At 45.1% G+C, this 83,804-nt stretch carries 54 protein-coding genes (1 of these 54 only partly in view); 46 read left to right on the forward strand and 8 right to left on the reverse strand.

From position 1 onward, the window contains the following. The 7 genes from HFD99_RS20130 to HFD99_RS20160 all read left to right on the forward strand — a co-directional run. On the forward strand, positions 1 to 501 hold the end of the coding sequence (locus HFD99_RS20130; RefSeq protein ID WP_123796971.1) for a Gfo/Idh/MocA family protein. It extends 501 nt beyond the left edge of the window; 501 of the gene's 1,002 nt are visible here — the last part of the coding sequence; its start codon lies beyond the left edge, outside the window; the stop codon is at positions 499 to 501. 331 nt (positions 502 to 832) lie between these two features. Further along, a complete protein-coding gene (locus HFD99_RS20135) occupies positions 833 to 1,858 on the forward strand; it encodes a methionine ABC transporter ATP-binding protein (RefSeq protein WP_017426250.1) in 1,026 nt (341 codons plus the stop codon). After that, positions 1,848 to 2,510 carry a methionine ABC transporter permease gene (locus HFD99_RS20140; protein ID WP_123796820.1) on the forward strand — a complete coding sequence of 221 codons (663 nt, stop codon included), beginning with the start codon at positions 1,848 to 1,850 and terminating at the stop codon, positions 2,508 to 2,510. Before HFD99_RS20135 ends, HFD99_RS20140 begins: the two co-directional genes overlap by 11 nt. 43 nt (positions 2,511 to 2,553) lie before the next feature. Continuing rightward, complete coding sequence (locus HFD99_RS20145) at positions 2,554 to 3,441, forward strand: MetQ/NlpA family ABC transporter substrate-binding protein (protein WP_016819858.1); 888 nt, start codon at positions 2,554 to 2,556, stop codon at positions 3,439 to 3,441. Positions 3,442 to 3,509: 68 nt separating this feature from the next. Continuing rightward, positions 3,510 to 4,718 (forward strand): M20 family metallopeptidase, encoded by a 1,209-nt coding sequence (locus tag HFD99_RS20150; RefSeq protein WP_017426251.1) that lies wholly within the window; start codon positions 3,510 to 3,512, stop codon positions 4,716 to 4,718. Positions 4,719 to 4,903: 185 nt separating this feature from the next. Continuing rightward, positions 4,904 to 6,337 carry a purple acid phosphatase family protein gene (locus HFD99_RS20155; protein ID WP_123796972.1) on the forward strand — a complete coding sequence of 478 codons (1,434 nt, stop codon included), beginning with the start codon at positions 4,904 to 4,906 and terminating at the stop codon, positions 6,335 to 6,337. Between the two features lie 269 nt (positions 6,338 to 6,606). Then, complete coding sequence (locus tag HFD99_RS20160; protein ID WP_123796821.1) at positions 6,607 to 7,833, forward strand: RtcB family protein; 1,227 nt, start codon at positions 6,607 to 6,609, stop codon at positions 7,831 to 7,833. A gap of 92 nt (positions 7,834 to 7,925) precedes the next feature. On the opposite strand, the gene aroE is transcribed toward HFD99_RS20160, so the two are convergent. Together aroE and HFD99_RS20170 are read right to left on the reverse strand one after the other, a co-directional pair. Further along, complete coding sequence (gene aroE / locus HFD99_RS20165; RefSeq protein WP_123796822.1) at positions 7,926 to 8,816, reverse strand: shikimate dehydrogenase; 891 nt, start codon at positions 8,814 to 8,816, stop codon at positions 7,926 to 7,928. A 27-nt stretch (positions 8,817 to 8,843) separates the two neighbouring features. Continuing rightward, a complete protein-coding gene (locus HFD99_RS20170) occupies positions 8,844 to 10,034 on the reverse strand; it encodes an MFS transporter (protein ID WP_123796823.1) in 1,191 nt (396 codons plus the stop codon). A gap of 216 nt (positions 10,035 to 10,250) precedes the next feature. Between HFD99_RS20170 and HFD99_RS20175 the strand changes: the two genes are divergently transcribed. The 3 genes from HFD99_RS20175 (at position 10,251) to aroD (ending at position 13,422) form a co-directional block, all read left to right on the forward strand. Continuing rightward, entirely contained in the window at positions 10,251 to 11,162 is a 912-nt protein-coding gene (locus HFD99_RS20175; RefSeq protein ID WP_031462939.1) for a LysR family transcriptional regulator, read from the forward strand. A gap of 132 nt (positions 11,163 to 11,294) precedes the next feature. Beyond that, on the forward strand, positions 11,295 to 12,554 hold the full coding sequence (locus HFD99_RS20180; protein ID WP_375761838.1) for an MFS transporter: 1,260 nt from the start codon (positions 11,295 to 11,297) through the stop codon (positions 12,552 to 12,554). Between the two features lie 103 nt (positions 12,555 to 12,657). Then, positions 12,658 to 13,422, forward strand: a complete 765-nt coding sequence (gene aroD / locus HFD99_RS20185; RefSeq protein ID WP_107734990.1) for a type I 3-dehydroquinate dehydratase — start codon at positions 12,658 to 12,660, stop codon at positions 13,420 to 13,422. Between the two features lie 100 nt (positions 13,423 to 13,522). On the opposite strand, the gene HFD99_RS20190 is transcribed toward aroD, so the two are convergent. Further along, the gene (locus HFD99_RS20190; RefSeq protein WP_016819867.1) at positions 13,523 to 14,095 is read right to left on the reverse strand and encodes a shikimate kinase; all 573 of its coding nucleotides are present in this window, start codon (positions 14,093 to 14,095) and stop codon (positions 13,523 to 13,525) included. A 565-nt stretch (positions 14,096 to 14,660) separates the two neighbouring features. Between HFD99_RS20190 and HFD99_RS20195 the strand changes: the two genes are divergently transcribed. The 3 genes from HFD99_RS20195 to HFD99_RS20205 all read left to right on the forward strand — a co-directional run bounded on the left by HFD99_RS20195 (position 14,661) and on the right by HFD99_RS20205 (position 17,583). Next, on the forward strand, positions 14,661 to 15,353 hold the full coding sequence (locus tag HFD99_RS20195; protein WP_123796825.1) for a pectate lyase: 693 nt from the start codon (positions 14,661 to 14,663) through the stop codon (positions 15,351 to 15,353). A gap of 138 nt (positions 15,354 to 15,491) precedes the next feature. Then, positions 15,492 to 16,529, forward strand: coding sequence for a phosphotransferase family protein (locus tag HFD99_RS20200; RefSeq protein ID WP_185094003.1), 1,038 nt, complete (start codon positions 15,492 to 15,494; stop codon positions 16,527 to 16,529). Positions 16,530 to 16,584: 55 nt separating this feature from the next. Next, positions 16,585 to 17,583 carry a glycosyltransferase gene (locus HFD99_RS20205; RefSeq protein ID WP_019686235.1) on the forward strand — a complete coding sequence of 333 codons (999 nt, stop codon included), beginning with the start codon at positions 16,585 to 16,587 and terminating at the stop codon, positions 17,581 to 17,583. 73 nt (positions 17,584 to 17,656) lie between these two features. Here the strand turns inward: HFD99_RS20205 and HFD99_RS20210 are convergent, their stop codons facing one another. Continuing rightward, positions 17,657 to 18,865, reverse strand: a complete 1,209-nt coding sequence (locus HFD99_RS20210; protein WP_016819870.1) for an MFS transporter — start codon at positions 18,863 to 18,865, stop codon at positions 17,657 to 17,659. Positions 18,866 to 19,081: 216 nt separating this feature from the next. On the opposite strand from HFD99_RS20210, the gene cysK reads away from it, so the two are divergent. Together cysK and HFD99_RS20220 are read left to right on the forward strand one after the other, a co-directional pair. Continuing rightward, on the forward strand, positions 19,082 to 20,005 hold the full coding sequence (gene cysK / locus HFD99_RS20215) for a cysteine synthase A (RefSeq protein ID WP_167440990.1): 924 nt from the start codon (positions 19,082 to 19,084) through the stop codon (positions 20,003 to 20,005). Positions 20,006 to 20,134: 129 nt separating this feature from the next. Further along, complete coding sequence (locus HFD99_RS20220) at positions 20,135 to 21,112, forward strand: aldo/keto reductase (protein WP_031462944.1); 978 nt, start codon at positions 20,135 to 20,137, stop codon at positions 21,110 to 21,112. A 157-nt stretch (positions 21,113 to 21,269) separates the two neighbouring features. Here HFD99_RS20220 and HFD99_RS20225 read toward each other — a convergent pair whose 3' ends face one another. Together HFD99_RS20225 and HFD99_RS20230 are read right to left on the reverse strand one after the other, a co-directional pair. Next, complete coding sequence (locus tag HFD99_RS20225) at positions 21,270 to 22,070, reverse strand: WYL domain-containing protein (protein WP_123796826.1); 801 nt, start codon at positions 22,068 to 22,070, stop codon at positions 21,270 to 21,272. Beyond that, complete coding sequence (locus HFD99_RS20230; protein WP_038978103.1) at positions 22,045 to 23,370, reverse strand: helix-turn-helix transcriptional regulator; 1,326 nt, start codon at positions 23,368 to 23,370, stop codon at positions 22,045 to 22,047. The genes HFD99_RS20225 and HFD99_RS20230 overlap by 26 nt, the downstream gene beginning before the upstream one ends. Positions 23,371 to 23,568: 198 nt before the next feature. Here HFD99_RS20230 and HFD99_RS20235 point away from each other — a divergent pair, with 198 nt between their 5' ends. The 27 genes from HFD99_RS20235 (at position 23,569) to HFD99_RS20365 (ending at position 58,403) form a co-directional block, all read left to right on the forward strand. After that, complete coding sequence (locus HFD99_RS20235; RefSeq protein ID WP_123796827.1) at positions 23,569 to 25,137, forward strand: limonene hydroxylase; 1,569 nt, start codon at positions 23,569 to 23,571, stop codon at positions 25,135 to 25,137. Positions 25,138 to 25,156: 19 nt separating this feature from the next. Then, positions 25,157 to 25,975: a nucleotidyltransferase domain-containing protein gene (locus tag HFD99_RS20240; RefSeq protein WP_123796828.1), complete on the forward strand. Its 819-nt coding sequence runs from the start codon at positions 25,157 to 25,159 to the stop codon at positions 25,973 to 25,975. 21 nt (positions 25,976 to 25,996) lie between these two features. Continuing rightward, positions 25,997 to 27,436 carry a 3' terminal RNA ribose 2'-O-methyltransferase Hen1 gene (locus HFD99_RS20245; protein ID WP_123796829.1) on the forward strand — a complete coding sequence of 480 codons (1,440 nt, stop codon included), beginning with the start codon at positions 25,997 to 25,999 and terminating at the stop codon, positions 27,434 to 27,436. After that, entirely contained in the window at positions 27,433 to 30,042 is a 2,610-nt protein-coding gene (locus HFD99_RS20250) for a polynucleotide kinase-phosphatase (protein ID WP_123796830.1), read from the forward strand. Before HFD99_RS20245 ends, HFD99_RS20250 begins: the two co-directional genes overlap by 4 nt. A gap of 20 nt (positions 30,043 to 30,062) precedes the next feature. Continuing rightward, positions 30,063 to 30,860 (forward strand): TatD family hydrolase, encoded by a 798-nt coding sequence (locus HFD99_RS20255; RefSeq protein ID WP_123796831.1) that lies wholly within the window; start codon positions 30,063 to 30,065, stop codon positions 30,858 to 30,860. 456 nt (positions 30,861 to 31,316) lie between these two features. Further along, complete coding sequence (locus HFD99_RS20260; protein WP_123796832.1) at positions 31,317 to 31,913, forward strand: ECF transporter S component; 597 nt, start codon at positions 31,317 to 31,319, stop codon at positions 31,911 to 31,913. Beyond that, on the forward strand, positions 31,913 to 33,397 hold the full coding sequence (locus HFD99_RS20265) for an ABC transporter ATP-binding protein (RefSeq protein ID WP_123796833.1): 1,485 nt from the start codon (positions 31,913 to 31,915) through the stop codon (positions 33,395 to 33,397). Before HFD99_RS20260 ends, HFD99_RS20265 begins: the two co-directional genes overlap by 1 nt. After that, entirely contained in the window at positions 33,372 to 34,163 is a 792-nt protein-coding gene (locus tag HFD99_RS20270) for an energy-coupling factor transporter transmembrane component T family protein (RefSeq protein ID WP_123796834.1), read from the forward strand. Before HFD99_RS20265 ends, HFD99_RS20270 begins: the two co-directional genes overlap by 26 nt. 139 nt (positions 34,164 to 34,302) lie before the next feature. Further along, positions 34,303 to 35,028, forward strand: coding sequence for a methionine ABC transporter ATP-binding protein (locus HFD99_RS20275; protein ID WP_123796835.1), 726 nt, complete (start codon positions 34,303 to 34,305; stop codon positions 35,026 to 35,028). Continuing rightward, on the forward strand, positions 35,021 to 35,692 hold the full coding sequence (locus HFD99_RS20280; protein ID WP_016819897.1) for a methionine ABC transporter permease: 672 nt from the start codon (positions 35,021 to 35,023) through the stop codon (positions 35,690 to 35,692). The genes HFD99_RS20275 and HFD99_RS20280 overlap by 8 nt, the downstream gene beginning before the upstream one ends. A gap of 274 nt (positions 35,693 to 35,966) precedes the next feature. Then, the gene (locus HFD99_RS20285) at positions 35,967 to 36,824 is read left to right on the forward strand and encodes a MetQ/NlpA family ABC transporter substrate-binding protein (RefSeq protein ID WP_016819898.1); all 858 of its coding nucleotides are present in this window, start codon (positions 35,967 to 35,969) and stop codon (positions 36,822 to 36,824) included. A 348-nt stretch (positions 36,825 to 37,172) separates the two neighbouring features. Next, on the forward strand, positions 37,173 to 37,592 hold the full coding sequence (locus HFD99_RS20290; protein ID WP_016819899.1) for a hypothetical protein: 420 nt from the start codon (positions 37,173 to 37,175) through the stop codon (positions 37,590 to 37,592). A gap of 15 nt (positions 37,593 to 37,607) precedes the next feature. After that, complete coding sequence (locus HFD99_RS20295; RefSeq protein ID WP_123796836.1) at positions 37,608 to 42,575, forward strand: DUF4132 domain-containing protein; 4,968 nt, start codon at positions 37,608 to 37,610, stop codon at positions 42,573 to 42,575. 228 nt (positions 42,576 to 42,803) lie between these two features. Further along, positions 42,804 to 43,298, forward strand: coding sequence for a GNAT family N-acetyltransferase (locus tag HFD99_RS20300; protein ID WP_123796837.1), 495 nt, complete (start codon positions 42,804 to 42,806; stop codon positions 43,296 to 43,298). Between the two features lie 194 nt (positions 43,299 to 43,492). Continuing rightward, entirely contained in the window at positions 43,493 to 44,476 is a 984-nt protein-coding gene (locus HFD99_RS20305; protein ID WP_016819902.1) for a Gfo/Idh/MocA family protein, read from the forward strand. A 497-nt stretch (positions 44,477 to 44,973) separates the two neighbouring features. Beyond that, entirely contained in the window at positions 44,974 to 47,703 is a 2,730-nt protein-coding gene (locus HFD99_RS20310) for a beta-glucosidase (RefSeq protein ID WP_123796838.1), read from the forward strand. A 187-nt stretch (positions 47,704 to 47,890) separates the two neighbouring features. Next, complete coding sequence (locus HFD99_RS20315) at positions 47,891 to 49,408, forward strand: glycoside hydrolase family 30 protein (protein WP_123796839.1); 1,518 nt, start codon at positions 47,891 to 47,893, stop codon at positions 49,406 to 49,408. 304 nt (positions 49,409 to 49,712) lie between these two features. Continuing rightward, positions 49,713 to 50,381, forward strand: a complete 669-nt coding sequence (locus HFD99_RS20320; RefSeq protein WP_123796840.1) for an S-layer homology domain-containing protein — start codon at positions 49,713 to 49,715, stop codon at positions 50,379 to 50,381. Positions 50,382 to 50,481: 100 nt separating this feature from the next. Next, on the forward strand, positions 50,482 to 50,970 hold the full coding sequence (locus HFD99_RS20325; RefSeq protein ID WP_123796841.1) for an RTX toxin: 489 nt from the start codon (positions 50,482 to 50,484) through the stop codon (positions 50,968 to 50,970). A gap of 1,367 nt (positions 50,971 to 52,337) precedes the next feature. Continuing rightward, positions 52,338 to 52,646, forward strand: a complete 309-nt coding sequence (locus HFD99_RS20330) for a hypothetical protein (protein ID WP_225164846.1) — start codon at positions 52,338 to 52,340, stop codon at positions 52,644 to 52,646. A gap of 35 nt (positions 52,647 to 52,681) precedes the next feature. After that, the gene (locus HFD99_RS25795) at positions 52,682 to 52,828 is read left to right on the forward strand and encodes a hypothetical protein (RefSeq protein WP_225164847.1); all 147 of its coding nucleotides are present in this window, start codon (positions 52,682 to 52,684) and stop codon (positions 52,826 to 52,828) included. A 782-nt stretch (positions 52,829 to 53,610) separates the two neighbouring features. After that, on the forward strand, positions 53,611 to 53,952 hold the full coding sequence (locus HFD99_RS20340) for an iron-sulfur cluster biosynthesis family protein (protein WP_025364124.1): 342 nt from the start codon (positions 53,611 to 53,613) through the stop codon (positions 53,950 to 53,952). A 145-nt stretch (positions 53,953 to 54,097) separates the two neighbouring features. Next, the gene (locus HFD99_RS20345) at positions 54,098 to 54,655 is read left to right on the forward strand and encodes an SLOG family protein (RefSeq protein WP_025364125.1); all 558 of its coding nucleotides are present in this window, start codon (positions 54,098 to 54,100) and stop codon (positions 54,653 to 54,655) included. 156 nt (positions 54,656 to 54,811) lie between these two features. Next, entirely contained in the window at positions 54,812 to 56,677 is a 1,866-nt protein-coding gene (locus HFD99_RS20350; protein ID WP_445376249.1) for a rhamnogalacturonan lyase, read from the forward strand. 176 nt (positions 56,678 to 56,853) lie between these two features. After that, positions 56,854 to 57,087: a hypothetical protein gene (locus HFD99_RS20355; protein ID WP_016819913.1), complete on the forward strand. Its 234-nt coding sequence runs from the start codon at positions 56,854 to 56,856 to the stop codon at positions 57,085 to 57,087. A gap of 111 nt (positions 57,088 to 57,198) precedes the next feature. After that, on the forward strand, positions 57,199 to 58,065 hold the full coding sequence (locus tag HFD99_RS20360; protein WP_016819914.1) for a DL-endopeptidase inhibitor IseA family protein: 867 nt from the start codon (positions 57,199 to 57,201) through the stop codon (positions 58,063 to 58,065). A 92-nt stretch (positions 58,066 to 58,157) separates the two neighbouring features. Next, positions 58,158 to 58,403, forward strand: coding sequence for an HPr family phosphocarrier protein (locus HFD99_RS20365; protein WP_016819915.1), 246 nt, complete (start codon positions 58,158 to 58,160; stop codon positions 58,401 to 58,403). An 89-nt stretch (positions 58,404 to 58,492) separates the two neighbouring features. Here the strand turns inward: HFD99_RS20365 and HFD99_RS20370 are convergent, their stop codons facing one another. Together HFD99_RS20370 and HFD99_RS20375 are read right to left on the reverse strand one after the other, a co-directional pair. Beyond that, a complete protein-coding gene (locus HFD99_RS20370; RefSeq protein WP_016819917.1) occupies positions 58,493 to 59,281 on the reverse strand; it encodes a formate/nitrite transporter family protein in 789 nt (262 codons plus the stop codon). Between the two features lie 89 nt (positions 59,282 to 59,370). Next, positions 59,371 to 60,153 carry a Cof-type HAD-IIB family hydrolase gene (locus HFD99_RS20375; protein WP_039276815.1) on the reverse strand — a complete coding sequence of 261 codons (783 nt, stop codon included), beginning with the start codon at positions 60,151 to 60,153 and terminating at the stop codon, positions 59,371 to 59,373. Between the two features lie 198 nt (positions 60,154 to 60,351). Here HFD99_RS20375 and HFD99_RS20380 point away from each other — a divergent pair, with 198 nt between their 5' ends. From HFD99_RS20380 to HFD99_RS20395, 4 genes are all read left to right on the forward strand, one after another. Next, the gene (locus tag HFD99_RS20380) at positions 60,352 to 61,371 is read left to right on the forward strand and encodes a WXG100 family type VII secretion target (protein ID WP_039276817.1); all 1,020 of its coding nucleotides are present in this window, start codon (positions 60,352 to 60,354) and stop codon (positions 61,369 to 61,371) included. 804 nt (positions 61,372 to 62,175) lie between these two features. After that, on the forward strand, positions 62,176 to 63,387 hold the full coding sequence (gene fabD, locus HFD99_RS20385) for an ACP S-malonyltransferase (RefSeq protein ID WP_019686265.1): 1,212 nt from the start codon (positions 62,176 to 62,178) through the stop codon (positions 63,385 to 63,387). Positions 63,388 to 63,468: 81 nt separating this feature from the next. Beyond that, positions 63,469 to 79,218: a non-ribosomal peptide synthetase gene (locus HFD99_RS20390; RefSeq protein WP_167440991.1), complete on the forward strand. Its 15,750-nt coding sequence runs from the start codon at positions 63,469 to 63,471 to the stop codon at positions 79,216 to 79,218. A gap of 16 nt (positions 79,219 to 79,234) precedes the next feature. Continuing rightward, positions 79,235 to 83,804, forward strand: a 4,570-nt coding sequence (locus tag HFD99_RS20395; protein WP_167440992.1) for a non-ribosomal peptide synthetase, incomplete at its 3' end; no start/stop codon positions are given.

The following is an 83,804-nucleotide window of genomic DNA, read 5'->3' on the forward strand; positions in this document are numbered from 1 at the left end:
TTTAATCCGGCTTTTTCAAATGGTTCCTTGATGGATCTGGGAGTGTATTGTTTGTATCCGATGGTGGCATTGTTCGGCAAACCGGATGAGATCCGAGCGGTGGGTGTGCTGTTATCCTCTGGTGTCGACGGCGAGGGCAGCATCGTGATGAAGTATCCGGATATGGATGCGATCGTCATGCATTCCAAAATTACAGATTCCTATTTGCCTGCCGAAATTCAGGGTGAGTATGGAACGATGGTGATCGACAAAATCAGCCAGCCCTATGAGGTGAAAATTCATTATCGGGACGGCACGATTGAGGATTTGACCAAGGCACAGACGCGTGAGCCCATGTATTATGAAATTCAGGAATTTATGGATCTGATCAAGAGTGGGGAACGCAATAGTTCTATTAACTCTTTGGAGTGTTCACTGGCAGTCGCTGAAGTGATGGAGGAGGCAAGACAACAATTTGGCCTTCGTTATGAAGCGGATTTGAAAAATACTTCTGCGCATTAGTCTGTGGCGCATAATCAAGATTAACAATGCACAAAAGGCTGCCGATTTTGCATAACTTTGCAAATATACGGTTAGCCTTATTTGGCTTTGTAGGTCTAAAAAGGTAATCCATGGTGATGACGAGAGTAAGCAGATTGTATTCTTTTTTTATTGACAGATTCTCTTTCATGTCTTAAGGTGTTAACAATACATGATCAATATCAGTTAAATTATCCCATTTTTGTCCACGAAGATTAGGGAGTTTTTTTTAAGTTTTAAATCCGATTAAATCAACCGGATTACTAAATAAGATGGAGGAATACATCAATTGTAGGCGCAAGGGGGAAGCGGTTTGATAAAGTTTGAGCAAGTTAGCAAAATATTTTCCTTACCCAATCGCAAGGTAAATGCACTGGAAGAGGTATCGCTATCGGTTGGAAAGGGAGAAATTTTCGGCGTGATTGGCTTTAGTGGTGCGGGCAAAAGTACGCTGCTGAGGCTTGTCAATCTACTGGAGCGTCCCTCAGAGGGACGGATTGTCGTTAATGATCAGGATATTACCCAGATACGTCCCAAGGAGCTGAGGAATTTAAGAAGGCGGATCGGGATGGTATTCCAAACCTTTAATCTGTTTAACTCTCGTACTGTGTACGGGAATTTGGCTTATCCGCTAAAACTGGCTAAACTGCCTAAGGCTCAGATCGATGTCCGTGTTAAGGAATTGCTACAATTTGTTGGATTGGAGGACAAAGCGGATTCCTATCCAGAGCAGCTATCTGGTGGGCAAAAGCAGCGGGTCGGCATTGCCAGAGCACTGGCGAATTCGCCTGATATTCTGATCTGTGATGAAGCGACCTCAGCACTCGATCCGGAAACGACAGAAGACATATTGAGGCTGCTGAAAAAAGTAAATGAGGATTATCAGATTACCATTTTGCTCATTACCCATGAAATGAATGTGATTCGTAGTATTTGTGATCGTGTGGCAGTAATGGAGAATGGTAGGGTGATTGAGCAAGGGAGTGTATTCGATGTATTTGCCAATCCACAGACGAAGACGACGAAAAATTTTATTCGTTCTGTACTGAATGACCAACTCTCACCCAAGCTGCTGGACAAGATTCGGGAGCATCACGTCGGCCGATTGTACAGACTTGTTTTTCGAGATGGGGCGACAAGTGAACCAGTGCTCTCAAGAGCGACACGTAAGTATAATCTGGATTACAACATTGTATATGGAAGCATTAATGAGCTGCAGGGGGCGCTGTTTGGAAGTTTAATTGTTGAATTAATCGGTGCAGAGGATGAAGTTAACAAGGTCGTGGAGGAACTGCGAACGACGGTGGAAGTCAGGGAGGTGGTCGATCATGAGAGTTAATTGGGATACGTTTTGGCCTAAGATCGTGGAGGCTACAGGGGAAACGCTTTTGATGGTTGTTGTCACGCTGATTTTTGCTAGTATTCTGGGACTTATGATTGGTTTAGTGCTGTATGTGACACGAAAAGGGAGCTTGTTTGAAAACAAATTTGTGTTTATGTCTCTAAACCTGCTGATTAATATCATTCGCCCGATTCCGTTTATTATTTTTTTAGTGGCGATTAGTCCGGTTACACGTTTAGTCATAGGAACTACGATTGGCACCTCGGCAGCTATTTTTCCAATGACTATTGTAGCAGCCTTTGCAGTTGCAAGAATTGTAGAAAACAATCTGGTCTCCATTGATCCAGGGATGATCGAAGCAGCCAAGGCGCTGGGGGCAACTCCCTTTCAGATCATCACGGGTGTGCTGATTCGGGAAGCACTGGGACCTTTAATTCTTGGTTTGACGTTTATTACCGTGGCCTTGATCGATTTCTCTGCTATGGCTGGCACTGTGGGCGGAGGGGGTCTCGGGAATCTGGCCATGACCTATGGTTATCAACGATTCGATACTTCGGTTATGATCGTCACGATTGTTTTGCTGATCGTCTTTGTACAGGTCGCCCAATATGCGGGGAACTACTTGTCTCGTAAATTCCTACGTCGTTAATTGGAAAACAAGGATTATACATAATGATAAAGGAGAAATGAAAATGAAAAAAATATTTCGCTTAGGTTTGCTGGCTATTCTTAGTGTCTCGGTTCTTTCTGCTTGCTCAGCTAATGGTTCAGGCTCCAATGGTAATGAAAAAGTACATGTTAAAATTGGGGTTTCAGGATCAGAGGATACGTATTGGGATGTGCTTAAGAAGAAAGCAGAAGCCAAAAACATTGAAATTGAGCTGATCAGCTTTTCGGATTATACCTTACCCAATAAGGCACTTGCGAATAAAGAGGTAGATTTGAATTCCTTTCAGCATTTGGCCTTTCTCAGCCAATTTAATGTAGAAAATGATGTGAATCTCGTCCCTATTGGTGCAACGATTATCGCTCCCATGGCGCTGTACTCCGAAAAATTCAAAAACGTATCGGATATTCCTGCTGGCTCCAAAATTGCTATACCGGATGACCCCTCCAACCAGGGACGGGCATTGAAATTGCTCCAGTCTGCCGGATTGATTACATTGAAGCAAGGCTCAGGCCTGTATCCGACCCCAGATGAGATCGAAGGGAATCCCAAAAAGCTAGAGATTGTTCCTGTTGTCGCCCAACAGACGCCGCGCGTCTTGTCTGATGTAGCTGCCTCAGCCGTGAACAGCGGTGTTGCTACGGATGCCGGGCTCAAGCTGGATGGAGCCATTTACAAGGATGATGCAAGCAGTGAAGAAGCGAAGCCATATGTGAACGTGTTTGCTGCCCGTGCAGAGGATAAAGATAATGCGACCTACAAGACGATCGTGGATTTGTACCATGACGCTGATGTAGCCGAGGCTGTAAAGCAGGATTCCAAAGGAGCTAATGTCGTAGTAGACCAGTCTGCCGAGGAGCTGCAGGCTACATTGGATAAGCTGGTGGCGGATGTTAAAGCGCAAAAGAAATAAGGATATCTGATAGAAGTTAACTTGGAAGCATATAAAAACTACTATTATTGAAATGAGGAGAGATTGCGATGAGTACAGCGAATACGGTGGATACCCAAAGACAGCGGATTATTGAGAAAATTGAGGAGTCTCGTCAGCTCTACACGGAGACGAGCCGGTTTATTCACGCTAATCCCGAAATCGGCAATCAGGAATTTCAAGCTTCCAAGGCACTGACGGGTATTTTGGAGCAAGCGGGATTTGAGGTAACCCGTAATGTAGCGGGACACGAAACCGGATTTGTTGCTCGCAAGACTTCGGCTAGACCAGGTCCGAAAATTGGATATCTGGCTGAATATGATGCACTGCCCGGTCTGGGCCATGCTTGCGGCCACAATATTATCGGGACCGCAAGTACGGCAGCAGCTATCGCTTTGGCACAGGTGATTGATGAGACGGGGGGCGAGGTGTATGTGTTCGGTACTCCTGCGGAAGAAGGCGGTCCTAATGGAAGTGCAAAAGGCAGCTTCGTGAAGCACGGGCTGTTCGAAGGAATTGATGCTGCACTGATGGTTCATCCATCAGGTGTGACCCGGCTGACCTCACCGAGCCTGGCAGTTGACCCGCTAGACTTTCATTTTTACGGCAAAGCGGCTCATGCCGCAGGATCACCAGAGCAGGGAATCAATGCGCTCGATGCGGTGCTGCAATTGTTCAGCGGGATCAATGCTTTGCGCCAGCAACTGCCGACCGATGTGCGTATTCATGGCATCATTACGCATGGAGGTGACGCACCCAATATCATTCCGGATTATGCGTCGGCGCGCTTTTTCATTCGGGCAAGCACTTGGCAGCGCACAGAGGAGGTTTCCACGAAAGTTCGCCACATAGCTGACGCTGCTGCTTTGGCAACGGGAGCCACTGTGAAAATCGAACGTTTTCAAAATGAAGTGCGCGACTTCATACTGAACGATACGCTGGACGAGGTCGTCGGTCGTGAACTGGAAGCGCTGGGAGAACAGGTGGATCGTGGCCCTCGTGCCGGGCTGGGTTCGACAGATGCGGGAAATGTGAGTCATGTTGTCCCGACTGCACATGCTTACATTAAAATCGGCCCGGATGATCTCATCGCTCATACGGTAGAGTTCCGGGAAGCAGCGGGTTCTGTCAAGGGAGAGGAAGCCTTGGTGACTGGAGCCAAAGCGTTAGCCTTGTCAGGCTTGGAGCTACTGGTGAATGAAACCCTGCTGGTTGCGGTGAAGGAGGATTTTAAGCGTACGCATCCAGCGGCGCAGTAAGCATCAGCGCTTTGATAGCTTCTATACTAATAGCATAAGGAGGATATCTTACTGTCTTGTTGACTGTAAAGATATCCTTTTTTATTTTTACAAAGCACTGCATCTCAGCAAATAACGTATTAACAATTGATTGTTATGATCATGTTTATAACTTTTACATATTAACTGCACAGAGGAGTGTACACATGTTTAAGAAGTTTCAAAAATGGTCAGCAACATCTATGTCTGTTGCTCTTGCACTAGGTTTGATTACTGGCATGTCAGCTTTGCCTGTTCATGCTGAGTCACCAGTGAACACAGATCAAGGTATTAGTAAAGTTACAGCTACATTTTATGGAGACACCAAAGCCTCCAAAGGATTTACCTGGTATACTTCAAAACTTTTCACGAAGAGCACGGTTCAAGTAACCAAGAAAACCGCTTCTGAAGCTGATTTTACGAGTGCTCTTACATTTGAAGGTACTTCCGCTCCATCAACCAATTCTTCAGAAGAACTTGTCCATAAAGCCGTAGCAACAGGTCTTCAAGCGGACACAGCTTATTATTATCGTGTGGGTGATGCAGCGCGTGGGATATGGAGCGAAACAGGTACGTTTCAAACAGCTCCTAAGAGCGGTGAATTTACCTTCATTGATCTAGCTGATACACAAGCAAAAAGCGAAGATGAAGCCATATTGTCTTCACAGACGCTCGAAAAAGCTCTTCAAACCGTAGGTAATGCTCAGTTTGTAGTCCACAACGGGGATATCGTAGATACCGGTACCAAAGAAGAGCAGTGGAACTGGTTGTTGGGGCATTCACAAAAAAGCCTTTTGAATACAACCATTGTTCCCTCAGCAGGTAATCATGAGGATGAGAACTATGCTTTTTATGATCACTTTAATATTAACCAACCAGCTGGTTCAGCTACTAAAACAGGAGCGTACTACTCCTTTGATTACAGCAATGCTCACTTTATCGTCCTGAACTCCAATGAGGACTCAGAGAAATATGCCAATTTTTCGGAAGACCAAGTTGAATGGTTAAAGAAAGATGCTGCGGCAGCCAAAAAGGCAGGTGCAAAGTGGATCATTGTGAATATTCATAAAGGTCCTTACACTACCTCTAACCATGCAACAGATGCTGACATCATGGATAACAATGGAGTTCGTAACCAAATCGCTCCACTCATGGACAAACTTGATATCGACTTTGTCGTGCAGGGGCATGATCATATTTATGCTCGGACGAAACCAATCAACCAAGAGGGTAAAGCAACAACGCCAACCAAATTAAAAGATAGATTAAATGAAAAGACGATTGAATATAGTGTGAATCCGGATGGAAGTATCTATGTCATCCCGGCAACCGCTGGCCCCAAGGTCTACTACAAAAACCCAAGTGAAAAACTTGGAGATAAGTATTATAATCTTTTTGAACTAGCTGAAGAGAATCATGCGGCAGTTTATGGCCCAGATCCGAGTGACAATCGTAGACCTGTACGAGGACAGGTACAAAATTTTGTGGGCATCACCGTAGACGAAAATAAACTTACAGCCGTAACGTATGAAATTGATCAAAACAAAAATGATGCCAAACCTTTTATTGTGGATCAGTTCGGGATTATCAAAAATTATTAGTATATTTTGATTCAATGGTTTCCAAATGGTCTCTAAATGATCATACAAGGATATCCTACAGTCTGTTTGGCTGCAAGGATATCCTTTTTCATTTCCTTATAGGGCCGGGACTTTCTTATAGAGAGACATCTGAAGTGGTGCTTGTAATACTTACGCCCTGTTCGGAAGCGGGTACATCGTACATAATGCTATTAACAGTCCAAAGTTTAAAAGTAGAGTATTCAATTTTACATAGATAATTTTTTTGCAAAATAAGGGAGGATACAACGATGGCTTATCAAGAAATGAATGGAGTACGCGTATGGGGAGCACCTGATCCGGGGGCACTATCTCAAGCCCGCACATGTGCCGAAAATGGCAATGTGATTCAGGCGCTGCTGATGGCAGATCATCATAAAGGCTACAGTCAGCCGATTGGTGGTGTGGTGGTATATGACGGACAAATTTCACCTTCAGGTGTGGGGTATGATATCGGCTGTGGAAATAAGGCGGTAAGAACCAAGCTGTCTGCAGCAGATATTATGCCGCGTATTTCAACCGTGATGAATGAGATTGCACGTCAGATTTCGTTTGGCGTAGGTCGTGTGAATGAGGTTCAGGTAGACCATGAGCTGTTCGATGACCCGGATTGGGCGGTATATGCAGCGATTGGGAAGCAAGAGCATAATAAACTGAAGACCTTGGCGAGAGAACAGCTGGGTACAGTAGGAAGTGGTAATCATTTTGTTGATGTATTTGTGGAGGAAGTGACAGGACAGGTCTGGGTTGCCAATCATTTCGGTAGCCGGGGCTTTGGACACAAAACAGCAAGCGGGTTTCTAAATTTGGCCGCAGGACGGGAGTTCCTCGGAAAGGCGCCAGGAGAACATATGGATCAGCCGCCTGTGCTGCTGGATATGAACAGTGAGCTGGGGGACATGTACTACCGTGCGATGCGCCTTGCCGGACGTTATGCTTATGCCGGACGTGACTATGTGATAGAACAAGTGCTTGGTATTATGGGGACTGAAGCGGACTTTACGGTGCATAACCACCATAATTACGCGTGGAAAGAACAGCATGATGGACGCGACACCATTGTGGTCCGCAAAGGTGCAACCCCCTCGGCCCCTGGTCAAATGGGCTTTATTGGAGGAAGCATGGGCGATATCTCGGTGATTGTACGTGGAAAAGATTCGGTAGAAAATCGGGATTCCTACTATAGTACAGTTCATGGTGCAGGGCGTATTATGAGTCGTACCCAGGCAGCTGGTAAAATGAATTGGAAAACCCGTACGCGTAGCGGTGGGCAGATTACGGACCTACAGATGAAGGAGGCCGTTCGAAACTACGGTGTCGAGCTGCGCGGAGCAGGTACTGATGAGAGTCCGTTCGTCTACCGCAAACTGCGTGAGGTGCTGGACGCTCATTCCGAGACCGTGGAAGTTATGCATGTGCTGAAGCCGATCGGGGTATGCATGGCTGGGGCCAATGAGTTTGACCCTTATAAGGATTAATGAAATGATTTAACAATAAAAAGGGACTATACCCGACAGGAATGATCATTCGTCGGGCGTAGTCCTTCTGAGTTATGTAGTGCCTCTCAATCTTACAGTTGATCAGCAAAAAGCTGTTCTTTAATATAAGCGACAGGCATTTCTTGTCCTGTCCATAATTCGAAGGCAAGTGCGCCCTGCCACAGCATCATGCCCAGACCGTTAATGGCGGTTGCACCTACAGACTCAGCTTGTTCCATCAGCTTGGATTTGGCTGGGCTGTATACAACATCGGTCACGATCAGGTCGGAACGAAGCATGGACACATCCTCAATGACACTTTTACCTTCCAGCGGTTTCATACCCACACCTGTACCGTTAGCGAAAATATGACTTGTAAGAATCTCTTCACGTAGCTTCTCTTGATTCTCTAATGCATAGATATTCGCTTTGACTTGGGTATGTTTCATCTCTTCATTAATAATACGAACATTCTCTTCCGCCCGGGCAAAGAACTGGTCATTACGAGCGAAAATTGAAATTTCAGCGAGACCAGCCCGAGCGGCTTCAATAGCAATCGGCGTTGCAGCACCGCCTGAACCGACGAGTGTTATTTTCTTACCCTTCAGATCAATGCCGTGCTCCTGTAAGTTGCGAACATAACCAGATCCATCTGTACTGTAGCCTTTCAGCTTACCATCCGTATTCACGACGGTATTGACAGCACCTGTAAATTTAGCGCTGTCGTCCAGCTCGTCAAGGTACTGTAAGATCGCTGTTTTGTTAGGCATGGACACGTTGTAGCCGCGTATGTTTAGAGCGCGCATCCCACGTACTACTTCCTCGAGTTGTTCATTGCCTACTTCAAAGGCCATATATGCGTTGTTCAGCTCCAGTTTTTCAAACGCAAGATTATGCATAGCCGGGGACAAAGAATGTCCGATCGGTGTAGCAAGCAGTCCGATTAATTGTGTTCTTCCGTCAATACGTCCAGCATTTTTCATAATAAGCCTCCAAGTGATCTGTGTAGTTTAATGAAACACTTTTTTATATCGATAAGCAACAAACACGGCCAGCAAAATACTGACTACGGCAATCGCAATATCCAGAATGAATACCGAGGTAATTCCCAGACTTTTGGACATGCTCCCGGTAGCCAAAGGCATCAGGATGAACGATAGGCTGGCTGCTATGTTCACGAGAGAAGTCGTAGTTCCTTTGTTCTTGCGGAAAAATTCCGTCATAACCGTGAGGGCAATTTGGAATATGCCTGCGGTGGACAAGCCGATTAAGAATGAACTGATCAAAGTAGCGACAGGATTGTGCCATACAATTAAAGCCAGCAAAGAAAGCAGGGCAATAAGCGGGTACACAATCATGACGGTAATGGGCTTAATGAATCTACCAAGTACCACAGCCAACAAAATAACGGAAACTAGTGAACCTATACTGTAGTAGCTAAGCAGCTTAATGGCGCTGGCTTTGTCCATGCCCAGAGCCTCTTGTCCAAAGGTAGGAAGCCATAGCTGCACGATCATGAACAATACAGTGGAAGTAAAACCGATAATAATCAGAGACAAACCTTCTTGCCAAAACTTGGGCTCGCTGTGGAACGAATCCGTTGATTGACCAGTCTCGGTTGGAGCCTTTTGTTCCTCTGCTTTGTGATTGGGGAAACTGGTCATCGACAAGAAGATCCCGTTCAGCAGATAAATTCCTGCAGGAATAAAGAAGGAATATCCATAGAACATATCGTGGTTAATAAAAAATGCAATCATGAACGGAATAACAATGGCACCGATCGAGATGGATGCTTTGACCAGGACGGTTGCAGACCCGGCTTTTTTTCCGAACCCTTCAATGAGTGCGGGATAAGTCCCCGCATCCATCATAGAGTTGCAGAGCCCTGCGATAATGGCAAACACGAATGCCAACGTGTAGTTAGGTGCAAGCGGAATGCCGATCAGGAAGATTAAATAAGCAAATGATGCAATAACAATGAGTGGTTTCCTTCCGTATTTATCTGACATTTTTCCGGCTACTCCGAGAGCAAGCAGTTTACCGATTCCAATCGCTGACACCAGATAGCCGATGGCTGCTTTATCCGTGTTCAATTGCACGGTCAGAAAGCTCATATTCGACGAGAGAATAACATTAATCATACCCAGAAGAAAATAGTTGATATAAAGCTCTGTTGCCATTCTGATATAAGGATTTTTCATAAGTGTAACTCCCAACTTAAATTTTAGATCAATGGCCTAGATAGGCATCGTCCAGGTCTATTAAAGTGCGCCCACAAACAAGTGAAAATATTCACATAATGTCTATGTCTTAATTATATAAGGGGTGTTATTATAAATCCAATGCATATTTTTATCGTTTTTCATAGTTTGAATCTATAATTTAAAATATGAATTAAAGAGGGAGCGTACATCCTTATGAATCTGAAGCACTTACAATATTTTCGTGTACTTGCAGAGATGGAGCATTTTACCCAGGCAGCTGCGCGGCTATGTATCACTCAACCCAGTTTAAGTCATGCGATTTCAGAATTAGAAAAGGATTTGGGCGTTCATCTGTTTGAAAAGCAGGGGAGGAATATTCGGCTAAACAAATACGGGCGATTTTTTCTGAAGTATGTGGAGCACGCGATGGATGAATTGGAAAAGGGGGAGTATAACTTACGGGAATTAGTGAGTCCAAGCCATGGGAATATAGATTTGGCGTTCATTTACACGTTAGGTTCACACTTCATTCCAGTGATAATCCAAGCCTTTTCAGCTCTGGATGCCCGTAAAGACATTTCCTTTTCGTTTCACCAAGGGAATACGAACGATATTATTCAAGGCCTGAAGCAGGAACACTATGACGTGGCGTTCTGCTCTCACGTGGAAAATGAACCAGATGTAGAGTTTATTCCGCTGGCTCAGCAGGAATTGGTGGTCATTGTTTCTCCTGATCATCCGCTGGCTTCTCTGGATCAAATTGACCTCAAAGATACAGCGGATTACCCGGTGATCTTCTTCAACAAAAAGAGTGGGGTTCGGCCCATTATTGAAAATTTGTTCGCCAAGGCAGGCGTTACGCCACAGATTATTTGCGAGATTGAAGAAGATACGGCAATGGCTGGGCTGGTGTCTATTAATTACGGGATCGGAGTTATGCCCCGCATTTCATCGTTAGATTATTTTAACGTCAAAACATTGCCTATTGTAAATCCAGAATACGAACGTTTTATCTACCTAGCCAGCATTAAAAATAGATATTTATCCCCGGCAGTAGTAGAGTTTCGGAACTTTGCCCTAAGTTATGGCAAGGAGTTTTATCTAAAAACGCATCAGCGTGTCTAAGCTGGAGTCTCGCAATATTTAAACTTGATAAATTTTAAATTGTGTTCTATACTTCATCATCGACACAAGCAATGTGAAATGATTCACGTTTTGATACTACAAGACTTACTTACAAAAGCAGGTGAATTCATGATGAAACGTTCTTCTATTCCAGTGGCGACAGGTCTGTATGTGAACTATCTTTTGTTTGGCATGTTTAATATTATGCTGGCGTCGCACATGTCCTTTTTAACAGAGCATTTGCATACAGATCAGGCGGGCATTAGCCTTTTGGTTTCCGCGATGGGGTTTGGCAGACTATTTACGCTGTACATATCCGGCGTGCTCTCCGACCGCTATGGTCGCAAACCGTTCATTGTGGCCGCAGGGCTGCTGATGGCCGTATTCTTGGTCGGTATACCGCTGAGTCCCACCTTTGAGATGGCAATGGTACTGGCTGTGCTGGCAGGTGTAGCGAATTCTTTTCTTGATTCAGGTACTTATCCGGCTCTGATCGAGGCTTTCCCCCAATCCTCTGGTTCGGCTACAGTGTTGGTGAGAGGTTTTATATCCATTGGGGCGGCATTTTTACCGCTAATGATTATCTTTTTTATGAATCACGATATTTTTTACGGGTTCTCTTTCTTTATACCAGCATTGATATTTGCATTGAATGCGATCTACTTGTTCAGAATGAAGTTTCCAGACATGCGCGTACAGCCCGCCAAGGAGCAAAGGAGCGGTACTACTGTATCTAGTGCCGAGCAGACAGGAAATTTAAAGGCAGATGATGCGAGTAAACCGAGGTTTTGGCAGGAAGGTGTATGTCTTATTCTGCTTGGATTTACGGGACCTACTTTGCTGTATATTGTGCAGTTATGGCTGCCTACGTTTGGACAACAGTTTATTGGCATGACGGAATCAGAGTCTCTCAGACTATTAGTTTATTACAATATGGGTTCGTTGGTTTCCGTGTTTGTATTGGTCATTGTGTTGAGAAAATGGGTTAAACCTGTTCATATTATTCTTATTTATCCCTGTATTTCCTTGTTGGCTTTTGGAGCGCTTCTTCTTTTCAAATCAGGGGCCGCCGCCATTATCTGTGCGAGTGTCATCGGGTTTTCCATATCGGGTGTACTTCAGCTGACGTTAACTGTAATGAGCGAATTTTTTAGTCAACGAAAAGGACAGATTACCGGGTTTATTTATACCGCAACTTCGCTGTCCTATACGCTTATTCCCGTGTTTACAGGCTTTCTTTTGAAGCATTCTCAGATTTCCAGTGTGTTTATGCTGGCTATTATCGTGAATGTGCTCGGGATCGTACTGGCGGTGTTTGTTAACTTTCGTTACAGTGCCGTTTTTCCTGCAAAACGAGAATTGTCTCCTCAAATTGTACTGGATACGAAATAACTAGCGACTGAACCTAATCATCTGCATGCTTATTCAGAATGCGTTATACTATGAATTATTGTGAATGTTCGACTTGAAACTGTAATTGGGGAGTGAGATAGATATGGCAAAAATCGTAAAGGTAAAAGATGTACGGATCGGTGAAGGAGCGCCTAAAATATGTGTCCCCATGGTGGGAGAAACGTTGGAGCAGTTGAAGGAAGAGGCTGCCCATTTACGTACACTCGACCTGGATATCGTAGAGTGGAGAGTCGATTTTTTCGAGCATGTGGAGGAGCTGGAAAAGGTAAAGGCTGCCTTACATGAGATCCGGTCTATTTTAGCCAATATTCCACTCGTATTTACGTTCCGTAGCGCCCGAGAAGGTGGAGAAAAGGAAATCAGTGCGGCAAGCTATGTAGAATTGAATCGTACAATAGCCGAAACGGGACAAGTAGATATGATTGATGTAGAGCTTTTTAATGAGGAAGCTGATGTGAAGATGCTGATAGAAGCGGCACATAAGCATAACGTGTATGTGATTATTTCTAACCACGATTTTCAAAAGACGCCGCCGAAGGAGGAAATTGTGTCCCGGTTGCGTAAGGCACAGGAATTGGGTGGCGATCTGCCTAAAATAGCGGTGATGCCAACCAATACGGCCGATGTCCTAACCTTGTTGGACGCCACACGCACCATGGCAGAAGAGTATGCGGATCGTCCGATTATCACGATGTCGATGGCGGGAAAAGGTGTCGTGAGCCGTCTGACCGGAGAGCTATTTGGTTCAGCGTTGACTTTTGGTGCTGCCAAGAAGGCTTCTGCACCAGGACAGATTCCTGTCACTGAACTGAGAGAAATATTGCAGGTGCTGCATAGCCACTCTTAAAAGATGCAATTACTACCCACTAGCGAGCAAGGAATTCATGGTGAACACAAAAGGAGGACCCCATGCGATAAGCATGCTGGGGTCCTCCTTTTTGTAATGCTTAATTCAATCCCCGAGTAGGTTCATACAATTCCCAACCCAGATTCAGTGTTTGAATAATATAGTCTGCGACTTCTTCCGCATCCAACTGATCGGTATCGATCTTGGAGTGATTCACCGCGTAAATGTCCTGTCTGGAACGGAAAAGATCTTCAATTTCCTCTAACGTCTTGTTTTGCAGATTAGGGCGGGTGTCAATCAGCATCTTGAGCCGATCTTTCCAGGAATCCCAATTTAAATCCAAGAAGAACACAATGGAGGAAGCCAAACAAGCCTGCTTCACCTCTTCCTGTAGAAACGCGCCACCGCCAACAGAAATGATTTTAAGACGCGTATTGCTGCACAACTTCAAAATATGCTCTTTTTCAATCTCACGGAAACGCTTCTCTCCGTAAGTTTTGAAAATTTCTGTTGTAGGCATGTTGTACTCTTGTTCAATCTCCTGATCAATATCCACGAAATCGCGATACAGCTTGCGCGCTAGATGGGAACCGATCGTTGTTTTGCCCACGCCCATAAAGCCGATGAGCACAATATTTTGTTCTTTTAATGGAATCTCACTATTGTTTTGCACATAACCACTCTTTTCTCACCAGTAATGTTGAGATGTAACGCTTCAAAGCACTAAATACATTATACGTTCATCAACCGTGTCATTCAATAGTATAGAGCACATCAGCAATGAGGTATACGATAAAAGAGACTCTGATTACCAATGGAGTGATAAACAGCATGTAAACGAGATGAGGTATTCAAATGTTATTTAATGCGTAAATGGAAGAAAAACAAACTTGTACAAGTATAAAAGAGGCAATATTGTGTACTTAATTGAAAAAAAGGACATATTTTGCCGAAAAACGTATTGAAATTATTGGAAGTAGGAATATAATAGAGTTATGCAAATTGTAAATGTAATCGCTCTATTTACAATTTGTGATTGATTTAATTTATAAAAAAGAAGCTACTTTGAACCAAAAACCAAGTATACATATGCAAATAGTTAAATATCACTTTACGGACATGTATCGGTCAATGGGTTCATTGTACGAAGGTGGTGATACGGTCTACGCGCTTACGCTCTAGTCAACGAAGAATTGGAGATAAGAATAAAAAACGATCTAGGAGAGGGATGAATTGAAATGAAAACAAACACAGCTAAAGTATTGAAAAAGGGCATGAGTATCGCTTTATCCGGTATGTTAATCGCGTTATTTGTCGGCAATTACTCTGCCCATGCAGCTCCAGAGGTCGTTCACAAGACCATACTTGTTAAAGCTGGAGAAGTATACGATGGTAAAGGCAAGACCGTAGTGGCTGACCCCGATACCTTGGGAGATGGAAGCCAGAAAGAGGCTCAAAAGCCTATCTTTAAGTTAGAAAATAATGCAACGCTGAAAAATGTGATCATCGCTGCGCCTGCTGCGGATGGTGTGCATGTATATGGCAATGGCACCATTTCCAACGTAACGTGGGAGGATGTCGGTGAAGATGCATTGACGCTTAAAGAACCAGGCACGGTGAACATTACAGGTGGTGGAGCGTTTCATGCATATGATAAAGTATTCCAAATCAATGCCGAAGGCACGATTAACATTAAAAACTTTAGAGCCGATGATATCGGTAAGCTGGTTCGCCAACTTGGGGGCTCTACGTTTAGGGTGAATATGACTTTGGATAACTCGGATATTTCCAACGTTAAGGATTCGATCCTCAGATCGGACGGTCCTAACAGCAAAGCTAAAATTACGAATACTCGTTATCATAATGTAAAACAATTGTTCAAAGGTTTTAAATCTAGCAATACGAGCGAGTCGGGCAATACTAAATACTAATTGTTAGAGTAGGATAGGAGTACGGATAGGAAAGGGGCTGTCCAACAGGTCGTATGATCTGATAGGAGATGCCCCTTTTTTGGTATGTTAAGTTAACCCTGAGATGATCTGGGCTTCGTTCAGAACGAGGACTATGTTATGATCGTGCTATTACATTTTATACAAAAAAGTTGGGTGGCTATGAATCTATTTCATCAATATGTGAATCATGACGGTACTTTAAATGATACGCTGGTGCGCGATCGTGAAATTTTATATACAGGCACGAATGGCCGACATGTGGAACGTTTTTACGTGTCATCCTCTGAAAGTTATATATTTAAACCCCTGACCAATGATGATCAGAAGGGACGGGAGAGATGGGTGTATGAGCATGTGCTTCCAGCATTATCACCCATCTATCCCCAATTGCTAGCTTGTTCCGATACAGACGCAGATGGCGGAGGAGAATGGATGGTGTTTGAGGATGTTGGTCCGTTACATCATCTACATGCAGACGAAACCCTATTGCAAGCTGTTGGATTTGTCGCAAGGTGGCATGCTTTGCCGCCGGGTCGTTTTGCCGGGATGCCATTGCGTGGACCGAAGCCGCTCATCCAGGAGATGGTTTCCGAGCTGCACACACGCAAGCCAGATATGTTAGAGCTTTGCAGCTCACTCGGTTTTTCGAAGCAGCAGATGCAGCGTATTTATGCACAGCTGGAGCATCTATCTTTTTCACACCAGCTTGTACTGTCTCATGGTGATCTTCATCCGGGTAACTATGCGTTGAGTGGGGAGAGGCTAAGGGTGCTGGATTGGGAGCATGCTCATCTAAACACACCGCTGTGGGATGTATATCACCTAATCGACATGTCGCATCCGTTGTTCCCTCGACGTATGACGTCTGAATTGCGTATTCGTATGCTGGACACCTATCTGGAACAGCTGGAGCTGTTGGGGATAAAGGGTGATCGAACGGCATTTATACAGGAGTATGGTATGTTTGCTGTGGTATTTTCGCTCTGGATGCTATTATTAATCACAAATGATTTGCAAAGGATTGGAACGGAACTGCATAGAAATAGCGGCAAATGGTCAAAAGAGCAATTAGAGTCCCAATTGGATGCAACGTTAGCTTGTTTAAACCAATGTACAGCGATGATGGATGGGGTACAAGTCCAACCATGCAAGTAGTGGCTTAAGGCACAGATTCTATATAGTCAGCCAAAGAAGGTAGGGAAATAAATCCATGAAAAAAGTCGGTTTGGTCATGAGAAAAATACAATTTGCTGAAGCGCAAGGGCCTCGTATTTTTGCAGAACGTCTGAAGCAGATCGGATTGGAACTGGGGGTAGATATCGTATTTGTATCGCCGGAGCGCCACGTAAGCAGCCATGACTGGCTTCCAGGCTATGAGCATGAAAAGAGTGACCTGGTCAATTATGACATCGTACTGGATCAACTGCATGAGCAGCAGATTGAGCACGTTATTTATACGGTATCTGGCTTTACTTATTTGAACATGTTTTTTAAAAACAGCGTACTCTTTCCGCATAGTTTTCCAGATCCGGCACTGACAGGCTATGAGATGATGAAGCCTTTTTATCAGATTGTGGACAAGGCTATCGTACAGACTGCCTTTCTCAAGCAGGAGATGGCCTCGAAGTTTGGCGTAACCGATGTGACAGTCATCCCGATCGGATTTAATGAGCGGCTGGTGGAAAAGCATTTTGATCCCTCACAAGTGGTGGAGAACCGGGTGATGTGGATTGGTAGAGATGAAGAAAATCGGCGTCCGGATCTGGTGCTTGAGTATGCGCGGCACAATCCTGACAAGGATGTCTATATGGTGTTTGGTGGTGAACGCTACAAGGAGAGCATGAAGAAGTACGACATCCCGGACAATGTAAAACTTCAATTTGCATTGACGCAAGACGAGGTGTTTGCACTGATGAACACAGCGAAGGTGTATTGGAGCTGCTCCAAATTCGATACGTTCGCAATGCCGCTGACCGAAGCGCTCGCGATGGGGAAAATCGTGGTGAAACCCGAGCACCCTTGCTATGGGCACATCAGCTCTACGCATTCTTTTTCAGGAAATGAGAAAAACTGGTTCGAGCTGGTCAATATGGCTGCGGCTTCACCTCGCCGGGTTTCTGCGGAGAATCAGACATACGCCATGGAACAGTTTTCGAGTCAGGTGATGAAGCAGGGATACCGAGACTTTTTTGATGATTGGTTAAGCTGAACGACGAGGCAGGATGCGTGGATGTAGACCATAAAAAAGGGACTTTCGCTCTAATGAACGAAAGTCCTTTTTCTTATGACTGTATCTCTGCTATCGCTTCAGTATGAGCCGTCTTGCGATCCATCATGTAGCTGACCAGCATCAGTAGCAGACCGCCGACAGTAATGAGTGATGCAACCCATGGAATGGCGGGTAGCCCCATTTGGTTAATCACGACTCCTCCGATAAAAGCACCGCCTGCGTTGCCCAGATTCAATGCGGAATGGCTGGAGGTAGAGGCTAGCAAAGGAGCCTCATAGGCCAGATTCATGATACGAACCTGAATCCCCGGCATGATGCCGAATGCGGCAATCCCCCAGATAAAGACAGTGATCACGGCCAGTACCTTGTTTTGAAGCGTAAACGTCAGAATGGCCAGAATAATGGCCAGTACAGCATAGTTTGCAACCAAGGACGGAAGCAGCTTCCAATCTGCGAGCTTGCCGCCAACGATGTTGCCAATCGTGACACCTAGGCCGAACAGGACGAGAATCCAGGTAATGCTGTGTTCGGCAAAGCCACTAATATCCGTAAGCATGGGCGTAATGTACGTAAAGACAGTGAACAAGCTACCACAGCCAACTGCACCTGTCAGCAGCATCAGCAGCACTTTTGGATTAAATAAGCTCTTGACTTCTTGCTTGAGACTGGAAGGCTTGTCCTGCTGAATTACCGGAATGTAACGAATAATTCCGAAGAGAGAAATCAAGCCGATCACAACAATGGCTCCAAAGGAAGCGCGCCAGCCGAGCTGCTGTCCGATAAAGGTGCCGAAGGGCACGCCAATAATGTTCGCTACCGTCAATCCGGTTAGCACCATAGAGATGGCCCCTGCCCGCTTATCAGGACGGACCAGCCGGGCAGCGATCAGGGAACCGGCACCCAGGAAGGTTCCGTGCGATAACGCAGTAGCCATACGGGCCGCAATCAGAAGCTCGTAGTTAGGAGCAATGACGGAAAAAAGATTCCCTAGAATGAATATGGACATCAGCAGACACAGTAGCTTCTTTTGTGGAACCTTATGGGTTAATACAGTAAGCACAGGTGCGCCAATGGCTACACCAAGCGCGTAACTGGTGATTAATTGCCCGGCTTGCGGAATCGTAACATGAAGATCATGGGCTACATTGGGCAGAAGTCCCATAATGACGAATTCGGTCATGCCGATGGCGAAGGCACCAAGGGTTAACCATAGCAAGGAGGGGGGAAAGCGATTAGCTGTCATATTTTCTTGAGTACTCATAAGTTTCTTGTATCCTCCTGAAAAAATAGTAATGCGAGTATATCATTCCAGGCGACATCTGGCGACCCATTTTGCAAGAATTTTACATACTAAGCTGATAAGGTTTGTGTAATTTACAAAAGCGACAGGTTGGAAGGAGCCAATTATGTTATTTTGGTAGTATGATATGAAGATAGGGAATGACGTTGTAAGGAATAATCCGGGGAGGATATAACGATGACACTTAAAGTGGTACATAGTATTACGGACTTAATCGGGGATACGCCTTGTGTGCGGCTGCAACGGCTCACAGGACCGCAGGATGCGGAAGTATATGTGAAGCTGGAGTATTTTAATCCAAGTGGTAGTGTTAAAGATCGGGCCGCGGGCAACCTGATTGCCGAGGCGGAAAAGGCGGGGCATCTAAAGCCCGGAGGCACCATTATTGAACCGACCAGTGGCAACACGGGAATTGGTCTTGCGATGAATGCGGCAGCCCGAGGTTACCGCGCAATTTTGGTGATGCCTTCGAATATGACGAAGGAACGGATCAATATTTTAAAAGCCTACGGGGCTGAGGTCGTACTGACACCAGCGGAAGAACGGATGCCAGGAGCGATTCGCAAAGCTCTTGAACTGGGGACAGAAATTGAAGGAAGTTTTATCCCACATCAGTTTGAAAATGAGGCCAACCCCGATATCCACCGTACAACCACAGCACTTGAAATTTTAGAGCAGACGGAAGGAAAGTTGGATGTGTTCGTCGCTTCTTCGGGAACGGGTGGGACCATTACGGGAACAGGTGAAGTGCTGCGCCAGCATTTGCCGGATCTGCGGATTGTTGTGGTCGAGCCTAAGGGTTCGCCCGTACTGTCCGGGGGAAAGCCCGGTCCACATAAGCTGGTGGGAACGAGTCCGGGCTTTGTTCCTACCGTGCTGAATACGGAGGTGTATGACGAAATCATCCAGGTTTCCGATGAGGATGCGATTGCTGTGACACGAGCAATTGCTGCTCAGGAAGGGATTCTCGTCGGGCCCTCCAGCGGAGCTACAATATGGACGGCCATTAAGGAAGCTCGGCGTTTGGGAGCAGGCAAACGGGTACTCTGTATTGCCCCGGATACCGGAGAGCGTTATCTGAGCATGGGGATATTCGGATAAATAGACGCGAATCGGGGCCAAAGTGATACATGACCGTAAGTAAGTGGTAAAATAATTGTGTGATAGCGGTTTCAAAAGCTGTTTGAATATTGATAGCACGAAATATTTGAGGATTGAAGGAGGAGCAGCATGAAGATTATGCCTATACAGAAACGAGGGATCTCCAATAGTCGGCTGGTGCTCGGTTGCATGCCTTTTGGTGGAGAATGGAGCCATGCACCGTTTACACAGGAGCATGTTGTTGAAGCGGAGAGAGCTGTAGATGCTGCACAATCCATCGGAATTACGATGTTTGATCATGCGGATATCTATCGTATGGGAAAAGCGGAAGAAATTTTCGGTCGGATTTTAAAGGGACAGCCAGGCTTGCGTGAACAAATCGTCATTCAATCCAAATGCGGAATTTTTCTGCCGGATGGTACGCTCCCGGGTCGTTTTGATTTCTCATATGATCATATTATGGAGTCCGTGGACGGTATCCTGAAGCGTCTGAGTACTGAATATTTGGATATCCTGCTGCTGCACCGCCCCGATCCGCTGGTAGAGCCGGAAGAAGTAGCAAAGGCGTTCAGCGAGCTTAAGACATCCGGCAAAGTACGGCATTTTGGCGTTTCCAATATGAATGTAAGCCAAATTCGTTTTCTGGAGCGCAGCCTAACGGAGCCGCTGATTGCTAATCAGCTGGAGATGAGCCTGGCACATCTGCATTTTATAGATCAGACCGTACACGTGAACCAGCAGGCAGGGACGAATGTACATTTTGGCGAAGGTTTGCTGGAATATTGCCAAACCGAGGATATTCAGCTCCAGGCTTGGGGACCGCTGGCGCAGGGGCGTTTTAGCGGAGGTTCTCTGGAAGGAAAACCTGAGCATATCCGTAAGACGGCAGAGCTGGTACAAAAACTGGCCTCTGAAAAGGAGACGACACGTGAAGCGATCGTCCTGGGCTGGCTTATGAAGCATCCGGCACGGATTCAGCCTGTCATTGGCAGCGCCAATCCTGAACGAATCCAAGCATGTCAGGATGCCGAACGCCAGAGCGAACTGATGACCCGTGAAGAGTGGTATCAATTGTATGTAAGTGCGCGCGGGCAAGCCTTGCCGTAACTGGTACTGCGGACTAGCTTGTTACAGCAGACGTGTGCGGATGTAAGTACATGACCTCGTTTCGTTTATACGTACTGTATTTAATAGGCCCTCCTTTCGTCTCATTAACAGACGGAGGGGGGCCTTTACGTGGTTACATCCTATATGTCTTCAGCAGCTATTCCTCTTCGTACCGTGCGAGGGCTTTGGCTGTTGTTTCTTTCATTCGTGAGATTAGCCGTGAGCCTTGGACGACCTTGACACGCTTGCCGAGGAAGCGGATTTTGGATAACACATATTCACACTCGTCTGCCTGGAAAGTGAGTGTAATGCGATAGGTATCTGCTTCCTGATCATATTCGACCTCCTTTTCAAAACAGGAAAAAGCATATAAAATACGAGACATTTCACCGTTGTATACAGGAATAATTTCGATGATGCCCTGTTCTTTGCGCGACTCCAGTATACCGAGTATTCGTTGGGTAAACTTCTCGGCTTCTTCAGGAAGAATCTCATCTTCCGTGACGGTTACGATGTTGGACAGCTTAGTGGACATGAATGCGCGGTGCCGTCGATTATACCACAGCAGGCTCCATTCTTTTTTGACCATAGAAAACTCCAGCTTATAAGGAAATCCGGACATTCGCTCATGTAGGCGTCCGTTGCGCAGTTTGTAGGTCATACAGATGCCTGAACGGGATCGCAGAATGGAACGCAATTCACGCAGGAGTGGATGATAAACCGAAGCAGCAGGAACCCCTGCTTTTTCCCGCAGGCTGCCATCGGCCTCCAGAGGCTCGTCGTCTGCAAGTAATTGCCAAAGCTTATCAAGTGTAGGCGGGGTAAAAGCCGCTGTCGCTGCCGAGTCTGTAAGCATGGACTTGAGCCAGACTCTTTCCTGCGATGTGGTAGCAAAAGCGCCCGATTCATCCAGCCGTGAGACGATCTGATAGTTAAATATTTTCTCGAACAGGCTCATAATAGGCTTGCAGCTCCTTCCATTCCTGTCTGAATTCCTTACGCAGCCGCTGGGGCTCCAATACCTCACAGCTTGATCCGAAGCTGCGAATCCACGGTTTAATCTCAGTGATTCCATTCACTGTGATTTCGTAGATAAAGGATTCACTTTCTTCCTCCGTAATCGTACCCCATTGTCCTTGTGACAGCACACGTTCCCGAATAAAGTTGCGTTTTGCCCCTTCGGGATTAAAAAAACGTACCCTTACCTTCACGGGACGACCCGTATCAACAAGCCAGCTGTACCGCATTTTTTCCTCCAACACGGCTAACAGGTCGGCATAAAGCTGTTCTGGGACAGGCTTGCCCTCCACCAATTGGGTCATGCCCTCCATACGAAACTTCATGATTCCTTTGCCGCCCACATGACCAAGCACGTACCAACGTCCATATTGATGATCATAGATGACTTGCAAGGGCAGAATGGTATGTTCACGGCCTTCAGTCTCTTTTTCAAATCGTGGGTTGGTGTTCTGTGACCCGTACATGCTTCGTTTGGATGCCGAAAAATATAAAAAGTTTACGCAGCGGCGTTGCCGAATGGCATGCAGAAGCGGATGAATATGGGCTTCGTCCAGAATGCGTGAATAATAATGGTATTTATATAAAAAAGGCTCTGCCATCTCCCGATCTCCGAGCTGACGGCGCATGGCCTTTTTAAGATGATCTCGCAACAGATATCCCTGCACAGAGGGGAGCTGAGTGTTGGCCATAATGTCCACAAAATCATATAAGTCCAGTAATTCCTCGTCCGTCAGTTCTGTCACCAGATCGTTACGGACAGCATAGCGATAGGGTCTGCCGCCAGGCTCCTTACGAACTACGCCGACTTCGACCAGATATTTCAGATCAGAACGGATTGTTTTTTCATCCGGCAGTGCACTGTCGGAAGGCAGCCCATTGCAGCAAGCGTCCAGCAGTTCCATGGTGGTCATAGGCTGTGATTGCAGCGCTGTCAGCAGAAGGGATAAGCGGACGCTTTCCGATTCCTTGAGCGATTTGGCCCGAAACAGGAATAACAATAACGGATCAGCGGATTCGTAATAATTAAAGCGCAGCATCTCATTAAAATCATGTCCCTGTTCCGCAGGCAACTGCTGTTGTACGGATTGGACAATTTCCTTGAGACGCCGAATCGTTTTATCAAAGGTGTGCACCGAAATGCCAAGTCTGTCTGCAAATTGCTGCCGATTATAAGCGCCGCTGGTTAGTGTGAGCATGCGCAGGAATTGAATTTCTTTATCAAAACTCTCTCTCGCCATGATGCATTCCCCGTTTCTGTAGCCGTTCTCCGAAAACAAGTATCCCTTTATTCTAACAGGGAAGGGATGCAGGAAAAAGGTAATTTATTCATCTTTGTAATACTTTCACCATGTTCATGACTTCCAAAATAAAGGATTATAGGGATATAAGGTAGCACGATAAGTAAGAAGCAATACATAACAGAAGGGTGATGCAACATGTTTGGACGATTTAAAAATGAAGTGTTATATCCATGGGTAGGTAAGCTTTCGATTTATGAAACGATTAAGCAGGGACTGGACCCTCAGGGAAGGCTTACGGATGATCATTTGCCGGATGATGAAGAATACTGGGCAGGTCACACGATGCGTTGGGTGGCAGGGGGGCTGGATGGAGCGTTTGGGCATCACGGCGCTGGTGGAGATGGAGAGACTGAGAAAATTAAGGAGCTAGCACACTTGTTGTCCAGACAATGCCGCAAGCCAGGGATGAAAACAAGACGTGAGACGTATGTACGCTTGATGGAAGAAAATGCGCTCAGCCTGATTGATCCGCTGCTAGATGCGGTGCGCGAACATCCAGCAATTCAGCCGGATCGATTGTATGAGGAAGCGCGTTGGCTGGCCGAACACGGAGCACATCGCAATGTGGTGAAGGTCGGTATTGCGCTGCTCGGATTGCTGGAGACAGAGCAGCACCACGAGCTTATTTTAACGCTAGCCAAGCATGATGAATTCACGCTATATGCGGCTGTAGCTATCCGTAATATTTCGGATCAGGCCAATGAGCAGTTGTATAATTTAGCCTTACAGGTACATGGTTGGGGACGTATTCACGTCGTGGAACGACTGGAGCCGGCGCGGCAGGAAATACGTGATTGGTTATTACGGGAAGGATTCCGTAACAATGTCATGTATGAGTACCTTGCTTATGAATGCGCTCATAAAGGCGAGCTGCATACAGCCATGGCTGTACCGCACATTGATCGGGAGTTGTTTGACGGAGCAGGCGATATACTGTCGGCTTTGCTGGCAGCAGGCGGACCTGCGGAAAGTATAGACGATTATGAGCATGCCGCTATGGTCATAGGCAACTACCTTCGTCATGCTAAGACTATGTGTACGACTGTGAAGCATCTTACGATCATCATGGATATTGCGGACTTCCTCGATGAAGAAGACGATTCATGGGAGGCACGTTATGAGCATGAATGGACGCCGGAATTACGTAAACGTTACGCGTCGGTATGCCAGCAGATGATGGACGATCCGCAGTGGGTGAAGCTGGTAGAGCAGGAACTACATCATGCAGATTCACCGCATCTTCACTGTGCCATTCGCGCAGCTCGAATGCTAGTACTAGATGTATGGCCCGTGCTATTTGATCAATTAAGCAAACACCCAGTCAAGCCTAATCTGTACTTTGAACTTAGCAAGACAGAGGATGAACAGCGGGCATGTAAGCTGGTGGCTTTTGCAGAAAAGCACTTGCCTCTGGGAGAGATAGCTTCCGGTCCTGCTGATGTGCCGGGCTTTGGACCAGAGTATGAAGCGCATCAATGTCTGGGGATGCTGCTGCAACTATTGTCTTCTTACGAAGGAATGGGACAAGAGCTAGTTGCTACCGGACTTTGGAGCCCGGTGACCTCCAATCGCCGTGCAGCGCTTCATGTACTCAAGGAATGGCCTTCTGAGATGTGGGGAGAGGCAACGATAGAGCGCCTTCGTTGCTTATCGGAAGCTGAAACGGAGGAGTCGATCAGAGAACAGATTTGGGAAATACTTTAAGGATAAGGGAGGGAACAACATGACAGATATGAAGCATGGGCAGGGTTTCATTCAACCGGAAATGCGCGAAACGATTTTGCGTGAGCTGCGCGCGTTGGAGCAGGAAGAGCAGGTGCGCATTGTGTACGCCTGTGAATCAGGCAGTCGGGCATGGGGGTTTCCTTCACAGGACAGTGACTATGATGTACGATTTATTTATGTAAGACCCATAGAATGGTATTTATCTATTTTTGATAAGCGGGATGTGATTGAGCGGCCAATCAGCAATATGCTGGATATAAACGGTTGGGATTTGAAAAAGGCGCTCCATTTATTTCGCAAATCCAATCCGCCTTTGCTGGAATGGCTGCAATCTCCGATTCCCTATCTGGAGCAATATTCAGTGGCCGATCAGATCCGTGCAATCTCGCCGTTAACCTTCTCTCCGAAGTCCTGTATGTATCACTATCTGAATATGGCACGGGGAAACTATCGGGACTATTTGCAAGGTGAACAGGTGAAAATTAAAAAATATTTTTACGTGCTGCGTCCGCTGCTGGCCTGTGGCTGGATTGAACGTTACAACAGTATGCCTCCTATCAAATTCGTAGACTTGCTAGCGGAATTCATTCCGGTAGATACCGAACTTTATCAGGTGATCGAGCATTTGCTGGAGCGTAAAAAAGCGGGCGAGGAGCTGGATATGGAGCCGCAGCTTTCGGTGGTGAATGATTTTATTGAGCAGCAAATTGCTTATTTTGAACAGAAGGCGCCCTTGCTTCAGCATATGGAGGGCGGACGGGATCAGCAATTGGACGAGATGTTCCGCGCTGCGGTGAATGAAGTATGGAAAACATAAGCTGGGAAGGAGAAGTGGAGTATGCACATCACGCTAAAAGCAACCGGAAACAATGCCGGGATGATTTCGCATTTGCTCGCCAAGAACCCTTACAATACGTATGATCGCACGGAAAAGGGTGCTCGTGTACGCATGGTGTACACCGTTTTTACGGAGGAAGAGGCAGAAATCGTCATTCAGGCCTCGCCAGATTCGATAGATTTGGTCAAAAATAGTCCGGATAGCTATGACATTACAACATATATTAATGATCGGGAGTTTGTAACCAGCAGCTTGTTTTGCACCTATATTCGCGGCGCGCTTGGCACGGCCTTGAACGGCAAACCCAAGGAAGACTATGCAGCATGGGTGACGCATCCTTTTGCGCTGGAGTTATCGTTTGGGCCTGTTGCGTCAGATTTGCCGGATGCTGTGGTGGAGGGACTATTTGCGCCGCTGGGCTATCAAGTGACCATCGAACGAGGGAAAGCGGATTATTCTTTTCAGCTGAAAAATCGAAGCACCGTCAGATATGTCACGCTAAGTGGCCATCAGACGGTGCAATATGCGCTGCGTCAGTTATTGCTGTTAATTCCAGTGTTGGATAATTATAAGCACTACTATATTAGCGAAGAAGAGTTTGATAAGCTGAAACGTTACGGTGAAGGCTGGCTGCAAGAGCATCCGATGCGCGAGCTCATCATTCGACGCACGCTTCATTTTACCAATCTGATTGAGCAATTTGAGCAATCTGATTCTGCTGCTACACAGACTGAAAAACATGCGGTCCAAGAACAAAACCATAATCACGAACAGGATCAGCAGCAAGATCAGTCACTGGAGGAAGGAAAGCAACAGCCTGTAATGCGGCTAAATGAGCTGCGGTATCAAGCCATTATGGATGTGATTCGCAAGCTGCCCCGAAGACAGAAAATCGTAGATTTTGGATCAGGGGAAGGGAAGCTTTCGGCTCGGATGGCTCGAATCAAGGGCATTGAAGAGATTTGGGCTGTGGAGCCGTCTGCATATGCACAGGTGAGGGCTGTGGAGCGTTTTGCCAAGCTGGAAAGGCATGCCGATGCAATTCGCCCTACACCTATGATGGGCTCTCTCTTTTATTATGATGAACAATTGAGGGGAAAAGATGTGATGATCCTGTGTGAGGTCATTGAGCATGTGGATGAGCATCGTCTGAACCGGGTGATGGATACGATTGTGACAGAATATCAGCCGGGTGTGCTGATCGTGACGACTCCCAATCGCGAATATAATGAGGTGTATCGTATGGATCAGCAAGAGCTGCGGCATGGCGATCATCGTTTTGAATGGAGCAGAAGCGAGTTTCGTGAACGATGCGAGCATTGGATTGAGGAAGCTCCTTATTCATTAGCGCTGGAAGGGATCGGAGAAGAGGTCGAAGGCTTTGGACAACCGACCCAAATGGCTGTATTTACGCGCAGAAAGGAGCCGAAGAATTCATGAGCATTTCATCCGAACGAACGATTAATCTACCGCATGCTGGACTGGTTGTGTTGGTAGGGGCCTCGAATAGTGGCAAAACCACTTTACTGGACATGTTGGTGAGCGAAGGGATTCTATTGAAAACGGAAGTGGTATCCTCAGATCATTTTCGCCAGCTGGTCGGAGATACGGAATTTATAGACTGGAGCGGACTTCCAAGGCTGGAATCGGACGTGCTGTTTTATGAGTACCAGCAGATGTCAGCCAAGGCGTTTGAAGCGATGGATACCATTCTGGCTATGCGCTGTCGTCTGAATAAGCTGACGGTTGTGGATGCCACCCATCTGTATGCTGAGGATCGCCAGAAATATGTACAGCTGGCAGCCAAAGCGCATGTACCAGTGATGGCCTTGGTGCTGGATGTGCCCGAATCTGTGCTGCTGGAACGTGATGCAGGTAGGGCGCATCCGCGTGGTCGCCAACGGGTCAAGCAGCAGGCACAGCTGTTAAAGCGGAACCTGCGCGGTATCCGGGAAGAAGGTTTTAACGCTTGTTATGTCCTCAAGGATGTAGAAAAGCTTAACTTCGCCCGCCGTGCTCAGCCGCTGTTTCATGATATAGGTGCAGGCATTGATATCATTGGTGACATCCACGGGTGCTACCGGGAGATGCTGGAGGTGTTAGAGCGGCTCGGATATATGGAAGATACGGAAGGACTATACCATCATCCAGAAGGCAGAAGACTGGTATCCGTTGGGGATGTGATGAGCCGTGGCCCAGAATCGTTACTAGCGGTGCAGTTTTGGAAAAAGCACGTGGATGCCGGACTCGCCTACATGATTGACAGCAATCATGGCTGGAAAATCGGTCGTTACCTTGATGGAAGAAAAGTAACTCTCAATCATGGAGATGAACGATTCGCAGAGGAACTGGTTCAATATGAACAACAAGCGGGTAAGGCAGCAGCGGAACAGCTTAGAGGCGAGCTGAGGGATTTTCTGCTACATGCGCCCTCTCATCTTATTTTCGGCAGAAATGGGTTGCGACACCTGGTTGTGACTCATGCGGGGATTAAGGATCATTTTATTGGCAAACAGTCGGCACGTATTTCTGATTACTGTCGTTATGGAGATACGGATGGTCAGGATGCAGACGGAAAACCAATCCGCAAAGATTGGTTCGTAGACCATGAATCGGGAGAAATAGTAGTATGGGGACATGATCCGAGACCGCAGCCTACGATTGTGAACCAGACGGTGAATATTGATCAGGGTGTGGTATTTGGCGGTATGCTGACCGCTTATCGTTATCCGGAAAAGGAATTTGTCAGCGTTCCGGCTCATGAGAATTATGCGAATGACCCCGATAGCCCACTTGTCCGGTGGCAGAAAAAACGGTTTTCCCCGCCGAATTTACGTAAGCTCATCGCTGGTTACAGTGTACTAACGGAATCGTATGGCGAAGTGCGCGTACAAGGAGAATGGGTCAAATCGGCTATAGATACCGTGTCACATGTGACAGTACCGATGGAGGAACTGGTGTACATTCCACCAACTATGAGTCCTGCTCCCACGGTTTCCGCAGAAGAAGGATATCTGGAGCATCCGCGTGAGGCGCTGGCTTATTATCGTGGTCAAGGCGTACAAACGATGGTAGCGGAGAAAAAGCATATGGGTAGCCGGGCGATTTTGCTATTATTCAAAAACGAACAGGCTGCTGTCGAGTATGTAGGATACCCGACATTAGGCACGATCTACAGCCGCAGCGGCCGCCCTTTCTTTGAACCAGGCCTTGCGAAGCAGGTGCTGGAAAAGCTGAATGCCGATCTACAGACTGCCGGGTATTTTGAGCGGAATCAGACGGATTTCGTGTTGCTGGATGCAGAAATAGTACCGTGGAATCTCAAGGCTCGGGAACTGATTGCTGCACAGTATGCGCATGTGGGTGAAGCAGCTCTGCTGGATCGCAGTAAGCTGGTAGACAAGCTGAAGCAAGCGAAGGCTGCAGGTCGGGAGGTTGGAGACTGGCTGGAGGAAATGGAACGGAAATATGGCAATGCCGTAACGTTCCAAGAAGCTTTTCAAAAATATTGCTGGGATGTAGACGGTCTGGATGAAATTCGTATTGCACCATTTCATACACTGGCCCACAGCGGCCGGACGTTTTTTGACCAATCTCATCTTTGGCATATGGAGCACAACCGGGAGCTGGCAGGACTGTCCTCGCTGTTTATGGAGACAGAGTATCGGGTCATCACGGACGAAGCAAGCGAGGAAGAGGTTATCCGCTGGTGGAACGAGATGACAGAGGATGGTCATGAGGGCATTGTGATCAAGCCGGAACGCTTTTTGATGAAAAATCGGGACAAGATGATTCAGCCTGCAATCAAGGTGAGAGGCCGGAAGTATTTGCATATCATTTACGGTATGGATTATCTTGCCCCTGAGAATTTAAAGCGTCTGAAGCAGCGCCGAACGAACAAAAAGGAGCGTCATGCCCTGATGGAAGGAGCGCTTGGTATGGAGGGCGTAGAACGTTTTGTCCGCAAGGATACGGTGGATCGTATTCATGAATGCGTCCTTGCTGCGCTATCTCTGGAATCGGAGCCGATTGATCCGAGATTGTAGTTTGCGAAGGAGGGATTGAGATGGATAGGAGTACACCGTTAATTGATATTGGTGTGAACTTGATGCACCGTTCGTTTCATGCAGATCGGGAACAGGTGGTAGAGAGAGCAGCGGCTGCAGGAATTACACCGTTAATTATTACCGGAACCAGTGTCCGGAGCAGTCGGGAGGCTGCTCAGTATGCGGCTTGTTATCCGGGTAAACTGTACACGACGGCTGGCGTGCATCCCCATGATGCCAAAAGTTGCAGCACAGATACAATTCAGCAGCTCCGCCAACTTGCGGCTCAGCCGCAGGTCGTATCCATAGGGGAATGCGGGTTGGACTATAACCGTGATTTTTCTCCGCGTGATGTACAGCGCCGATGGTTCGGAGAGCAGATTCAACTGGCGGGGGAGCTGCATATGCCTTTATTCCTGCATGAACGAGATGCGCATGAGGACTTTGTCGCTATGTTGCGAGAGTATCAGGGGCTTGTTGATAAAGCGGTGGTGCATTGTTTTACCGGTACTGCACAGGAATTGCATACGTATGTGGAGATGGGACTGTATATCGGTATTACGGGCTGGATCTGTGATGAACGGCGCGGCAAGCATCTGCGGGAACTGGTCAGGGATATTCCATTGGACCGGTTGATGATTGAAACGGACGCTCCATTTTTGACCCCGCGTAATTTGCCCGTGAAGCCCAAAGAAGGGCGTAATGAGCCGGTGTATCTCGCTCACATTGCCGCTACGATTGCCGAGTGCACAGGCCGCAGCATGATGGAGATCGAAATTGCGACGACGGAAACGGCCAAACGTTTCTTCGGATTATAGGATTGTCAAAGCCATGGATGTGGTATATATTATAGTGAATTAAAAAGCATTGTCGGGAGCTTGAGATAGTCAGGCTGAGAGGGTGGCCCTTGCCGCCGACCGTGAAATCTGATCTGGGTAATGCCAGCGTAGAGAAACCTAGAACACCTTACAAGAAACAGGAATACCGCCGATTAGCGGCGGCTAGTCGATGGATACGTTTCATATCCTATATCAAGTTAATGAGCTACAGTCTGTAAAAAGTTGCAGACGGACAAGCGTGTCTTGTTCTGTACCTGACTTTGGCTTGGTTTCAGTGCAGTAGACTGCTGTGCTATATGAGATATGTCGACAACTGATAATGTATGGTGATCATTTTATGACTGCGCATAAAGCTTGCCTGGAGATTCAGCTCCGGACAGGCTTTTTTTTATGGCCAAATGGCCTATTTTAAAGAAAAAGGGGAGCGTATCAACAATGAATACGAATGTAAGAGCGTCCAAAGGGCTGAAGCTGACTGATATTTTGGTCACGATTGTAATCTCCGTGGTATTCGGGCTGGTCTACAAAATATGGGGACCTGCCTATGATTTGATGAAACCATTGGGTCTGCACGCCGAGCAACTGATGTATGGCATGTGGTTTATGGCTGGCACGTTCGCTTATCTTATCATTCGCAAACCGGGAGTCGCGATTTTGGCAGAGGTGGCCGCGGCAACCGTCAGTGCTTTTTTGGGAAGTGAATGGGGCATGTCCACCTTGTACTACGGTTTGCTGCAAGGCTTGGGAGCGGAGCTGTTCTTTGCGATTTTTCTGTATCGGAACGCCAACCTGTGGGTTGCTTCACTAGCTGCGGCAGGAGCGGCTGTCACTTCTCTGATTTTAGACTTCAGCTATGGGTATATTGATCAGCTATCGACCTGGAACTATGTTTTGTATATTGGATTTCGGATGATTGGCAGTATTGTGATTGCTGGAATATTCGCTTTCTATCTGGCTAAGGCATTGGAAGTAACCGGCGTTACGCGAAGTTTGAGACCGGCAACGGAACAAGATTATAAGGGGCTGGATTGATGAGTCCGACCAACGAAGATGTGGTGGCTTCGATCACCCGTCTTCGGTTGAAATTCCCCGGTGAGCAAGAGCTGCTTTTTCACAATATGTCCTTATCTGTTCGCAAAGGGGAAAAGCTGCTGCTACTGGGGCCGAGCGGATGCGGCAAATCAACGCTGCTTCAGGTGCTGAGCGGTCTGATTCCACGCACGATAGAAGTGCCTATGAAATGCGATGCTGCCGTGATCCCGAGTCTCTCTGGTATTGTATTTCAAGATCCCGACACACAGTTTTGTATGTCATATGCAGACGAGGAACTGGCTTTTGTATTGGAAAATAAGCAGGTTCCAAGGGAGCAGATGCCATCCCGTATTCGCGAGCTGCTAATGCAGGTTGGTCTTCCAACGGATGATATACATCTGCCCATTGCCAGCATGTCACAAGGAATGAAACAGCGGCTGGCGATTGCATCGGTGCTGGCTATGGAACCGGAAGTGCTTTCTCTGGATGAGCCGACAGCCTTGTTGGACGAGGAAGGCACTACACAGGTGTGGGATACCATTCGCAACATTTCGGCAGACCAGACGCTGGTGATTGTAGAGCATAAAATTAATGAAATTGTCCAGGATGTGGATCGGATTGTGGTGCTTTCTGCTCAAGGGGAGATTATTGCGGACGGAAGGGCGGAAGAAGTATTTTATATACACCGGCAGGCATTATCCGAGTATGGCGTGTGGTATCCGGGAGTATGGGATGAATCGTCTTCATCACGTTGGAATGATTCTATGACGCAGCAGAATGATGCGTTGCTTGCGGATAGTCCGTCCACTTCAGCATGTACAACAAATTTGCTGGAGTTGGAACATTTTAGCGGACTTCGGGGAGGGAGCTCAGTCATTTATGTGGAGCAAGCGCAGGTGAAGCCTGGCGACTGGATTGGTGTGGTCGGTGAAAACGGGGCTGGCAAAAGCTCGCTTCTGCTCTCTATGATGCGCTTACTTCACACGCAGGGGCGTTATCGCGTGTGCGGAGCTGAGGCAGGCAATACGGAGCAACTGGCTGAGCGCATTGGGTTCGCGTTCCAAAATCCAGAGCTGCAATTTGTAGCGAACACCGTGCGAAGTGAACTGGAGTATTCGTTACCCAAGAGTTTGTTTACCGCTAAACAGTGCAGAGAACGAGTGGATCGAATGCTTATGCAGTTCGGATTGGAGCGACTGGATGAACGCCATCCGTATCAGCTCTCGCTGGGCCAAAAAAGGCGGTTGAGTATTGCTACGGCTATGATCCGTGAGCCGAAAGTGCTGCTGCTGGACGAACCGACTTTTGGGCAGGATGCGCGTAATACCTTTGTCATGCTGGATATGTTGGAACAGCTGAGAGCGGCAGGCACGGCCATTGTGATGGTTACGCATGACCCGGAAATTGTCCGTCGATATTGTACCGATATATGGCGGATTCAGAAAGGAGAGCTACGGTATGAGCCTGTCCTTTCCTCATCATGAAACATGGCTGCATCGTGTGAATCCGGGCCTAAAGCTAGTGATGTTTTCCCTGCTGTTTGTGATCGTTATAGTCATCCATGATCCGAACGTTATGTTTAATGTTACATGTACTATGCTGCTGTTGCTTGTCTGGTCAGGCCATCCATGGAAGCGGCTGCTGCTGTACGGATCTCCCTTTATATTGGTGTTTATTTCAACCTCAACAGGCATGATGATGTTTGGCAAAGGAGTGACGACCTGGTGGACATGGGGCCTGATCCATATTACGCAGGAAAGCTTTTACCGAGGGATGCATCTGGGCTTTCGTGCACTGAGTATGGCCGCAGCAGGGTTGCTGTTTGGTTTAACGACTCGTCCGGTGAGCCTTTTTTATTCACTGATGCAGCAATGGAAGCTCCCTCCCAAGTATGCGTACAGCTTTTTGGCAGCTATGCGGTTGATGCCGATGATGCTGGAGGAATTTCAGGCTTTGAGACATGCCCACCGTATTCGAGGTTTGCACCAGCATGTGTCCAAATGGAATATGTATGCCACGCTGCGCAGGTACGCAATTCCGCTGCTCGCTCAAAGTATCCGGCGTGCGCAGCGCATTGCTATAGCCATGGAAGCCAAGGGCTTTGCTAATGAAACCAAGCGTACGTATTATTATGCGATCGGCTATTCGGCTGTAGATATTATATTTATTTTGTATTTTGTGGTGTTGCTGATGCTGGCTTGGGGACTTGGTATCTGCTTTCCTTATGTGGGGGTATGGGATGTACGTTAATTGTTGTCAAAAGGCTTTGCCCGATTTCTGCTCTGTGGTATATTAATGCAATGGGAATTGACGGCTCGTACAGACCCGCCTGGGCTGGCGGGCTTATTACATTTTCCCGCAGTAATGGATCATCAGGAGGCCAAGTTTCATGATTACGCTGCATCAGGTAAACAAGCATTATACCACCTCAAGCGGCCCATTTCATGCGGTTCAATCCGTGTCTCTTCAAGTGGAGGAAGGGGAAATTCACGGTATCATAGGTGCCAGCGGTGCCGGCAAGTCTACGTTGCTCCGGTTGATGAATGTATTGGAAAGGCCGGATGAGGGAAACGTGGTTGTGAACGGGGAAGATCTGACTCGCATGCCGGAAAAACGTCTCCGTGAAGCGCGGCGATCCATAGGGATGATTTTTCAGCATTATCATCTTGTTCATAATCGGACGGTAAGTGGAAATGTAGCAATGCCGTTGGAGCTGGCAGGTGTCGCGAAAAAAGAGAGAGCGGAACGCGTGCGCGAATGCCTGCAATTCGTTGGTTTAGCGGATAAGGCAGAACAGTATCCGGCACAACTGAGCGGAGGCCAAAAGCAACGTGTGGCGATTGCCAGAGCACTGGCGAATCGTCCTGCGGTGCTGCTTTGTGATGAGCCGACCTCAGCCCTTGACCCGCAGACGACCGCTGATATTCTGGGCGTGTTAAGGGAGATCAACCGTGAACTGGGAGTTACCATTGTAATCGTCACACACGATATGGACGTGGTACGCAATATTTGTACCCGTGTATCCGAAATGCGGGACGGGCATTTACTTTCAACGAAACATGTAGCTGACCCTATGGTAGATTCAACCTTGGAAGCAGGTGAAGCTGATGAATGACATGTTGAACATCATTGCACAGTATCAGTCAGAGATATGGAAAGCCATCGGGGAGACGTTTATCATGGTGGGGATTTCTATCGCAGCAGCTGTACTGTTAGGGCTTCCGGCAGGAACGATTTTATATTTGTGTGGTAAAGGGCAAAAATATGAAAATCGACTGCTCTTCACCATACTGAACAGTCTGGTCAATGTCATCCGCTCGTTTCCGTTTTTGCTGCTCGTGGTGTTTATGATTCCATTTACACGTTTGGTGGTAGGCACGGCGCTGGGCACGATGGCAGCTACGGTTCCCTTGTCAGTGGTAGCCATCGCCTATTATTCGAGACTGGTGGAACAATCGTTGCTTGAGGTGCCCAAGGGTGTGATTGAAGCCGCTACGTCTATGGGAGCATCCACCCTCCAGCTTATTTTTAAATTTCTATACGTGGAAGCCCGTTCTGGACTTGTACTAGGTTTGACCACGTCCACCATTAGCTTCATCTCCTACTCCACGGTGATGGGCATTGTGGGCGGCGGCGGGGTAGGCGATTTTGCCATTCGCTATGGTTACCAGCGGTTTGAAACAGGCTTGATGGCGTTCACCATCGTCGTTATGATTATTTTCGTACAAACGATCCAGTTCACCGGAAGCACCATATCCCGCCGGATCGACAAGCGGTAAGAGGTTTATGAATCTCTTTATTAACACTTGCACAACTCACTATGGGAAATAAAAATGACTTTACAGTGCCTCAAAAGCGGAGCGGGCAGAATTGTTCTGGAGAAGCGTTAGCGTTCGCCTTTGAAATGGGATTCTAACCTATCATCACTTTAAATGAGAGAATCCCATTTCAACAGCGATCGGAAGAACAATCTGCACGCGAAGCGGCTGAATCTCCCACTGTAACTCATATTTTATCTTCCCAATCACAACTAATTTGGAGGTTCATCATCGAATGAGTCGGAAAAACAACATGAAAACGAACTTGAAATTACTTACACTATTTGCAGTGGTTATGCTGCTGGTTGCCGGATGCGGTGGTCAGAAGCAGGCTACACAAGAAACAACAACTAAAGAAGCAACATCCCAAAAAGAAGTGACCTTGAAAGTAGCCACGCTGATCCCACCGATGACAGATGTGCTGGATATCGTGAAGCCACTGCTTAAACAGGACGGAGTCAATCTGGAAATTGTTGTGCTGTCAGACAATATCCAACCGAACAACGCATTGGCAAGCCGTGAAGTGGATGCTAACTTCTTTCAGCATGCTCCGTTTATGCAACAATATAATGAAAGCAACAAATCTGATTTGGTAGCGGTAAAACCGATTTACAACGCCATTTATGGCGCGTACTCCAAAAAATACAAGAACATTAAAGACCTGCCCGAAGGTGCGACGATTGCCATTGCCAATGATCCGGCCAATACCGGACGTTCTTTGGTAATGATGGAGCAAAACGGTCTAATCAAGCTTAAAGAAGGTGTAGGCTATAATGCTACACAGGCTGATATTATTGAGAATAAGAAAAAGTTTGTGTTTAAAGAAGTGGATTTGTTGATGCTGGCGCGGTCGCTGGATGATGTGGACATGGCTGCCATGTATCCCGCATATGCCAAGCCGCTCGGTCTGACACCGAAGAAGGACGCGCTGATTACCGAAAAAGATGATACGCACTTTGCCATTAATTTGGTAGCGCGTAAGGATAATGCAGATTCCGATGCCATTCAAAAGCTGGCAAAACGAATGACCGGACCGGAAGTACGCAAATTTTTTGAGGACAATTACAAGGATAGCGTTGTTCCAGCATTTTAAATAAATAAGTATTGAAACATTATTTTTGATGATATTTGACCTGTATAATGGAGTGCAGTCTGTGAAGAGCAGATGGTCTCCCTTGTGCAGGTCTTTTTCTTTTTCATCCTTAATATGGGTAAAATTCATCGAAATCAGGGTACAAAGTCTTATTTTTTAAGATTTTAGTGTATTACAGCACTGTGAATTTTGGTCATAAAGGGTGATAGAGTAATGATAAGGAACCTATTAAAATAAATATACGAACAAACATTCGTTTTATGTTTTATTAACGATGTTTGTAGGAGGGTCGAGAAATTCAGCTGACAACGGGTCAAAAGCGTCAATAAAAAAAGGAAGGGAAACAATATGAAGCTGTTTGTAACTGTAAAAAGTTTGGGAAAGCGTAAACCCGCGCTCGCACAACAGGAAATAGAGCTGAGCCCTACTCCAGAAACATTGCGAGATTTGATTACAGCAACCGTTGCCCTGAATGTTCAAAAGCTACGGGAAAAGCAGGAGAGTGTCGCGCTGATTCCGTTCCTCACGGGAGAGGAAATTCAGGCACAAGGCGAGACAGGCAAAGTTGGATTCGGTTCCATATATAATGATGGTGTTCCTAATATTGAGGCTGCCGTGAACACGGCGATGCAGGCCTTTGAGGATGGTTTATACAGGGTTTTTGTATGTGATGAGGAAGCGATTGAACTGGACGCTCCTTTGTCACTTCATGCAGGGGATGAGATTGTATTTATACGCTTCACAATGTTGGCTGGAGGCCTATGGTAGAGGAGGAGACGAAATATGCATCAGGAGAACAATGAGCAAGAATATTTCGCCACACTGAAAGAGCGCACGACGCAACTGGGTGGACAACAACAGGAGTTGGCTCAGTATGTTGTGGAACTGGGTAAGCTTCATTACATACAAGAGGTTGAGGAGCCATTTATCAAATGTCAGCAAATACTGAAAGAACGGGCGGCAGAAAGCGGAGAACCGCTGTTCAAGCCACTGGCAGAAGTGTTGCGTTCTCTAATTGGACAAACAGCTGGCGATGTGTTTGCACATCTAACCGAGCATGTGACCGAATATCCTTACAGCACTGGGTATGAGCGCAGACCGTTTCGCACTTCGGATATTACCGCTCATACTTCCCGGGTTTATAAAAAAATGGTGCAGTTGATCCGAATGGACTGTATCGGATTCTCTATAATGGATTATTTAACGAAAAAGGATTACGAACCAGGCAGGGATTACCGGATTCAGGAAACGATTGGGGATTGGATTGCTTACGAGCTAGACAACGGCAATTCACAGGTGCTAGAGGCGCTAAAAGCTATTATTTATGGGGATAATCAGGCGGCGCTACTTACGCGCAATATGATTAAAGGCATGCTGCTAAGCCATCAAGATGAGAATTATCACATGATTGGCGAGCTGCTGGCAGCGGCCAGGCTTCAAGAGGGATTACGCCAAAGCATTGTGGAGCAAATGGATGAAGGAACTCCTCAGGCTCTCATTTATCTGTTAAAGGTGATCATCGACCAAGGCTTCATTCGATACAGTTCGGTAGTGCGGGCGCTTGCAGTCTGGACGGGCATGGGCCTGGAATCCGCCAATCAGCGAGTCGTTCGCCAACTGATCGAGCAGGCATATGAAGCATTAACTCGCACTGAACAGCGCCAGGAATGGCTGACCAGCTCAAATGCTAACGAACTATATATGAGTTTGTGGGCTACGGCAGTACATGAGGAACGTGATTTATATGGACAGGTTCGCCAACTTATGGAGCAGGGAGCAGCATACCAGAAGATTGTAGCACAGTATGTACTGTCTAATACTAAAAACAAGGATCTGCGCCTCGGAATTGCGAGAGAATATCTGGATGAGACGGACCCGGAGCTTCGCTATTGGATACTGACGAACTATACAACTGATTATTTTTATGAATGGGTAGAAGGCGGGACGGTCGCGGATCGAATCGTTAAAGTGGCGCGCACTCCTTTGCTGGAGAGCAAAGAGGAGCGTCGTAAGGATTTTGAACGACTTCATAATCTGTTTGTACATATGAAAAAGGGTGAGTCTACCGAGCCTTCCAAGGTGCTGGATTATGTAAACCTGTATCACCGCTCGGATGCACCTATTCAAAAAATGCTGTATCTCGCTGGTTATGATATGGATGCTTCCTGGATTGGGGAAATTATAGCCTTAAAGGATCAGATTAGCCCTAATCTGCGCGGCGAGATATTGAATCATTTTGTGCAGAACCCTGAGGATACGGTACAGCGTGATTTTATCTTTTCCAGCTTGTCAGACAAAAGCATGAGTATCCGTGAGTTCGCTGTGGCCAAGGCACGTAAGCTGACGCTGTCGGAACCAGAAATGCAGCAAATGGAAGCTTTATTAAAGCTCAAGACAGGCTCGTTGCGACAAAGTGTCATCGGTGTGTTGCTTTCACAAGCGGAAGAGCCGCTTGCAGGCTCATTGGAACGCTTGCTTCGTGCGAAGGCGGAACTGCAACGATTGGGTGGACTGGAAATATTGACGAAGATATATGCAGACCCGGATCGTGCCGAGCAGTATGAAAGCCTGCGGGCTTTAGCGGATATCATTCAGCAACCCACCGCCAAAGAGGAGCAACTGCTGTCCAAGCTGGGACAGGAGGATGCTTATACAGGGACAAACGGCTTTGGCTTGTACGATCCGAATGTCAAGGAAGCTTGGTTGGAAGAGAAGGTTGATCTGGGTGATTTCCGAATGGCCGATGTTTTTGCTAGTCCATTGGAGAAGCTCAAGCAGTTTTTGAGTGGACTGGATGAGCTTATTCATCATCATCGTGATGTGGAATATACTGCGGAGTATTATTCAGGCTACAAAGATACATTGCTTATTGGGACGAATCTTCGCCCTCTACGACTGGTTCAGGTCGATGAAGAAGTAGATTCCAGGCTGTCTTTATATCCTCTTTATGAGGAATGGGAACGTTATTTGCAGGAAAGCGGCATAGAAGCACGTGATCTGCTGGAGCTTGTTTTTTATGATCGATTGGAGCCAATGGACCAAACGTTGGATCGCTACTATCGATATTTCTCATTTAACTTTGGCTATTCAGAACAAAGCAAGCAAAAGCTGCTAGAAGGATGGCGTAAAGACTTCGCCGAACAAATGTATCCTTTAGAGCGGATTAACGAGGTTCAAAAGTGGATGGCAGAGCTGACCTATTCCGATCAGGTAAGCACATTAATTAATGCTTATTTTATGGACACATCCGGTTCCGAAACATTTGACGTAATCGACCTTGCCTTCAATTCACTAATGCAGAGCATGCCTAAGGATAGACCTGTAGAGGATATGGGAATGTTTCATTTATTGTCCGGCCCGTGGGTGGCATTGGAGAAAGGGCGAGTCCATGATAATGAGTCCTTTAAGCGCTTTTTCCATACCTTTGTGAACTACGCAGAATGGCCAGGCATGGAAAATCGTTTTTATTCTCCGCTGGATCTGGAGGATTACTTCAAAGCCTATGAAAAAGGGCTGATCAGTGTAGGTGAAGTGTATCGGGAGTTGCTGGCCGGTCGTGAAAGCAGAAGGCATATGAGCACCTTAACCAATGCTCGTAATACATGGATTTCCAGCAAGCCAGAATTTTTGGAGATACGTCGTACGGTTATTGATCGACTGCTAGAGGTTGAATTGGTTCGAGGCGATTTGCCTACCGAAGCCACGTCAAAGGTGATGGGTCTGAGCCGGATTGAAGGCATGGATTATTTTATCCGTATTCTGGAGGGGCTCGACAAGGAAACGTTCGTGCGTGGTTATGTGTATGGCTACGGTGATCGTATTACCAAAAAAGAATCGTTCAGCCACTTGCTCAAGGCATGTTATCCAAGTGATGGCGAGGATGCTGCATTACTCAAGGAGAAGCTGAAGAAAACTAAAATTACAGATAAACGTTTGTTGGAGGCGGCAATGTATGCCCCACAATGGATTGAGATTGTAGCAGGCTATCTCGGGTGGGAAGGACTTCGCAGTGCAGCATGGTACTTCCATGCGCATATCAATGAAGGCTTTTCGGCTGAGAAGGAAACGATTGTAGCTCATTATTCACCGATAGCTCCGCAGGATTTTAATGATGGTGCCTTTGATATTCACTGGTTTCATGAGGCCTATGAGACGCTGGGCGAGGAACGATTTGATCTGCTGTACGACTGTGCCAAGTATATTTCGGCTGGAGCCAATCATCGTCGATCCCAATTGTTTGCGGATGCGACGTTGGGTAAGCTGAAACGAAGTGAAATGGAAAAATCAGTGGAAGACAAGCGAAACAAAGACCATTTGTTGACCTACAGTTTGATTCCACTTGCCGAGCCGCCTGAACCAGATGTCCGCGAACGTTATGATTTTATCCAGAAGTTTCTGGAACAAAGCAAGAAATTCGGGGCACAGCGTAAGGCTAGTGAGGCACTGGTTTCACGGATTGCGCTCGGGAATTTGGCACGTAATGCAGGTTATGATGACGTAACCCGTCTCGTCTGGGACATGGAAGCTCGCAAGCTGGATGATCTCCGCTCTTATTTTGAGCCCCATGCCTTAGATGAGGCTACAACGATACAACTGGTCATTGATGATGAAGGAACGGCAGATATTGAAATTGTCAGCAAAGGGAAGACGCTGAAATCCATTCCGGCTCGTTTCAAGAAGGATGAGTATGTTACGGCGTTGAAAGAGCTTAAAGGAGATCTGGTAGACCAATATCGCAGAGCTCGCAAAGAATTGGAACGCTCTATGGAGTCTGGTACGACCTTTATGGTGAAGGAATTAAGAGGATTGTTAGGCAATCCTGTGCTTGCTCCGCTGGTGAGGACACTGGTTTTCAAAGCTGGTGATCACCTCGGTTATTTTAATGGGGATACGTTGGTGTTGACTGCTCCTTCTGCTGAACAGCATACTATTGGAGAAGAGGATAAGTTGGTTATTGCACATCCACTTCATTTGTACGAAAGTGGTCGTTGGAGCGAATTCCAGAAGGACTTATTCGACCGCCAGATACGCCAGCCATTTAAGCAGGTGTTCCGTGAGCTGTATCTGCTGAATGCTGATGAACGTGCCAACGCGACAGTTTCCCGTCGGTATGCGGGACATCAGGTACAGCCGAATAAAACGGTATCCTTACTAAAAAGTCGCCAATGGACAGTCAGCTATGAAGACGGACTCCAGAAGGTGTACTATGCCGAGAATCTGATTGCGAACCTGTATGCCATGGCCGATTGGTTCTCACCAGCGGATACTGAGGCTCCTACACTGGAGACCGTGCAGTTCTTTGATCGGACAACATATAAGAGCGTGCCTTTGGAGGAGGTTCCACCTGTTCTGTTCTCTGAAGTTATGCGGGACGTGGATCTGGTCGTCAGTGTTGCTCATGTAGGCGGCGTTGATCCAGAGGCTAGTCTGACAACCGTTGAAATGCGTAAGGTCATTGTACAGGAATCCCTTCGTCTGCTGAAAATTAGCAATGTACGCTTAGATGGGAATTACGCACGTATAGATGGGAATCTTGGCGAGTATGCGGTGCACCTCGGAAGCGGTGGGGTCTACAAGCAAGCCAAGGGAGCACTGCACATTATTCCGGTGCATTCGCAGCATCGTGGTCGCATCTTCCTGCCGTTTCTGGATGAGGATCCAAGAACAGCCGAGATTCTATCCAAAATAGCGTTGCTGGCTGATGATCAGAAAATCAAGGACCCACAAATTCTTGAACAGCTTCAAGCGTAGAATAGAAATTGTAATATAAAGAAAATCATAATTAACTCAACGTTCGCATCTAGACAAGGCTTCAAATCATCGACTGTGCAAGTGGAAGCTAAGTTTAGCTGCGGAGGTTGAGTTATTTAATATCAGGTATGAATCGAGCTCGAATAAGGAGATATGCGTAAAAAGTTGTTCCTGGTTTTGAAGGGAAGCTTACGACATCACAATTGACGATAATAGGAGAATACAGCGATGGTAAATAGCATCCTTTTAAAAGAGTACGCAACCGAGTATCAATCGCAAGTTGTCGATTTAATTTTACATATTCAACAGAACGAATATAATATCGCCATCACTAAAGAAGATCAGCCTGATCTGCTTGATATTAAAAACTTTTATCAGCATGGTAACGGCAACTTCTGGGTGGCTCTTCATGAAGGAATCGTAGTAGGGACGGTTGCCTTACTAGATATCGAAAACTATAAGACGGCGCTCAGAAAGATGTTTGTAAAACAAAACTATAGAGGCAAAGCCTTTAATGTTTCAAATCAATTACTTCAGCATGCCATAGGATGGGCCAAGGAACGGTCTGTTGAGGGAATATATCTTGGAACAACACCGCAATTCGTAGCCGCTCATCGTTTTTATGAGAAGAATGGATTTGTTAGTATAGCTCTTGATGAATTGCCAATGGGCTTTCCAGTTATGAAAGTAGATAAAAAGTTTTACAAATACACCATTCAATAAATGGCCTGAACCAAGACGATCCTAAAGGAAATTCCTGCTCAAAACTGACTTCGTGCTCGCCTCGCTGCCTTCCTGCCGAGCTGCAATACAAACTGCCGCCGAGCAGGAATTTCTTTTGTTTAGGACAGGTGTTTGCTAGAATGAAGAAGACCGTGTAAGCCAATGTTAACTATACAACTGGGAGGGATACAAGTATGAGCAAAAAGATTAAATGGGGAATTGTCGGTACGGGATGGATCTCAGATCAGTTTGTTGCCGATCTGCAACATGTTACGAATGGAGAAGGATACGCCGTTGGATCACGCAATATTGAAAGCGCTACCGAATTTGCAGCCAAGCATCAAATGGCACAGGCTTATGGTAGCTATGAGGAATTAGTGCAAGATTCCGAGGTCGATGCTATTTACATAGGGACTCCTCATCCTTTTCATAAAGAAAATGTTCTAGCAGCTCTACGAGCGGGCAAAGCCGTCTTGTGTGAGAAACCCTTCACCGTCAACAGCAAAGAGTTGGAGGAACTAATCCGTTACGCCCGTGACCATAAGCTATTCCTGATGGAAGCAATGTGGACGCGTTTTTTGCCTCCGATACGCCAAGTGCAGGAGTGGCTACATGCGGGACGTATTGGTGAAGTGAAGTTGGTGAAGGCGGAATTCGGTTTTCGCATAGATTGGAACCCAGAGGGAAGATTATTGAATCCCGAGCTGGGCGGAGGGGCATTATTAGATGCGGGAATTTACCCCGTTTCTTTTGCTTCGATGGTGTTTGGCCCTGAACCAGAGCATGTATGGAGTACTGCTTATATCGGGGAAACGGGCGTTGATGAGACATTTTCAATCATGTTGGATTATGGAAAAGGACGTACAGCTATGCTTAATGGGGCAGTTCGTCTCGGACTGACGAATGAAGCTTATATCCATGGAACCAAGGGCTATATTCACATTCCGTCGTTCCTGAATGGTACATCGGCTACTTTAGTTGTGGACGGTGAAGAGGCGCAAAACTTTCAGGATGATCGTTCCTCTACAGGCTATGCTTTTGAGGCAGAAGAAGTTGGGCGCTGCTTGAACGAAGGTTTGCTCGAAAGCTCTACTATTTCTTTGGATGAATCATTAGGAATTATGAAATTGATGGATCAGATTCGTTCACAGTGGGGACTTCGGTATCCGTTTGAATAATCACATTGAATCCACAGTGCTTCCAGGGACCGTTCAGGTTCCTGGATTTTTTTGTTACCCAAACTTTTTTATACATAAGTATTCCCAATTTCCTAAAATAGAGGCTTTGGTCGCACGCTAAAAAAGACCATAGAAGCATGTCAAAGTGTGGGACATATGAATCATTTTTTATGATTATAAATAGTTAAAAATACGTCATTAAAAAGTTACAAAAGTGTAATCTTATGATTGGTTAACTGAATTGTTAGCGTTCTCTTTTTATGAGAAAGAATGAAGGTCCTAGTGTTCTTCTTCCAAAAACTTTCAATGAAATTTCCGAAAATGTGCGGTAGGGTGGTAAACGTGTCACTTGAGCCATTGCGGCTTTTGCTGATTTGCTTGCTTATCCCGTGGCTCTGGATTTTTGTTGGAGCTCGCAGGGTCGAGAGCCTTTGCAAGCCTGTGAGCGTTGAATAGGCATTCACCTCATGACCAAACATCAAGGAGGAATTACAAACGTGAAAGTAAAATCAACATGGGTGTTCCGTATGGTGATGATGACAGTCATTGCGGCTGTTGTGATCGGACCTATGCATATTGCAGGAGCGGCAGGAAGCCGGACAGATCGGCCTTGGATGAACACGTCCCTGTCGGCTGAGAAACGGACAGCATTGCTGTTACAAGAAATGACGTTGGAAGAAAAAATAGATCTGGTGACTGGTAAGGTCAACAATTATTATGGATTTTATAATAATTCGATGGAACGGTTGGGTATTCCAGCGTTAAAGATGGCAGATGGACCTGCGGGTGTGCGGATCGCCAATCCGGATGTGCAGGACAAGCAATCGACGGCGCTGCCTGCCCCTATTGCACTGGCCGCAACCTGGGATACCCAAGCTGCCAAACAGTATGGAGATTTGCTTGGAGACGAGGCTTTTAATACAACTCATAATGTGGTGCTGGGACCGGGGATGGATATTGCCCGCATTCCATGGGGATCGAGAAACTTTGAATCTATGGGCGAGGACCCGCTACTCCAATCGCAAATGGCGACCGCTTATGTCAAAGGTGTACAAAGCCACCCTGTCTTGGCGACTGCGAAACATTACCTTATGAATAATCAGGAGACGGAGCGTTTCACGACAAATGTCAAAGTCAGTGACCGTGCGCTGCATGAAATTTACATACGCCCGTTTGAGGAGGCTATTGCCAAGGCAGATTTGGGCGGAGCTATGTGCTCCTTTAACAAGGTCAACGGCGAATCGGCATGTGAGAACAAGACCATCCTGACAGACCTTTTGAAAAAGGAAATGCAATTCAAGGGTTTCGTGATGAGTGATTATGGCGCGAATCTGAGTACAGTCGAATCGGCAAATAGCGGCTTGGACCTGGAAACACCGGGAACCCCTTATGGTAAATGGGGAGATCAGCTGCTGGATGCGGTCAAGACTGGTAAAGTAAGTGAACAAACGATTGATGATAAGGCTAAGCGTATTCTTGTGCAGATGTTCAGTAAAGGTTTGTTTGATCACCCGGCTCAAAATAATCAAATTGATGCCCGTGACCATGGTAAAACAGCCCGTCAATTGGCTGAGGAAAGTATGGTGCTGCTTCAAAATAAAAACAACGTATTACCGTTGTCTCAAGATAAACTCAAATCCATTGCTGTGATTGGTCCAGATGCAGATAACGGCACCGTGGCAGGCGGAGGCAGTTCGTTGGTGAATCCGACGTACACGGTGAGTCCGCTGGAGGGCATTCGTAATCGTGTAGGCAAAGGAGTTACCGTCCAGTATGCACCGGGCACGGATCCTATTTCTGCGGGGGACATTATGCCAGGTCCATCAGCTGTTCCGTCTTCGTTGCTGACCACATCCGATCAGAAAGAGAATATCAGTGTTGGATATGCAACTTATGGCGATGCTGAGCAGGGACTGCGAGGCGAATACTGGAAGAATAACAAGATGGAAGGCAATCCGATTCTTGTGCGCAATGATGATCAAGTCAATATGAACCTTGGCTTTTATAATTATCAGGGTTTCAATGCGAAGTCTCCTAAAGTTCCCAATACACCCACGACCCTGAATGGTTTGATATCTGCACGCTGGACAGGGGCTATTGCAGCTCCCAAGGATGGTGACTATGCATTGTCATTAACCAGTCTGGGATCAAGCAAGTTGTATATTGATGACAAGCTATTTGTAGATAATCAGGGTACGAAGCTGGAAACAACGAAGAAAAACATCTCGTTCAAAGCGGGGGAAAAACATAAGATACGTATTGAATATCGTGCCGATTATCCAACAAATGGTCGCGATTCTGGCGGTATGGTTCGTCTGGGCTGGGAGCCTCCGGCAGATACGACAGACAAGCTGATTGACAATGCTGTAAAGCTGGCCAAAAAATCGGATGTTGCGATTGTGGTCACACGTACGTATGAGAGCGAAGGATATGTGGAGCGTTCCGATATGGAGCTGCCGAACAATCAGGATCGGCTGATCCGTGCGGTTGCCGCTGCCAATCCGAAAACCATTGTGGTACAAATGAGCGGTAGAGCTGTGCAGATGGACACCTGGCAGAACAAAGTTCCTGCGATCGTACAGGCATGGTTTGCTGGTCAAGAGCAAGGGAATGCCATAGCGCGCGTCTTGTTTGGGGATGTAAATCCTTCTGGCAAGCTACCGGTAACCTTCCCGGTTAACGAGCAGTCTACACCTGTATCCTCACCGGAGAAATTTCCGGGTGTCAATGGAGTGGGTGACTATTCAGATGGTATTTTTGTAGGCTACCGTGGATATGAAAAATCGGGTATCCAACCTGCGTTCTCCTTTGGACACGGTTTATCCTACACGACTTTCGGATACAGTGATTTGAAGGTAAAACAGCATGCGAGTGGAAAGAAATCCGATCGTACAAGTTCAGTCGAGGTTTCGCTTAAATTGAAAAACACTGGGAAAAAAGCTGGAGCTGAGGTTGTACAGGTATACAGCGGTAAGCTCCCGACCAATGTAGAGACCCCATCCCGTCAACTGGCAGGTTGGGCCAAGGTGGAATTAAAGCCGGGCCAAGAGAAGAAAGTCCGCATTGAGCTTGACCCGAAAGCTCTCTCTTATTGGGATGAAAAATCCAAAGCATGGGTTATGCCATCTGGTGAAGTTCCGATTTATGTAGGCAGCTCCTCTCAGGATACAAGACTGACAGGAAGTGTTACGATTCCGGCAACCTCTACAGAAAAGGCAAAAAAGTAATCCCGTTATATTCCTTTTAAAGTGGTTAAATTTCAAGAGAGCACGGGCACTAGCACCGGCTCTCTTTTTGCTATAAGTAGGTAACCATTCTAATAGGATCTAATAGGTATGCAAAGGGAAAACCTAGTGAAAGCTGTAATAGTAGGAACGATGGAGACAGGATGATTATAGAGAGAGGAGGATATAGATGAAGAAACTCCAAAAACAACGACGTTCTGACTTCTTGCTGCTTATAGTTGCAGCTATCATCTTGATTGGTGCTATTCTGGTCAGTCTGGCTATGCAGAATGGTGTGAACACGGCAGGCGAAAAGAATGTCAGTATGTGGCTAACCACACCGGACCCCGCGAATCGTCTAACACAGCAAGCCCCAATTCCATGGAGAATAGACGACAGTAACGAAGCTGCAGCGAGTGCGGATACACTGACGGTTGAGATTAGACCCAATATTCGTTACCAGACGATGGAAGGGTTTGGTGCAGCCGTATCCGGTTCGTCCGCATATCTGATGAATCATGGCATGTCTGCCAATCAGCGTGACCAGTTGCTCAATGATTTGTTTACAGCTGGCGGCATTCAATTAAGCTATATTCGCCATACCATTGGAGCATCAGATTATTCAGTGGATGAACAGGGACAACCTAGCAGCTATACTTACGATGATGTGGCAACCGGCAAGGACTATGAGCTAAATCATTTTTCCATTGCCAAGGATCGGGATGTGATCGATGTGCTGAAGCAAATTCTGAGAAGAAACCAGGATCTACGGATTATGGGGACTCCATGGACGGCCCCGCCCTGGATGAAATATGGTGAGCAGATATATAACGGCTGGTATTTGGACTATACCGATCCGCGTGTCTATCAGGCGTATGCTGACTATTTTGTTCGTTATATACAAGCCTATGCGAACGAGGGAGTCCCAATTCAGGCGATTTCCATTCAAAATGAACCGGAATTCACCACGTCCAAGTATCCCAGCATGAGTATGGGAGCAGTGGAGCAGGCGAAATTTATCAAGCAATACTTAGGCCCTGCTTTAAGTCGAAACGATTTGTCTACCCACATTATTGCCTTTGACCATAACTGGGATACAGGGAGTGAATATGCCAAGAACGTGCTGGGAGACGAACAGGCTCGAAGCTATACGCACGGAACAGCCTTTCATTGCTACCAAGGAGAGCCGACAGCGATGACAGACGTGCACGATGCTTTTCCGGATAAGCCTGTTTATATGACAGAATGCAGCGGAGGAGCATGGAGCCCAGGCTTTGGAGATGATTTAAGCTGGGATATGTCCAAGCTGATTATTGGTGCACCTCGAAACTGGTCGCAAAACGTCCTCTTTTGGAATATTGCACTTGATCCATCCGGCGGTCCGGCCAATGGTGGATGTACCAACTGCAGAGGTGTAGTGACCATCGACCCGTTAAGCGGTGCCGTTACAAAAAATGTAGAATACTATGCGATTGGACATGCCAGCAAATTTGTTCGTCCAGGTGCGGTACGTATTGATTCTACCCATTATAGTGGAAGTATCGAAACAGTCGCTTATCGTAACCCCGACGGTACGCTGGTCCTGATTGCCGCCAATACGGGAGAGAACACCAAGACATTTAAGGTTCGGCAGGGAAATCAAGTTTTCAAATCAACCCTTCCATCCAAGTCAGCAGCTACCTTTCAATGGGAGCCTACAACTTCCTGATACGGTCTCTACATCAATGTTTATAAAAATTTTAGAGTGCTTAGCCCTAACTGGCTAAGTGCTCTTTTTTCTCTACCAAGTTCCAATTGTGAATAAATAAAATTTTAATATTGTTCAGAATCGGTTCAGAAGCGGATGATAAGATCTTTTCACTAACAAAAGAATGAACCGTGTACGAGGAAAAACTGGTGATCAAGAACCAATAAAGAATGGCAGAAGGCGCTAATCGTGACGTTGCTGGCAGGTATGGCATGAAGACCACAGCTTTGTTCATGTGGAAAAGAAAGGGGACACGTCAGTAATTGTGAGTAAAGCGAATACAGTATCTTTTACCGATCAATCCAATATGTCGTCCCAAGCGTTGCAGGTGGTACAGGAGGCTGTGAAGCAAGGGCTGATCACCGGTTATCCAGATGGCTCATTTCAGCCAGATCAACCACTGACGGGTAAGGAAATGGCCGCTTTGCTGGCTAATGCACTTAAGCTTGCCGTAACGGCGAAAGCAGTAACTTTTAATGACACACAGGGGAGTTGGGCCCTTCCTTATATAGAGGCGGTGCGTGCGGCAGGTCTAATGACTGAGGACCCAACGGGAGTTTTCCACCCGGGTGCTCCGGTGAGTCATGAGGAATGTGGCAGTTCTATAACGAATCCAACACCCACACCTAACCATGTACCTGTTACAGCCACAGTTCCTCCCGATCAATATGGCATTGTAGGTTCTGGAGATACTCTAGTAGATTTAAAAAATGTATTTTTTGGTGCTGATCAGGATGAGCTATCGTATCATGCGATCACTTCAGATGTAAACGTAGTAAAAGCAGAAATAGCAAGCCAACAGCTTACGTTAAAGCCAAAATCAGCAGGAAGCACACAGGTGTTTGTGACAGCAAAGGATGGAAAAGGTGGTAGAGCGAGCGTGTTTTTCACCTATACAGTCACTGGCTCTACTTATAGCTCAACTTTGACGTAATTAGATGTTACAAAGCTGGACGTTCACGTTGTATTTAGTGGTACTGCCTGGCAGAGCGACTATATTTCAGGTTCATTAGGAACCACAGGAGGCATTTTTTTTGTTCTTTTCACAATATGTCGATGGTGGAGACGGTCGCATCGTGCTGCAATTGTTTTACAACCGAGAATGTGACTTCTCTCATAAAATAGAAGGATATGAGCTGGAGGTTCACCAATTCATGAAAAATACGAACTGCATGAACGTGTCCAGCATAGCGCTATATCCGGTTAACCCATTAATACCGTATCTGATCATAAACAGCATCTTTTACGATTTTATGGATGTTACAAATGTTTCCTATTTTAATCAAGAGGGTCATTTCTATAACCCAAGCGAATTTAATACGGTCGCATATGTACTAAAATATCATGGAACTGTGGTAGATGTGCTTGGGGAGCCTCATTCGCAGGATCAATTGTTTCCTCAAGGTGGGACATTTGTTCGTAAACAAGGTATAACATGCGGATCGCCTGTTTTTAATCAGCAGAATGAGTGGATTGCATACCCGAAAGGTACTTATCAATATGTGGGAAGGCATACACCTTAATTGTGTATATTGGGGGGAGGCAAAAAAACTTCGAACAGAAAAGCTGAAGGTTTTCATCGTATGTATCTTACAACATTTGGTGAACTTAGTTTTACGAAGTTAGTTTATAAGGATTGCTTGGTAAAAATTAGAGATTTCCATACAGATTTGGTTGGATGCTTCTAATGGAGAAAGTTGTGTAGTTATGCATGAGTGATGCTTGGCAGTAGCTTGCTTTTCAACGTTTCCCATCAATCTACCGGGTCATATTCTCCGGCTAACACAAGAATGGAAGAATTGTAACAAAAGATTAAGACTTCAATGAGCGAGAATTATAGTATCCTTGAATGAAAGTTCAACACTCCAAGGAGTAGTTTTCCTTCGCGGTCTCTACTCCTTTTGGCATTAAGCTATAAAGGGAAACGTTTGTTTAATCAAACAGCGGTAGTCTAGGACTTTATTTCTCGTCCAAGGCTGCTGCTGTCTTTTTTTTTGGGGACAATCGGATACTTATTTTATCGAGTTTGCCGATTTTGAAAATTGAAAAGACGCTTGGAACTGTATATCTAGTCTAATATTTTACTTACTTATGCTTATGCCAGGTATTTTTTTATGATGTAGTTTTCCTATATTTGTGACCAAATCGTTTTTGCCTCTGTTAACTTCCCTCGTGTCCTCAATGCAATTGAAGTAGCGATCCGTTATCAATTTTGATTGATTTGTCTTCTGTTATTAGTACAAGCATTTTTCATCCTCTTAGCATGTAATAGAGCATGAGGGGAGGTGAATCCAATTGGCTAATACACGTCGTCCAGTAAAAAAGAAAATAACGCAATATAACTCTCCAGAACACAGATGTCACAGAAGATGTCGCAGAGCTTGCTGGTATGGTGACCACTGGGATCTTTGCGAGGAATGCAGAGTAGACCATAACGGAAACAACAACAGCTCGCGCAAAAATAGTGGTAAAAGCAGCGTTGTGAAGAAAGTGAAAAAAATCAAGAAAACTTGCAAATGTGGAAAACGATAAGTAATCAAAAACATCTGTTAGCGCTTAAAAGCCTTCTCTGTTAATACAAGAGGGGGCTTTTAAGGTTATAAAACCACAATAAAAAACATATCGGGGGATATATCATGGGATGGTTAGCAGAGGGCGTAAAGAAGAAAACAATGACCATTCGAGAGTCTACGACATTATGGAGGCATACAATACATATGAAAAATGTATCTATATCACTAAAGCGATGAGAATAGTAAACACCTGGATTAAAAACTGTGGTACTAAGATTAAAAATTCCATTTTTATTTCCTCCTTATTAAGACCCTAAACGATGTATAACTGTTTTCCTAAATTTCTAAAGATCAAAAAATAATGGTAAGAGGGAATTTTGAATGAAGAAAAATGGTTTACGCTACTTGCTACACTTACAATGGTGGCTGCATTAGGTACTTCTGTATCCGCTGCACCTGTTGTTCCGTCGGCTGATACTTCAGTTTCGGTTTCTGCTTCTGAAGCTTTAACAAAAGATCAAGCTACATCCGAAACTGCTGTCGATCAATCTGAGCAAGAGGCTCAAAAAGTTGTCACAAAATACTTAACTGCTATGCACGAAAAGAATTTTTCGGATGCAGTAATAGAACTGATTTTGACAAAATTGAAGTTGTTGGTGCCCAAAAAGAGTCCAATTCGAGTGTAGCAGTTACAGTCAAAGAGGATGGGGAAAAACAAAATATGAAAGTAATCAAAGATGGTGAAGAGTGGAAGTTAGTTCTTGGTGATGGCAATCCTGCAACCGTTAAAGCACTGAATCCATCTGAAATTTCTACAAATGCGGCTGTAGACTATTACTTAGTGGGGTTCAATATGGAACTGTACTAATGGGGGGCGACGCATTTTCTGTTGGTTCATCCCATTCGGCGACAATCAAAGGATGGCAAGACACAGGTATTAGTGACGTAAAAGCTGTTAATAGATATGAGATTGTGCAAGATGTATGGAATGGATGGAAAGAATGGAGTGTTCCACAGAAGGTATCTGGAAACAGTTCTGAAAAAGATTCTAGTACCTGGTACAGTAGATCTTTTGATGGTATCCCGGCAGGTAGTGGATATCATATCAGAATTTTGAATTGTTTTCATTCAAAAAAACGAACGCTACATTTGAAGCTGCAATGCTGATTGATTGAGAAGTAGGGGGTTTCTGGAGAAATTCAGGAGAGCCCTTTTTAATACATGCTTGAAACTAAAGGCTGGTTTTAACCAGCCGGGGTATCTGTAGCAAGTAGACTGACTGATCGACAAGTAAGAGAGCGACTCCCTCTGTTTCATATTTAATAAATAAAAATTTGACATCAATCAAATCATATTTCCCTCGGTTGTCCTCCAAAAAGTCTTGAAGATATCCCATCTCCCACTAACCATTAATAATCCTACTTTTGAGAGCTTCTTTTTCACTAGGCACCATACCTAACAGGAGAGAGGCAATACCTGCTGCCAAGCTAGGTGCAGTGTATCCTTTTGTAAATGCGATCATTAATGATCTCCTTGTACTTAAAGTTTTTAGATGATTATAATGAAAATATAGTTTATATTTAGACTTTTTGAAGTTGTAGAGTCCTAATATATCCAAACACTTCAATTACAAAGGAGAGAATTCATTTCATGAGTATACATTTAGAGTTGGATTCCTTGTCGGTTGAAAGGCTAGCAATGGTCCTTTCAGGACGGCCAGGCATGTTCAAGTTGTTTTATGATACAGAGGATTGTGGATGCAACGGCGTACTTACCGTTTTGGTGATCGATGCACCGAATGCAACCGACACAGCAATTCAGTCCGATTCGTATTCTTTTTGGGTAGATCGGCAGCAGGAGCAGCAGTTCGATAGCCAAATGCGGCTTGAGGCAGATCCAAGTTACCCATCGTTCAAAGTAAGTAGCGATGCTGGTATATTGAGCAGCAATGTTAGAATTCAAGATCGGCGTGTAAACTCGTCCAAGGCGTGATATGCGGAGGTAATAAAAATATTAAGCACCAAAAAGCAATGCTAAATTAACACCAGCTTCCCAAAAACGAACCTTGTTAAGCCCATAGGGCAGAGGTTCGTTTTTACAATAATCTTTATGATAATTTCAGAAGGACGATGAGATGATGAAAAACTTGCTCGTTTCTGGCTATCGTGCCCATGAGCTGAATATTTTTAGTCAAAAGCACGAAGGCATTCCATACATTAAAAAGGCGATTGCAGGCAGACTGATTCCCCTGATCGAAGAAGGGCTGGAATGGGTGATTACCCCTGGTCAATACGGGGTGGACTTGTGGGCTTGCGAGGTCGTCATTGCATTAAAGGAGCAATATCCTCACTTAAAATGCTCTATTATGATGGCTTATCAAAATATGGAGGAAAAATGGAAAGAGGATAAAAAGGAATATTTTCAGCAGATTTGTGCCGAAGTTGACTATGTGGGAGTGGTTAGCCGCCAGCCGTATCAGGGAATATGGCAACTCAAGGCACGGGATGAACTCCTTTTCCGCAAAACAGACGGTTTATTGCTTGTGTACGATGAGGATGCCGGAGAGGGCAGCCCACGTTTTATGAAGGAACTGGCATTGAAAAAACAACAGGCAGAAGGCTATCAATATATCAGTATTAGCTCAGAGGATATCCAAAGCATAGCTGACGAAGAACGATTATTCATGGACCTCTGATTTTTAAAGCATTAGCCCGGATTTTTGAACAAAAAGGACGGAATCGTCCCTTTACAACGATGTAAGCGCTATCATAAGATTTAAACAACCATAACTTATCAGTCATATAAAATAAATTTATTGAAAATACAAACCATGAAAGGAGCTAATGATCAGATGAACAAAAAATTTCGGCATACTGTGTTGCTTTGTCTCGGTGTCATGTTGTGTGGAGTAGTCACTCCAATGGATAGCCCAATCTCAGCTGCGTCTACGAGGCAAATGGAGAAGCTGAACAGGGGAACTGTCGCAGTGAAGGTACCAGAGGGGATACTGGTGAGCTGGCGTTTATTGGGTACGGAAGCGGGTTCGGTTGGCTTCAATCTGTACAGAGGGTCAAGCAAGGTGAATGATGCGCCGATTACATCGAGAACCAACTTTCTGGACAAGGCAGGTACGACATCATCTTCGTATACCGTTCGTGCCGTGGTCAATGGAGCAGAGCAGGCCGCTTCTCCAGCGGTAAAGGTATGGAACAACAACTATCTGGACGTTCCCATCCAGCAGCCTGCAGGAGGCACAACCCCGGATCATGTGAACTACACGTACAATGCCAATGATGCCAGTGTGGGGGATCTCGATGGGGATGGCGAATATGAGATTGTGTTGAAATGGGACCCTTCCAATTCTAAGGATAATTCGCAATCCGGTTATACGGGAAATGTATTTTTGGACGGATATGAGCTGGATGGAACACGCAAATGGCGAATTGATCTGGGACGGAATATTCGGGCTGGTGCACACTATACGCAATTTCTCGTCTATGATTTTGATGGAGATGGTAAAGCAGAGGTTGTATGCAAGACAGCAGACGGCACGGTAGATGGTACAGGAGTAAAGATTGGCGACGCTTCGGCTGATCATCGCAACACGAGTGGATATATTTTGAAAGGTCCCGAGTTTCTAACTGTGTTCTCAGGTGATACAGGCAAGGCTCTTAGCACGATTGACTATGTACCTCCGCGCGGAACGGTGTCCAGCTGGGGAGATAACTATGGTAACCGTGTGGATCGTTTTCTCGCCGGGGTTGCTTATCTGGATGGCGTAAGACCCAGCATAGTGATGGCACGTGGTTACTACACGCGCACCGTTCTAGTCGCATATGATTGGCGGAACGGCAATCTAAGCCGCCGCTGGACCTTTGACAGCAATAGCTCCACCAATGCCGGGACGGCTGGACAGGGGAATCACAGCTTGAGCGTGGCAGATGTGGATGGAGATGATAAGGATGAGATCGTGTATGGCTCGCTTGTTGTAGACGATAACGGAGCGAAGCTGGCTAACACGGGGATGGGACACGGCGATGCACTTCATGTAGGCGATTTGGACCCGGATCGTTCAGGTTATGAAGTGTTCAAGGTGAACGAGGACAAAAATGCCACTTACGGAGCCGCCATGTATGATCCGCGTAATGGCAACATTTTATGGGGCGTAAAAACAGGCAAGGATACCGGACGAGGCATGTCGGCAGACATTGATCCGCGTACCAAAGGAAACGAGCAGTGGGCACCGGGCATTGGGTTACGTTCAGCCAAGGGAGAGCTCATTACCAACACGATGCCGTCCTCCATTAACTTCGGAATTTGGTGGGATGGGGATCTCCTCCGTGAACTGCTGGATCATACCTCCTCAAGCGCTGGTAAAATCGACAAGTGGAACTATACGAACTCGACGACTTCCAACTTGCTTACGGCCACAGGGACGAGTTCCAATAACGGGACCAAAGGAACGCCGTCGCTGCAGGCTGATCTGTTCGGTGACTGGCGGGAGGAAGTCATTTGGCGCAAAAGTGATAATTCGGCGCTTCGTATCTATACAACACCTTATGAGTCAGAACACCGATTTTACACGCTTATGCATGATCCGGTGTACCGCCTGAGTGTGGCCTGGCAGAACGTAGCCTATAATCAGCCACCGCACACCGGATTTTATTTGGGAGAAGGGATGTCCAAGCCCCAGCAGCCGAACATATACACTCCTTGATGTGCAGCAGCTCGATAGTGGGGTGAGTGCAGGTTAAATGAATAGTATCAGATAGGGCTCCAGGCTAATCGGGGCTCTTTTTGTTATGGGCATAGAAGAGTACGTATGATTTCCATAATAATGGGAACATTAGTTCTTATCAAGGTAATTTATGTATGGAAAAGGAGGCGGAATCTGTGAGTTCTTTAACGACAGAAAGCATGATCGAGCTCGTAACTAATGTCGGATTCCCTGCAGCATTAAGCCTGATTCTGTTAAAATACATTCTCGTCACCCTTAACCGTAGATTGGAGCAGCTGGACCAATCTATGAAGCAAATGTCACGATCCCTGGAAGAGATCGAGGAAAAGCAGGAGAAGCGGTCAGAACCTACGCTCCCGGTAAATACGGACAAACTTCGCGCAGAATGAACAAAAAAAGGCAAATAGAAACAATTTAGCAACCCAATCGAGAAACAAAATTCTTATAATAGAGACGTGTGCAGTTTATGCAGACATATGATTATGGAGGTGTATAGAAGTATGAAAATAAATACGAAACTATCCGCACTATGTGTTGCGGCCACACTTTTGAGCGCGGCACAGGTTGCCGCTGCTGCGCCCGCTGTGTCCGCTCCAGCGAACGCAGCGCAACCAAGCGTCGCCGTTCCGTCAGCTACCGTACCGGCCCAGGTGCCAGCACCAGCAGCATCTGTGTCTGTTACGACGCCGGCTCCTGCGCAAGCGCCGTCAGTTCCAGCAACAACAGCCCCAGCCGCAGGTTCCGTCCAAACGGCTAAACCAGCAGCTCCGTCTGCACCAGCACCGCGCCCATCTACGTCGGTAGCGCCAGCGGCTGTCCCGTCCGTACCATCGACTGCCAAGCCGTCCAAGCCGCAGCAGCCGTCCACTTCGGCGCCAGCTGCAGCTACGGCTACCAGCGTGAATCCAATCCAGCTGGACAAGCTGAACCATGAGAGTGCGATTCCGCTTGTGCTGGAGGCACAGTCTCGTTATCAGTATGCCACCAGCGGTGGCAAATCGTTGGGCCAAGCGTTCCAGTTGAATGGTAAAAGCTACCGCTATTTGTCCGAGGACATCGGCACGAAGACCAAATTGATCAACTATCTGACGCAGGCCTATACCAAACAGGCCAGTGAGCAATTTGTCAGTAAATTTTTTGTTGAGGTCAATGGCAGACTAGCTCAGTTGAATGCAGATGGCGGCAATTTGCTAGAGTTTAGCCGGGCTACGGCGAAAATGGTAACCATGACTCCGGTGAAGCGCAGCTACCTGCTGACCGTGCCTTATCCGGCAGAAGCCAAACAGCCAAACGAGAAAATCACCGTGAATTTTGAAAAGGTCGGCAGCTACTGGAAGGTTAGCTCCGCGCCGCATGTTATTTTCTAAATTAAGATTTTGCAACGTTCTTTATAAATAGGGTAAAGTGATGTTAAGGCTTGTTTCGTAAGCCCTAATTCAACGCAGGGGAGTGCTGTGCAATGATGACACCGATCAAGGTAAAAAACGTTAAGGATATTGAGAAGATCAATCAAATCGTATCCAATTATACGTATGACATCTGGATTCATGGCAAAAGCGGCATGGCAGATGCCAAATCCATTTTAGGCATGTATGTGCTCAAGCTGGATGAGCCGCTAACTCTGGTTGTACCTGACAACGTCAATCCCAAAAAGCTGTTCAAGGAGTTGGAGGAATTTATTCATTTTCCTGCTCAAGCAGAATAAACAGCAAAGAAGCACCTGCAGACACTGCATACGCTATTTTCAAAATGAATGCAAAGAAGCCATGGAACTCAGGTTCCACGGCTTCTTTTTTAATGTTCCTCCTCGTCCAAAAACGGGAGATTCACCGAATAGTACATAACCCCCATAAGCAGCACGCCACCCACCAGATTCCCAAGCGTAACCGGAACGAGATTATGGATGACGCCAGCGACAGAGACCGTACCCGGATGGTCCAGCACGAGCGCAATGGCGAAAGTACACATGTTAGCTACACTATGCTCATATCCCGAAATGAAAAAGCAGAATACAAACAGCATCATAGCGAACATCTTTGCGCCATTTTCCTTCATAAACATCGGCACAAAAAAGGCGAGGCAGACCAGCCAATTACACAAAATAGCGCGGAAGAATAGCTGCATTGCAGGCGCTTCCATTTTATGCTCAACTACGTTCAGCAGAAAGCTGTTCACGCTGGAGGAGTCAAACAGCCCTGTCAGGTATATAAGGAGTGCGAATACCCCCGCACCTAACAAGTTACCTCCATAGCTGGCAGTCCACAATCGAAGCACCTGACCCCAGCGCAGCTTTTTACGGAGCGCAGCATAGGTGTAATAGAAGGTGTTGCCAGTAAACAAATCACCGCCGCCGTACGCGATCAGAATGATGGCTGCCCCAAAGGTGAGCGCCGCCATGGGATAAGTGAATGGAGAATGCTCCATGTAAAAAAAGTTACCCGTCTTGAAGGCGACAATAACGCCGAATCCGATAAACATACTCGCCAGCATGGAACGCGCCAAATACCGGAGCAGGCTTTGCTTGTAAATTTTGTACTTCTTCAGGGCTAGCTGTTCGACATTGCGTAAGCCTTCCGTTTCCATACCAACGACAACCTCCTATTTTCTCATATCTAAGTCATTAAACCGACTTGATTTTTCCCGAAACATGCTCAGCGTGTCAAACAATTCTGTTAGCTTAACAAACCAAGCTTTTGCAGTCCGTATAAAATACCGTCTTCATCTGCGCGTTTTGTGACCATTTTAGCAGCGGCTTTGGCTTCATCACAACCGTTCCCCATCGCGACACTGTTATGTATAGTTGTCAGCATCTCCACATCGTTTAATCCATCGCCAAAAGCGTATTGATTCTCATCGGCAATGCCCAGTCTAGATGTAATTTCGCGGATTCCCTTTGCTTTGGAGCCAGCGTGAGGAACAACGTCCACTGAACTTGGATGCCAGCGTACAAAGTCAAATGCTTTGAATACCGCTTCATAGTAAGGCTCTTCTTCGGCTGTACACATCAACAGCGTCTGATAAATATCTCTCCCTTGGAAATAGAGCGGATCGTACCCAACCGAAATCTTGGCCTTAAGCGTTTGGACCGATTTCTCCACAAGCTCATCGTTAGGAATATTGGCCTTCATGTCCATATGATCCATATATACGAGAGCATGATTATGTGTGAGTGCCAGATCAGTCATCGCTTGCAAGGCTTCTCGATTCAGCGGATTGGTAGCGACGACTTCCCCACGGAGCACCACATATTGCCCGTTAAAGCTAACGTAGGAATCAATTTCTAACTGCTCGCGGATATCCTTGAACATAAAAGGCGCACGTCCTGTTGCGATGGCTACCTCATGTCCTTGCTCTTTCAAAGCAAAGACTGCTTTTTCTGCCGTTAACGGCATCTTCTTTTCATCGTCCAGTAATGTACCGTCGATATCAAAAAAAATAATTTTTTTGTCTGACATGTCCTTACACCTGACTTTCAATAATATATTGTCGAAATAAACTCATATGGATTCATTATATCAAAGGAACTGCTTCTGGATACACAAATACGTATAAATCCTCATGAATGTCCGACCTCTATAGCTTACAATATGAAATAAGGATTACTGTAAACTTTAATGTCTATCTCCTATTTTCGAAGATGGGATGTGATCACCATGACAAAAATCCAAGTCACACCGGAGCAGCTGGATAACGTGGCCTCCCAATTTGCCAATGCCCACGGCATACTGTATAACCAGCTGAACGGTCTGGATAGCACAATGAACCGCCTTCACAGCCAGTGGGATGGTATGGAGAGAAATCGTTTTTATAATGACTATCGTACAGCTAAATATACGCTTTCTTCTATATTAAATAAGGTTCAATCCATTGAAATTGAGCTGAAAAGCATTGCTTTGAAGTTTAGAAATGCGGATGCTGGAAGCACACGTGGCTTCTGGTCAGCCTTGGCAGCAGCGATGAACGCTAGTGCAGCGCTGGCGGGTAGCGGAGAGGCTGGAAATCATGCTGAAGATATCGTGAATTCACCCAAAAATATAGACGAGTGGGAGCAGGCAGACGCGGATAAATATCATCAATATGAGGAACTATTGAAAAACGCGGAGACCATCGGCGACAAGCAAGTCATGCAGAAAATCCACGACCAGATGAATGTCCTGAGGCTGCAATACGAGGACTCGGTTACTCGCACAGATTACAATACAGGAGAGACTTCCAAGATCACATCCGATTCCCTTGTTGCCGTCACTGAACTGACAGGTAAAGACGGAAGCAAAACAGATATATCTATAGATAAAAAAGGAAATATTATAAGTTATGAGCAAAATACGGACAAATACGATTACTGGGTCCAAAAGCATACTCAATCAGCCGGAGAACACGCTCTAGGTAAAACGGCCCAGACTGTTACCGGATATGGAATGGGTCTTATTTTGTCGCGCGGGACTGGCGTCAGTGGAGCAGGTTCGGGCGCAGCCTCCGGCTGGGGGGAACACGTTGTCGGCATTGGTGGCGGTATGATCAGTGACAAGGTGCTGTTCTCTGTTCCTGATGAGGGAGAAACCCGTACCATGATCTACCGGACAAATAAAGAAACTGGGCATGTCGAGAACATGATCATCGTCACCAAAGGTGAGAATGAAATGAAGTATCGCTATTGGGAGGATTATAACTAGGTCTTGAGCAGTGAGAGATCATAACGTGAATACGAGTATCTATAAAATCTACAGACTTTTTCAAGACTAAGCGAGCGGCAGTGGAAGACTGCGAAACTTATCAGTTGGTAAAATCTGTAGATTTTTTTCGTGCGCATATTTCTAATCTAAAATTCTATTAGAGTTATTTAATTGTTACATAGTATTTATGATTTAAGCAGCAATTTCATGGAGTAAAGGACATCTGACTCATGTAGTGTCTTTAATTTATGTTTTCAAACATAGAGCAATCTGAGCTTAAGAGCAAGGTTCAAAAAAGAGTATAATATCATAATTTGGATAAATACAATAATATAATAAGTGTGTATATTTGTTTATCTTTTAAAAATATTTAACAATTGCATAATTTAATTTTATTTATTTTTATGTAGTGAAAATAATGAAAAAAGCTATTCTTTCAAGAAAACGACTTTATTTAATGATAATCAACAAATTTCTACATTTTGCGACCTTTTATTTACAAAAATGTAACATTCGAAGGTTGACTTATTCATTGACTTTGTTGAAATAAATCGTTATTTTAATTCGTAAAAGGAGTAAAACATGGGTTGGAATAACGATTGATAAATTATTAATACAAGCTTATTAAATGCTAGTGCACGGTGATTACATATGATTTAATTTGTTTTTAAAATGATTCTTTTTTTCATTAATTATGTCGATCATAAATTTCTGCTTTAATACTATAAAGGTTATAACTTGCAACAGAAGTTAAATTTGAAAAGTACACATATTCAGGAAGCTCACTGGAGAAGAGGTTTTCAGATGAATAAAGTATCTTTTATTTTTCCTGGGCAGGGTTCGCAATATGTAGGAATGAGTAAAGAACTATGGGATAATTTTACTGTGGTAAAGCGTTTATTCGATGAAGCGGATGATATCTTAGGTGTAAAACTCTCAAAACTTTGCTTTGAAGGAGATTCCCAAGAGCTTCTTCAGACCATGAATGCCCAACCAGCCTTACTTACTGCCAGTCTTGCTGCATACTATGCTAGCAGAGAAATACTGGAACTGGAACCTCAACTGTTGGCCGGTCATAGTTTAGGAGAATACTCAGCATTGGTGTGCAGCGGTTTTTTCTCCCTTCAAGATGGACTTCAAATCGTGAGAAAACGAGGAATGTTCATGCAGCAGGCTACAGCCAACGGGGTAGGGACTATGGTTGCTGTTGCGAATGTTTCTGCTTCTATTCTGGAGAGCTTATGTCAAGAGATATCTACGGATCGTGATGTTATATCTATTGCCTGTCACAATTCAAACAATCAGTACGTGCTATCGGGACATACAGAACCTATGGCTCGAATAGTGGAGCAAATCAAACGTCTAGAACATAGTAAGGTTAACTATTTAACAGTAAGCGGGCCTTTTCACAGTATTCTGATGAAGCCTGCAGCAGATAAGCTTGCCGCAGAACTAAAAAAAATCCCGCTACGCAAGGGAAGGTGGCCGGTTGTTTCCAATGTAACAGCCTTACCACATGATGAATTCTCAATTTATGACTTGCTGTACAAGCAAATGATAAGCCCTGTACGTTGGACAGATACGATGGATTATTTATACCAGAACGGTATTACTGTTGCGTTAGAATTAGGTCCGAGAAAAGTACTTGGACAGCTAATGAAAGAAAGATATCCTAGTATCTCCACTTTTTCTATTAATACCAGTTCTTCTTTAAAAGAAGCGGACAAGTGGCTAAGTAAGCAGCAAACTACACGCAAATTTACACTTGAGCGTCTGGAGGAAGGCTTTGCAGCAGCGCTTATTGCACGAAATCGAAACGGGGATTACAAACAACATATGGAGGGAGTTGTTTACCCTAGTCAGCAGATCCGAAATAGGATCAATCAACTTCAAAATCATAAAAATGACACCGCTTATAATGCGGTTAATACAGAGGTGTTAGAGCTCATTCGTACTATTCTCACTACCAAGCAAGTGCCCGAGCAAGAACAACAGACGATTCTTAATATGATCTAAATAAGATTCATCAATGATGTTGGAAATTGTAAATTTATTAACTGGAAGCTAATAAATCTTACGATATACGGGGGGAATAGCATGTATACAAAAAGGTTCAAAACCCTGGTTGATGTTATTACAGAACGGGGAAAGAGTGACCATAAATTTATAACCTTTATTGAGTCGGATCAAAACGAAACAACACTTACTTATAAAGATTTATATTGGGAAGCTCTAGCGTTTCTGGAGAATCTTCAGAATGCAGGAGTGAAGCAGGGACAGGAAATCGTATTTCAAATAGAAAATAATCGTCATTTTGTGAAAGCGTTTTGGGCTTGCATTCTTGGTGGTATGATCCCGGTACCTGTCAGCATCGGTAACAATGATGAGCATAGAATGAAGCTTTTTAAAATCTGGGATGTTCTTAACGATCCTTTTTTACTCATTGAGCCTAAAATATTAAAAGACCTTGAGAAATATACCCTGAAAACCAATCAGAATAACCTATTCGAAAATATCCGCCATCGTCATCAATTACTTCTTCAAGACCATGAACAACCTAAGCAATCCTTTGCAAAGATACACACCCCTCAATTGGAGGATATAGCATTTATTCAGTTTTCCTCCGGTTCCACAGGTGATCCTAAGGGAGTCATCCTTACACATCATAATCTCATTCATAACACAAGTGGAATTATAAATAGGACGGTCGTCACAGAGCAAGATTCGTTCTTGCAGTGGATGCCTCTAACCCATGATATGGGTTTAATTTACAATCATATTACCCCATTAGTTGCTGGAGTGAATCAGTACATTATGCCGACTTCGCTGTTCATTCGTCAGCCAGTACTTTGGATAAAAAAAGCTAGTGAACATCAAGTAAGCATTATATCCTCGCCAAACTTCGGATATAAGTATTTCATGCAATTTTTCAAATCCGAAAAAGCAATGAACTGGAATCTGTCCAAGATCCGTACCATCATCAATGGTGCTGAACCTATCTCTACTGAATTATGTGACGCATTTCTTGAGACATTAGCTCCTTTTGGATTAAAAAGAACGAGTATGCGAGCATCATATGGTTTAGCAGAAGCATCGGTTGGAGTTGCTATCCCGCCAATTGATGCTGACTATATAACCGTTTATGTTGATCGTAAGCACTTAAACATTGGAGAGTCTGTCTTGGAGGTAGACAAGACTTTTCATAATGCTCTGCCATTTGTTGTAGTCGGTCAGTCGTTAGATTATTGTGAAATCAGAATATGCAATGACGAGGATGAGGAAGTCGCAGATCGCGTTATTGGGCATATACAAATCAAAGGTGAAAATGTTACAAAGGGATACTATAACAACGAGAATTCGACATCCAAACTTTTGACGCTAGACGGATGGGTGAGAACTGGCGATCTGGGGTTCTTCCGTGAAGGTCAATTAGTCGTCACAGGGAGAGCAAAGGATATCATATTTGTAAATGGACAGAACGTTTACCCTCATGACATCGAGCGTATCGCTGAGGAAGTAGAAGGAGTCGAACTTAATCGTGTGGCGGCGTGTGGAGTTCGTGTTAATGGGATGGAATCAGAGGAAATTGTGGTATTTGTCGTATCCAAAAAGACGATAGAAAAATTTTCTCCAATTGCAACTCAATTAAAAAAACATTTGTATCGTCATGGAGGATGGGCGGTTCACGATATTATACCTATTAAGCAAATGCCCAAAACGACCAGTGGGAAGTTGCAGAGGTATAAGCTTGCGGCTCAGTATGAAGCGGGACATTATCAGGAGACTTCATTAGTTTTAAAAGGGATTATGGAGCAAAAAAACAAAAATCAAAAATTGCCTACACTTTCGTTTGAGATCGAAAAAGTACTTCACGATATTTGCTGCGAGGTATTACTTAGGCAAGAGGTTGATACGAGAGACAGCTATTTTGATTTAGGAGCCAATTCCCTACAACTGGTTCAGATTACAGACAAAATTGAAAATCAGCTGGGGATTAAGCTTGCAGTTACCGATTTGTTTGATCATCCCTCAATAGCTCACTTGGCAGAATTTTTAGCGAGCCCTACTGATTCTGAACAACAGCATATTCCTACGGATGATACGGATCACAATCATAGCAAGGACGTGGCTATTATTGGGCTCTCTTTGGACTTACCTGGTTCTTCATCTGTGTCACAGTATTGGGATCATATTGTCCAAGGCGATGACTGTATCGGGAACTTAGGCTCTCAACGTAAGCAAGACGCCATCGATTATTTATCAGTTGTGGATCAAAGGAAGGGAGAAGAAGAGTTTATAGAAGGCGGCTTCCTAGAAGAAATTGATAAATTTGATTATGCGTTCTTCAAGCTGAGTCCTGTGGAAGCTAGCTATATGGACCCTAATCAGAGATTGTTCCTTCAGACGGCATGGCATGCACTTGAAGATGGGGGTTATGCAGGGGATCGGATTCATGGACAAAAGGTAGGAGTTTACGTCGGCTTCTCAAAAGTGGGCTACGATTATGAGCGGATGCTCTCTAAAGGAGAACCGGACAAATTTCACCAGTATATTGTTGGAAATTTACCGTCAGTGCTGGCAAGTCGGATTTCTTACTTTCTTAATTTAAAAGGTCCAGCAGTAACAGTAGATACGGCGTGCTCCTCTTCACTTGTCGCGATTCATATGGCTTGCAAGGCGTTAGCGACGGGGGATTGCAAGATGGCGATTGCCGGAGGAATCCGAACGATGCTATTACCAGTGAAGCTGGGACTAGATATGGAATCGCCAAATTACAGAGCTCGTACCTTTGATGCAGAAGCGGATGGAACAGGTGTAGGAGAAGGGGTTGCAGCGGTTCTGTTGAAGCCTCTCGATCAAGCTTTGCAAGACGGAGACCGTATTTATGCAGTAATAAAAGGAAGTGCGGTGAATCAGGATGGTACAACGGTAGGAATTACTGCGCCTAGTCCTTCCGCACAGGCAGAAGTGGTGGAGGCGGCTTGGAATGATGCGGCTATTCACCCGGAAACTCTGTCATTTATCGAAGCCCATGGAACGGGAACTAAACTGGGGGACCCTATTGAGATTGCGGGATTGACACAAGCTTTTGAAAAATATACGGACAAAAAACAATTTTGTGCAATCGGTTCCGTCAAACCCAATATTGGTCACTTATTTGAAGCAGCAGGAGTATCCAGTCTTATTAAAGCAGTTCTGATGCTGCAAACGAGGAAGAATCCTCCGTTGGTTCATTTTAAGAAACCTAGCTCCCGTATTAATTTTGAATTGTCGCCGTTTTATTTGACGACAGAAGTAGCAGATTTAAGTTCAAATGATGCCCCACTTCGCTGCGGAGTAAGTTCTTTTGGTTTCAGTGGAACCAATGCTCATGTTGTTATGGAGGAGTTTATAGAAACGCGAACACATGAGGAATCTGTAAACACGCCGGATGGTGTTCATCTTTTTACGGTTTCTGCAAAAAATGAGCGAAGCCTGCATCATTTGGTTGAGGAATATGTGGACTATTTACGCCTAAATCCAGCGGTTTCCTTGGAGCAGATGTGCTATACCACACATATCGGCAGAGCTCATATGGAACATAAATTAGCAGTTATCACTTCCAGCCTAGAAGATTTATTACACAAGTTGGAGCGATGGACTTCCGGGAACCAACAAGAGAATGTACCTGATATGTATATAGGTTCTCAGAAACAGAGCGTTGATCATAAACGGGAAAAAGATGATACGGTAGGTCGATTGATTACAGCTATCAGAGCAAGTGCACATACAGATATTCACGCTCTACGTCAATTGGGTGAACTGTACGTCAAAGGTATGGCTATTCCATGGCAAGCGCTTTATGCGGATGAGATCAAAATAATCCAGTCGCTGCCTTTGTACCCTTTTGAACGAAATCGTTGCTGGTTTACTCCAAAAGTAGTGCAGATAAGTAACGTAGGCAGGGAGGAGAGACGTATGGAGTCCGCGTATCCAAAAGAGCTGCAAGCTACAGATCAGATCGACTACACAGCGAATATTTCCAAAGTATTAAAAGATGTAATCAGTAAAGTTTCTGGTTTTACGGTGGAACAACTGGATGAGCAGATGCATTTTCTAGAAATGGGCTTGGATTCAATTATGCTAGTTCAAGTTCAAAAAGAAATTAGAGAACAATTTAATGTGGATGTTCCCATGAACCACTTTTTTGAAAGTGTCACAAACCTGGATCGTCTAACAACGTTTATTTCAGATTTGACATATACCACCCAATCAGTTGCGGCTGCGGATGCTCTAAATACGGTCGATGATCGGACAGAAGTCAATCCGGAAAATACGGTTGCTGCAAAGCCTTCGTCCGAGTTGGGTGGCCTGGAAAAGTTACTCTCTCAACAAATTGAATTACTGAACAACCAACAGCTGGGACTTACTCAAGTGTTGACCAAACAACTGGAGATGCTTAGTGGCGGTCAAGGAGGAACTATTCAGGCAGCACCGTTAACCACAAACAAAGACACAGTCAGTGTTCAGCCTACATCTCTGCATGTTGTGGCAACTGACGTGCCTATCACTTCTACAATTAAAGTGAATCCAACTACTGAATCCAAACCCTTTGTACCCTATCAACCTCTACTGATCGGTGAGGAAAGTGGATACAGTGCGCGGCAAAATGATTTCTTACAGCGTTTTATTAAACGATATACTCAACGAACCCTTGGGTCCAAGAAATACACACAGGAAAGTCGACTGGTTCATGCCAATAATCGTCATGTGTCTGGGTTCCGATCCTATTGGAAAGAAATTGTATATCCTATCATTTCAGAGAGCGCTTCGGGTTCAAGGATATGGGATGTGGATGGGAACGAGTACATTGATTTAACTATGGGCTTCGGGGTTCATTTATTGGGTCATAATCCAGCTTGGCTAACCGATACTTTACGGAGCAATGTGCACGACCGTACGCCTTCGATCGGCCCTATGTCGAATACAGCAGGCGAGGTTGCTGCCTTGATTAGCGAGCTGACAGGTGTGGAGCGGGTTGCCTTTTACAATTCGGGGTCAGAAGCTGTTATGGTCGCTTTACGTTTGGCTAGAGCAGCTACAGGACGCTCCAAAATAGTACTATTTGCTGGTTCTTATCATGGAACATTCGATGGTGTACTTGCCGTGTCTGATCCGAACTCAAGCGGGGGAGAGGCTTTGCCCATGGCACCGGGAATCCCTTCGAGCATGATGGAGGATGTAATTGTACTCCCTTATAATCACCCGGATTCTATAAAAGCTATCAAACATTATGCACATGAACTTGCCGCCGTATTGGTGGAGCCTGTACAGAGTCGAAGACCGGATTTGCAACCAAAGGAGTTTTTGGAGCAAATTCGCGAAATAACAGCACATTCGGGAACGGCACTTATTTTTGATGAAGTAATCACAGGATTTAGAATTCATCCAGGAGGTGCTCAGGCCTGGTTTGGAATTAAAGCTGATTTAGTTACTTACGGAAAAGTGGCGGGCGGAGGTATGCCTGTTGGCATAGTCGCCGGAAGCTCAGAATTTATGGACACCGTAGATGGAGGTGTGTGGTCGTTCGGAGATAACTCCTATCCAGAAAACACGAATATTAAAACGTTCGTAGGTGGTACTTTCTGTACACATCCGCTGACCATGCATACGGCTCTAGCCACTTTGAAATATTTGAAGTCTGAAGGACCGAATCTTCAGGAACAACTGAACCGAAGAACCAACGAATGGGTAGCAGAGCTGAATACTTATTTTAAACAAAATAGTGTGCCTATCCACATGGTGAACTATGGCTCATTATTCCGGTTTGTTTCGTTTGGCGACATTGAGCTCTTTTTCCATCTGCTGATTGACAAGGGAATTTACATATGGGAAGGTCGCAATTGCTTTTTATCGACTTCTCATACAGATGGAGACCTTCAACAAATTACACAGGCTGTAAAGGAAAGTGTGGAGGAATTGAGAAAAGGGGGATTCCTACCTGACCATACGCCATCACCAGATGGAAATGGAAGCCGAAAAAATGATGTGGTTCCCCTCGAATCCTCATCGTTCCCTTTAACAAAGGAGCAGCAGCAAATTTGGTTTGCTACGCAATCCAGAAGTGATTCATCTACTGCATTCAACGAGATAGCAGCATTGCGAATGCAGGGTCAACTGCAGCTTGATACTGTAAAACGTTCAGTACAGACAATTGTGAATCGGCATGAGTCGCTACGGACGGTTATTGACCCCGATGGTGAAGAACAGCATGTTCTTGAGAATGTGAATGTGGTCATCTCCCTGAATGATTTCTCAGGATTTCCTCCATCAGAGCATGAAGAAAAGGTCAAGCAATGGTTTGAGGAAGAGGGGCAAAGAACGTTTGATCTGACGTCCAAAGAACCATTGTTCCGAACTCACATTTTACGTTTAAAACCGGATGAACATATTGTAGTATTCACGTTTCATCATATTATTGCGGATGGTTGGTCAATGGCAGTGTTTATCCGTGAATGGGAGCAAGTCTACACTTCTTTCTGCAAAGGTGAAAATATAGTCAAGCTGCCTGTACCGCCAAAATTCAGGGAATTTCAAGCTTGGCAACAGTTGGAACTAGAGCGTGCAGGAGTGAGTGAGGCAGTTTCTTACTGGGCACAGACATTGGATTCCGTCTCTGTCGCCATGGACATTCCGTCAGAGGACGGTGGTATGAAGAAACCAGCGTATAGTGGAAGAAGAATAAATATTCGGGCAGACAGTACGCTGACGAGAAAATTGAAAAAATTTAGTATTAAAGCGGGTAACAGTCTGTTTGTCACACTTTTGACAGCATATAAAGTATTTCTGCACCGTTTAACGGGAAACACCACGATAGTAGTAGGTATTCCTACCTCTGGTCAGTCTAGAATGGAACAAGTTAATTTGATCGGAAACTGTGTTAATATGCTACCGATTGTGAGCCATATTACCAGCAAAGAATCATTATTTAAGTATATGACACAAGTTAAGCGAGTCATGCAGGAAGTCGAACCGCTTCAAAACTACTCTTTTGCTGATCTAATTGAGCGTATAGAAAACATACTGATTCCTGAAATGAATGTCATCTTCAACATGGATCGACCGATGCAGAATTTTCATTTTCATGGACTGGATGTTGAATTGATACCGACACCGATCCTGTACTCCAAATATGACATGTTTCTCAATGTGATGGAGGTTGAAGGAGAGCTTTGGTTTGATTTTGATATTAAAGCTAGCTTGGCCGCATCAGAAACAATGCAGATTTGGGCAAAGTACTTTTTGCACATCCTGAACACGATTGCTGATGGGCAGGAACGGGATTTTGTAGATATCTCACTCTTAAATCAGGATGAACTGAAATATGGGGCTAAAAACTACAGGGACTATGTGGAACTCGAATCCAGCGACATTACGGACAATGATTCACCAAGAGCCATCTATTTACTGGATCATTATCTGCAACCTGCGCCTGTGGGGACGATCGGGGAATTGCATGTAGTACAGGAAAACGAATCGCCTTCCGAAAATTTAGTATATTTACCGACAGGAATCCTGGCTTTGCGAACCGCAAACGGTGAATTACAATTGTTGGGACCTGTTCAGAAGCGAGCCTATATAAAAGGACATGCCATATATACTGAACAGCTTGAACGATTTATTACCTCTATTCCACAAATTAGCGAATGCCAAGTGATAGCCCAGAGCACAGACGGCAGAGCAGACACACATTTGGTTGCTTATGTTACGAGTATTAATGATGGAATAGAGGAAATTCTTCGCAAGCAATTGCGAAATCATTTGCAAGACCAATGGGTACCTCAACAGATCGTACAGCTTGAAAACATGCCCTTAAATTCGCAGGGATATGTAGACTTGTCGCAGCTTTCTACTATGAAACAAGCTGTTAGCAAAGAACCTGTTGAGGCAGTTAGTAGCACGGAGAGAAAAGTAGGAGAAATTTGGGAAACGGTGCTGGGATTAAATCGTGTTAGATCTGATGACAATTTCTTTGATCTAGGAGGAGATTCGTTGAAGGCGACTCTCTTGCTTGCCAGAGTTCATCAAGAGTTTGGCAAACGAATCCCTTTGAATGTACTTTTCCATTCACCGACAGTTTCGACCTTGGCCAAGGTGATCGAAGGAGCCAAACAAGGAACAGCCGTTTCTATTAAAAAGCTCGAAGAATGTACGCATTATGCAGTATCAGATGCCCAAAGGCGTATGTTTGTCTTACAGGATATGGGGATAGGTACAGCCTACAATATTACGGGTCAGGTGCGTATTGATGGGGATCTAGATATCCCTCGTCTTCAGAAGGCTTGCCTGGATTTGATCCGGCGTCATGAATCATTTCGTACTTCTTTTAATATCGTGGATGGCGAAATTGTACAAGTTATTCATGATGAGCCGACTTTTGAAATCAAAGTCACAGAAATATTGGAGAAAGATGCAGACGAGATGAGTCGCTTGTTTGTCCGTCCGTTTGATCTGCGCCAATGGCCACTTTTCAGAGCAGAATTGTTTCGCTTTGAGGCTAATAAACATATGTTGGTCATGGATATGCATCACAGTATTGCAGATGGGCTTTCGTTATCCATTTTCCTTAATGAACTCGTACAACTGTACCGGAGTGAAATTTTAGCTCCGATCCAAATTCAATATAAAGATTTTGTTGCATGGCAAAAGGAACAGTATACCAGTAATCGTTTGTTTGAACAGGAACATTATTGGAAAAATGTTTTGAACGGAGAATTACCTATACTGGCAATGCCTACGGACTTCCCTAGACCATTACATCAAAGCTACGAAGGGGCTGTATTGTCGTATAACATCACTTCAGCGATGACAGAAGAATTAAAGAAGCTTGCCAAAAATACGGGGACTACAGCTTTTATGATCCTGCTTGCGGCTTATAATATACTGCTCGCAAAGTATACGGGTCAGGAAGATATTATTGTAGGAACAGCGGTGGCAGGGCGTCAGCATCCGAACACGGAAACGATGATGGGGATGTTTGTCAACACGTTAGCTTTGCGGAACCGTCCGTCTCCTCAGCGTAGTTTTCATTCATTTTTGCAAGAGGTCAAAGAAACGACTCTACGAGCTATGGATTATCAAGACTATCCTTTTGAAGCATTGATTGAGAGACTGGATATCCGTCGTGACCAAGGACGCAATCCTTTGTTTGATACGATGTTTGTCATGCAGAATTTTGAGATGAGTTCTCTTGAAGCCAATGGAGTAAAATTTCATCCAAGTGAATTCAATCCAGGGATTTCCCAATTCGACTTGGTACTAAGTGCTGACGAATGGCAGGAGGGTCTGGCCTTACGCTTCAATTATTGTACCCAATTGTTCCGATCAGAAACGATTGATCGCCTTGCTAGCCTCTATATACAAATACTACGCTCCATTTTGAAACAACCTTGGAGCGAGATTGGGAAGTTGGAATGGTTGCCTGAGGAAGAGAAGTTACAGCTAATACACGGCTTTAACACTTTTGATCCGCCATCTTCATCGATAGTGAAGAAACAAGAAACGCTGCACTTGCAATTCGAAGAGCAAGCCCTCAAAAGTCCGGATCAAGTAGCTGTAGTTCATCAGGGACATGTGATTACTTATAAAGAGCTGAACGAGAAATCAAATCAGCTGGCGAGGGCATTAATGAAGCGGGGAGTAGGGGCAGACACTGTAGTCGGATTAATGGCGGGCCGTTCATTAGATTTGGCCGTGGGTATGTTGGCTATTTTAAAAGCCGGTGGTGCCTATCTTCCAATCGACAGTTCTTATCCAGAAGAACGAATTCACTTTATGCTTGAGGATAGCGGGGCTCCGCTCCTGTTGTTGAATGACTCATCTAATTACAATGCTACTACTTATGAAGGCTTAGTCCTAAATATGGACGATGATGAGTGGTATAAAACAGAAAGCAAGTTGTCTTCCAAGTGGGAATCGGATTCAAGTCATTTGGCATATGTGATCTATACATCGGGCTCAACCGGTACTCCTAAAGGAGTTTGTATTGAGCATCGAGCGATATTAAATACGTTATCTTGGAGAATAAATGAATACGCACTAGAAGCAACAGACCGTATCCTGCCATTGCTGTCTAGCTCATTTGATGCTTTTGTGGGTGCCTTTTTTACTCCGCTGCTGTCTGGAAGTACGGTGGTGCTGCCTACGAATGAGGAATTGAGTGAATTATCGGCTCTGAAGGCCTTAATTTTATCAAGTCATATTACACATCTCGTGTGTACTCCTTCCATGTACATGTCTGTTATAGAGGGTCTGGCTCCAGATGAAGCCATGTCTCTCAAGGTTGTAACGTTAGGCGGTGAGAAAGCAACGAAACGGTTGGTAGAAGCCAGCCAAGCCAAACATCCCGGCATTCAATTGTTCAATGAATATGGCCCAACAGAAAATAGCGTAGTTACAACGATGTTACGAGATATGGGGCCTGAAGAAGTGGGGTGTATTGGAAAGCCGATTCCCAATACGGGTGTTCTCATTCTGGATCAATACTTGCAGTTGCGACCAATAGGACTTCCAGGAGAATTATGTGTTTGGGGTAAAGGTATTGCGCGAGAATATCGTAATCGCCCTGAGCTTACGGCGCAGAAATTTATCCCGCATCCTTATTTGGACAATATGAAGCTCTACAGAACAGGAGATTTGGTGAGATGGTTACCTGACGGAACGCTAGAGTATCTTGGCCGAGCAGATCAACAAGTTAAAATCAGAGGCTACCGGATTGAGCCAGGTGAAATTGAAAGCACATTGTTGGCTCACAGAGCGGTAAAAGAGGCAGCAGTAGTGATTAAAGGAACAGATGACAATCCGTATTTATGCGCTTATGCCGTTTTGCGGGAATCAGTTACAGTAGATATTTTGAAAGACTATTTGTCGTCAAGCCTGCCTCACTATATGGTACCAGCCCATGTAATTTTGTTGGATGCGATGCCGCTGACAGCAAATGGTAAAGTTAGTAAAAATGCATTGCCTGAACCAGGTGATCATCTCCACAAAGAATTACAGCACGTTGGGCCCAATAATGAAACGGAGCAGCTATTGATCGAAATGTGGCAGGATCTGCTGGAGATTTCGCCGATTGGTATACACGATCATTTTTTTGAAATAGGTGGGCACTCGATGAAAGCTACTCTGTTGACTGCGAAAATCAACGAGGTCTTTCATATCGAAATTTCGACTCAAGATATATTTGGGGCACCAACAATCGAAGCACTCTCCAAGAAAATACTTGCTGCCAAGCCAACAGATTATCGACGAATTGAGGCAGTGACTGAGGAAGCTTATTATGAGGTTTCTCCAGCACAATCCAGATTGTTGGCCGTGCTACCGCTGGATGAGACGGGTGTGGCTTACAACATGTCGGCAGCATTGATGATCGAAGGTCATGTAGATCGAAGAAGAGTGGAGCGTACCTTTGAGCAATTAGTAGCCCGGCACGAAGCATTTCGGACCTCTTTCGGATATGTGGATGATAGAGCGGTGCAATTTGTACAACCAGAGGTAAGCTTTGAACTTGGCTTTGCCCGGGCTGCTGGTGATATTACGACAAAGGGTATAGATACATTGATTCGTAATTTCATACGGCCTTTTGATGTTGGTAAAGCCCCGCTATTGCGGGCGGAGCTTCATCAAATGGATCGGGATAAATGTATGCTTCTTATTGATATGCACCATTTGATAGCCGACGGTACTTCTATCGACACCATTATTAACGAATGGAACAAGCTGTACAAGGGAGAAGAACTGCCCGTTTTACCGCTTCAATACAAAGATTACTCTGCTTGGCTCAGATCGAATACAGAAATTCATGCAAAGCAGGAACAATATTGGCTTGAGCAATATAAGGGAGAACTGCCCGTTCTAGATCTACCTACAGACTATCAGCGCCCACAATTGCAGAGTTTTGTTGGAGATATGGTGAAAATTGAGCTGTCCGAAAAGCTTGTAGAACAGTTGAACCTCACTTGTCTTCAAACAGATAGCACTCTCTTTATGCTCTTATTTGCTGCCTATAATGTGCTGTTGGGGAAATATGCGGGACAAGAAGATGTCGTAATTGGTATTCCAACGTCTGGACGAACGCATGCAGATACCAACGGGATCGTAGGGTTATTCGTTAATACACTAGCTATTCGGAACCATCCGGCTAGTCATAAGAGCTTCAAAACCTTTTTGAACGAAGTAAAAGAAAACACGCTACAAGCTCTGCAAAATCAATCGTATTCATTTGCCGAACTGGTTGATAAGCTGTCCATCAAGAGAGACTTGAGTCGAAATCCGTTATTTGACACGATGTTCTCCTTTATGAACACGGATGCACAGCAGTGGCAAGCTGATAACCTTTACTTTGAGTTATATCCATTCAAAACGGGGATTTCCAAATTCGATCTTGTACTGAATGCCGAACAAAAGGCTGGGAGAGTTCATCTAGAATTTGAGTACAGTACAAAACTGTATAAAAAAGAAACCATTGAGCTTCTCGTCGAGCATTACCTAAATGTATTAGAGGAAATAGTCCAAAACGCTGATATGGCATTGACTGATATTAATCTCCTAAGCGCAACAGAAGCGGCTGCTATAGAGGAGCGTTATAACAGCACTGATATAGCTTATCCACAGCCGAGACCTATACATCATTATATTGAGGAGCAGGCTGGCAAAAGACCTGATGCTAGAGCCGTTATCTATCAAGATCAGGTGCTGACCTATAAGGAATTAAATGATCAGGCGAATGCGATAGCAGGCGATTTGTTGGCTAAAGGAATTGGACTTGGAAGTTATGTACCTATACTCATGGAACGGAGCCTGGAACTGGTAGTATCCATACTGGCTGTTATGAAAACAGGGGCTGCTTTTTCGCCTCTTGATACAGAGTGGCCTATTGATCGCTTACAGAGCGCTTTGCAGGATTTGGGAAGTTCTATCCTACTGGTCAATTCAAGTACTCCTATCAGTTCAGAAATAAATGCTGGAGAGTATCTAGCTATAGACTGCTCTGTAGTCGAAAAGAGGAGTAACGCTATCAGTAACCCGGTAGTAGATGTAGATATGGAATCACCAATCTATGTCATCTTCACTTCGGGTTCAACCGGCAAACCAAAAGGAGTTATTGCTGCCCATAAAGGAATCACCAATCGTTTTCTATGGATGAATGACTATTTTGGAACATCGGCTGCACAAAGTGTTCTCCAGACGACTCATCATGTATACGACAGCGCGGTCTGGCAATTGTTCTGGCCATTAATGAACGGTGGCACAACTGTTTTGCCGGAAACAGGCATGACAGTGGATGCTACGTACATGACAAATATTATTGAACAGGAGCGTATTTCTTTTACAGACTTCGTTCCATCCGTATTTAATGCTATTGTCAACCAGTTAGATCAAAATTCAACTCGAACTAAGCAATTGGATTCTCTTCAACAAGTTATTCTTGGTGGTGAGGAAATTACGCCATCGACAGTTCATACGTTTTTAACCATTTTTCCTCATGTTCAAATCACGAACCTGTATGGTCCAACGGAGGCAAGTATTGGCTGTGTTGCTTATCGAGTGACAGGAGATGAAGACAGAATTCCGATCGGAAAGCCAATTGCCAATACTAAGATTTATATATTGGACTCTGGACTAAAGAGGGTTCCCGTAGGAGTTACAGGAGAAATGTATATTGCAGGTACACCACTTGGGATTGGATATTTGAATGATCCGATCAAAACGAAGGCCAGCTTTATAGATAATCCTTATTCAATGCCTGGCTATGAAAAGCTCTATAAAACGGGGGATTTAGCTAAATACTTGCCTGACGGTAATATTGCATTCCTGGGTAGATCCGATTTTCAGGTCAAAATTCGCGGGTACAGGATTGAACTTAGTGAAATTGAATATCATCTTTTAGGCATAGCTGAAATTCAGGAAACTGTCGTGATGGTCAAAGAAAATAAGGGAAGTTCTTATTTATGCGCTTATGTGGTATCAGCTAACCCAGTAGATACGGATCGTATCAAAATACAGTTGGCTAAGGAGCTTCCTGATTACATGATACCTTCGGTGTATGTTCCGCTTGACATGATTCCCATAACACCAGGCGGAAAGATTAACCGTAAAGCATTACCTGAACCTGACTGGAGCGGTGCCTTAGAAGTAGAGTATGTGGAACCAACAGGTGAGACTGAAGTATTGCTGGCCCACATATGGGAGGAAGTGCTTGCCGTAACAGGCGTAAGTGCGACTCACAACTTCTTTGATTTGGGAGGAGACTCTATTAAGGGTCTGCAAATCGTCTCACGTTTGAACACGCATGGCTACAAGCTAAGCATTAAAGAATTATTTTTGTACCCTCAGATTAGACAATTGAGCCCATTCGTTAAGGTGATCCGTCGGAAGATTAGTCAGGAAGCCATTGAGGGAGAGCTGCCTTTAACGCCAATACAGCAGCGATTCTTCCATCTACAGAAGGTAAGTCCTCAGCATTTTAATCAGTCCGTCATGCTATTTTCTGAAGACGGTTTTGATGAGCAAGGGATTATGGCTGCATTTGACTGCATTGTTAAACATCATGATGCCTTAAGGATGACATTCTGTCAGAGAGAAGATCGCATCGTTCAATACAATGAAGGACTAAACAATCAACCACTATCCTTGACGATAAAATCACTGCCTGAAGGTCTACCAGCAGAAGCATGGATTGAGCAAGAAGCGACGGCTATTCAAAGTAGTTTCGATCTCACCACCGGTCCTTTAATGAAGCTTGGATTATTCCGGACTGCTGAAGGGGATCACCTGCTCATTGCGGTTCATCACCTGGTAGTTGATGGGGTTTCGTGGAGAATTATTTTACAAGATTTTACGTCCCTTTATCAGCAATATCAGCAGGGGACAGCACTACACTTGCCAGACAAAACGGATTCTTACCGCTCATGGGCACAAGAAATAAGCCAATATGCAACAAGCGAGGAGCTGGCGCAGGAACTGGAATACTGGGCACAGCTGGAGCAAACTCAGTCTGGAGCGTTGCCTAAAGACAGCTCCTATGAAACCAACATGTTGCGTGATAGTGAAAATGTAACTGTATCACTTGATAATGAGAACACTAGCAAATTGTTAAGACAGGTGCACCAGGCCTACAATACTGAAATTAATGACATTTTGCTCACTGCTCTTGGATTAAGTATCAAAGAATGGACTCAGCAGTCTCGTGTGTTGATCTATCTTGAAGGGCATGGGCGAGAAGAAGTATTTCAGGAAATGAACATTTCCAGAACTGTTGGCTGGTTCACAACAATGTATCCATTTTTACTGGAAGTGGACAATGCGCATGATCTCTCATATCAGATTAAGAACATCAAAGACAGTCTTAGAAGGATACCGAACAAGGGCTTTGGGTATGGGGTATTAAACTATGCTCAAGTGAATGAGTCTGGTGTGACTGCATTTCAGGCCGCTCCTGAAATTGCCTTTAATTATATGGGGCGTTTTGATACGGAACTAGATACAGATGTATTTACACTTTCTAAATTTTCCTCAGGAGAAGAGGCTAGTCCCTTCACGGAAAGATCTGTAGCGTTAGATATCAACTGCATTATTAATGAAAGCGAACAATTAATTATTACATGCAACTATAACAAGCAAGAATACCAGCAACAAACCATTGAACAACTATTATTTTTATTCCAAAAACATTTGACGAATCTAATCGACCATTGCTGCAGCAAACAAGTAACGGAACAAAGTCCAACTGATTTTCTCTATGACAAGTTGTCAATCGATGAGTTTCAGAACCTGTCCCAACTTTTAAGTAACAAACTAAACTTGTAGCAAAGTGGTGAGCCGTATGAGAAACGCACTCATTCAAAACATTTATCCATTGACACCCATGCAGGAGGGGCTTCTATATCACTCCATTTTAGACGAGCACTCAGAAGCATATTTTGATCAAACGGTCATTACCATAAATGAACGGTTGAATGCAGAGACGCTGAAGGAAAGCTTTCAAACCCTAATTGACCGTTATGATGTGTTACGGACTGTGTTTGTTTATAAAGAAACAGACCAACCGTTACAAGTCGTGCTGGCTAATAAAGAAGCAACGATTGATTATAGAGACATTACAGAATTAAATGAAGCAGAACAACGTTTATATGTTGATAATTTTACGATTAATGATCGGAAAATGCGTTTTGATCTTGAAAAGGATCTCCTGATTCGGATAAGTGTTCTTGCATTAAGTGATACAAGCTGCAAAATGGTTCTAAGCTTTCATCACATCATTATGGATGGCTGGTGTATTGGTACCATTGCGAAGGATCTGTTCCAAATTTACAGAGCTTATTCCATCAAGCAGAAGCCAGAATTGGACGCTGTATTTCCGTATAGCCGATATATCAGTTGGTTAGGGCAGCAAAATAAGAAGACAGCTCTTGCTTATTGGGAACAACAATTATCAGGTGTGGAAGAGCAAAGTGGCTTACCTCTTAGCAGCAAGTCAACTGAGGATGGAAGCTACAAGCTGAACAACCATATTTTTACCTTGGATGAGCAGTTAACCCGTGGTTTGGAAATGATAGCACAGCAAAATCAGGTAACCTTAAGTTCTGTATTTCACGGGATATGGGGTCTGTTGCTGCAAAGATACAATGACACCAAGGATGTGGTATTTGGTTCCGTTGTTTCCGGCCGTCCAGCTGAGCTGGAAGGGTCGGAGAAAATGGTTGGATTATTTATTAATACGATTCCTGTACGTATTTGTCATAAAGAAGCACAAACATTTTCTCAAATAATTAAACAATTTCAGCAGAACATGATGGAATCGGGGAAGTACCATTTTCTATCCTTGGCTGATATCCAGATGCTAACCCCACTGGGTAAGAACTTGATCCACCATATCATAGCGTTCGAGAACTACCCAATTACTGAAGAGCTTGCGGGTGGAGAAGGAGAACAGCTTGTTTCAATTGTGGAAACCGAAGGTTTTGAGCAAACGAATTATGATTTTAATATTGGAGTCATTCCTGGTAAAGAATTGAAAGTTAAGTTCGGCTATAACAGTATTGCTTATCAAGCTTCAGATATTCAAAGAATTGAACTGCATCTAAAACAAATAGCTGAACAGGTAGTCTCTAATCCGCACATGGATGTGGACGATATTGATTTGCTTTCTGGCGAGGAAAAACACAGAATCCTGCGAGATTTTAATGATACAGATGCCTTGTATCCTCAAAGTCAAACGATTCAACAGCTTTTCGAAGAGCAGGCGGCGCTGACGCCGAATCGTTTGGCAGCAGCATTTGCTGATGGGCGGTTAACTTATCTGGAATTGAACGAACGGGCTAATCGATTGGCTCGCGTCTTGAGGATGAAAGGGGTGCAAACTGGCCAGATTGTTGGGATTGCAGCCTATCGCTCACCGGAGATGCTAGTCGGGATCATGGCTATTCTTAAGGCAGGGGGAGCTTACTTGCCAATCAATCCAGAGGATCCTCTGGAGCGAATTCAATATATAGCGGGTAACAGCGGCGCTTCCATCCTGCTGGTGCAGCAGGAAATCCAATCTACATTGAAGGATCTTTCACAGAATATCAGCGTGCTTGCGATCGGAGCAGACTGGGCAACTGAAAAAACTAATCTTGAACCTTACAGTGGGCCGGAGGATGTAGCTTACGTAATTTATACTTCCGGTTCTACAGGTAAGCCTAAAGGGGTTATGATTCGTCACACCTCTATAGTGAATCGACTTCATTGGATGCAAAAAAAGTATCCGATTGGTGTGGACGATACCATTTTACAGAAAACACCTTACACCTTTGATGTTTCTGTATGGGAACTATTTTGGTGGGCTATAGCCGGAGCTTCAGTCTACTTTCTTCCACCTGATGGGGAGAAGGATCCCAAGCTACTGGTGAACACGGTGGCAGAGCAGAAAATTACAACCCTTCATTTTGTACCTTCCATGTTGTCTGTTTTTTTGGAGTATGTTGAGCAGCACCAAGCAGAGGGAAAACTCAGCAGTATTAAACGAGTTTTCGCTAGCGGGGAGGCACTAACAGTAAAGCAAGCCAGACGGTTTAATACTCTGCTTCGAAAGCCGAATGGCACAACTCTGCATAATTTATACGGACCAACAGAGGCAACAGTGGATGCAACATGGTTTGATTGCCCGGATGGAGATGATTTGCAGAGTATTCCAATCGGTAAGCCGATTGACAATAACCGGTTGTACATTTTGGATCAGGAGGGGAGACTGCTTCCTGTCGGTATTCCGGGGGAACTTTATATTGCTGGTACAGGAGTAGCCCAAGGCTACATTAATCAACCTGATCTAACGGACGAAAGATTCACAGATAGTCCCTTCGTTATCGGAGAGCGCATGTATAAAACAGGGGACTTGGCAAAGTGGCTTCCTGACGGCAATGTGGAGTATCTCGGAAGAACAGACCATCAGGTGAAAATTCGTGGATATCGTATTGAGACTGGAGAAATCGAAAAGGTCCTGCTCTCTCATCATGACATCAGAGAGGCCGTTGTTCTATCTAGAAAAGACCAAGAGGACGAAACGTATTTATGCGCTTATATTGTGTCTGACCGTGAACTCTTAACACAGGAAATACGATCCTATTTGAAAGCGTCTCTACCCTTGTATATGGTACCTGCTCATCTAATACAGATTGCTGCGATACCTCTTACGACTAATGGAAAGGTGAACCGAGGAGCGCTTCCTGAGCCCCATCATGTGATTCGGGAGCAGGGGTTTGTAGCTCCTCGTACAGATACAGAAACTCGTCTAGTACGTTTGTGGGAGGATATTCTGCATGTGAGCCCAATAGGTGTACACAGCCATTTTTTTGAACTGGGTGGACATTCGCTAAAGGCTACAATACTGATCGGGAAAATTATTCGAGAATTCCAGGTCGAGTTGCCTATGCGTGAAATATTTGAGTATCCAACTGTGGAAAGCATGAGCAAACTCATTGAACGTACCATCGGGAGAGGGGCAGGTACATTTACCGAAATTGCTCTACTTTCTGGTCAAACCTATTATCCGGTTTCCTCCTCGCAAAGACGTCAGATGATACTGCATCAACTTGAAGGAGCGGAACTGGTTTACAATATGCCTTCTGTCATGCTCGTTCAAGGCCATCTGGATCAGGAGCGGTTGAAAATGGCATTCACCACTCTGATTAACAGGCATGAAGCATTGCGCACTTCATTTTCATGGATCAACGGAGAGCCAGTTCAAAGCGTACATGACGAAGTAGAATTTGAGTTGAAGATTCATAGTCTGACCAGCAAAGAGGATTTAGAGGAACAGCAAATAGAAACGGTGCTAAGTGAATTTGTCCAACCGTTTGACCTGAGCCGTGCCCCTTTATTAAGAGGCGAGCTGATTCCGTTGACAGAGAACCAAAATATGCTGCTGGTTGATTTGCACCATATTATTTCGGATGGCGTTTCTATGTCTATTATTATGGATGAATTTGTAAAATCGTATGATGGACAAGCACTTCCGCCTCTATCCGTTCAGTACAAAGATTATGCTAGCTGGCATAATGAGCAAGTAAATCATGGATTTATTAAAGATCAGGAATCCTACTGGCTGGACATCTTTAAAAATGAGCCACCTGTACTGGAGCTACCAACGGATTTTCCAAGACCGTCTATTCAAAGCTATGAAGGTAACACGGTATCTCGAATTCTGGGCGATGATATAACAGAGCCACTTCATAAACTCGCAGCTGAAACTCAAAGTACATTATTCATGATTTTACTGGCTGTATATAACGTTGTTTTGTCCAAGCATGCACGACAAGATGACATTGTCATCGGTACGCCGGTTGCTGGGAGGAGACATCCAGACACGGAAAAGATCGTCGGCATGTTTGTCAATACGTTGGCACTGCGTACTAGCCCTTCATCGGAGAAGAGTCTTTCTGCTTTTTTGGATGAAGTTAAGGAAGCGGTTTTATCTGCTTTTGAGCATCAGGAATATCCCTTTGAGCAATTGGTCGAAAAGCTTGCGCTGCGGAGAGATGTGAGCCGAAGCCCGATCTTCGACACCATGTTTGTTATGCAAAATACAAAAGGGCAACCCCTACAATCTAGTGGGTTGGAATTCAAACCGTTTCCGTTCAATCCAGGTGTTTCCCGATTTGATTTAACCTTGAGCGCGGAAGAAACAGGCAGCTACCTTCATTTAAATTTGGAGTACAACAGTGCTTTGTTCCAAAAGGACACTGTCGAACGCTTCTTGGATCATATGGTGGTGGTGCTAAGGTCTTTTGTAGCTAATAGCACACAAACGATAGGTGATACAGATTTATTAACAACGGTAGAAAAAGAAGTGATTTTGAAGAAATTCAACGGGACGGCTGCGCCTTATCCAAGGGAGAAGACGATTCATCAATTGT

The organism is Paenibacillus sp. EKM301P (assembly GCF_011800295.1).
GTDB lineage: Bacteria > Bacillota > Bacilli > Paenibacillales > Paenibacillaceae > Paenibacillus > Paenibacillus polymyxa.

Bases quoted from the DNA above. Each gene is read 5' to 3' on its own strand.
- HFD99_RS20140 (WP_123796820.1), top strand. From the start codon at position 1,848: ATGAGAGTTAATTGGGATACGTTTTGGCCTAAGATCGTGGAGGCTACA.
- HFD99_RS20145 (WP_016819858.1), top strand. From the start codon at position 2,554: ATGAAAAAAATATTTCGCTTAGGTTTGCTGGCTATTCTTAGTGTCTCG.
- HFD99_RS20150 (WP_017426251.1), top strand. From the start codon at position 3,510: ATGAGTACAGCGAATACGGTGGATACCCAAAGACAGCGGATTATTGAG.
- HFD99_RS20155 (WP_123796972.1), top strand. From the start codon at position 4,904: ATGTTTAAGAAGTTTCAAAAATGGTCAGCAACATCTATGTCTGTTGCT.
- HFD99_RS20160 (WP_123796821.1), top strand. From the start codon at position 6,607: ATGGCTTATCAAGAAATGAATGGAGTACGCGTATGGGGAGCACCTGAT.
- aroE (WP_123796822.1), bottom strand. From the start codon at position 8,816: ATGAAAAATGCTGGACGTATTGACGGAAGAACACAATTAATCGGACTG.
- HFD99_RS20170 (WP_123796823.1), bottom strand. From the start codon at position 10,034: ATGAAAAATCCTTATATCAGAATGGCAACAGAGCTTTATATCAACTAT.
- HFD99_RS20175 (WP_031462939.1), top strand. From the start codon at position 10,251: ATGAATCTGAAGCACTTACAATATTTTCGTGTACTTGCAGAGATGGAG.
- HFD99_RS20180 (WP_375761838.1), top strand. From the start codon at position 11,295: ATGAAACGTTCTTCTATTCCAGTGGCGACAGGTCTGTATGTGAACTAT.
- aroD (WP_107734990.1), top strand. From the start codon at position 12,658: ATGGCAAAAATCGTAAAGGTAAAAGATGTACGGATCGGTGAAGGAGCG.
- HFD99_RS20195 (WP_123796825.1), top strand. From the start codon at position 14,661: ATGAAAACAAACACAGCTAAAGTATTGAAAAAGGGCATGAGTATCGCT.
- HFD99_RS20200 (WP_185094003.1), top strand. From the start codon at position 15,492: ATGATCGTGCTATTACATTTTATACAAAAAAGTTGGGTGGCTATGAAT.
- HFD99_RS20205 (WP_019686235.1), top strand. From the start codon at position 16,585: ATGAAAAAAGTCGGTTTGGTCATGAGAAAAATACAATTTGCTGAAGCG.
- HFD99_RS20210 (WP_016819870.1), bottom strand. From the start codon at position 18,865: ATGAGTACTCAAGAAAATATGACAGCTAATCGCTTTCCCCCCTCCTTG.
- cysK (WP_167440990.1), top strand. From the start codon at position 19,082: ATGACACTTAAAGTGGTACATAGTATTACGGACTTAATCGGGGATACG.
- HFD99_RS20220 (WP_031462944.1), top strand. From the start codon at position 20,135: ATGAAGATTATGCCTATACAGAAACGAGGGATCTCCAATAGTCGGCTG.
- HFD99_RS20225 (WP_123796826.1), bottom strand. From the start codon at position 22,070: ATGAGCCTGTTCGAGAAAATATTTAACTATCAGATCGTCTCACGGCTG.
- HFD99_RS20230 (WP_038978103.1), bottom strand. From the start codon at position 23,370: ATGGCGAGAGAGAGTTTTGATAAAGAAATTCAATTCCTGCGCATGCTC.
- HFD99_RS20235 (WP_123796827.1), top strand. From the start codon at position 23,569: ATGTTTGGACGATTTAAAAATGAAGTGTTATATCCATGGGTAGGTAAG.
- HFD99_RS20240 (WP_123796828.1), top strand. From the start codon at position 25,157: ATGACAGATATGAAGCATGGGCAGGGTTTCATTCAACCGGAAATGCGC.
- HFD99_RS20245 (WP_123796829.1), top strand. From the start codon at position 25,997: ATGCACATCACGCTAAAAGCAACCGGAAACAATGCCGGGATGATTTCG.
- HFD99_RS20250 (WP_123796830.1), top strand. From the start codon at position 27,433: ATGAGCATTTCATCCGAACGAACGATTAATCTACCGCATGCTGGACTG.
- HFD99_RS20255 (WP_123796831.1), top strand. From the start codon at position 30,063: ATGGATAGGAGTACACCGTTAATTGATATTGGTGTGAACTTGATGCAC.
- HFD99_RS20260 (WP_123796832.1), top strand. From the start codon at position 31,317: ATGAATACGAATGTAAGAGCGTCCAAAGGGCTGAAGCTGACTGATATT.
- HFD99_RS20265 (WP_123796833.1), top strand. From the start codon at position 31,913: ATGAGTCCGACCAACGAAGATGTGGTGGCTTCGATCACCCGTCTTCGG.
- HFD99_RS20270 (WP_123796834.1), top strand. From the start codon at position 33,372: ATGAGCCTGTCCTTTCCTCATCATGAAACATGGCTGCATCGTGTGAAT.
- HFD99_RS20275 (WP_123796835.1), top strand. From the start codon at position 34,303: ATGATTACGCTGCATCAGGTAAACAAGCATTATACCACCTCAAGCGGC.
- HFD99_RS20280 (WP_016819897.1), top strand. From the start codon at position 35,021: ATGAATGACATGTTGAACATCATTGCACAGTATCAGTCAGAGATATGG.
- HFD99_RS20285 (WP_016819898.1), top strand. From the start codon at position 35,967: ATGAGTCGGAAAAACAACATGAAAACGAACTTGAAATTACTTACACTA.
- HFD99_RS20290 (WP_016819899.1), top strand. From the start codon at position 37,173: ATGAAGCTGTTTGTAACTGTAAAAAGTTTGGGAAAGCGTAAACCCGCG.
- HFD99_RS20295 (WP_123796836.1), top strand. From the start codon at position 37,608: ATGCATCAGGAGAACAATGAGCAAGAATATTTCGCCACACTGAAAGAG.
- HFD99_RS20300 (WP_123796837.1), top strand. From the start codon at position 42,804: ATGGTAAATAGCATCCTTTTAAAAGAGTACGCAACCGAGTATCAATCG.
- HFD99_RS20305 (WP_016819902.1), top strand. From the start codon at position 43,493: ATGAGCAAAAAGATTAAATGGGGAATTGTCGGTACGGGATGGATCTCA.
- HFD99_RS20315 (WP_123796839.1), top strand. From the start codon at position 47,891: ATGAAGAAACTCCAAAAACAACGACGTTCTGACTTCTTGCTGCTTATA.
- HFD99_RS25795 (WP_225164847.1), top strand. From the start codon at position 52,682: ATGAAAGTAATCAAAGATGGTGAAGAGTGGAAGTTAGTTCTTGGTGAT.
- HFD99_RS20340 (WP_025364124.1), top strand. From the start codon at position 53,611: ATGAGTATACATTTAGAGTTGGATTCCTTGTCGGTTGAAAGGCTAGCA.
- HFD99_RS20345 (WP_025364125.1), top strand. From the start codon at position 54,098: ATGAAAAACTTGCTCGTTTCTGGCTATCGTGCCCATGAGCTGAATATT.
- HFD99_RS20350 (WP_445376249.1), top strand. From the start codon at position 54,812: ATGAACAAAAAATTTCGGCATACTGTGTTGCTTTGTCTCGGTGTCATG.
- HFD99_RS20360 (WP_016819914.1), top strand. From the start codon at position 57,199: ATGAAAATAAATACGAAACTATCCGCACTATGTGTTGCGGCCACACTT.
- HFD99_RS20365 (WP_016819915.1), top strand. From the start codon at position 58,158: ATGATGACACCGATCAAGGTAAAAAACGTTAAGGATATTGAGAAGATC.
- HFD99_RS20370 (WP_016819917.1), bottom strand. From the start codon at position 59,281: ATGGAAACGGAAGGCTTACGCAATGTCGAACAGCTAGCCCTGAAGAAG.
- HFD99_RS20375 (WP_039276815.1), bottom strand. From the start codon at position 60,153: ATGTCAGACAAAAAAATTATTTTTTTTGATATCGACGGTACATTACTG.
- HFD99_RS20380 (WP_039276817.1), top strand. From the start codon at position 60,352: ATGACAAAAATCCAAGTCACACCGGAGCAGCTGGATAACGTGGCCTCC.
- fabD (WP_019686265.1), top strand. From the start codon at position 62,176: ATGAATAAAGTATCTTTTATTTTTCCTGGGCAGGGTTCGCAATATGTA.
- HFD99_RS20390 (WP_167440991.1), top strand. From the start codon at position 63,469: ATGTATACAAAAAGGTTCAAAACCCTGGTTGATGTTATTACAGAACGG.